Consider the following 115343-nt stretch of genomic DNA (forward strand, 5'->3'; position numbering starts at 1 on the left):
GGGTAGTTTCAGATTTCCGAGAGCCAGCGGCGAAGGGTGGCGGCATCTTCGACCATCTGCATCGGATCGTCCCCGGCCACGAATTCGAGGGAGGCAAAGATGGATCCCCGAACCTTGGCCTTGTTCAGGTAGGCCTTCCAGGCGGTCTCGCCTTCGGAAAGGGGCAACCGGGCGCGGGTCCGGATGTCCCAATTGAAGACGTGCAGACCGGCCAGACGTGGAAGAGCGGTCGCCATGTCGTGAAGATTGGTGACCTCGTCCTGGAAATTGCGAGGCTGCCAGAAGGTCAGGAAGTCCGGATCATTCACCGTGTCGAACAGCTCGGCGGCGGATTCGGCCGAGTCGGTCAGGGTCTGGGAATGCCATTCGCAGGCGATGCGCAATCCGGCCTGGCGGGCCAGTCGGGCGATGGTTCTTCCGTCGTCGGCCACGGCTTCTCGTTCCGCCTGGTCGGAATCATCGTAGCCTTTCCGGCCAGCCCAGACTCGGACGATGCCCGTCTGCAGGGCCAGAGCTGTTTCCAGGACACCCTCAATCGGACCGGACGCGGGATCGCCGAGTCGGTAGTAGGACCCGTAGGCTGAGATTTCCAGGCCGGCCTCGAGGGTCCTGCGGCCGATGGCAGAGGCGATGTCCGGGCGATCGTGTGGAACGTGGATATCGCCACCCCATTCGATGCCTTCCAGGCCGGCCTTGTTGGCCAGAACAATGATTTCCTGGGGGGGAAGCTGCCGAAAGGTGACGGAGAGAAGCCCGGGTTTCATGGAGACAGAAGCGGAGGTCAGGCCATGATTGCGGCCTGTTGCTCGGTGATCTGGTACTTGAGAGGTTCGCCTTTGAGGAAGCGCTTCAGGTCGTCGAGCATGTATTGGCCCATACGGGCGCACTCACCTGCCATTGAACCGGCAATATGGGGGGTCAGGGTGACATTGGAGAGTGTCTGAAGTGAACGGTATTCTTGGTCGCTGACGATTTCGGTCACATCGAGAATTGCCCAGAGATCGGACCGCAGTTCCAGGACCTGAATGAGTTCCGAATGCCGGACGATGGCGCTCCGTGAGGTATTGATCAGGGAGGCGTTGACCCGCATCCGGGAAACGAGGTCTCCGGAGATCATGCCACGGGTCTCGGGCAGATCCGGCGTGTGGACCGAGACCACATCGGATCGCTCAAAAACGTCCTCCAGTGAACACAGCTCAATTCCGAGACGGCGGGCGTCGTCCGCTGAGGCGAAGGGATCGAACGCGAGGATCCTGATCTCGAACGGAGCGAGCAATTCGATGACCCTGCGGGCGACTTGCCCGAGCGAAACCAAGCCCACGGTGCTTCCGAAAGCGCCGGCCGGCTCGATGGATTTGCAGGCGTCAAAACCGTAAACCCGGTCACTGCCGGGAGTCTTGCAGCGGCGGTTGTGCTGCCATCCCGCCTTGAGGCAGAAAAGGATCTGTGAAAGGGTGTATTCGGCGACCGGGATGGCATTGGCCGAGACTGCCGAGGCGATGGGGATGTTCCGACGCCAGAAAGCCGCAGTCACGGTATTCCGAATGGATCCGGCCCCATAAAGGAATGCCTTCAGTCGGGGCGCCGCATCGAGGAAGGCCTCGTCAAGCCTGGGTGCACCCCAACCGGAAAGGACGATATCGACGTCTTGCATCAGGAAGGGCTGCGCCCTGATCGACTCGGCGGTCTGGGAGGGTGCAACCAGATCGAGAAGCTGTCCGATTTCCCTCTCGATCTCCCGGGGGTAGATTCTGGCAAACGAGTCAGGATCGAGAATGAAAATCCCTTTCATGTCTATTCAGGCTGGTATGGCGTGCACGGGACAATTCTCTGCTCGGGTCCCGGTTATCAACTCTGTCCACCTTTGGCCGGTGCTTCGGACATGGCAATCCACGAATGGGCTCTGCGTTCTCCCGGGAACACAACGGTTACTTCGTCTTGCATCGGAATTCTCCGATTTGCCCCGACAGGTTCGGCGTTTCTGGTGGAAACCTGCTGGGCGACAAAGCGATTGCCGGGAAATCGACGCTTGAATCCGCGCCTGTCCTCATCCTGCATGCAGGGCCTGTGTTACCCACCTGCGCCAATCTCGAACGTCCGGGATTTATCGGTCCCTGTTCTTTAGCTCTGATGCTGACCGGATTTTCATCGATCGCCCAGATCACCAATCCGATTCCGGAGGTTGTCCGCTGGAGCGATATCACCATCCTGATTGAACCGTATGTGCAAATCCCGGCCAGTTCGGCTGGATTTCCCAGGACGCGGATCGTCCAGTTGAAACCGGCAGGCGACGGGTCCGGCCGTCTCTTCGTCAACGACCTCAATGGAAAGATGCATCTGGTCTCGCAAGGTTCGGCCAGTCTCTACCTGGACCTGGGGTCGGAATTCGCGAATTTTAAAAACGCTCCCGGACTCGGGACCGGCTTCACTTCCTTTGCCTTCCATCCGGATTTTGCCTCGAACGGGAGGCTCTACACCTCGCACACGGAAGCGCCGAACTCCGGACCGTCCGATTTCACGTTGCCGGATCCAAGCGACAGCGTCGCACTTCAGGGCGTGATCACCGAATGGACGGCGACGGATCCTTCGGCCGATGTCTTTGCCGGAACTTCACGGGAGGTTCTCCGGGTAGACCTTTCCGGCACCATTCACGGTATGCAGGCGATCGAGTTCAATCCCAGCGCGACGGCCGGCAGTGCGGACTACGGGATGCTCTATATATGCATCGGCGATGGGCAGTCGACCATCAGTGGCTTCCCGCAGAACACAAGTCGGCTTGATTCTCACCAGGGAACCATTTTCCGTATCGCCCCGGCCGGGACAAACAGCGGCAACGGCAGGTACGGCGTGCCGGATGACAACCCATTCGCTTCCGACGCGGATCCGGACACTTACGGTGAGATCTGGGCTTACGGCTTTCGGAACCCGCACCGGATCACCTGGGATACTGGTGGAGACCATGTCATGCTCTCGGGGGACATCGGTGAGAGGAATGTGGAGGAGGTCAACCTGATCGAGCCGGGCCGTCACTACGGTTGGAATGTCCGCGAGGGGACATTCGTGATCAATCCCGAATTCGCCAACAATCCGGGCGCGGGAACCAACTATGATCTGTTTCCGCTGCCGGAGAATGATGCCACCCTGGGATACACCTACCCGGTTGCACAATATGACCACGACGAGGGAGCGGCGATTGCCGGCGGATATGTCTACCGGGGCAGCCTCGCCCCGCATCTTGTCGGCAAATACATTTTCGGGGATATCACCGACGGTATCCTCTATTTTGTCGAGGTCGACGCCTTGTCCCTGGGATCCCAGGCCCCCATCAGGAAACTCAGGATCAAGCTCGACGGAGTCCCGGCCTCGATGATGTCGATTATCGGTCGGAGCCGGACCGACATCCGCTTCGGCTACGACGAGGACAACGAAATCTACATCACCGAAAAGCAGAACGGCATGGTCTACCGGGTCGTCGGTTCGGAACAGCCGCCGCCGCCGAGCACTTCCGACGCCGAGTTCGACAATATCTCGACCCGCGGCGTAGTCGGAAACGGTCCGGATCGCCTGATCGCCGGCTTTGTCGTCCGGGGCGTCCCGGGCGCCACGACCGGAACGGTCCTTGTCCGGGCCATCGGCCCCGGTCTGATGAGTGTCGGAGTGACTTCCGGATACCTTGAAGACCCGGTTTTGGAAATCTATTCCGCGGACGACCCTACGACTCCTGTTTACAGCAATGACGACTGGGGCGACAGTGAAGACGCCGCCGACATCAAATCGGTATCCGAGACGATCGGCGCCTTTGCCCTGGCCGATGACTCGACGGATGCCGTCCTCATGCTTTCGCTCCCATCGGGTGTCTACACGGCGAAGGTTGGCGGAAAGGACAACGGGACGGGAATTGCAATTGTCGAAGTCTATGCTGTCGATTGATGCGGCCGGCGGCTCGAGGAGGACGCCGGAAATCCGTCGACGGCAGCGTTTCAATCCTCGGACGGTCTCAGAACGAAATCGGGTGCGTCTCTCCAACGGAGAAGGTCAGTTCGCGGCGTCCTCCATTGTTCAGCGCCACGCACGGGCGACCGAGAAGTGACCGGATGGACGCGGATCTCGGACGCCCGTCTTTCCAGATGAGGTCCACTTCGAATCCGCCGCGCGGCTCTAGAAAAGCATCGTATTGGTGAATGAGGCGGATGAAGGCATGATTGATATAAGGTGGCCGCAGATTGCCGCGAGTGCGGCGGCAGTGCGTCTCATGGCAACGGATCGGGCAGGATGGGGTGTTTCGTTTTCAATCGGTGCCCGCGCTTTGATCCGAGTATGAAAGGGGTGAGCCGGTCAATGGCGTTGAGACGGCCCCCGGGAGGGTGTCTTGGTCGTTCACTGCGGCCGCGTCATCTGATCCAGTCTTCGCAGGTTTTCCCGGGCGGCTTCGTAATCGGGATCAAGCTCCACCGCCTTTTCCCACTGGGCGCGGGCATCCCTGAGCCGACCGACCTGGACGTAAAGGATGGCGAGACCGTTGCGCGCCTCGAGGTTGACCGGATCGAGGGCGAGGCCCGCCTCGGCGTGTCGGATGGCGTCGTCCTGGCGACCAGGCAGGGTGGCGAGGCGCATCGCGAGACTGAAGTGAACCCGGGCCAGGTCGGGTTTGATCCGGAGTGCCTCCTCATAGTGGGTGAGAGCTTCGGGAAGACGACCGGGCTGAGTCGCCAGGGCATCAGCCAGATTGGCGTGGGCCTCGGCATAATCCGGGCGGATTCGAATGGCTGATTCGAATTGGGTGATGGCCTCGGACATCCGGCCCCGGGTCAGGGCAAGCGCCGTGCCGAGGTTGTAGTGGACCACGGCAGCTTCCGGGTCGAGTCGCAGCGCCGCCTCGTAATGGGCAATCGCATCGTCCAGCCGGCCGGGAGCCAGAACCAGCGCGTTGGCCATGGCGAACTGGGCCTCGGCGGAATCGGGATCCAAGCGCACGGCTTCCTCAAAATGAAAGAAAGCTTCCGACTGGCGATCGGGGATCTGGGAAAGGGCTTTGGCCAGCAGAAGGTGGGCCGGGGCGAGCTTGGGCTTGGCGGCGAGCGCCACTTCCAGATGGGCAATCGTCTCATTCAGGCGATCCGGGTCTTTCTCAAGTTCGAAAGCGAGGGCGTAATGGGACTCTGCAAAGTGGGGGCGCAGCTCGATTGCCCGTCTGTAGAGTCCGATGGCTTCGGCCCGGCGGTCCGGAGAGCGGGCCAGCAGAAGCGCCAGGCCGTGCAACGAATCGGGAGAATCCGGATTCAGCTGCAGAGAGATCTCATACTCCTGAATCGCCTCGGAACCGCGGTCGGGATCCTTTGAGAGCGCCCAGGCCAGAACCCGATGAGACATCCAATTGTCCGGAACTTCGGCAATCGAGGCTCGGCAGAGGGTTTCGTTGTTCTGATAGCGCCGGCTCAGGTCGTGCGAAAGGCCGGCGAAAACGAGGATGAGACATCCGACGATCGACCATCCGAACCGGTTGACGACCCTGGGTCTTCCGTTGAGCAGGATGGTCGTGCCGATGGCCGTCCCGGTAACGAAGCATGCCGTGGCGATGTATTGGAAATGATCGGCCACGTAGGAGAAAATGAACGGGAATATATTGAAAAACCCGAGAACCGGAAAAAGGGAGCCGACGAAGAGCAACCAGGTTGCCAGTGGACCCCGCGTTCGTTTTCGGATCAGCCAGAGTGCCACGGTCAGGACGATGCAGGCGGCCAGGTAGCCCGTCCATCCGGGCGCTTCGGCCGGCACATCCCAAAGAGAGTAGAAGAAGGCGTGATTGACCGGCCAGAACTGGGACGACAGGTAGAACCAGACGATCCGACCGGCCAGAAGCGTGCGCTCGACCAGGGTCAGCGCGAATTCTTCCCCGTCGGCCCCGATCATGTTCTTCTCCACCCAGGCGGTGGTCAGGCCGGCCGTCACCGAGAGAAGGAACCACGGAGCCAGCGGCAGGATGTCCTTCCGCCAGGACAAAGAGCCGTTTCTCCACCAAAGCACGACGAGCAGGGATGGAGGAAGAACAACCGTGGCGGTCTTGCTGCCCAGTGCCATCATGAAGAAGAAGGTGGCAAGCACCCACGAAGAGAGCCGGCGTGTTTCAATATAGGCGAGCCAGGTGAAGGCGGCGGCCAGGAGGAGGAGGAGGGAAAGCGTGTTCTTCTGCTCACTGATCCACGCCACTGATTCGACACATTTGGGATGTGAGACGAAAAGGAGGGCCGCCACCCACTCGGCACCCGCCGGCAATGATGCCCGGGCGTCGCCGGGCGGCCGGGCATCCCTCGATTCGGTTGGTGTCGTCCGAAGCCGGCGCAGGAAAAAGGCAAGGAGGCAGGCCGAGGCCGCGTGCTGGAGAACGTTGGCGAGATGGTAACCCAGCGTCGAGTCCCCCCACAGGCGGTGTTCAAACCAGAATACGCTGTGCAGCACCGGGTAATACTGCTGAGTGGCGAAGGGGTGGGTCCAGATGCGGATGAGGCCGCCCCAGGATTGCTGGTCAGGGCGGGTGACGTGGGCGGGATCGTCCCAGAGAAGCTCGCCGTTGAGCGCCGGCCAATAACAGAACAGGGCCAGGATGAAGATCAACGCGACGTATCCCCACGGGTCGAGTCGCTGGATGAATCCCCTGGAACCTGGCTGCATCGGGTCACTCTATGGCTTCCCCGGTTTCCGGATCAACTCCGGTCTGTCGTCCCCATCTCCTTTTATTGGTCCCCCGGATGCCCCGGCACGTAGCGCAGTCTGGCCGAGCGGTAGAACTCCAGGTCGTGTTCGGGGGGCTCGACCCCGGCGGGGAGCGGGCGCCGGGAGAACTGCTGAAAATAGAGCAGGCAGGCATCCCGCCATTCGCGGGCGTCCGACTCCTGGCGTATCAGCCTTTCGGAGACGTCGGTATGGCGCCGATCGTCGATCCGGCCCTTCAGCTGGTTCCAGGAGGCCTGCATGGCCCTGACCTCGTCGACTCCCTGCTGGTAGCGCAGACAGAGTTCATCCCAGAGAGTGCGGCCGGACTTCATCGGATGATCCCAGGGGACGTGATGGAACCAGAGGAGGAGGTTTTCCGGGCACCTTGCCTGGTCGCCCCAGAGCTTCTGAAGCTCGGGCGCGTAGTCCTCGAGGGCGTTGGAGCCGGTCACCGTCCGGTCGGCACCGAGACCGATTTCATCGGCCTGGTGGTAGTAGGGAGCGGACCAGTCGGCGCGTTCATGGGTGACCCACGGGCCGGGCCCGTAATGGTGACCCTCCGCCATGATGTGGTGCAGGCCCAGGGGCATCGAGAAATTGACCACCGTTTCCCGTGATCCCATGAGCAGGTCCACCATCGGTCGGACGACGGCTTCGTCGTTGGAGAAGGTCATCCGGGTCCACTCCTCCGCAATCGCCTCAGCGGTAAGGGTGTGGTCCCAGGCGAGGCGGCCGAAGGCATACCAGTTGGCCTGGGCCAGCGGATGTCCGGTCCAGTTGCGATCGGTCCCGGTATTGGCCACTCCGGCCATGGCGCTCAGGGGCCGCTTGCGCAGCGAGCCGTCAGCCACCCGGGCAACGGTTGAGCCGGGACCGGCGGCAAAGGTGTCCGCTTCGAGGACTTCCTTCCACATGGGGCCCAGGTAGGCCAGATGGACCGAGCCGCCGAGGTATTCCTGGGTGATCTGGAATTCCGGAGCAAGATTGGTGTCCTTCAGGCTTCCGAAGAGCGGATGAAACGGCTCGCGGGGCATGAAATCGAGCGGACCATTCTTGATCTGAACGACGACGTTCGCGTGGAACTTGCCGTCGAGAGGATCGAACTCGCTTGAAGCCTGTTTGACCCGGTCTTCCTTGTTGTCCGCCTGGTAAACAAATGCCCTCCAGATCACAATACCTTCGTGCGGCGCCAGGGCTTCCGCCAGCATATTGGCCCCGTCGGCCTGGGTCCGCCCGTATTCCTGTGGTCCGGGTTGCCCTTCGGAGTTGGCCTTGACGAGAAATCCGCCGAAATCCGGTACGTGGGCATAGATTGCGTTGATCTTGGACTGCCACCAGGCCCGGACATCCGGGTCGAACGGATCGGCGGTTGGGAGGCCGCCGATCTGGATCGGAGCGCTGAATCGCGCGGTCAGGTAAACGCGGATGCCGTAGGGGCGGAACTCGTCGGCCAACGCGGCGACTCTTTCCATATACTGCGGAGTCAGGATAAGGGCGTCGGCGTTGACGTTGGTCAGGACGGTTCCGTTGAGCCCGATTGAGGCGCAGGCCCGGGCGTAGTCCCGGTAACGGGCACTGCGGATACCCGGCAGGTGGAACCACTCCCAGAGTGATGAACCCGCATAACCACGCTCGACGAAGCGGTTGAGATTGTCCCAGTGATTGAGCAGGCGGCGCTGGATCCGGGGTACGCTCGTGACGGTTTCATCAGGATTCCGGCCGGTCTGGATGCGCCTGAGGAGGGCGAACGCGCCGTAGAGCACTCCGGTCCCGCTATTGGCGGCGATGCGGATACCCTCATCGAGGTCCGGTGAAATGGTAAAACCGTCGCTGCCGAGACTCTCGTTCGTTTCGGAGCGGACAAGCAGAATCCGGGGTTCAAGATCAAGGATGCCCTTGAGACCGTCCGCCAGTTCCTGCCGGGCCGCCGCGAGGGTGGGAGAATCGGCTCCGGTCGGAGTGGCCAGGGTGACGGTGCGGAGCCGGGAGGAGTACAGAGACCGGGAGGCGTCATCCGCCAGAGGGCGATAACGCATCCAGAGCTCGTAGCCGTCCTCCGGGCCGGCGGCACACGCGTTCACAACGGACACGGTCAGCAAGGCCAGCAGGGAGACGACGCGCCCGGATTCCCGGAAAGGCAACCGGCCGGCCCGACGGATGATTCGGTCGGAATCATTGCGTATCCGGTCCATGGTTACGGTGAATCCGGAAGTGTCCGCCGACCTGAAGCAGGCCGAAAAAAGTCAGCATGCCATCGTAGTAACGGTAATGTCCGGAGGGCAGGGGAGCCTCCCAGAGCCTTCGGACAAAAGGTTCGGCCTTCTCGCGATCGGCGGCCAGACCGGCCACTGCGGCCATGGCCATGAGACCCCGTGAGGCGGAGCTGGAGATGACCCGGCCGTCCAGGGTGAAGACGCCGGCCGGCGCGTCCCTGAATTGGGTGAGGAAATCCAGGACGCGGTTGCTCTGCTCGACCTGCCAGGGATCGGCGGCAAACCAGGCGTGGTCGAGGGCGACGTTGGAGAGGGTCCGCCAGGCATCGTAGCGGAAATCCTCGTGACCCTGGTGCATCTTCGGGGCACCGTCGAAGTAGGAATAGTCCGGCATCAGGCCGGTCGCGGGGTGGGCGGCCTTGCGGAAAAGCTCGCGGCTGGTCGCGGCGGCCTTGAGCCAGAAGTCTCGGTCGCGCGCCGCCCAGCGCCCCCACAGTTCGTAGAAGGCCGGCAGGTGGTAGGAGGGATCGGTCACCCCGGCCCATGGACGTGCCGGGACGAAGCGGACCTGGCGTGAATCCCGGTCGAACATGCTGATGACGTTTTCGCGGCCCTCATCGCTCTTGTGGAGCATGACCTCGAGGATGGCATTGGCCTCGGCCTCGTAGTTGAAGATGCCCTCGCCGGAGCCCCATCGGCGTGCTGCGAAAAACAGCGCCATGGCGAACCACTCCTCGCCGTCCGGGGCCGGACCCTCACTGATCCGGGTCCCGTTGCGCCGGCAGTGCCAGGCGAAGTAGCCGGCCAGCTCGCCATCGGAGTGGTACATATGGGTCTTGGTCCACTTCCAGAGCCGGTCAAACTCGGCCTGGTGGTCGAGCTGGACCGCGATCATCATCCCGTAGGACATGCCTTCGCTGCGGGCATCATCGTTGGCGATGTCCATCAGGCAGGCCGAGTCGCCGTCGGGATAGTAGACGCGCTCGGTCTCGTCGTCCCCGTAGAAGTAGTGTTGCCAGGCTTCCTCAAGCCTGGCCTGAATCGCGTCCTCGGAGATCCCCAGCCACTCGGCGAAGAGATTACGATGGACGCCGGTTTCAAAGGCCCCTTTGGGCGAGTGGTCTTTTGTTTCCATAATGGATCCGGTCATGCTGGGCAGACTAGAGGCTGTTATGCACTTTCATCCTGGATTACCCTGTACGAACAGCCCGCCAGGGCGTCAGATGCGAAGAAATGTAGATGCAACGCCGCTCTGTCGGCGTTCTCGAGGCAAGGGAACACTCCGACACAGCGAAGTGGCTACAACAGACCAGCAATGACTTGCGAAAGTGACCATGAATCCAAAGTGTATCACAGCCTCCAGGATCAGAACATTTCACTCGGAAGCGAATTTCTTCCGCCGGTCGGCGAGTTCGTCGCCGATGCGGATATTCAATTCCTTGGAGATCGGATAGAAAAGCAGAATGACGGCCGCGGCCACAATCATCAGTGCGGGATAAAGGGTCGCGGAATGGCGGATGCCGAGAACGGCCGTCTCGGTCAGGGCGGCGCTTGAGTCGTAGCCGTAGAGTCCGAGAAGGACTCCACCGATCATCCCGCCGACGCCGAGGCCGAATTTCAGGGCGAAGACCACACCGGCGAACATGAAACCGGTCGCCCGGCGGCCGGTCTGCCATTCGGAATAATCGACGGTGTCGGCGATCATGGACCAGAGCAGGGGAATGGTCGGCCCGTAGCAGGCACCCCAGGAAAGGCCCTGAACCAGCATCAGGCCGACATGATCGGCCGGAATAAAGAGCAGCCAGAGGGTCGAGGCCGCGGTGAGCAGAAGGCAGGTCACAAAGACCGCTCGTTTGCCGAACCGTTCGGACAGGGGTTTGGAGAGAAGCACGCCGATGAGGGTCGAAGGGGTGCCGGCCATGTTGAAAAAGGCGTAAGCGACATTCGGAATATTGGAATGATCGGTCGCGACGAGCAGCCCGAAGGTGTCGAGGACGGACTGCCACCAGGTGAAGACCCCGTCGGTCGGCACCACCAGGTTCAGGCTACCGAGGAATCCGAAAAGGGCATCATGGTCGACATAGTCGTTCATGAAGAAAGTCAGGGAGCCGCCCCGCACCACGAGCATGATGAAGATCAGAAGCGTTGCGGAAAATAGGATGACCCACGGTTTGTTCTTCAGGGCGTCCTTGATGTCCTCGAGGGCGGAGGCCTGTTGTTCGGGATCAGGCTGAACCCGCTCCTTCGAAGCGAGGAAGGCGATGAGGAACAGGAAAATCGTGATGATCGCGAATATCCCGATGGTCAGGGACCACCCGCGCGCGTCGTCGCCCGCCCCGAGTTTGGCCACCAGCGGCCAGGTGAATCCCTGCACGACGAAGGTCGTCAGGGTGACCGCGACGAAGCGGTAGGTCGACAGACTGGTCCGCTCGTTGACATCGCCGGTCATGACGCCGTTCAGGGCGCAGTAGGGGACGTTGTTGACCGTGTAGACCGCCATGAGCAGGAAATACATCACGTAGGCGTAGATGAGTTTCCCGTCGGGTGAGAAATCCGGCGTGGTGAAGGTGAGCCAGAAGATGGCGGCGAAGGGCAGGGCCGACCAGATGAGCCAGGGACGGAACCGGCCCCAGCGATGCTTGGTCCGGTCGGCGATCACGCCCATGAGCGGATCGGTGAATGCATCAAAGATGCGACCGATTCCGAAAAGAATGCCGGCGGCGACCGGGCTGATGCCCATGACGTTGGTGAAAAAGAAGAACTGGTAGGCCATCAGGACCTGGAACACGAAATTCGCGCCCGAGTCGCCGAGGCTGTAGCCGGCCTTCTCCCTGAAGGAGAGACGTTGGGTGTAGTGATCCATCACTGACGCCGGGTTGTTTTCGTTTCGTTCATCCAGAGGACGGCGGTCACGCCGCGGGGATAATAGCGGCTGCCGCAGGTGATGCCGGAATCGCTGCGGATCTGGTCGCACATGGCGAAGGCCCCGCAACCGGCCTGTCGCTGCCACTCGGCATGGACGGAGTCGGCCCTGGCGGCGGCCCGGCTCATGGTCTCCGGGTAGATCGATCGGATGATGTGTTGCGACAGGGCGATCTTGCTGAACCAGGTATTGGTGCTGGTGCTGCTCATCTTCCAGCCGCCCGAGGTGGCATCCAGGCAGACACCTTTTCGCAGGATGGTCCTGAGATGCCGGGCAAGGCGATCATGGAGGTCGGCAAATCGTCCGCGGCGATCCGTCGCATCGCGAAGACCCAGGAAGAGAGGGTAGAGGAATCCTTCAATGGCTGGAATGATGCGCGAGGTGTTGTTGTTTTCGAAAACGGCGGGGAAGCAGCCGTCCTCTTCCGAGAACTTGCCGATGAGGGTTTGGGCCAATTGGCCGGCGGACTTCCGCGCGTCCCGGGATGGTCCGGGTCGACGGAGCCGTTTGAAGGCCGCTTCGAGCAGAATCCAGGCGCCGAGGGTCTTGACTACGAGGTAGAGGTTGTTGCGCGCCTGCCCAAGGCTGACATCGAGGCTGTCATAGGTGGTGATCTCCGCGCCGGTCTTTCCGCACCTGGAGCTGTCGAATTTCATGATCCCGTCCCGTTTCGCCGGTATCGGGTGATCGCGGCGCCGGATGCTCTCCGCGCACGCCAGGAGGGTCGCCTCCTGCTTTTTCAGCCACCTGATGTCGTTCGTGTGAATGGCGTAGGTGATGGCGGTGAGAACCCAGTTGAGCAATTGCTCCATCGTCATCTGGCTGAAGCAGCCGGTCAGTTCGACGCATTCATAGCTCGAATAGCCCTTCGGGGTGAAGTTGTTCATCACCCCCATGTCGTGGGTGAAGGAGAGGCCACCGGGTGCGGAACGGGTCGGGGAAAGCTTCACCCGATCTTCGTAGGAATACCGTGCGACAAACTGATCGAGGATGTTGCGAACCGCCCACGGGAACCAGCACAGCTCGAAGAACATCTGGTCGACGGCCAGATCGAAGGTGTTCATCATGCGGTACTCGCCTTCGTTGACCACGTAGAGAGGCCCGTTGCTGTTCCAGAGCAGCTGGCTGTTGCCGAGGTAACTGTGCGTGCCCTGGGCGATGAGGAACTTCTGGTCGGCCGTCAGCCCGGATCGCTCGAGTTCCCGGTCCCGTCGGGCGGCCAACCGTTCGTAGTGGGTCCGCATGGACAACCCGTGAGCGAGGACCTCCTCGAGGTTCGCGAACCACTTCGTGTAGGCGTAGGTCGTCTCGATCCCGGTGGTGGCGCAACCGTTCTGGAAGAACCCGAGAACCAGGGGGAACCGCCTCTTTTTGCCGGCGGCGACCGTGAAGACGAGTCCGCATTCTCCGCCGATCAGGAGAAGACCGCGGTGGTCCCTCTGATTCGGATTGAAGATGTCGAAACCCTGACGGGCTTCCGCACGGGATGAGGGAGGGGTGGCAAACCCGAACTCTGTCCCGCAGGCGAATCCCTTCAGATCACTCCGCGCGTCCTCAAGCGGGCGGAAGAGGCGATCGGGATCGCCGACACCGAGGATCAACTCGACCGGATCCTTCCCTTTGCGGTTGTCCATTTCGATCCAGCCGTTGATGTGAGGCGAGAAGCTGAGGCGGGCCTCCTCCTTGGAGATCCCCGCAGGATCGGGGGTCTCCCCGAACGGACTGAGCAGGCTGAAAGAGAATCGTCCGTCCCGGGTCGACCAGGTGTCGCTGGCCCAACCGAGGGATCGGGAGATCTGGCGGGCGGTCAGGGGACGATAATGTGGATTGGAGCGGACCGAGGCCGCTTCCCCGGTAAAGGTCCCCTCAAGCGAGGCCTGCGGCTTGAAGAAAGGCAGAAGACGCCAGGGTTTGCCTCCACTCTCGCGGAAACCCACATAGACGTTCTGGTTGGCCGGTCCCCGGAGGGCATACCCAAAACCTCCGGTATTCTCGGGAAGTCCCACGGTGAAGCTGGCGAATGCGCCAAGAGGCGAATGCTGAGCGTGATAGTGTTCGGAGCGGCTTGTTTTAAGATTGGGCATGGGTGGAAAGTCCGGCATGGAAGGGGTGAACGACGGGAAGATTCAGCGCGAGACGGGCCCATCAGGAGTCAGCGGGACCGGGGAGGGGGGATTACCGAACCTGATGCAAACCGAAAGGAATTCTACTCTTTTTGACTTGCCGCTGGGAAGCGGCTGCAAATACTAGCGTTAGTTCTATGGACCTAGCGTTAGTGCTGTTCTTTTGGCAGCTGCGCCGTTCTAGCGCTAGTGCAACGAACCTTTTGCAGAGAGCCTTATTTCCTGAAGAGATTTGCCTAATCGTTCGATTTGCCCTGAATTCGGTCTCGAATTCCCCAACCCCATTCGATTTGTCGACTTTGTTGCTTCCCGGTATCCGTTTTCCTGTTTTCCCGACGTGCCGCCTTCCTGCGAAGGTGCGGGCGGCTCTTCGGTTCGGCCGAGCGCAGCATAATCCCCTCGAGGCGTTCATCAGCCGCTGACGCACCACTCTCCCGGATGATTCCTGAATCAACCCTAACCATGCAAACCAAAGGATCTATGAGCTACAAAACCCTCGGCTTAACCCGCCGATTGCTTGCCTTCAGCACCGCGGTGCTTGTCCCTGTTTTTGGATACGGACAAGCGACCGCTCCGGCTTCCGCGCCGGCAGAGGAAGAAGAAAATGTCGTCGAGCTCTCGCCGTTTGAAGTCACTGGCGAAGCAACAGTCGGCTACCGCGCGGCCACCACCCTGGCCGGCAATCGACTCAACACCAACCTTCGGGACATCGGTAATGCCGTTCAGGTCATCACCGAGGAGTTCCTCCAGGATACCGGAGCGATCGGCAACGAGACTCTGCTCCAGTACACGACCAATACGGAAGTCGGCAACGTGAACGGCAATTTCGCCGGAGTCGGCGACGGGGCCACGCTGGACGAGTCCAGCCGTTTCAAGAACCCTAACCAGAACACCCGTGTCCGTGGTCTGGCCGCTGCCGATAATTCGCGCGACTACTACCTGTCGAACGTTCCCTGGGACGCCTACAATGTCGACCGGGTCGATCTGCAGCGCGGACCCAATTCGATTCTTTTCGGCCACGGCAGTCCGGCCGGTGTCATCAATACCACGCTCAAGTCGGCCGGATTCAAGACCGCCGGCCAGGCGGAGGTCCGGTTCGATGAATACGGCTCGATCCGTGGTTCGCTCGACTACAACCAGGTCCTGGTTGACAATCAACTGGCGGTCCGGGTGGCCGGGGTGAGCGACAACCAGAGATTCAAGCAGGATCCCGCCTTCCAGGACACCAACCGCGGTTATATCGCCGGTCGCTGGGAACCCGATTTTCTGTCGAAGAACGGAATCCGCACCATCGTCAAGGCCAACTTCGAGGTTGGCGACGTCTCCAGCAATCGCCCCCGCAGCATTCCCCCGATCGACAAGATCACCCCCTGGTTCTACCGGGGCACCTACGAAGGCAAGGACAAGAATGGTGACCCGCGGACCTATCCGAACCTGAACAAGGCCGGTTACAACATGATCAACGTCAACGACGACAACACCGGTCGTCCGGGTGTCGGGCAGACCCGTCCGTCCCTCAACTATACCGGTCAGTCGGGTGTGCCGAACCCCGCCTACAACCCCTGGGTGGGCTCTTTTGCCCAGAGTTTTGGCGGCCCCCTGCTCTACTATCCGGAAGGGGCCACCTCGACCAACAATGTCTGGGTGCAGGAAATCCGCAATATTTACGCGATCGGACCGGATGGGAATATCGACGGCAACTTTTCCCAGAATGCCTACAACCGGCCCAACGGCATCGCCAATCTGGCCAATTGGGCCAAAGGATCCGGCGTCGAGTTTGCCGAGATCTACAAGAACAAGAATCTCGACGACCCGACCGTGTTTGATTTCTATAACAACCTCCTCGATGGCCCAAACAAGGAGGAGTGGGCGGATTTCCAGACCTATAGCGTCAGTCTCTCCCAGACCTACATGAACGATACCTTCGGGTGGGATGTCAGTTACTACAACGAGACCTACAGCGACGGTCAGCTCTCCCTGATTTCGGACACCCGACAGGCCATCTACATCGACTTCAACACCTATTATTCCGATGGAACGCAGGCCGGTGTGGGCGAATATCCGAACAACATCCCCTACGATGACGGCACTCCGAATCCGCATTTCGGACAGGCCTTCGTCAGCGACAGCGGCCAGTTCGGCAACAACTCCTACGACAGTGACCGCTACACGGCCCGGGTGACTCTCTTCGCGAACCTGGACTTCGAGAAGATCAACCCCGACTCCTCGGCGAGCAGTATCCTCGGCTCCCACACCTTCACCGGTCTGTTGGCCCGGGACCAGCAGGAGACAGACGGCCGGAATTGGCAACGCTATGCCATCATCGATGACAACTATCGCCAGTTCCTTGGCGGCAATGCCCTCACCGCGAAATTCACGGATGACCTCTTCGCGGTGAACCCGGTCATCTACCTCGGGAATTCCTTCGCCAACCAGCCGGCGGCGGCGTATATACCGCGCGTCACTCAAAAGATTGAAGTGCCCAGCCAGCTGACGGTGATGGCCTTTGATTCGCATTGGGCGCCGCCGACGGATCCGAATGCACCCGGTTATGTGGATCCGGCGGCCTACTGGTTCGATCCGGGACGTATCTTTAATCCGGCTACGGAAACCCAGGCCTACGATTCCACCCAGTCTGAGAACAAGGCCAATTACGTCGGGTTTCGCCCGGTCACCGTCAATGTGGTGGATTCGGAACTGGGCAATCGTGATCTCCTGACGACCAGTGCACGGCTGACCCGGGACAGGGTCGAATCCAAAGCCCTGGTCTGGCAGGGCAAGATGTTGAACAATTCGATCGTTGGAACGGTCGGTTACCGCGAAGACACTGCTTCTTCCTGGGCGACCAACCGGAATTCAAACGACGCATCGGGATACGGTTACGTGGATCTCGGCGATTCCTTCGTGCTTCCGTCCGATCCCGGCAACGAGCAGGATGTGACTTCAACTGCGTGGAGCGTGGTCGGGCATTTCAACGATATTCCGGGACTGTCAGGGCTGATGGAGGATTTGCCCATCCTGGTCAGTGGTTACTACAACAACTCGACCAACTTCCAGCCCCTGGCCAACCGCGTGGATGCCTATGGTGAGCCCATTTCGGCCCCGGAGGGTGAAACGACCGACTATGGCCTCATGTTCGAGACCAAGGACGGGAAGTATTGGTTCAAGGTAAACAGCTACAAGACGACCGTGCAGCGGGCATCCTCCTCCGGTGGGTTGAGCAATACCTGGTTTATCGGTGCGTCCCAAGCTTGGACCGGGAACTGGGTCAATCGGTTCGAGTTCGACTGGACGGGCGACACCATCGCGAGTGCGGCGGTGGACCCGGATCCGACGAACAACATGTACAACTACAGTGCCGACGTCGGTGAGACATTGGAAGATGCCCAGGCACGTGAGGCCGCGGCCATCAGTGCCTGGCGCGCCTGGCAGGCCAAGGTCGATCCCCGGTTCTACGCGGCCTGGGGTATCAACCTGAATGATCCGAACACAGCGATCGGTGCGAGCACTCCCCAGGGGTTTGCCCTGACCGAGGATGCGACCTCCGAGGGCTATGAGTTCGAGTTCAGCGCTTCGCCGATCGACAACTGGCGGATCACGGTCAACGCCAGCAGGACGACTGCCACGCGGCAAAACGTCGGAGGTGTGGCCCTTGCCGAATTCATCAATGGCTACAATGACGCCCTCAAGAACACACCGGCTGGTGACGTTCGCATCTGGTGGGGTGGAGCCGGCAATGAGACCTCCCTGTTCCAGTGGAACCAGAATGTCGGTTTCGAATGGACGGCCATCGGTCTCCAGGAAGGAACCGATGTGGCGGAGCTTCGCAAGTGGCGCTTCAACGCTATCACCACTTACGACTTCACCGAAGGGCCGCTGAAGGGATTGAGTGTGGGTGGTGGTATCCGCTACCAGGATAATGTCACCATCGGTTATCCTCCGGTTGGTTCATCGGACGACTTCAGCATCGATCTGGACAGCCCGATACAGGGCCCGTCGGAGACAAACTACGATTTCTGGGCGGGTTACAATCTCCCGGTCTTTGATCGTATTGACTGGCGAATACAGCTGAATGTCAGGAACGCATTCGCCGGAGACAAGCTGATACCGATCTCCGCCAATCCCGATGGATCAATAGCGGGCTGGCGTATCGCGCCGACCAGAAATATAACGCTGACCAATACGTTCAGTTTCTAGTCAAAACCCCAAGTCTGAATTGCGAGACGCTCCCCCAACGGGGAGCGTCTTTTTTTATGAGACATCACCACAGCGTGGAGCTTGAGTGGTGGGGGTGTGTCGTGAGCGCGCCCTTGTCATGATCCGCCGTCTGCAGGAGAGACGGGTTGAAGGCGCTGGCCTGAAGTGCGCCCCAATGGACCGGGGCGCTACAACGGGCGACGGGGACGATCCTCCGGTTTGGTCTGTAGCCCCGGCAGTCTCTGGCCGGGCCGCCCGGCCTCAATGCGTGGCCATAGCCCTTGACAATCTCTCCAAAGGCAGGGGCGACCAATACGGACCGCCGCTACTGTCGCGAATCCCCGGATACGGATTGGATCACTGCCTTACCGTGGAGCTCCCGGCAGTTGGCTCAGGATCTCGCGGCAGAAGGCAGCGGTCCTGGTATTCCCCTGGGCGTCGGCGGCGGCCGCACCGCGTTCCAACACGGTCCTGGCATCCGCCAGTTTTCCCGAGCGGGCGTAGGCCTGTCCCAGAAATAGTGCGCCCTGCGGGTCGTCGGGCTGAAGCCGATGGTAGTTCTCGAGGAGAGGCAGGGCTTCCGGAACCCGGTCGTTGATCAGGAGAAGGACGCCGAGATCGATGTTGAGAGTCGTGGAGTCGGGGTCGATGGTCAGGCCCTCGCGGTAGAGGGACTCGGCGACCCTTTTGTCGCCCTTCTTGTCCGCCTCTTTGCCGCTCCGGATCAGCCAGGCCACCATCAACTGGCGAACGCCATCCTGCTCGGGATGGGAAACATAGAGCGGGCGGAGGTATTCGCCGGCTTTCTCAAGGTCGCCGGCATCCATCTCATAGCGCGCCAGCATGAAAAGCGACTTCGGGAAGGTCGGTTGCAGGGTCAGGGACTGTCTCAGGTGGAACAGCGCCTCCTCCTGCCGACCCAGATTCAAGAGAGCATTGGCCCGGTTGTAATTGGCATTGGCATCGCCCGGTTTCACCGCGAGGGCGGCCGCAAACGCTGCGGCTGCTTCTTCGAACGCCCCGGTTTCGCCCAGGGCAATGCCGAGCGCATCGTAGAGCTCGCAGGAACCTCCGATCCGAAGAATTCCATCGCGGACCACCTGAATGGCCTTCTCCGGCTCGCCGAGTTCGCGGTAGGCCTGGGCGAGGGTGGTGTAGTGCAGCTCGACCGGTTCAATCTCTCCCTCGATGGCCAGGCCTTCCTCCAGGACGTCGCAAGCTGCGGCCGCTTCCCCGTGACCCAGATACGCGTCTCCCAGGAGAGCATAACCGTAAGGATCTTCGGTCGACATTTCGACGGCCCGCGTCAGCAGCTGGATGGCGTTTTCCCTGTCTCCCGTCTGGTTGGCCATCGTTCCGAGGGTTCGGAGCCTGCCCGGGTCGTAGCACCAGGCCTGCAATTCATCCAGCCATGGGTCATCCGCCTTGCGGAAGCGTCCGGATTCACGCCCGGCCCACCGGTGGTAGGTCACTTCGGGACTGTCGCCGTTGGCGGCGAGGATTTCTGCCAGGAGATTGTGGGCGGCCGAAAAGTCGGAGTGCTTTTCGAGGATCTCTTCCAGGGTGGTTCGGGCGCCGCGCGAGTCGCCTTCCTGAATCGCGAGCCGGGCCAGGCCGAGTCTGGCATAGGGATCGTCGGGTTCAAGAGCGAGGCGCCGCTCATAGGCGCGGTGGGCTGCTGCCGGATCCCCGGTCTTAAGCGCGAGGTCGCCGAGTTTCAGCCAGGCCGGAGCGTAATCCGGGGCAAGTCTGACCGTCGTCGCAAGCAGGTCTCCGGTTTCGGTTGGCTTGCCGGCGGTTGCCGCAAGGTCTGCCAGGCAGTAGGTCCAGCGGCCCACTTCCGGTTGCTCGACGGCCAGGAGACTCCAGCAGGCGGCCGCTTCCGGGAGGAATCCATTGGCGTGGTAAAGGGAGGCGAGATGCTCGACGCCCTCAAGCCGGTCTGGTCCGCCGGTGGCCTGGGTCTCCGCCTCCCTGAGGCGTGCCCTGAGTACATCCGACATCCGACTGGAATCGGGTGGATCGGGCAGATTCCTCGCTATTCGCGAAGGCAGGGTCCATGCGTGCCAGAGCGAGGCGGAGACAATTCCTGTTGCGACGACAACCAGGGAGATTCCGAAGATGGAAATAACGATCCAGAGCGGAGATTTCCGTCGGGTTCCGCTTTCGTGCCTCGCGGGTTCCGCATTCGCGCCTTTCAGTCTTTTCGCCACAGCGTGATATTGGTCATGCGCTCGTAGGGCGGATAGGCATGAAAGCCTCCGGTTACGATGACGGGTGTGCCGTTGCCGTCGATGTCGCCGACGGCGGCGGTGACCAGATGGGTCGGGGTTCGGGCGAGGATAACCGGGGCGAATCCTCCTGCGCCGTCATTGATCCAGGCCATCATCGAGATCGCATCCGGACTCTTCCAGTCGGCGAAGCAACTCACGGTGAGCAGATCGACCGCACCATCGGCGTTGAGGTCGGCCGCGCAGGGGCCGTAGGCTCCGGGCATGTCCCCGACCCGGTGGTAGGTGAATCCGCCTTCCCGGTTGTTCTCGAGCCACTGGACACCGTGCCAGGAGCGGCTGCCGAATCCGGCATAGTCGAAGGCATCCCCGTTCGTGTAGATCAGATCCATCCAGCCATCCTGGTTGACGTCGGCGCACTCGAGTCCGCTGCTGCCGAAATCCTCATTGGTGGATCCCCAGACGATCGATTCATCGAATTCGCCATCGCCGTTGTTGAGAAAGAGATGGATCTCCTCCCATTCCTGAGAAATGAGGGCCGCAAAGTCCGGTCGACCGTCGTGATTGAAGTCCGCAACCGGGGTGTGAACGCAGCCGGAGAGCGTGCTGACCAGATGATGCCCGAATATCCAGTCCCCCTTGTTTTCCATCCAGCGGACTTCACCCTGCGCATAGCCGAACTGCCCGACCACGAGGTCGAGACGGCCGTCGCTGTGCCCCATCAGGTTCGCGCCCCGCACGTCCGTGACCCGCGCCGTCTGGCGGAGCAGGACCCGTTTGTTGAATTGTCCTGCGCCCAGGTTTTCCAGGACGATGACGGATCCGATCCGGTCGTTGTTGGGCGAGATCTGGCCCATGCTGGCGACGAGGACATCAAGATGGCCATTGCCGTAGATATCGCCCGCCCAGACATGGGCGGGGCCGGGGATGCGCTCGCCGATGATGACTTCCGTGAAGACTCCCCTTGGTGTCTGCCGGATCCAGCGGACGGTGTTTTGCACGGCCTCGCAATAAATGACATCAAGCAGGCCATCCTGGTCGAGGTCGACGATCTGCAGGTTGGTGACCATGGGACGTCCGAAGTCGGTGGCCGGGGCTCCGATCGCGACCGGGGTCTAGGAAAGGTTTGCCTTCCGTTCGGAGCCGGTAACGCCGAAGAGGTTGCTTCGCGATGGAGTACGGTTCATGACCTGGACGGTGATGATTCCGATGAGCACGGCGGCAGCCATTCCGAGAATCAGCGAGAGAACAAAGAGCGGCTTGGGCTTTGTCATGGGATCGACGAACACATGAGATGGACGGAACCGCGATTCGGGACCGGGTGCAGGTGTAATGAGATTGAATCCGGACACGCATGACAGAGCGTGTTCTCCGAGCGTGCGTTGAACCTCGGGACCAGCCGGCGCGACCGCAGAGGCCTCCAGAAGCGTTTACCTGATTCGTGATGTCTGTTCATTTCCATCAGTAACGCTGCACCAGGGGTTCACAATCCAACCCTCATTTCCTCCGGCAGAAGCTGCAGGGCGATCGAATGCAGTCCGGGATCGGCAAACTCGAGGTTGAACGCCGCGACCAGGGAGACAAACCGAAACAGGAGAACGGTGGAGAGGGAACGGACGGATTCTTCGTCGGCCTCCTCCAGGCAGATTTCAACCTGTTCGCGGGCAATGGTGCCTGACTTGAACTGGGCAAGCACGACCGCGAGGCTGACGCGTCGGTCCCAGTCCAGATAATCCCCCATCCCGCCTTCCAGCAGGGACAGGATCTGCTCCATGTCTGAGCGGAATTGGGCCGGGTCGCGTTGGACGATGGCGATCTGCGCCCGCGCGACCAATGCGTTCAGGTCGCCGGGAAAAGAGTGTTCGAGAGCCTGGCCGACGGAGATGGCGGCTTCTGCTTGTCGCATCTCGAGAAAGTACTCGGCGAGCCGACCGAGGGAGGTCGCGTTGTCCTGGACTTCGACCACCCTGAAAATGGCGGCGTAGTCGTCTTCAAATCCCGCCACCTGCGGAAGCTGGTAGGAAAGGGGAGAGAGCCACCGGGGAGGCAGCCAACGGTGGAGCATGGCCATGAGGGTGCTCGATTCTTCGGTCGCGCCAATGCGGGCATACTCATCGAGGTAGCCATCCCACGATGGTATGATGATATGAGTCAGCTTGCGGCTTTCGGCCAGGGCTTTGGCTTCGTCCGCGGAAGTCGCCGCGGCGACACGGACGGCGGCGACAAATCCATCGGGATTTCCCAGGTAGGGAGTGCTCAGAACGGAGAGTCCACCGTGGAAGATGAGGGAGACGCTCAGGTTGGGCGGAGCGAGAACATTGGCGCCGGCGGATCCCACCCGACGGGCGAGCCAATGTGAGAGATTCCGTTCCACCAGGGCTGTCACTTCGGCTTCAGAGAGCGCCGGATCGGAGGCGGCCCGGGCATGGGTGAAGTGGAGCCATGGCCCGGGGCTGAGGACCAAAACGGTGAGCGCTCCCCAGACCCAGTTGATGGGGAGTCTGCGCCGGGAGGAGTCCGGGAGGCTCATCGACGTAACCAGCAACGGGACGAGCAGGACGGTGGCCATCGGCCACCAGACCGGCTGAAAAAAGGCCATTCCAAAGGCAATTCCGACCGGTCCCCAGGCAATCAGCGCGCGGGCGAGACCTTCCGGATTTCCGGCTCCGCTCCAGAGGGAAAGAACGGATGGAAGGAAGAGGATGAACGGGAGAACCGTCGCCAGGGTGACGACGCCCACATTGTGGCGGGTGGTCCACTCGAGGAGATTGGATTCGAGGATGGTCCCGGGCAGGCTGGTCCCGGCGGCGCTGAACGGAAGAAATTCCCAGGCGCTGTTCAGGATCATCAGGACCGGCAGCAGGAGCATTCCCAGAACGGCGACCGCGATCCTGAGCGGGCTTCGATCTGCCTTAGGCCGGGTTTTTGCCATCCCGGCCGACACACGGCAGAGCACTTCGCCGACCGCCATCCAGGCGATGGCAAAGACGGGGTGGTTTCCCTTGAGGTCCAGCCAGTCCAGATGACCGGGGAAGTACTCGATAAGGTAGAGAAGGAGGGAGACAATCCCGCCGGCCAGCCCCCACCGACGCCAGTTGGAAGGACGGCCACCGGCGATGACGAAGCCGAGTATTGGAAAAGCGGATACGCAGATCGCACTGGCGGCGATGCCGATCAGGACCGGTGCCTGCAGGGTGAGGTTTGTCCAGAGCCCCAGCGCGCCGAACCCGCCGGCCAGAACAAAGGCAAAGCCGTCCGACCGGTCCTGCGGCTTCGCCGGATCCCGGCCCGCCGCGGGGCGCGACAGGGTGACGAGGGGGAGCACGCTCCAGAGGGCGAACACGAGGGACAGGTGTTCACTGGTTGGACGCCCTCCGAGCATGACCTCGGTCAGGGGAAAGGCGGTCGCGAGCAGGAGGATGGTCAGGATTCCGGCGAGGAAGGTGTTTCGTCGGATCACGTAGACCCCGGTCAGCAGCAGGAGAAGGAGGTGAAGGAACGGGCCGGCCAGAAGCCCCGCCCTTTCGACGGCAAGCGCGACGGAACGGCCGGACCAGAGATGATCCACCGTCGCGCCGGCGGCCAGCCACCAGCGGTAGGCGGAGGGTGAGTCGACCTCCCGTCCATGGGGGGCATTGTCATAGTCGACGTGACGCAGGCGCCAGGGCCCGGTGGCCATCATCTGCCCGGTCTGGAGGAGCCACTGGTAACTCTCGCTGCTGTTCTCGGGAAGCATCAGAATCCTCAGACCATCCTCGTAGCCGGTGGGGGATTGAGGATCGGCCCGGATCTCACTTCCACCGGCCAATCCCGAAAGGTAATCGATCCGCTTGAGTCGCGCCTGGTTCACCCAGGTCAGCCAGGCGACGGAGAGGGCAATGACCGAGAGGGCGATCGGAATCAGGAGGTTTCGAGAGAGTTGCATGCTTGGAGTCTTGAGAAAGTGGAGAGGCCGCGGGGCGATCCGCTCGTATTCTTCGACGATTCCGGCTCGCGCAGCGCTCCTGCCGGCCGGCAATGAAAAACTCTCGGAATCCGCGCCGAAAAAGGCGAGTCAATTGGTGCCGTTTCGAGATTGGGCGACGGATGATGGGCCGGAGCGCAAGAGCGGGCGGCTCCTGCGGTTGGCGGGAGGATGCTTCGGGGATCAAGAACCGCAGCCGAGCCATCGGCGGCATGAGGACAGGGGGGCGGGAATTCACCTCCCGCGGCCGGGCCTCTGAGGCAATTCCTTGACTTGGAAGGGGGATGACCGACCATGCTAGACCTTGAATTCCGGGTGGGTGGATGGATGCCCCATCGGCATTGTGAGAAGCCTCCTGGAATTGAAAGAATAGCCCGAGGTTCCCGTACGCATGTCCGCTTCCCGTCTGTATCTTGTCTTCCCGATCCTCAAGATGTTCCTGACAGTCGATCCTCTGTCGGGTGCCGGCGGATTGCAGGAGGCTCCGCTCAATCGGCTTTCGACGCCGGAAGGGGAAGCGCTGTTCACCGAACTGTCACCGGAGAGAACGGGTATCGTCACGGTTAACGATTATGCGGATCCCCGGATGTGGGGTGACCGCTACCAGGAATTCGCCCTCGGTGGTTTCGGAACCGGCGTGGCGATCGGCGACTACGATTCCGATGGTCGGCCCGATCTGTTCATCGTGAGCAAGACCGAGTCCTGCCGCCTGTTCCGGAACCTGGGGGATTTCCGCTTCGAGGATGTCACGGAAGCAGCCGGTCTGGCGGGAGCGCCGAAAGGGTGGGTCAAGCGATTCAAGGGCTGGGTGGGCCTGGGGGATGAGGCCGAGGAGAACCCGGTCGAGGCCTGGAAACAGGGTGCCACTTTTGCCGATGTCAATAATGACGGCCGACTCGACATTTATGTCTGCCGGTTCGGACACCCCAATTGGCTGTTCATCAACCAGGGGGACGGGCGCTTCAGCGAGGAGGCCGAAGCCCGCGGACTCGCCGTGATCGATGCCTCGGGCATGGCGGCCTTCTGTGATTATGACCGTGACGGCTGGCTGGACGTATTCATCCAGACGAATATGTATGATGCCCGCACGGCGTCGTCGGGGCAGAAGGACTACCTCTTCCGAAACCGGGGAGACGGGACCTTTGAGGATGTCTCCCCCCGGATCGGCATACCGAACCCCACCCTGGCTCATTCCGCCATCTGGTGGGACTATGACAACGACGGTTGGCCGGATCTCTACCTGGCCAACGATTTCGCGGGTGCCGACTCCCTTTGCCGGAACAATCGTGACGGAACCTTCACCGACGTCATCCACGAGGTCGTCCCGATGATGCCCTATTCCTCGATGGGCTCGGACCTCGGTGATGTGAACAATGACGGGCTCATTGATTTCTTCGTGGCGGACATGGCGGTGACGGCTCACGAACGGGATCAGAGAGGGATGGCCACGTCGCGCGATTTGAGCCGGGCCGACGCCGACAGCCCGGTATTGGCCCCGCAGTTTCCCCGCAACGCCCTTTTCCTCAACACCGACACCGGACGGATGCTGGAAGGGGCGGTCATGGCCGGGTTGGCAGCCACGGACTGGACCTGGTCGCCCCGTCTGGAGGACCTCGACAATGACGGGCGGCTGGATCTGTTCGTGACCAACGGGATGAATCGCGAATACCAGAATGCGGACCTGCGGGAGCGGATTATTCTGGCGGAGAGCCTCTCCGAACGGATGCGCCTGATGCGGGAAAGCCCGGAACTGACCGAGCCGAACCTGGCCTTCCGAAACCTGGGTGATCTGCAGTTCGAATCGGTCGGACCCGAGTGGGGTCTGAATCATTCCGGCGTGAGCTTCGGGACGGCCTTCGGCGACCTGGATGGCGACGGTGATCTCGACATTGTCTTCAGCAACTACCAGGCGGGGGTCAAGGTGATGAGAAACGACGGTGTTGCCGGAAATCGCGTGATCATCGGACTCTCCGGAAACCAATCCAATCGGTTCGGGGTGGGGGCGATTGTCGAGCTGGAGACAGCTTCGGGGGTGCAGGTGCGGCCGCTGGTTCTGGCGCGCGGCTACCTTTCCAACAGCGAACCTGTCTGTCATTTCGGACTGGGGGAAGATACGCGGATTTCCCGTCTCACCGTGCGATGGCCGAGCGGCCACCGACAAACCTTTTCCGATCTGCCGGTCAACCGACGCTTTACCGTCACTGAACCGGACGGGTCGGCCCCGCTCGAGGAGGTGGGTGGAGCGATCACGAAGAGTCTGCTTGAGGAAATCGGTGAGTCAGTGGGATTGCGGCTTCCGACGACCGAGCGCCTGCTTTCCGGCGAAAGCGAACAGCCATTGATACCTTTCCGATTCGACCGGCGCGGTCCGTCGATCGCGGTGGGGGATCTCAACGGCGACGGCCTCGACGACGTGGTCCTTGCGGCCACCTCGGCGGAGCCTTCCCGAATCTGTTTGACGATGGCCGACGGAAGCTACGCGGTGGCCACCGCTCCCTGGTGGGATCCCGAGGCCGCCGTCAATGAAGGTCCGCTGGTGATTCTGGATGCAGACCGTGACGGGCGTAATGATATTGTGGTGACGCGGATGGGGTCGCGCCTGCCGGCCGGATCCCCCGGCTACCAGCCGGTCCTGTACCTGAATGCGGGAGGCGGACACTTTCGACCCGCGCCGGAGGGTTCCCTGCCGGTCCTGTCGATCAGCGTCGGGGCCATGGTGACGGCGGACTTCAACCATGACGGACAGGCGGACCTCTTCATCGGGGGAAGGGTGGAACCCGGCGAATACCCGACGGCTCCCCCGAGCGTCCTTCTGATCAATCGGGGCGGCAGGTTTGACAATGTGACCGGGGACCTCGCGGCCGGCCTGGACCGGGTCGGCATGGTAAGCGCTGCCCTGGCCAGTGATGTTGACGGCGACGGATGGACGGATCTGGTCCTGGCCCTTGATTGGGGAGGGATCCGCTATTGGGGGAATCGATCGGGCCAGGGATTCGTGGACCGGACCGACGCAGCCGGCTTTGACGCGATCGGCCCGGGTTGGTGGAACGCGCTGGCGTCGGGAGACTTCAACGGCGACGGGCGGGCGGACTATGCCGTTGGGAATGTCGGTCTCAATACGGTCTACAGTTACTTTCCGGGTCGAACGGCCCAGATATTCTACGGTCGGTTTGACCGCCGACCCCGGAACCTTTTGATCGAGGGCTATGAGGAGGATGGTCTACTCTTTCCCCGGAGGACCTTCAGAGCACTGAGCCGGGAGATGCCTGTTTTGCGGAGGAAATTCAAGTCCAACAACGACTATGCCGGGGCAACCCTGGGCGAGATCCTGGGTGACGAGGCTCTGGCCGCAGCCGATCACTATGTGGCCGGTGAGTTCCGCAGCGGTGTTTTCCTCAGTCGTCCAGATGGGTCCTTCACCTTTGTCCCTTTCCCCCGATTGGCGCAGATTTCGCCGATCACGGGGATGGTGGCGGGAGATTTTGATGGTGACGGCAACGCCGACATCATTGCGGTCCAGAACCTGTACACCCCAATTGATTATGTCGGAAGGTTTGCCGGAGGTCTGGGACAGCTTCTGCTCGGTGATGGCCTTGGCGGATTCCGGGCGGTTCCGCCAAAGGAGAGTGGATTGATTGTCCCGGGAGACGCGAAAGCGGTTGCGCCGCTCAATCGCAATCAAGGGGTAACGCCGGAGATCTTCGTTTCACGCAACAACAGCAGCACCCTGGTCTTCCGCCGGACGGAAACTCCTGCCGATGGTCGCGCGCCTCCGGCCCATCGATGATCCCGCCCGGCATCCGATGAAGACCTGGAGTTTGCGCCTGGCCCTGGCGGTCCTTCTTCCGCTCGCGTTTTTCCTCCTCCTCGAGGCCGGACTGCGGATCGGCGGATTCGACCGGGATACACGTTTTTTCATCCCGGATGAGCAACCGGGCTTTCTCCGGACGAATCCACGCTATACCGAGCTGTTTTTTCCGGCTTCTTTTGGTCTGAAGCCGCTGAATTTCCGGGTGAAGAAGGAGAAGCCGGCCGGGAGTATCCGTATTCTGGTGATCGGTGAATCCGCCGCGATGGGCGTGCCGGAGCCCGGATTTTCGCTATCTCCGCAGATGAAGGCATATCTCGAGTCGGTCCTTCCGGACCGGCAGATTGAGGTCCTCAATCTCGGGGTGACCGCGGTCAATTCGCACGTGATCCGGCACCTGGCCAGGCAGGCGGTCGAACTCCATCCCGACCTGCTGGTGATCTACATGGGCAACAACGAGGTGGTGGGGCCGTTTGGTCCGAGTTCGGCCACAACCCTGGGCATGCCGCCGTTGCCCCTGATCCGCGCCAGCATCGCGCTCCGGAGCACACGATCCGGCCAGCTCCTGGAGCGCCTGATCGGACGAGCGGGCGCGGTTGGTGGCAAATTCCGGGAGTGGCGGGGCATGGAAATGTTCGCCGGTCATACCGTCGGGGCGGAGGATCCGCGGATGGAGGCGGTCTACGGGAATTTCCGGAGCAACCTGGAGTCGATCCTGTCGGTCGCGAGGAGCCATGGAATCCGCACCGTTCTTTCGACCGTCGCCGTCAATGTTCGGGACAGTTCACCCTTCGCTTCGCTTCACCATCCGTCCATCCTGGCGGGGGACGTCGAGGCCTGGTCCGGGTATTTTGGGAAGGCCCGATTGGCGGAGGGAAGGGAGGCGCAGGACGAAGCACGGGATCTGTTGCGTAAGGCTCTTGAGCACAGTCCTCAACATGCCGACACGCACTTTCTGCTGGCCCGGATCCTGGAAAGGGAAGGCGATGCGAACGGCGCCCGCCTCCATTACCTTGAGGCCCTTCAGTGGGATGCCTTGCGTTTCCGCGCCGACGCAGAAATCAATTCCATCATCCGGGAGGTTGCGGCTGAATATCCGGAGTGGTGCCGACTGGTCGATGCGGCCAACCTGCTCGGAGCCGACAGCGGCTCGTCCACGAATCTGCCGGGTCGGGAATCCTTCTTTGAGCACGTCCACCTCAACTGGATGGGCAATTACCGCCTGGCGGCGCTCCTGGCATCCGCATCGGTCGATCTGCTCGGGTTTGGTGAGCCCGGGGGTGACGACCGGCTGGCGTGGGACTATTGTGCCAATCGGATCGGTCTGACCGATTCGGGTCGGGCCATGATGTTGATGGGGATGGATGGACTCGCCTCAAGGCCGCCCTTTACCGGCCAGATGAACCATGCCCTGGATCGAAAGCGGCTCTTGAGTGAGATCGCCGCGGTGAACGGACTCCTGGCCGAACCGGGTCGACTGCAGGAGGATGTCGAGCGGGTTGAGGGCGCCCTGCGGGCCCAACCTGATGATCCCTTTCTCCATTTCCACGCCGCAACGCTCAATGCACGGATCGGCAAGACCCGCCGTGCCCTGGAACTGAGCAAGGAGCTCGAGCAGCTCGAGCCCCCATCGCCGGAGCAGGCCGTCCAGCGGGCCTACCTGCTGGCGGAACTCGGCCGAAAGAGGGAAGCCGAGGTTCTTCTCCTGGAGACGGCGGAGGAAAGTCCGTATTATTTTCAGACCTACAGTCTGCTCGGAGCGCTTTGGGCTGATCGGTCGACGATCGACCGGGCGTTGTCCTATTTCTCCGATCTGGTGGTCCGGATGCCGACGAGCCTGGGCGCCCGGCACACCTATGCCCGCCTGTTGGACTTGAGCGGAAATAGCCCGGGAGCGGAAAACCAATGGCTGGAAATCCTTGCCTTGGTTCCGGATGACGAAGGGGCCCTTGCTCCACTGGTCGAGCGGCGTATGCGAGGTGGTGAGCGATCGCAGGCGATCCGGCTGATGCAGAGGGCGTTTGATTACAACCCGCGGAGCCAGGCGAACAATGCCCGTCTGGTTGAGGTTTTTGACCCGGTGACTTCCCCGGAGCAATCCGTGGTTTACCTGACGGCCTTGACCGAGAGCGGTCCGGTCGGTCCGGCAGTCTTTCTGCAACTGGCGGACGTCCTCAACCGTCTCGGCCGCAGTGAAGAAAGCCTGGTCGCTCTCTACCGGGCGCGTGCCACGGCGGGCGAGTCGGGGCAGGAGGAACTGTCCAGAATGATCGGGGAGGCGATTCGTGCCGGCCGGAACCCGGCCCCGGCCATCCCGGGGATCTGAAATCGATGGGACCTTCGGTTATCGGCGACCTGCGATGGCTGATGGTCTTGGCTTGCGGCAGCGGGCGGGGGTTCCAAGCTGTCTGCAATCCCCGGGAGATGCCGAGAGGCCTCCCGTTCGATCCCAAGGAAGCCATTGAACCACACCGAGCCCGGAAAGGACAGACCGAAGCCGCGCACTCTGCTCGTGCGGGGGCTCGATTTTGTGTGGCAGAACAAGAAATGGTGGATGATACCGATCGTCGGTCTTCTCATCCTTCTCGGGTTGTTGGTCGCCATCGGTGGCTCGGGGGTGGCGCCCTTCATTTATTCAATGCGGTAAATCGTGTCAGTAGTGTGGAAAGGTTTTCTCCGGATGGGCATGCCGGTGGTCGAGCGGGTTGGACTCATTCTCGCCGGCCGGGGTGGGCGTCTTGCGCGCGGGGCCGGACCCGGTCTGGCCGGATGCCTGGTGGTCCTTGCCCTCCTGGCGGCTCCTGCCCGGGCGGGCGGGATGGATGGTCTGGATGAACAGACGTTGTCACCCCGTTCGACCCCTTCGGGCCCGACTCTTTTCACCCGGCTCGCTCCCGAGGAAACCGGGGTGATGGCGGAGAATCTCTACGACGACCCGAGGATGTGGAACGAACGGTACCGGGAGCTGGTTTTCGGAGCCCTTGGCACGGGTGTCGCCGTCGGTGACTTCGACAACGATGGCAGGCCGGACATCTTTGTGGTCTGCAAGACCCGACAGCCCCGGCTCTTCCGTAATCTGGGCAATTGGGAATTCGAGGATGTGACCGAGGCGGCGGGTCTGGCATCGGGTCCCTCGGGCGTGCGAGCGCGAATCCGGGGATGGTTGGGGATGGAAACGGATGCGGCGGTTGATCCGACCGAGTGGAAGCAGGGCGCGGCGTTCGTGGACGTAAACAACGACGGATTCCTCGACCTTTATCTCTGCCGGTTTGCCGCACCCAACCTTCTCTACATCAACCAGGGCGACGGCCGGTTCCGGGAAGAGGCGCAGGCACGTGGTCTCGCGGTCGCGGATGCATCCGGCATGGGTGCTTTCCATGATTATGATCGTGACGGTTGGCTCGACCTCTACCTGCAGACGAACATGCTTGATTTTGACGCCAGTCCCGGCGGTCAGCGGGATTATCTCTTCCACAACCGGGGGGATGGCACCTTCGAGAATGTCACGGACCCGGCCGGAATCGGCGGCGCGACGGCGGGCCACTCGGCCACCTGGTGGGATTACGACAATGACGGTTGGCCCGACCTCTACGTGGCGAACGACTTCGCGACGCCCGACTCCCTCTATCGAAACAATCGTGACGGCACCTTCACCAATGTTCTCGATGAGGTGGTCCCGCATACCCCTTATTATTCGATGGGCGCGGATGCCGGGGATGTGAACAATGACGGATGGATCGACCTCCTCGTCGCGGATATGGCGTCGACCACCCACGAGAAGGATCAGCGCAGCATGGCGGGATCGCGGGTCCGGGGGCAGATGGACCCCGAGGATGAGCGGACGCCGCCCCAGTACATGCGCAATGCGCTCTACCTGAATACGAATACCGGGGTGGTTCTGGAGGCGGCCCAGATGGCCGGGATCGACGCCACCGATTGGACCTGGTCGCCCCGTTTCGAGGATTTCGACAATGACGGGCGGATCGATCTGTTCGTGACGAACGGCATGATTCGCGAATTCCATGGATCGGACCTTCTTGAGCGGATCATGGTCAGTGAGGATCTGGCGGCCCCGGTCCGGATCATGCGTGAAAGTCCGGTTCTGAACGAAACCAACATCGCCTTCCGCAATCTCGGTGACCTGCGCTTTGAGAATTCCGGCAAGTCCTGGGGGCTTGATCAGAACGGGGTGAGTTTCGGGTCCGCCACGGGTGACTTCGACGGGGACGGGGATCTCGATCTTGTCTTTGGGAATATGGATGCCTTCCCGACGGTTTTGCGAAATGATGGGAACGGGGGTAATCGCGTGGTGATCCAGCTGCGTGGAGTGGAGTCGAACCGGTTCGGGGTGGGGGCGCGAGTGAGGATCGAGACGGTTTCGGGTGTGCAAACGCGCCAGCTGGTGATCGCGCGGGGCAATCTGTCGAGCAGTGAGCCGGTCCTGCACTTTGGAACAGGTGAAGATAATCGGATCGGCCGCCTGAGGGTCGAGTGGCCCGGCGGTCGTGTGCAGGAGTATGAGGATCTGCCGGTCAATCGGAAGTTCGTCATCACCGAGACGGCTTCGGCCGGGCGGGCGCAGGATGAACCTCTTCGGCCAGGCGATGGACCGCCGCAGTTTGCCGAGGTTGCGGACCGGATCGGGTTTCATTTTATGGCGGATCAGGGGGAAATCGACGAATTCGGCCGGCAGCCATTCCTGCCCATGAAGCAGAATCTGCGCGGTCCCTCCCTGGCGGTGGGCGACCTGGACGGAGATGGACGCGACGATATCCTCGTGGGTGGCTCCAACCGGGTCCCGCTCCGGGCCTTTATCGGGCGATCCGGCGGTCATTTTGATCCGGATCCCGGGCACGGTTCGGCTCATCCCGGTGTGCTCAACGACGGTCCCCTGCTCATCGCGGATTTCAGCGGTGATGGCATCATGGACATTCTGCGCACCCGCTCGGGGGTGGCCCAGCCGGCAGGATCCGCGGCCTACCAGCCCGAGATCGTCACCGGTGGCCGTGATTCGCCCGAGCCCCTGGCCATTCCGGGCGCGAACCTCAGCGTGGGCGCGGCGGCGGCAGCCGATTTCGATCGAGATGGAGACCTGGATCTGTTCCTCGGCGCCCGGGTTGAGCCCGGGAAGTACCCGTTGTCTCCCTCCAGTCTCCTCCTGATCAATGACGAGGGGGCCTTTCATGACGTCACCCACGCGATTGCACCGGTGCTGGAATCCGTGGGCATGGTCACCGCGGCTTTGTGGACCGATGTGGACGGTGACGGATGGCCCGACCTTCTCCTTGCGGTGGAGTGGGGCCCGATTGTCGTGTTGCGCAACTGCGAAGGCGCTTTCTTTGAGGATCGATCAGCCGCCTTCGGCTTTGCGTCGGCCGGTGAAGGCTTCTGGAGCTCGCTGGCAGCGGCTGATTTCAACGGGGATGGTCAGGTGGATTATGTCGTGGGAAATCTCGGCCTGAACACGCCCTACCACGCCTCGATGGAGGAACCCGCATTGCTCTACCTCGTCCGTCCCGGTTCGAGTGACAATTTCCGCATCGTCGAAGCCTATTATGAAGACGGGAACGTCTATCCCAGACGGACCCGGGCCGAATTGGGCGGGAGTTCCGCTGGATTCGACGCCAGTTCCCTCGAAACAGTGATTTCGCGACGGCCGGGCTGGATGAGATCATCGGAAAGGACCGTCTGGCCGGGTCGAGGCGATTCCAGGTCACGGAATTGCGCAGTGGAGTCTTTCTGAGCGGACCGGAGGGGGGCTTCCACTTTTCCCCCCTCCCGCGTCTGGCGCAGATTGCGCCGATCGAGGGCATGGCCGCCGGGGACTTCGACGGAGACGGGAGGGCGGATATCCTGGCTCTCCACAATTCACATGCGCCCACCCGGGTGTTGGGTCGTTTTGACGGCGGAATCGGCGTGTTCCTGCGGGGAGACGGGGAAGGCGGGTTCGCCCTTGTCCCTGCCGCGGAGTCCGGTCTTGTCGTGACCGGAGATTCGCGGGCGCTGGCCCTCATCGATCTGGACGGCAACGGGTGGCCGGATTTTCTGGCCACGCGAAACCGGGGGAAGGCACTTGCCCTGGAAAACCGGGGTATTCCCGGCCACCGGTCGTTTTCTGTCACCCTGGAGGGGCCGGCGGGGAATCCAACGGCGGTCGGTGCGCGAATTTCGGTGGATTGGGCCGACGGCCGGTCCGGGACCTCCGAAGTCCATGCAGGTTCGGGTTCTTTCAGCCAGTCGATCGCGTCGTTATTTTTTGGATACAAAGAAGGGGATCCTCCGATTCGTATCCGGGTGCGCTGGCCCTCTGGGCGGGAGACCGGGCATAATTTTACGCCTGAAGCGGCCGGGATCCGCCTGAAGTCACCGTCCCGTTGAACAGAGTCCGGCGGTCGCGCAGGAGACCGAGCCTCCGGGACTGCAGGTCATTGTCCCATTCGCGGCGGGCTACGGATTGGATCCGAACTGTTGCCGGTAGGCCGATTTGAGGCCGTTGATCCGGTCGGTGCCGACGCGCGGCTGGCGGGCGGCCTGTTCGATCCAGTGACGGGCCCGGGCTTGGTCGCCTGCCATGATGGCGTGGAAGGCCAGGGTCGAAAGTGCGATTGGGTTTTCGGGTTCGGCTGCGAGCGCCTCCTGCAGACGGGCGACTCCTTCCTCGATCCGATTCAGGTCGAAAAGGAAGGATGCGAGTTCGATCGACGCGTCCGCCTCATTGGGGCGGAGGGCGATCGAGACCTGGTACTCGCGGATGGCCCCGTCGACGTCGCTCGCCTGCTTGAGGCGGCGGGCATTCATCAGGTGAAGGCCGGGTGAATCGGGACAACGTCCCAGGCCGGTCGCCAAAACCCGGTCGGCGTCGGCGGAGCGCCCCAGACGGGTGAGAAGACCGCTCAGATAGGCCCATCCATCGGCGAAATCCGGGTCGAGTTCGGTGCAACGCTCGAGGTGACGGCGTGCCTGGTCGAGGTCGCCGACGTCCTGGAGGGTGAGGGCCAACTGGAAGTGAAGGGAGGCGCTCTGCGGCGCGAAGGTCAGTCCGCGCTCGAGGTAGCGGATGGCTGCCTTCGGATTGCCGCGATCGGCCGCTTCCCCGGCAATCAGGGTCAGGCGGTAGACATCATAGCAGTGCTGATAAAGAAGCTCCATCCACGGGTCCGGCGGATCCCGGTAGGCGCCGGAAGCCTTCTGCTTGGCGCGGACGAATTCCGCCCGGGATTCCAGACCGAGCTGCTGGTATACCGTGACGATCAGATCGTAGCCGAGTCGGTAATTGGTCTGCCCCACGACCTTCTCGAGGATCACTAGGGCAGACTCCCAATCGCCCGCTTCGAATTCGCAACGGGCGAGACCCAGAAGGGCGTGAGATTCGTTTGGGGATCGGTCGAGGACTCCCTGATAGGCCCCTCGTGCGTCATCGTATCGGCTTTGTTTGAGTAGGAGGTCGCCGGACCGGATCCGGGCCGGTAGGTAGTCGGGGGAAAGGCGGGTGACCCGACGAAACAGCTGGAGAGCGTCATCGGCATCGCCGAAACCCGAAAGAATGACCGCGTGGCGGTGGGGCCACTCGGGATTGCCGGGTTTCAGGTATTCGAGTGCGACATAACAGTGAATGGCTTCCGCGTAGAATCCGTTCGCGTGGTAGAGGCGGCTCAGGTTTCCGAGGGCGGTCTCGGGTTCATGGCCAGCCCGGACGGCCGCCTCGCATTCGCTGACGCGTTGCGGAAACTCCTCCGGCCACGCCGCCAGGTCCGGTGTGGGTGGTAGGGCCTGGCGCAGAACCTCGGTTCGCTGCCTGCTCGTCGTCCACCAGTAGCCGCCGGCCAAAGTCGCCATGGTGACCAGCGCGATCAGCGCGATGCCGACGGCTGGTTTCTTCATGGTGCCGTTCTCCGCCAGAGAGTAATCCGGGCAGAGTCTTCATACGGGGGAGTAACCGGGAAGCCACCGGTCACCAGCGAAGGTCGGTCGTCCTCTTCGAATCGCCCGACGGCGAGGGTGACCTGGTCGCGTGGTTGATAGGACAGAATGGTGGGTGTGAAGCTCATCCGGCCGTCATTGCGAAACCACATGAGGGCGACCACACCGGTTCCCTTCCGATCCCAGTCCGCATAGGCGCTGACCGCCACGATATCGGTGGCCCCGTCGCCGTCCAGATCGACCCCCACCGGGCTGTAGGCCCCGGGCAGATCGCCGACCCGGTGATACTGGAAGTAGCCATTGCCCTTGTTTTCAAACCATTGCACCCCGTGCCAGGGACGGGGACCGGGAACGGCCGACGGACCAAATCCATCCCCATTGGAATAGAGAATGTCGGGCCGCCCGTCCTTGTTCAGGTCGCTGACCGAGATCCCGCTGCTGCCATAATCCTCGTTGGTCGAACCCCAGATCCGCTTCTTCTCGAAGGTGCCGTTCCCCTTGTTCTGGAAATAGTAGACCTCCTCCCACTGCTGGGAAACGAGTGCGACGATATCGGGCAGGGCATCGCCATTGAAATCGTCGACGCAAACGTTGATCGCACCGGAGAGCTCGATCAGGACGTGTTCGCGGAAGGTCCAGAGTCCGGTTCGCTCCATCCAGATCACACGCCCCTGATCGTAGCCGAACTGGGCGACAGCCAGATCCATTCGCCCGTCCGCGTTAAAGTCGCCGGCCCGGGTATCCGTGACGCGGTAGGTGTTCTCGAGGATCTTGTGCGGGGTGAAGACCTGGTGGCCATCGTTTTCGAGGATGACGATTTCGCCGATCCGGTCGTTGTTGGGAAAGACAAAGCCCATCACGGATACCAGGAGGTCGAAGTCTCCATCGTCGTCCATGTCGGCCGCTTCGACGTGCACCGGCGCCTTCAGATCGCTTGAAACCACCTGTTCGTCAAAGACGCCTCGGCTCGTCTGTCTCAGCCAGAGGACCTGGTTGGTCCGGGCTTCGCAGGCGAGGACGTCGACGAGTCCATCCTGGTCCAGATCGCCGGTGTTCACGTTTGCGACCCAGGTGGGGCCGTCAAGCGGCTTGCCGATCGCCTGCATGCGCATGAAGTCGAGTGCCTCCGTCCGGTTGGATTTTTGCCCGCTCAGGGATGAGCTGCTGGAGAAGTCGGGAGCGGGTTTGCAGCCGGGCAGGACCAGGGCGAGGGCCCAGGCCGAGATTGACGCGGCTCGCAGGAGGATTTTCCGCGGATTCGCGGGAAAAGATCCGATGGGACTTCTCATGGGGGTCGACCATACGCGAAGTCGGGTTCTTGTCCACCCGCCTCGAGGAATTGCCCTGCGGAAGACCTCACGCTGTCCGGATCTGCGCGGCCTGAGCACAGACGGCCCGGCGGCCCGTCCCTACCCGATTCGCCAAAAGGTAGGGCGGGACCGCTGGGCCCGCCGTCAACCGATGGGCATCGTCAGCCCTCTATCCTTTTGAGCAGCGGTCTTCCTCCGAACATTTGACGGCGCCGGAATCCTTCGCCAATCTCTCACCATGCCCCATTCGTTTCGCGTTACCCCAAGATGAGCAAGGCGCGTGTGACCCTTGCCGATGTGGCTCGAAGAGCCGGTGTCCATCCGACGACCGTTTCAGTGGCGCTGCGCGACAGTCCCCGGATCCCCGAGAAGACGAGGGTGCGGTTGAAGCTGATTGCCGAGGAAATGGGTTATGTGCCGGATCCCGGGGCGCGTGCCCTGGCGGGCTACCGGGGGAATACGAACGCTCCGAGGTCGGTGATTCCCATCGGCTACATCACCAATTGGCATACGCGTTGGGGTTGGAAAGAGGTGACGGCCCACCCGGATTTCTTCGAGGGGGCGAGTCAGCGGGCGGCGGAGCTCGGACTCTCCATCGAGCACTTCTGGTTGCGGGAGCCGGGTCTGACCCACGGACGTCTCAGCCAGATCCTCGATTCCCGCGGGATCACCGGCATCATCATTGCATCGCACGTCCGGGAAATTGATGAAGAGCTGCAATTCGCCTGGGAACGGTTCAGTGCGGTCAAGATCGACTATTTTCCCCATTTCCCGGAGTTGGCGATGGTGACCAGTGACCAGATGAACGCGGTCCGCATCGCCGTGCAGAGGGCGTTGGCTGCGGGTTACCGGCGGATCGGCTTTGTCATGGACGACGGCTATGATATCACGGTGGATCGCCTTTGGAGCGCCGGTTTCGTCTGGGAACAGCAGGCGATTCATCCGGCAGACCGAATTCCGGCCTACATGATACCCGGGAATGCGCCGCTGAACGAGTGGATTCGTGAACACCGGCCCGATGTGATCATCGGCAAGGCAGAATGGGTATTGCCGACCCTGAACGGGATGGGTTTGGCGGTTCCCCGGGATATGAGTTTCATCGATGTGTTTCTCGAGGATGCCACCGGTGAGTTGGCCGGAGTCCGGCAGAATCACTGCTCGGTGGGTGCCGCCGCGGTCGATATTCTTTCCGGACTGATCCGTCACAATTCGCGGGGCATACCTGAAATCCCGATCCGCACATTAATCGAGGGTACGTGGGTGGATGGGCGCTCGTTACCCGGCAGACATGCCGTCAGCCGCACCCGGTGAACGCGACATTGACCTGACCGGCTCTCACGTATTGGGTGATTCCCATGAGTAGCAGAAGGGTTGTATGTGCGTTTCTCTACGGTTTGGTCCTGTCCACGTTCTCTGGCGCGGCCGCGGAAAATCCGATTCTCTCCTGGAACGAGGAAGTGGTCAACACGACCCGGCTTTCCCGGAATCCGGCACCGGTGGCCGCTCTTCATTTTGCGACGTTTCATGTAGCGCTGTTCGACACGGTGAACAGCTTCAGCGGCACCTATGAGGGCTGGTTGATCCATGACCGGGCTCCCGAGGGCGCGGATCCAGATGCGGCGGTGGCCAGTGCGGCGCGAACCGTGCTGGATGCCCTGTGGAAAGGCGAGGCCAATCCCCTGAATATCGAGGCCGCCTACCTTCGCGCCATCGAGCGGATACCGGAAGGGGCCTCCAGGGAGGCCGGGGTGGCCTGGGGACGGAAGGTCGCCGAGGCAGTCCTGACGGAGCGGGCCAGGACACCCCTATTGCCGCCCGAAGAGGACTATACCAGTACTGAACCCGGGATCTGGCGGGGGACGCCCCCGGGATTCCGGCCACCGGTGGCCCCACGGCTCGACGAGGTGAAGCCCTTTGTCGTGGAATCCGCCTCCCAGTTCAGGGCTCCGCCTCCACCGGCGTTCGACTCCCGGGAATACGCCGAAGAGATCGCTTATGTGAACCGGGTCGGGGCGCGGGATGGAGCCGAGCGCACGGAGTACCAGACCCTGAGCTCGCCCTTCTGGTCGGACGACCTCGGCACAGCCTCGCCTCCGGGACACTGGAATGTGATCGCACGGGATATCGTCAGGCACAGGGGACTCTCGACCCTGGAGACGGCTCGCCTCTATGCGCTGCTCAACATGGCGGCAGCCGACGCGGGCATCACCTGTTGGGAAACCAAGTACCACTACCGCATGTGGCGCCCGGAAACTGCCATCCGGGAGATGGATACATCGATGAATCCCTGGACTCAACAGAATCCCGATTTCATTCCAAATATGGCCTCGCCTGCTTTTCCATCCTACACGTCGGGCCACAGCACCTACACCGCGGCCATGACCCGGCTGCTCGAACGCTTCCTGGGAACCGATGAGGTCGAGTTCACCTGCACCTCGGACGGCTTGCCGGGCGCGGTCCGCTCCTTCCGCAGACTCTCGGAGGCGCGGAACGAAGTGGGCATGAGCCGGATCTGGGGCGGCATCCACATCATGTCCGACAATCTCGAGGGCCAGAAGGCCGGTATCCGGGTTGCGGATTGGGTATTCGAACATAGCCTGCTTCCTTTGGACTGACTCAACGCCAACGCGGCGGAGGGATGGTTGCCCGCCCCCCCTTTCACCGGGTTCCGGTGAAAGCACGCCGCCTCAACCTCCGCCTTTGCTTCCTCTGATGCTGTCCGCCCGACGTTCCCCCCTGGTTGTCTCGATCGCGTTGCTGGCGGGTTGGTCCGGCGGGTTCGCTTATGAGACGCGACCGCTTCGCACCTCGACTCCGGCCGCCCCCGGAGCCAGGCCCTTCTCTCTCCTCTCGGAAGAGCAGACCCACGTGAACGTGCCCAATGTATTTGACGACCCGAGCATGTGGGGCGCTCGTTTCCGGGAGTTGACCCTGGGATCGGTGGAGACCGGGATCGCGATTGCGGATTTTGATCAGGATGGCCAGCCGGACATTTTCGCCATCTCGAAAAACGGACCCTGTGCCCTCTATCGACAGGTCGCGCCCTTCATTTTCGTGGATGTGGCCGCGGTGGCGGGGGTGACCTGCCCCGGCCCGGCGAACAACACCGGAGCCACCGCGGTCGACATCAACCAGGACGGCGCGATGGATCTTTATGTCTGTCGCAACGACGCGCCCAATCTTCTGTTCATCAACAATGGCGACGGCACCTTCGAGGAGCGTGCCGCCGAATACGGTCTGGCGGTGCGGGATTCCTCGGTTCATGCGCTTTTCGCGGATTATGATCGGGACGGCGATCTCGATGCCTATCTGGTGACCAATATCCTGGACTTTGACCGGAATCCGAAGGGCCGTCCGGACTACCTTTTCCGCAACAATGGCGACGGGACATTCGTCGATGTGGCGGAGTCTGCCGGGATCTGGGGTGCCACCCAGGGTCATACCGCGATCTGGTTTGATCCGAACGGTGATGGCTGGCCCGACCTTTATGTGGCCAACGATTTTGAAACACCGGACCGCTTTTATCTCAACAAGGGTGACGGCACCTTTGCCGATGTCGTTGATCAGCGCCTGCCACACGTGACCTATTTCTCGATGGGGGCCGATTCAGGAGACCTCAACAACGATGGCCTGGTTGATTTCATGGTGGCGGACATGCGCGACCGTACCCATGCGGAATACCTGACCGGAATCGAAGAGATGGGCCGGGGCCTTTGGGAGATGGAACGGGTTTCCGAACTGGTCCCCCAGTACATGTGGAATGCTGTTTACCTGAACTCGGGAACCGAACGTTTCCTCGAGGTGGCCCACCTTCTGGGAATGTACGCGACCGGCTGGACCTTTGGCGCCCGTTTTGCCGACCTGGACACGGACGGCCGGCTCGACGCCTTCTTCACCACCGGCATGATCCGCAACTTCCTGGATGCCGATCTGGTCGACCGGCAGAACCGGGCGCCGTCGCTGGCCGCCCGCGCAGCGATGTGGAAGACGACCGGACCGAGAACCGAAACGACCCTGGCCTACCGCAACCTCGGCGACCTCGCCTTTGCGGATGTATCCGAAGAATGGGGTCTGAACCAGGCGGGCGTGGCTTTTGGTTGTGCCCTGGCCGACCTTGACGGAGACGGCGACCTTGACCTGGTCTACTCGAATTACGGCGCACCACCCACGATCATCCGCAACGACCATTCGGGAGGTCACCGGATCCTCGTCAGGCTCGAGGGACGGGCGCCGAATCGCGACGGGATCGGATCCGAGTTGATCCTTGAGTCAGCCTCGGGCCGACAGGTCCGGCAGCTCTTCACCGAAAGGGGCATTGTGGCCAGCGAACCTCCGCTCGTGCATTTTGGGCTGGGGGACGACGCGGTCGTCTCAAAACTGACGATCCGTTGGCCTCTGGGCCAGGTGCAGGAACTTGAAGACCTGCCGGTGGATCGTCTGATTGTGGTGAAGGAACCGCCCCGGGATGAGGAACGGGTTTCTCCGGCTGTCGCGATGGCTCGCGGCCATCCGAAGGCCGATTTTCAGGAGAATGCCGCCGACCGCGGGATCAGGCATATCAGCCGGATTCGTCCTTTTGACGAATTCACCCGGCAACGGCTGTTGCCCCGTCGGATGAATGGTCAGGGGCCTGCGCTGGCCACGGGCGATGTCAACTCGGACGGACGGGTGGACGTCTTCATCACCGGCCTGGGCGGGCAGTCGGGCGTGCTCTATCTCGGAAAGGATGATGGCGGGTTTTCGGTGGCGGATTCACAGCCCTGGGCAGCGGCTGCGGAAGCGGAGGATCTCGGGGCGGTCTTTGCCGACGTCGACGGCGACGGTCATCCCGATCTCGTCGTCGCGGCCGGAGGGGTGGCGGTGGAGCGTGGGGATCCCCTCCTGAATGACCGGATCTATCTCAACGACGGGAGGGGGCACTTTCTTCCGGTCGCCATGGGCGCGCTTCCTCCCGACGGAGAGAGTGGCGGGGCGGTCGCGGCTGATGATTTTGATGGAGATGGCCGGGTCGATCTCTTCGTGGGCGGGCGGCTGGTTCCGGGACATTATCCGGAGACCCCCCGGAGCTTCCTCTATCGCAATAACGGCGACGGGACCTTCGTTGATGTGACGGACAGCCTCGCCCCGGATCTGCGTTCGATCGGCATGGTCACGGCGGCCGAGTGGGCGGATCTGGACGGCGATGGGAAGGTCGACCTCGTGCTGGCGCTGGAATGGGGGCCGATTACCTGTCTGCGCAATACCGGGACGGGCCTTGTCCCGCTGGATGATCAATCGGGATTGTCTGAGCGGACGGGGTGGTGGAGCGCCCTGGCGGTGGCCGACGTCAATGGCGACGGCCGATTGGACCTGGTCGCCGGTAATGTGGGACTGAATACGAAGTACCGGGCGAGCGTTGACAAACCGGCGGTTCTCTTCGCCGGGGTCTTTGATCGTTCAGGAAGTGAGCAGCTGGTTGAAGCGCGGTTCTCGGAAGGTCGCCTGATGCCCGAGCGAGGACGGAGCAAACTGAGCTATGTCTTCCCCTGGATTACCCGTAAGTTTCCCACGTTTTTGGCCTTCTCCAAGGCCAGTGTTGAGGACATTTTCGGAGTGGAGCGATTGTCGGGGGTTCGCAGACTGACGGCGACCGAGCTGGCCAGCGGTGTTTATCTGAATCTGTCGGGACCGGGGAAGATGCGGTTCGAGTTCCATCGTCTTCCGCGTGAGGCCCAGATTGCCCCGATAAATGCCGTGGTGGCCCGTGATCTTGATGGCGACGGCACGATCGATCTGGCCTGTGTGGGCAACCAGTTTGGCCCGGAACCCAGTACCGGTCGTTTCGACGGTGGACTGGGTGTGATCCTGAAGGGGGACGGCCGCGGCGGATTCCAGGCCGAGTCGCCGGCTCGATCGGGATTTGTTGTTCCCGGAGAGGCGCGTTCGGTCGCGGCCCTGGAGTCGGAGGCTGATGCGGGACCTTCCCTCCTGGTGGGACGGAGCGGCGGACCGGTCCTGCTTTTCACGCCTGACTGAATCCGATCGGTGGACCGGGACCGGACGGGCGATTTTCGTGCCCGGGACACGGCCTTTTCTGACCAAACGGCACATTTCATCACTTTTAGGACAGCCTCTTGTCCCGAATCCGCTACACTGATGGGCATGAAGCGGCTCTGTCTCGGTTTGGTTTTCCTTCTTCCTTTCAACAGCTTCGTGTCGGCCGAGGATCTCGGTCAAGCGCGCTCGGCCTTTATCCGGGATCACGCCGGGTCGCCGGTGCACTGGATGGCCTGGGGGGAGGGCGTCTTTGAGCGCTCCCGCGAAGAGAACAAACCCGTCTTCCTGGTCATCGGCACTTTCTCCAGCGAGCTGGGTCGGGCCATGCGGGAGCAGTCGTTCGGGCACGAGGAAAACGCGGCACTCCTGAACGAGAATTTCGTCTGTGTTCTTGTGGATCGGGACGAGTTTCCCGGACTCGCCGCGCTCAACCAGGTCTGGGTGCGTTCGATCAAACAACTGCGGGGGTGGCCTCTCAACCTCTGGCTGACGCCCGAGTTGAAGCCCTTTGAAGGCGCCAATTATCTGCCTCCGTCGGATGAATGGGGAAACGTAGGATTTGTCAGCATGACAAAGCAGGTGATTGCCGCGTGGAATGCGGACCCGGATTCACTGAGGAGGCGGGCGGAGGCCGATGCGGCCAGCGTGGAGTCGAATGAATCCACCTCCGTCGGCGGTGCACTCGATGCGGCTGAACTCGCCGAATTGGTCGGGGAGTTCGGAGCGGACTGGATGGCGGTCCACGACGGGGAAACCCGGGGATTCGGAGATCCGCCGCGCTATCCGCAGCCGGAGCTGCTCCGGTTTCTGCTTCGCTCCGGAATTGACAGCCAGAAGGCGGCGGTGGCCACGCTTCATGCCATGGCGACGGGAGGCGTGCGTGATCCGCTCGATGGCGGCTTCTTTCGCTACGCCCGCGACGCGGGATGGCTCTTTCCCAATTTCCAGAAATCCGTGGCCGACCAGGCGAGGATTGCCCTGGCCTACCTCGATGCGGCCCGAATGACGGGCGACGCATTCTACGGAGCGATCGCACGCGGCGTCCTGGATTTCGCGCTGACTATGAAAGCAGACGGGCACGGTTTCATCGCGACGGAAGATGGCATGTCCGATTCGATTCTGCCCGGTTTTCTCTGGGCGGCCGAGGAGATCCGGTCGATTGTCGGCAAACCGGAGGCCGATTCGTTTCTGCGTGCCTACGGTGCGACAGATGACGGCAATCTTCCCGGAGACATTTATCTCGGGGTCGATACTACCGGGAAGAATGTCCTCCACGGCTTCGCGGATCCCGATGGTTTCCTGGAGGCACGAATGCGGCTTCTGGCCCACCGGGACGAACGGGCGAAGCCGCGACGCGACAGTGCGGCCACGAGCGGGACCCACGGCCTGCTGCTGACGGCGTTTGCGCGGGGTGGTGCAGAATTGGATGAACCGCGTTTCGTCCGAGCCGCCGCCGGCCTGGCCGGTTTTGTGCAGGATGAATGCGTGCTGCCGACCGGACTGTTGCGGGCGGGACCGGGAATCGAAAGTGAAGCGACGGCACGTGACTACGTGCTCGTGCTGGATGGTCTGCTCACCTATGCCGAGACCGCCGGCGATGCGTCAGCGGCCGAATGGGGACGATCGCTGGCCGAAAAGACGGTCGCACGCTATGGGGATCCCGCCGCCGGGCGTTTCTTTGCCACGCCTGAAGCGGGTGGTCCCGGGATCTGGGCCCGGGTCCACCTGCCCCAACCGGACAAGACGGATCTCCCGGGGGCGGAGACGGCTTTCATCGACGCCTGGAGCCGGCACGGACTGGGACATACTCTAGAGCTCGATATCGGACCCTATGTCACCGGAGTGGTCGACGCCATGGAGATGGACATCGAACGGGCGAAAGGCGACCAATTGCTGGCGTTGAGGGTGTTCCTCGATGCCAGCCGTTGATCCGGCCTGGCCGGATCTATTTCCAGTCCCGGACGACGAGGGTATCGCCTTCCTTCACCACCACAACCTTCTGCTTCTCCCTCCACCCGAGTTGGTCGATCAGCGACTTCGGGATGGTCACGTAGTAGGTGTAGGTGCCGGTCTTGGTGATCTTGCGAACCGGCTGGTTCTTGCTTCCGCGCAGGGCGGGGGCCTTCCTGCGGGCCGCCGGCTTCCGGGCAGCGGTCTTGCGGGTCTTCCTGGGGGCGGGCACCTTCTTCGTGGTGACGGTCTTCTTTTTCATGAAACCAAACGTAGCATGCTACGTTTGGTTTTCAAGATCAAAAGAAACCGTAGTATGCTACGTTTGGTTTTCAGGCTCAGGAAAAACCGTAGCATGCTGGAACGGCGCTTGGTTGGGGGTGCTGTCGTTGTTTTGTCTCGGACAACCGTTGCGGCTGGCCGGGGACGTCCAGCGCTACCACAGATGCTCCGATTTCAGTTGGTAGGGCGAGGGCCTCTGGACCCGCCGTCGAAGAGCAGTCAGCACCTCGTTGGCCGATCCGACTCTTTCGCTAACTAGGCGCCGTTCCAGTATCCTACGGTTTGTTTGGGTCGCGGGTAGCAAGGGCAGCCTCTCGGAACCCGGCCGTGCTTCCAGGCACCGTCGCAATGGCCCGGGACAGGTCGACGGACGGCCCGGCGGTCCGTCCCTACCGTTGGAATTTCCCGGTCCGGAGTCCTGAAACAGAGTCGGCTTGCGAACATCCCTCGAATCAGATCTTCTCGAACCGTCCACCGCCCACCTCCGATTCTGCACCGGCCTCCACTGCCGCCTCATGACCGACTCCCGCAAGCCCGTAAACATCATCTGCATGAAGTGGGGGACCAAGTTTGGTCCCGAATACGCCAACCGCCTTCACGGGATGGTCGGCCGCCATCTCAAGCGGTCCCATCGGTTTGTCTGCTTCACGGATGATGCCAACGGACTCCATCCGGGAATTGAGGCCCGGCCCTTGCCCCCGATGGATCTGCCACCGGGCAAGGAGCGTGGGTGGCGAAAACTGAGCACCTTCCAGCGTCCCCTGGCTGATCTCGACGGCACCACGCTTTTCCTCGATCTCGATGTGGTCATCCTTCGCGACATCGATTGCTTCTTTGACCCGCCGGGTGATTTTCTCATTGCCCGGGACTGGATGTTTGCCCGTCCCTGGCGCAGTACCGGAAACAGCTCGGTCTACCGGTTCGAGGCCGGGGCGCATCCCGAGGTCTATGCGGAGTTCATTGCGGACATTGACGCAGTCAAGGCCCGGGTCCGCAATGAGCAGGCCTACCTTTCCCGATGGATGAAACGGGCCGGAAAGTTCCAGTTCTGGCCGGAGGGCTGGTGCGTGAGTTTCAAGGGACATTGCGTGCCCCCGTTTCCGATCAACACCTGGAAGGCTCCGGAACGGCCCAAGGAGGCGAAGATCGTTATTTTCCACGGGAATCCCACGCCGGCCCAGGCACTGGCCGGTCGATTCGATGGTCCGCTCCGGACGGTGCGTCCGACCAGGTGGGTGGCGGAGGCCTGGGAAGGGAGATAAGGGGCAGTGGAAGGAAAGCGGTGTTCAGGGAGAGATTCCGAATGTAGCCGCGGCAGTCTCTTGCCGCGAATCACCGTCGATACGCCCCAAGAGACTGGGGCGACTACACCCGAGAAACAAACGAGCGGAAAAACCTTGTTTTTGAACTTTCGCCGTCGGTTTTGGCGCCATTCCTGAATGACCTCTTTTGGGGATTCGAGTGAAAACCTCAATGGCTTGCCTAACCCTCATGTGGCGCGGAAGCTGGCAACCCATGAAAAACCGCAAAGTCAAAGTCGGCGTGGTCGGCTGCGGGGTGGTCGCAACGGCCTACTATCTGCCGCATCTGATGGGGATGGAGAACGTCGAGCTGACCGCGGTCTGTGACCTGAACGAGGCTCGGATCGGCCATTGTCAGCGGCTCTTCGGCGCGCGGCAGATCTACACCGATTACTTCGAAATGCTGGAGAAGTCGGGGATTGATGCGGTCTTCATCCTGACCAGTCCCGGCAGCCACGTGCGCTTCACTCTGGCGGCGATCGAGGCCGGCATCCACGTGCTTCTGCAGAAGCCGATGGCGACCGGGATGAAGGACGCCCTGGCCATCGCCCGGGCGGTCCGGAAGACAGAGTTGGTCGCCCTGATTGAACCAAGCGATCATTCGCCCCTTGATTGGCGCTATGACGAGGTCCGGCGGCTGATTGGAAAGGGTGTGCTCGGCGATCCTTATTGGTTTGCCTGCATCGGGCGCGGCGGTACGAAAAAGAGCGCCATGTCGGGCGGTAATCCCTACGGGGTCGGTGCCTTTTTCTCCAGGGATTCCGGAGGGATGCTTTTCGATTTTCCCTATGCGCCAACCATGATTGTGACTCTGCTGGGCGACTGCAAGAGTGTCCAGGGGCTGGCCAGGATCAGTGCGCCCGAGCGTTGGGTCGTTCCGGATTCGGAGTATGACGTCTTTCTGGAGGAGTGCCGCGATCCGGCTGACTGCAATTACTGGACGGTCGTGATGGAAAAGGAGAAGACGCAGAAAACCACGATGGAAGCGCCGGACAATGTCTACAGCCTCTACGAAATGGCCAACGGCTGGATCGGGGCCTTCCATATCGGCCGGCTCTTTCAACAGGCCCTGCCGGGTGTGACTTTCGGCAACCTAGAAATCTACGGCACGGAAGGACACCTTTTGCTGCACACGGAGAACTTCGCGTCGATCTGCTCGACCAGGACGGAGTTGCTGCCGAAGACGGATGAGAACGGGTGGTACCATATCCCGCACCCGAAGGGTCCGCCCAACCCCGCGCACCTGCCGATCCCGGGCGCCTTCAATTACTACCACGAGTCATGCGATCATTTCATTGAGTGCATCCAGGAAGGGAAAGACCCAATCCTCAATGTGGAATGGGGACTGCACATCACCGAGATGATGTGCGGGGCCATCGAGTCGGCCGAGACGGGGCGGCGTTACGAGATGACCACGACGACGAAGGGCTTCTTGTAGCTTCAACGCGTCGGTCTGATGCACCGCATCCACGGAGATGCGGTGCACATTCGTCCCGACCGGGTTATCCCTCAACCGGGTCCACACCGGGGTTTCCGCCGTTGCGATTGGCTTTCCCGTTGCCATTCACATTGCCGTTACCCTTACCGTTCTGGCCGTCGGTCTTGCCGGGTGCGGCTTCACGGTTGGCTGCCCGGGCGCCTCCCTGTTTGCCCGTGCCATCACGGGGCGGGGTGGCGACGGGGCACTGACCCGGGGTTGTCTGTCTCTGGACCGAGCCGTTCGATCCGGATCCGTTTCCGGAATTTGCGGCCTGGTTGCCGTGACGGGCATCGGCGAACGAGGTGAAGAAGACCGCAGCGGCGGTCACCAGAAGGAGTGAACGTAGTGTTGTTTTCATACGGATGGAGACGATGCGGATCGCTCCCGGTTACGATAAATTTCGATAAATTGAAATATACGCATTCAACGAATTAAAGGGTGGGTTTCGGAGGTCGTGACCGGATCGATGATGCAGGCAGTCGTGGCGGCTGCCCGTGGAATTCCGCTGACAAATCCTGTTGTTCGTTCCAGGATTCCCTGCATGGAGAAATGGCCGACTCTGGTGCGTGGACTTGGGCTGCTCGGCCTGATCCTGATGGGTGGAACGAGCGTGCGCGGAGCGGAGGATGGGAGGGTGGCCTGGGGGCTCGCGCACCTCCGGAACGCTCTCCTGGACGCGGGGTATGTTCCCGGCGAGATCGCGATCGAGGCAGACCTCAAGCAATCGGAGCGGGAGCATAATCCGGAGTCCTATTCCCTCGGAGTGAACCCGGGCCTTATCCGGATCACGGCCGGTGATACTGCAGGAATTCTCTACGGCTGCCTCGATGCGGCCTCGAGGATCCGTGCGGCCGGCGAGCTTCCTGTCGGCTTTGAGGTCACGGAGTCGCCAACCATGAGCATGCGGGGACCCTGCATCCTCCTGATGAAACTGGGTGCCTACAATTTCTCGGTTTCGCCGGAAGAGTTTCCCTTTTTCTATGACCGTGAGCTTTGGATCCGCTGGTTGGATTTCATGGCGGAGCAGCGGTTCAATACCCTGACGCTCTGGAACGGGCATCCCTTTGCCTATTTCGTTCCGTTTGACCGCTATTCTGAGGCGCAGGAGGGCATGCCACCGGGTTTGGTCGAAACGAACCGCGAGATGCTTCACTGGTTGGTGGAAGAGGGCGGGAAGCGCAATATCCGGCTCATCTTCGAATTCTACAATATCCATACTTCGGTCTATTTTCAGGAAGCGCATGACCTGCCCGATGAAGTCAGCGAACCGGACCCGCTGCTCCGCGACTACACGGCCTATGCGGTCGAGCGTTTTGTGAGTGAATTCCCCGAGATCGGCCTGCATATCACCCCGGGCGAAGCGCTCGACCTGGCCTGGACGGATCGTTGGGTGAACGACGTCCTTTATCCGGCGGTCGAACGAGGAGGAATCCGGGCGCCGGTCATCGTTCGCTCGTGGGGCGTGGATCTTCCGCATGCCGGGAAGATTGCCGCGGCTCATCCCGAGACCTGGTTCGAGCGCAAATTCAATGTCGAAATGATCGCGGATACCCGGGCTGATCCGGAGAACGTCGAATGGGCGGCCCTGACCGGAAAGCACGTGGTCAATATCCACATGGCGGCCAATCTGGAGCCGTTCCGGTGGAGTCCTCCGGATTACATCCGCCAGTGTGTGCTTGGGGCGATCGAGACCGGCGCGGGCGGACTCCACCTGTATCCGCGAAAGTCCTGGCGCTGGCCTGAAAGTTCGGAGCCAGGCAACCCGCAACTGCAGTGGGAACGGGACCGGATGTGGTATGAAGCCTGGGGACGCTATGCCTGGCGGGCCGATCGGGACCCGGTGACGGAAAAGTCGTGGTGGCTGGACCGGCTGACCGACGACTTCGGTGGTCTTGGCGCCGCGGAGCGCCTGCTGGAGTCGATGAACACCGGGGCGGATGTCCTTCCCCAGATACAAAGGCTCGTCTGGTTGGGCAACGACAACCACACCGTGGTGACGGCCGGGATCCGTCTCTCGCAATTGGAAAAGGCGGAAGGTATTCCCTTCATGGACCTGCCGGAGGTGGCCCAGCGGATTCCGGAGTTCCTGGAAACGATACGCTCCGGAGCGATCCCCCCTCAGCCGACACCGTTGACCGTGTTGGAGGCTGCTTTGGCCAAGGCCGATCGTGCGGCCGGGCTGGCCCGGGAAGCCTCGAGCCTGGCCCATCGGCGGAAAGCGGAATTGGAAGCGTGGGCCCGGGATGCCGAGGCGGTAAGGTTGACCACCCGTTTTTACCTGGAGAAACTGGAGGCCGCGGTCCTTCGAGCCGAGAGCGAGCGCTCGGCGGCGCCCGCGGCTCCTGACGCCTTCCTCGCTCCATTGACGCGATCGGTGTCGACCTTCCATGAGCTCGCCGCATTGACCGAAGGCTATTATGACAGCCTGAGCGATGTCCCCATGTGGTTTCCCGTTCGACTCAAGAAGGTTCCTTACCATTGGGTCGACGTCGTTCCGCTCTATGAGAAGGAGGAAGCAATGTATCGGGAGCTGATCGAGGGTCAGGCTGAGGAACCCTCAACAGATCCGGTCCATGAAGGATTGATCGGTTTGCTATATGGGGATCCGGGCCTGCGTCGTCCCCGGGAGATGGACCGGGCGGAGGTGCTGGAATTCGACTGGGGGGTCGAGGATCCCGGTCGAGGTCGTCACTGGTCGGTTGAGTGGCAGGGTTTTCTCCTCCCGCCTGGGGCGGGCGATTGCGAGCTCATGGTGGAGTCGGACCAGCCGGTGCGGCTGGAGGTGGCGGGGGCCGTGCTTCTGGATTTTGCGGCGGGTGCCGGAGAGCACCGGCTCTTCGTTTCGACGGGGACGGATCATGCGGTGCCGTTCAGACTCGCCTACGACCACCGTGAAGGTCCGACTGGACGGCTTCGCATCAGGTGGAGTCGGGATGGCGTCGACTTCACGCCGATTCCGACCGATGCCCTGCGTCATTCCGACCGGGAGCGGCGTTGGGTGGACCAGGCGCTCTTCATGAGTGAACTGTAGGGCTCCTGAGATTGGCCTGCTCTTGCCAATTTCCGGAACCTCGTCACCGTGAGGCAATGTCTGGAAAAGAACAGGGAACCAACGTGCTGGGAGAACCCCTGGAGGTCTGCAGCGTCGACCCGTTGACCGGTTTCTATCGCGACGGCTGTTGCCGGACCGGTGGGGAAGACCTCGGGATGCATACGGTCTGCGCTGTGATGACGGAGGAGTTTCTCGATTTCTCGGTGCGCGCCGGAAACGACCTGAGCACCCCCAGACCGGAATTCGGATTTCCCGGGCTGGAGCCAGGGGATCGCTGGTGTGTTTGTCTCGGTCGCTGGGTCGAGGCTTACCGGGCGGGTGCGGTCGCGCCGGTCATTCTTGAGGCCACCCACATCTCGGCCCTGGAGTTTGTCTCCCTCGACGACCTGCAATCGGCCGAGTGGGTCGATTGACGGCCGCCGCCGGCGTCCTGGCGGCAGAACGAATTCCAGAGGTAGCGAGCTTGTCGAGTGTAGCCACGTCGCTGTGTCGACGTGTATTCAAACAGTGTAGGCACGTCGACACAGCGGCGTGGGTATCTCAGGAAGTCCCTACGGCAGATCGTAGATTTCGATCAGGCCGGTGCCCTCGCCGACGACTTCATTGCGCAGGCGCACGGTATAGGGTCCCGGGGCGAGCCAGATGACCAGGGCGGCGTCGGCGCTGCCGGATTCCAGGGGGAAGGCGCCGACGGTCTCGAAGATTTCGGCCAGTCCCTCATCGGGCAGATCGGTGCCCCAGCTCTGGTTTTCGGCGATGGGAGAGGGACCGTCGAAGAGGGTGATTTCGGGATCCGGGAGGAAGTTGGCCACGCCGACGGTGCCGAGTCCGGGGCCTATGCCGCGGAAAAGGACCCGTCTCGGGGCATTGCCCTCGATGACGAAGCCGGCGATCATGACGCCGCTGCCGGTGCCCACCTGGCCGCGCAGGGAAAGGTTGGCCACGCCCTGGCTGGTGGTGCCGAAGACACCGAGGTCGGCGTCGTAGGCCTCGACCAGGGTGATGCCGGTCAGGCCGTCGAGGCCCTGGACCACGGCGGTGTAGGGCCCGGGGGTGACCGGCAGGTAGACGGTGGCGTCGGCCTTGGCATCCTCGAGGAAGAAGGCTCCGAGTCCGGCGAAGACGGCACGCAATTCATTGCGGTTGCCCGCTTCCAGCCAGTTGGTGTTTTCGGCGATGCGGTTGGTATCGGCCGGTTTGGACTGATCGACCAGGCGGATGCGGGGTCTTTCGAGTCGTCCCTCGACGCCAAAGGTTTCCAGCCCGGGGCCGATGGCCCGGATGAGCATGGGGTTCTCGGCCGACCCGCGGATGACGAACCCGGCGATCAGGCTGCCACCGGCACCGATGGGGCCGCGTCCGGAGACATTGACCAATCGGGCACTGGGCAGACTCTGCTCGGCCCCAAGAATCGACCAGGAACCATTGTCGACCAGGGAGAGGACGCCACTCATGGTCCCCTCGGGATCCGAGAGATCCAATTCGAGTTCCGAGCCATCGGAAAGGAGCCCCGAGAAATGGTCCTGCTCGTCGAGCATACCCGTGGTGGCGGTGGCCATCAATTCACCGTCGATCACGACAAAGACGGTGCCGTCGGGGCCGACCGTCGCGGAGACGGTGGTGCCGGCCGAGCCGATGACGGCTCCGTGATAGGTCAGGGCAATGGCCTCGGAGGCGCTCTCTCCCTGACTGCGGGCGCCGCTCGCCGTGTATCCAAGAACAGATACCGAACCGGTGAGGCTTCCGTCGGTGAGGGAGCCCGTGAGGACGGCGCCACCGGCCAGCGTGCTCACGTCGATGGAAAGGTTGCCCTCGCTGTCGACCGTCCCGGTTGCATCCACCTGCTTGCCGGTGGCCGGATCATAGCCGGAGAGCGATGCCGTGCCGTCTCCGGCAACATTCATCGTCCAGAGTCCTCCGCCGGGGCTGAAGGAGCCGAACCAGGTGCCGCTGGTGTCATCGGTGATGGTGATCTCGATCGCGGCGGTTTCACCCATGGGGATTTCCCCGTAGGATTCGATCACGCCATCGACCTCGACGGTGTAGGTGGAGCCGATGGTGAGCTTCCCGGACGGCACGAAGAGAATCCGTTTGGAGATGTCCTTGGCGGTCGATTCGGTGTGCGGGTTGTCCAAAAGGTCGTCGGCGGGCGCGTAAACCTGCCCATCGAGGAGATTGCCGCCGTCGTCACGCAGCCGGATCGTGGCCGGTCCGGCCATGGTGGCGCGGATATAGTTGGCGAAATCGATCCGCAGGGCGGCTCCGTTGTTCAGGCTGGTGACCCCGTTCACTTCGGGCGGTGCCAGCGACTTGAGCGGGATATTGACGTCGAAGTGCGGCGGGGGCACCGGCAGCACCTCGCTGAAGGCCGTCTCGTAACCATCCTTCTGATACATGACCTGCCACCAGCCGGCGGGCACATCCCAGCGGTAGGTGCCGCCGACCGGAGTGACCTGCGGATTGATCTCTCCGAATTCCTCCGCGGCCGAGACCATCCAGGGCCCGTTTTCGGTCTCGCCCTGAAGCAGGGTGGCGGTGACGCCTTCGAGACGATTGTCCTCGGTTACTTCATAGACGAAGCCGCTCGGGTCGATCTTCCAGGTCGGACGCGCCAGAGGCTGCTTTATCCTGCCACCCGATCCAGAGGATCCACCCGATCCGCCGGGTCCGTCGGGCGGATTTGGATCCTGACAGTCTTCGTAGAAGCTGTTGATGCCGGCGAAGGCGTCTTCAGCGGCTTTGATTTTGTTTTCGGCGATATCGTCGGCAATGAGGGAGCCACCCAACGAAATCAGTCCCACCATCGCACCCACCCCGGCACCGGCGCCGGTCGCGGAAATGGCGAGTGCTCCGCTCATCATGGTCGTGCTCAACACGTTTTTTGTGAGGACCGCGTTGGCGGCATCATTGATGCGGTCTCTCAGGAAGTTGTAGTCCGTGGGGGAGGCGCCGCAGTTGTCGACTGCATCAAGCATTTCCTTCCAACGGTCGACCTGCTGATAAGCGTCGTAGTAGTCACTGAGCAGATTGAGTAGATCCCCTGCCGCACCGACTCGACCGGCCCACTTGATCTGGGTCTCCAGCGTCCTTTTTCCATTGAGGTTGGGAAACCCTCCCAGATCCAATTCGAAACCTGGCGGAAGGATCGATCCCGGAAAGTCGTCCGGTTCCCCCGCAGCGATCGTGACCGGGGTGGTGTGAAGAGTATCTGTTCCGTTGAAATCGAGGATGAGCTGCAGTGGCGAACCGGACTTGCCGACAGCATCGATCGGGGTAAGCGAGACCTCGTAGGTCATCCCAGGGGTCAGGTCGGTCAGGACGTGGGACTTCAGTCCACCCGGGAATTCTGCCAGGTTGGTGTCGTTGACCGTCAATTGGTAATCCTGAACCCAGAGGTCATCGCGAGCTTGGGGCCAATTCAGCGTGACCCGGTCGGCTCCGATGTCAGTCAGGCTGATCCCGGCTCCGTCCACCCAGGACGGAGGAATGGCATCCCGCCCGGCAAGGCGATCGACATCGATGAGCATCGTGACGGTGAACGTGAAATCCGAACCTGACAGACTATAGTCCACGGAACCGGCTTTGAAGGGGACCTGCGTTGCGGGATAGTCGATGCTTCCACCGGGGAAGTCCACCTCGACCGTGTCGGATTCCGGTGGATCCGCCACCGGGGTGATGCGGTAGGAGACGGTGCCGGTCAGGGCTCCATCGCCGAAATCGGCGGTGAATCGGTGTCCCTGGGTGTAGTCACTGTCTTCGAATGCGGCGGGTTCCGCTGGAGGTGGGGTATCTTCGGTAAGAGCTTGGGCTTCGGACCCGGGCGGCAGATCCTCGATTGCGCCAATGCGCAGATGATTGCCCCATTTCGGGAAAGCCGTGGCCGGGGTTCGGTATTCGACCGAGATCGGACCGGCTTGCCACGAGTTTGATCGATCGCTCTCGATCAGCGCCCGGAACCGGCCATCGTCTCCACGGGTTGCTCGGGCGGTTCCTCCAGCCCCGCCGGCGACGGTCACATCAATGTCGCTGACGAAATCGGGTTGGTTGAAATCGAGTTCGAACTCGAAAGGGAAACCGGCCAGGATCCGGCGCCAGAAAACCGGACCATCGTCGGTCGTCTGCCATGTGGTCCATTCGACCACATCGGGAAACCTCCGGAGAAGCGAAAGGGCCTCTGAGTTCTGGACGGTGGGCGGTTGGCGCATGCGGACCTGCGTGACCCCCACGGGATTGGGTTGATGAAGGACCTGGTGTGGGTTGGAAATCACCTCGCTCCCGTTCGATAGGGTGGATACGGCGGTCAAGGTATGCCAATAAGGAACGGGGCGCTCGGGCAGGTTGATCCACATCTGCCAATAACCCTGCCTGGAGACGTAAGTCTTGCCGACGACGTCCCCGTCGGCTTCGAGGCGAAGCGAGCCCGGCGGCGCCCGGCCGGTCAGCTTGAGCGTTCTTTCCCTGACCTGTTCCGGCCCGTCGATGGTCGGTCTGCGGATCAGGACAACTGGATCGTCAAACAGCATCTCCTCTGAGGATCCCTCCGGTCCGGTGTAGGATAGGGTTGCGGTCAGGTCGACGGTCTCGCCGGTGAAATCGGGCGAAAGCGCGAAGGTGGTGTAGAGCTTTGTCCACTTGCCCGGATCGAGATCGGGCAGGACCACGATATAGTCACCGCCGGAGAGAGTTCCGGATGCGGGCAGGCTGTCGATGACAAGAGAGTCCGGCTCGGGGTTCACCCCGGGTGGAAGGTGGATGGTAAGGACGACATCGCTCAAGGGCGTGTTGAATGCGTTGAGCATCCCCGCGGAAAGCCAGAGGCTCTGGGTGGGCTCAAGCAGTTCGGGGAAGGTGTTCAAATAGGTTGCTCGGGAGCTGCGGATTCGTCCCACGGCAGGAAAGCGGATGGATCCGAGGTCGTTGGCTCCGGCCCGGGGTTCGAAGAGTTGCATAGCCCGTTCGCTCGGATCGTCAGGCAGCCAGATTTCCAAAGTGCCTGTCTGCAAGGCTGTGGGCAGGAGCACGGAGGATCCCAGACCGACATAGGGTCCCGAGAAGAACTCGCCGCTGATCTCCCTGGGCAGGTCGGCCCGCCAAACGGTCCCTGCCGGCAATGGGGTTCCGTCAGACTCCGCCAAAATCGCGGTCACATAATGGTCGGAGGCGAAATCCAACTCGATCGGGTCGAGGTTGATGACGACTGAATCCTCGGAGTATCCGGGGCCGGCTTCGGTTGTCCCTCGGATTTCGACCTTTCTGTAGCCGAGGGGCCCGGGATCAAGGGTCAGGAGGTACTCAGTGCCGACCGCGTACTCCGTTTCAAGGAACAGCCCCCCAGTCGAACCGGAGGATCGGGCGTCGGATCGGAGGAATCCTGGACGGATGACAGACATCCTGATGAAACCCATCCGGGGGTCGGAAGAGAGATCGACCTCTTCCAACGTCCCGTCGGGATGGCGCAGGGCGAGGGACCTCACGACAAACCGGTAGCGGTAGACTGGCTGGAGAGTCACCTCGCCCGCGTCGACCGTCCCACCTTCAGCCGGTATGGTCAAAGTTAAGGACGCCTCTCCACGGGTCATTCGACCGGTGGCCGGGTCGGAGAGACGGGCTCGGGCTGTAACGAAGGTGGTTGCGAATGCCTCGAGCGAAAAGCTTCCATCGGTATCAGTTTCGCTGGATTGGCTACCGTTGACGCCCTCATTGGCGCTGTATCCGGTGAGGGTTCCATTGGCAACCGGACTTCCAGAGGGATCGAGGAGGGTTCCGGTGATCGAGCCGGCCCGGACGAAGTATTCGCTCCACTCCAGCGTAAGGTCGCCGACGGTGCCCGCGTCGGGAACGATGGCGGTGTGGGGACCCGCGTCGATATCCCAGGGTTGTCGGGTCAGGCGGTAGGAGACTTCGGTCCCGGGCGCGAACTGCAGGCCGGGTGCGGCATCAACTGTGCCACTCCCCGATACTTCGCCGAAGCCGAGAAAGCGATCGGTATCCGTTTCGTAGAGACCGATGAGGAAGCCGCCCCGTGGATTGCCATCCGGATCCTTCACGGTGAAGAAGGCCGGGGTGGTGGCCTCCAGGGACTGGTCAACGGTGGTCAGGAGGCCGGCGCGCAGGGTGACGGCTGTCAGGGACTGAACGACGCGGTTGCCCTGCAGGACACGCAACCGGTAATCGGTTCCGGGCGGGAGTCCTCCGTTTTCGAGAGTACCCGAACCGGTAATGGCCCGGCTCGCGCCCGCGCGGATGGATTCGCTCCAGAGGCTGAAGACGAGTCCCTTTGCGAAGTCCTCGGTGGATGCGTTCACGCTGATGGCTAAGGCGGCCTCGACCGTCCGGGGAAATCCCGATGCCGGCAGACTGGTGGTGGCTCCGAAACCGTCCGCAAGGACGCCGCTGACCGAGGTGACCCGAGCGGTGCCGGCGGGCAGCGTCCAGGCGCCGGTGAAGAGCCCGGCGGTGGTTCCGCTTTCGGTGAGGGACGCCGAGGCCGAGGAAGACTCGGTTCCTTTGGAGGGATCAAGAAGGTCCACCCAGCGTTCGTAGGCCACGGTGGCGGAGGCGGTTCGGCCGGATTCGGCGGTCATCGAGACCGCCAGGGAACCTTCAATGGCGAGGAGCTCGCGGCTGTTGGCGGCGAGAGCCGGTGTGGTGGCGACCGATTGGATGGAAAGGGCCTTGGTCGTGATGCTGACGGTGGCCGAATGCGGCAGAGGGTCGCCGGCCGTCGGCTTGAGCAGGATGCGGTAGGAGAGGGCCGCGGAGGCGGGTAGTCCCGTGTCGAGGTAGGTGTTGACGGTGGGTCCCACTTCACCGACATCGGTCCACTCGCCGCCGGCCTCCCGGCGCTGAACGACATAGCCGAGGATGGCTTCCTCGGCCGGATCCCAGGCGAGCTGAACGCGGCCGCCGTCGAGGGACGGGGCGGAAAGGGCGGCGCTGCCGGCGACCGAAGGCTTGGTGGTGACCTCGAGGGTGGGGCCGGTGGTGGAGATATTGCCGGTCGCATCAAGGGCCTCCACCCGGAAGGTGTAGGTGGTTTCGGGAGTCAGGGCGGGCACCTGGAGGGTGCGCACGGTGGCGCCGGTCTCGGCGAGGATTTCGTCGTCTCCAAATACGCGATACGCGGTGACGGCCCCTCCGGCATCGACCGCTTCCGACCAGGCGAGATCGACGAGGGTGGCGCCGATGGTGGTGGCCTCGAGAGTGGCGTCGTTGGGCCAGGTCGGGGCGTCGGTGTCGGGCGGCGCGAGATCGAGTTCGGTCAGGAAAATGTCGGAGCGCGCATTGGTGTCATCCGTGACCAGGTTGGCCGATTTGGACTGGTAAACGACCGCCCGTCCATCGGCGGTCAACTGGGCCAGGGTGGCCGGTCGCGACGCTTCGCTGAAGACACCGGTGCTGGAACGGTTGACAAGGAAGGTCCGACCGAGACTGCGATCGCGCACATAGACATTGATGTCGGCGGTGGGATCGTAGACGGCGAGGGGATTGGCGCCGCCATTGGTGCTCTGGAAGGCGATCCGCTGACCGTCATCACTGATCGAGATGCGGGCCTGGTGGGTGGTTATCGCGGTTACCGGCATGTTTCCGGCGGCGCCCCGGGTGAAGACCTCGAGGGTGTCGTTCTGCCGATCGAGCAGATAGCCGACCTGGGCGTTCGGTGAGCCGCCCAGAGAGGGGTCGGCGATGTTGTGATAGAGGGAAAACGATTGCTTCCAGGAGAAGGCGACCCAGCGTCCGTCGCGGGAGATGGTCGGGGCATAGGCGAATCCGGTGGCGGGTTGGCCGTTGCCGTATTGGCGGGTGATCGCGCTGATCGTTCCGGGTGCACCCGCGGAGCGGTCGAGGAGCCAGATGACGCGAAGGGTGTCGGAAAAACCGTTGGTCGGCTTGTAGGCGACGGTGAAGACGGCAAGATCGCCGTCGCGGGAAAGGGCGACCTGCTCCACGTTGCCGGGCGTGGTGTAGCCGGAGAGGGAGTAGACCGGGTCCGGCGCCAGGGTGAGTTCGGTGGTCAGGACGTTGTAGAGGTAGAGGCGGTCGCGTCGGACGGTGGCCTCTGCGTTCAGGTTGGTCGCGTTGCTGATGAAGGCGACAGTCGAGCCGTCGGCGGAGAGGATGGGCGGAACGGGATATTGGCTGTTGTTGTCGTTGTCGCTGCCCACCCCGGGGGCATCGGAAACGAGAGTGACCAGGCCGGTCTGGGCGTCGTAGAGGTAGACGTCGTTTCCGAAGTCAGTGTCATCGAGGGAGAGATTCTTGGCCGTGGTGGAGAAGGCGATGAAACGGCCGTCGTCACTGATCGAAGGAAAGGTGCAGTTCTGGTCGGCGAAGGTGCCGTCGGCGTTCTTGCTGACCACGATGGTCTCGCCGGTCTGACGATCGAGGCGGTGGATCTGGACATCGCCCTGGTTTGGTGTGCCCTGGGTGCCGTAGGACGCGTAAGCGACATAGCGTCCGTCGCCGGAAACGGCCGGCCAGGTGCTGTCGTAGGCCCGTTCATTGCCGTCGGGTTGCAGGGAAACCCGGGAGGTCGTCAGTCCGGAGCCGTCCGGCAGGGTGGTGGCCGAGATCTCGGTGATGGCGGTGATGACGGTGCCGCCCGAATCAACCCCGAAGAGCTGGTAGTTGTAAGTGGTGGCGGGTTCGAGAGGCGCGTCAATCCGGGTGTAGGTGGGGACGGGGTCGCCGCCATCCCGCCGGAATTGATAGTTGGCAATCTTCGGGTCCGAATTGAAGGGGTCATAGCCTTCGGGATAATCGAAGAAAAAGACCACTCCGTGATCGTAGGCCTCGATTCGGGCATTCTGGAGAGGGCCATAGGGCTGACTGAAGAGAGCCGCGCCGGAAACTGCGGCGATAAAGAACGGGAGGAGAAAACGGGATATCATGACGACCATTTGTGAAATTTCATGAGGATTGGATGCGTTCGATCTCCCGTCAGGCAATCCCACTATTGATCATAAATTGAGCAGACGCTTCGGCAGGCCATTCAGAGACGATCAATGGCAGGGATTGGCAATCAATTCGGGTCTGCCGCCTGCCTGACCCGTTGGTAAGGATTTCCCCTAATTCGAGTCCGGACGTCGGGGGTCGTCATGGAGAGCGATTGGGCAATGGTTGATGTATTTTCAACACGGCTCGAGTTGTCTCAACAACGTCTCCGCAAGCGAGCTGAGCCGAACACGACAACCTGCGATTCATGGTCTTGACACTGAACGGTCGTTCAGTGATTATCTGTTCATGGACGACCTGACCGACCGCCAGAGAGAGATTCTTGATTTTGTGCGTCACTATGCGATGGAGCGCGGCTATTGGCCGAGTTTCCGGGAGATTCAGAAGCACTTCGGTTTCCGCAGCACCAATGCCGTCATGGGGCACCTTCGGGCCCTCGAGAGCAAGGGCGCGATCGAGCGGGTGCCCGGTCAGGCCCGGACTTTCCGGATTGTGCCGGAGGAGCCGGATGATGCGCTCGAGGTTGTTGATCTGCCGATTTACGGGGCGATTGCGGCGGGTTATCCGGACGGAGTCGAGCAGGGGGATGCGCTCGGACGGCTCCAGGTCGATGTGGTCACTGCCGGCGCCAATCGTGGACGCCGCAACTTCGCCCTGCGGGTGAACGGAGAGAGCATGATTGACGCGGGGATTTTCGATGGGGATACCGTGGTGGTTGAGGCCAGGCCGGCCCGACACGGCGAGATCGTGGTCGCCCTGATCGACGGCCAGAGCACCCTGAAGCGCCTCATTCGGGGCAAGAACGGGCTTTCATTCCTGAAGTCGGAAAACAAGGCCTACCCCGAACTCTGGCCCACATCGGAACTGGTCATCCAGGGGGTGGCCAGCTCGGTCGTCCGGCGGCTCTGAATTCCCTCGAACGTTTTTCAGACGGTGCTCCTTGACACCGGCAAAGACCGGAACCAAGGGTTGTGCGCTATGGCCGATAAGTCCGACAAATGGCCCGACAATGTCGCGGGCAAATTCTATGTTGATCAGCAGTGTATTGACTGCGATCTCTGTCGTGAGACCGCTCCGGATTTCTTCACCCGGAGTGACGATGGCGGCTATTCCTATGTCCATGCTCAGCCCAAGACGGAGGACGAAATCGCCCTTTGTATGGAAGCCCTTGAGGGCTGTCCGGTCGAAGCGATCGGCGAGGACGGCGACTGACAGGGCACGGACGGGAAGTCTGCAGGCTGAATGAAGCGTGTTCGGGCGCGCTTCGCGTGCACCTCTTGATCAGGATGCCTTTCTGACGTGGACTGCGAAGGTGTGCGCGAGGCATGCCGCCAGGGTTTCAATTGGCGTACTCCCTATCTGCGACTTCACATCTCCGATCTTCGCACGAGCCTGTCCCGCGCTTCAGGAAAACCGACGCCAGAGCGACGGTGAAAAGAGGACGAGGATGGCGTAGAGCTCCAGTCTCCCCATGATCATCAGGACGGAGAGCATCAGCTTGGTGTGGTCGTGGAAGGCGGCGTAGTTCTGCGTCGGCCCGACTTCGGCCAGCCCCGGACCGATATTGAAGAGGCAGGCGAAGACCGCGCTGATATTGCCATCCACGCTGATTCTGGGTTCAAAGATGGCAGTGACCGGGATGGCGACCAGGCAGAGGATGGCGAGGATGACGAGGAAGGCCAGGACGTCGCGGGTGTAGCCATCGTCCAAGGTCCGGCCATTCACCACGATTCGGCGGACGACGCTGGAGCGAAAGGACTTTTCAATGCTGTTGCGGCTGCTGAGGACGCCGACCACCAGTCGGATGACTTTCATGCCGCCGGCGGTTGAAGCGGAACAGCCGCCGATCGCCATCAGCACGAGAAGGAGGATTTTCGGGAAGGCGGACCAGAGTTGGTAATCCTCGGTGGCGAATCCCGTCGTGGTCATGATCGAAGAAACCTGGAAAGCAGAAGCCCGGAGGGCGTGGTGCCATCCGTGGGCAAGGTTTTCGCGCAGCAGGAAGGCTGCAATGGACAGGATCGAGACGAGCAGGATGAACAGATAGGCGTGGAACTCGGTATTTGTTCGAAGCACGCGGAAGCGGCCGCGGACGACCTGCAGAATAAGCAGAAAGCTGGTTCCTCCCACCACCATGAAGAAGGTCATGGCCCATTCAAGGAAGGGACTCTGGAAGGCGGCCGCGCTGGCGTTGCGGGTGGAGAATCCCCCCGTCGAGAGCGTGGTGAACATGTGGCAGACCGCGTCGAACCAGTTCATGCCACCGAGTCGGAAGACCACGGTGCAGACCACCGACAGCCCCAGGTAGAGCAACCACAGGTTCTTGACCGCGCTCTGAATACGACTCTCCTCGAAATCCGCGGTGTGACCGGAGGCTTCATGGGCGTAGAGGATCTTGCCGCCCGCGCCGAGGAAGCTGAGAATCGCGACGAAGAACACCACGACTCCCATGCCCCCGATCCATTGGCTGAGCGATCGCCAGAAAAGCAGGCTGGCCGGGAGTGTCTCGACCTCGGTGAAAATGGAGGCTCCCGTCGTGGTGAATCCCGAGGCACTTTCGAAGAACGCATCGACCGGATCCATCCCGGGAACGATGAGATCGTAGGGAATCGCGCCAATGAAGCTGGCAAGGAGCCAGCCGATCCCGATGACAAAGAGGGCTTCTTTCTGAAAAAAACGGTGCGATGCCTCGCGGCCGAGAAAATGAAGAATTGCTCCGAGGCCGGCCGAGATGGCGACGCTCACCCCGAAGCCCAGGAGGGCCCGCCCTTCGCCGGTGTTTTCCGAGAAGAGAAACGACACACCGAGGCAGGCCAGAAAGGCGGCGGCCAGGGCGTAAAGGATGCCGCTGAGAAGGCGGAAAACCAGGGGGTAATTCATACCGTCAGGGCGAGCAGCTCCTTCAGTTTGTCCTTCTGAACGATCGCCACGATATGGTCCTCGGCTTCAATAATGTCATTGGCTACGGGAGTCTTCGCCTGGAAGCGGTGGAGAAGGGCAACCACTACGCATCCCCGGGGCCATTTGATGTCCTTGAGCATCTGGCCGGCGGACGGGCTCTTCGGTCCGACCTTGACCTCGATGATCTTGCCGATGTCGCCGGGCAGACTCCCCAGATCGATATACGGTTCGCGGCTGATGTAGCGCAGGACCTCGTTTGCCGTCGCCACCCTGGGGGAGACAGCCAGTTCCACCCCCATGGCGACTTTGAGTTGCTCGAGAACTGCGGAGTAGTCGGAACGGTTGATGGCGAGCATGACGTGCTTGGTCCCGAGCTTGGAGGCTTGGAGACAGGTCATCACGTTGTCCTCGTCCGTCTTGGTGCAGGCCACGAAGAAATCGGCGCTCCCGATCTGCTCCTCTTCCAGCAGACGAAGCGAGGTTCCGGAGCCCTGGATGATGGTCACATCCGGAAAACGGTCGGCCAGTTTCCGACACCGGGCGGGATCGCTTTCAATGATGCGGATCTTGAATCGCGGATTGCTCAGCAATCGGACGAGGGAGACCGACATCTCGGCGCCACCCATGATGACAACCCGGATGATATTGGTCCGGGAAGTATTCGGATCGAAAATCGAGCGCGCCTCAAAAAGCGCCTCGGGCTGACCGAAGACCGTGACGCTATCCCCAAGGGCGAGGCGGGTGTCGGCCCGGGCGACCATCGAGGTGTCACCCCGTTGCACAATCCCCACCCGGACCCGTCCGTCGAGACGGAGTTCGGCCAGTGATTTCCCGACGGCCTTTGAACCCTTGGTGATATCGATCAACTGCACTTCGATGTAGCCGCGGGCAAAGTCTTCAACGGCCACCCGGTTCGGACTGCGGATCGACTTGGCGATTTCAACGGCGGCGAGCCTCTCCGGATTGATCAGATGATCGATCCCGAAATGGGTCTGGTAGTTGATGACCGAGTTGTCGCGGAACGTCTGATCGTGAATCCGGGTGAAGGTGAAGCGGGCCCCCAGAGCCTTGGCGAGAGACGAAGAGACGATGTTGGTTTCGTCGTCGCGGGTCATCGCCAGAAAGTAATCGCACTTCTCGACACCGGCTTTGATCAGGGTTCGGGCGGAACTCCCGCTCTCGGGGATCACCCTGACATCGAACTCCTGCCGAAGTCGGGCTGCGCCGTCCTCATCGCGCTCAATGACGGTGACGTCGTGATCGAACCGACTGAGGGTCTCGCAGAGATAGGATCCGACCTCGCCCGCGCCTACGATGATGATTCTCATTCCAACGAAGCGTTAGGGGATCCGTTGGCGGGGGGCAAGCGGTTAACCCCGGAGCGGGGTCCATGCTAATGACCAGGTCGGTTTAGGACAACCGGTTGAGTCGATCAGACTGCGTCACTCGCTCGATACACCTTCAGCGGATTCTTCAAGAATCCCTCAGAAGAAGCAGGCCAGGAAAGCCCAGCCCAGGATCAGGACGACCAGAAGGGGGAGAAGGAGCACGGTGACCACGGAGGCAACGATCGAAATCGCGCCGATCGCGAGCTTTCCGACACCCGCGGCGACGGTAATGACTCCTGTTCCTACAGCGACGAGAACGAGAAGGGGAAGGATCACGACTCCGCCGATCAGAAGCAGGGGAAGCAGGACAGGCAACAGGGGAGCCAGCACGATAATCGCGATGATGGAGAGCAGGATGGTGGCGAACGTCTTCATGGATTGGGTTCCTTGAAGGAATATACACCCGCCTGTGCCAAAAAGTTGCAGCAAATCGGCGGAAAATGAGGGGAGCTTCACGGAAGACCGCGGCTGTCGGACACGCATTCGAGCTCAATCATCGGGTTCAACGGAACCATGGCGGAGAATCCGATGCCGGTCTGGCGCCCGCGCCATCCCGTCGAAGTCATGACTTATATGTTAACCTAATTCGATCTTCCATTAACAAAGGCTTGGCATCTCTGCATCGGCGCGCAACCTGCGTCCCATGCGTCGTCTTCCCGCACTCGTCCTGGCGAACCTGATTGTCTGGCCCATTGTTGGGTCCGGGCAGGAGACCGGGGTGGTCATCCCAAAAGAAAGCGCGACGATCGCCCTGCCGGAGTTCATCCTGGTCGAGCAGCGGGTGGCCAATGATGAACCCGTGGTCACATTCGCCATGCCGGTGACGCTGCTGCGCTACGAACCCCAGGTGGATCTGCAGACCCGCAATTTCGGGGAGGCCCAGGGCGACATCACCATCCGCGGTGGCATTTTCGAGAATTCGGGCATTCAGGTGGGCGGTTGGAGTCTGTTTGATCCCCAGACCGGCCACTATCTGGCGGAAATACCGATTTCTCCGCGGATGTTGGACGGCGCCCGGGTGCTGACCGGGATCGACCATGCCGCGGCCGGCTTCAATGCGACTGTGGGCACGGTGCGCTATGGTTGGGCTCCCATTCGCACCGGTGGATTTGTCGAGGCAGGCTACGGGAGCCACAACCTCATCCGCTGCGTCGCCTACGGAGCGATCGACAGTCTGGTCGATCGATCCGACTGGAAGGTCGGAGCCGACCTTGAGGTGGCCTACTCGCAGAGTGACGGAGCCCTCCCGGACGGAGATCACGAGTTCACCCGGTATGCGGGACGGATCCAGTCGAGAGGAGAGGTCTTCCAGACCGACATCGTGGCGAGCTATCAGCACAAATTCTTTGGATGGCCCAATCTCTACACGCCCTTCGGCGTGGCGGAGACCGACGACCTGGAAACGACGCTGGTCGGCTTCTCACACCGGGTGGAAACCGGAGCGCATAGCTGGGTCCGTTTCGGTGGCTACTACCGGGACAACCGGGATGACTACGAGTTTGACCGCTACCGACCCGGAATCTTCAACCCTTATGAACACGAAACCAAGGTGACCGGTCTCGACCTGGAAGGGCGCTTCCAGCTCCGGGACTGGGAAATGGGGTGGCGGGCGGAAATGCTCAGCGACCAACTCGAATCCACGGCATTGACCTATGGTCCCTTCATGTCGCGGTCCTATGTCAAGGGATCGGTGACCGGATCACGAACCTGGGGAGATCCGGTCGGCACCGAGACCGGGTTGACCCTGGGGTTGACCGCGGAGGACACCAATCGCGACGGCGGATTTGTGGGGCCTCTTCTTGAAATCTGGCGGTCGGGGGCCTGGGGTGACGGTCGCTGGCGGCTGGGCGGGCAGGTGACCGGGACGTCTCAAGTGCCCGGATACACGGCAATCGGTTCGAACCCCGACGGGGGCCTGTTCCGCGGCAATCCGGACCTGGTCCGTGAAGAGAGCCTGCAGGCGGAAATCAACGGCGAATGGCGCTCCGGTTCCCGGTCAATCGAGGCGTCGCTCTTCTATCGTGATGACGATCCACTCGTCGACTGGACCTATACGGCCTCGTCCTCGAATGCCCGCAAGGCCAATCCGGTGGCGATCGAGACGGTCGGCGTCGAGGTGATCGCCACCCAGCAATGGGAGTCCGTCGATCTCATCCTTGGCTACACCTGGCTGGACAAGTACGCGGATTACCTGGGAGCCACCGTCGATGCCAGCTTCTATGCCCTGAACCATGCCCGGCACCGCATCACGGCGGCCCTGGTCTGGCGGATCGGCCGCGAATTCGAGGTGCGCAGTGACAATGAATGGCGGATCCAGGAGCCCAATGCCCTGCGGACAATCGGCGGTGACAACGCTCTTCTTTCGTCATTGAGTCTGCACTACAGTCCGCAAAGGTGGGACGGACTGCGCCTGATCCTGGCGGTCGACAATCTCTGGGACAGCGAATTCCAGGAGCTGCCGGCGGTCCCGGCCGCACCCCGGCAGTGGTCGGGCAGCGTGTCCTGGAGTTGGTAGCCGGTGGCGGAGGACGGATGACGGTGGACGTATGGCCGTCTCGTTGATACGCCGGGACAAGTCCGGCTTCTCGTTGATACGCCGGGACGAGGAGGACGGTTCGGTGGTCCCGCGCATTGTCGTTGTCGAGCAGGGGCCTGTTGTGATTCGATCTTCGAGTCCGCCGTTGATGACCGTTTTATGACCACTTCTGATCCGCGCCAGGAATTCATCGAAGCACTGACGGCGAGCGTCCGGGAAGGAAACTTCGTCCGAATGACGCTGGGGAAGCCGCGTGGTGCGGATCCGACCCTGCGTAATCTTTACGTCCGGCCCATCGAGCTCCGCGATCTGCCCCACCTCACCTTTCTCTGGCGGTACGAGCGGCAGGACATCACCAAGAACCATCTTCGGGAAGAGGCACTGTCCGAATTAGGCGCGTTGATCGGAGGAGATTTCCACAGTGCCCACCTCTTCACGACCGCCCGCACCTTCCAACTGGAGTTCAACAAGAAGGGTAAACCCCGCTTGACGACCGGTCCGGCGGTTGGCTCCAGCCCGGACCTGGATCACGACCGATCCAAGGTGCGCCTGCTGCCCGCAGAGAGCCAGACCTGGCTTCGGGCCCTCGGCGTCACGACTGATAACGGGACGATCCGGACCGGCATGGCGGCCAAGCACCGGCAGATCCACAGGTTTGTGGAGATCCTCAGCCATCTCCTGGCGGACGCGCCGTTGCCGACGGATCGACCGGTGGAAGTGGCCGACATGGGCTGCGGCAAGGGCTACCTTACGTTTGCGGCATTCGATTACTTCAATGCTGTGGCGAATCGCTCTACACGGGTCCATGGGATCGAAACGCGCGAGGAGCTGGTTCGGCTCGCAAACCGAATCGCGGATGAAACCGGACGGGACGGTCTGGATTTCGAGCGGGGAACGATCGAGTCGGTGAAGCTGGCTTCAATTGATGTCCTCATTGCGCTGCATGCCTGCGACACGGCAACCGACGATGCGCTGGCGCGAGGGATCGCTTCGCGTGCCGCGCTCATCGTGGTGGCGCCTTGTTGTCAGAAGGAACTGCGCCCGCAGCTGCGGGCGGCACCGGTCCTGGCCCCGGCTTTGCGTCACGGAATTTTCCAGGAAAGGCACGCCGAGTTTGTGACCGACGCCCTTCGCGCATTATTGCTCGAATGGGCGGGTTACGAGACCAAGGTATTCGAATTCATCTCAACTGAACACACGGCCAAAAACACCATGATCACGGCGATCCGGTCGGATCGGCCGGTCGGTGATGAGGTTTGTGCTTCCCGTGTGCGTGAACTCGCTGCGTTTTACGGTATCCGGACCCAGGCTCTGGCCCGGCACCTGGGATTTGGGTTGTAGCGGTAGAGAGGACGGGAGAGAAGGAACTGCAAAGAACGAAAGAACAGAAGGTTTGGAGCGGATATCGTAAACCCCTCTGTTCTTTGATTCGTGGTATTCCTCCTGCCCGGGCTCGGATCAGCGCGAAGTGTTGTTTCTGCTTTTGGTCGCTCTGAGGGTAAGCCCGGCGCCTGCGCAGTACTTTCGCAGCAGAGATGGAAGAATGCTAAGGTTGGGCCTGTCTCTCGTAGAGGTTGCGGTAAAGGGGGCTGGTTCCCATCAGCTCCTCGTGGGAACCGCGCGCGGTGATCCGGCCGTTGTCGAAGACGAGGATCTGGCCCGCGTCCCGGATGGTGGAGAAGCGGTGAGCGATGATCAGGACGGTCTTTCCCTGCATCAATTCCTTCAGGGCGGTCTGGATTTTTTCCTCGCTCTCCGAATCGAGGGCGGAAGTGGCCTCGTCGAGGATGAGAATCGGGGCATTGCGCAGAAAAGCCCGCCCCACGGCCAGGCGTTGTTTCTGTCCACCGGAAAGCATGACGCCGCGTTCGCCGACGACGGTGTCGTACCCATTGGGGAGTTTCACGATGAATTCATGGGCGAAGGCCGCACGGGAGGCCGCCTCCACTTCCTCCTGGCTGGCCTCGGGTTTGCCGATGCGCAGGTTCATCCCGATGGTCTCATTGAAGAGGACGGGGTCCTGGGGAACAAGAGCGATGTTCCTTCGCAGGTCGGCCAGGCGCATCGTCCGGATGTCAATGCCGTCGATCTCCACAGACCCGGTGGTGGCATCGTAGAAACGGGGAACCAGGTTGGCAAAGGTGGTCTTGCCGGCTCCGCTCGGGCCGACGAGGGCGCAGACCATGCCGGTCGGGATGGTCACGTTCACTTCACGCAGGGCGGCGCCGTCGCTGTTGTAGGAAAAGGTGACATCGCGGAAATCCAGAGTGCCCCGGAGTCTCTCGATCGCGACCGGATTCTCAGGGTCGCGGATGGTTACGGGCTCCTCAAGGACGACTTCGAGGCGGTCAAGAGCGGCCAATCCGCGTTTCAACTCGCTGTTCAGATTGCCCAGTTTCTTGATCGGTTCGTAACAGGCATAGAGCGCGAAGATGATGGCGAGGAAGGATCCAAGGGGAACCTGAGCCTTGAAGGCGTAGACAAAGGTGACGGAGATACCTACGGCCGAGATGATCTCGATCGCCGGGGTAAGTGCGGTTGCGTATTTGACCACCTTCATCTGGGCCCGGATAAGGGCCTCGGTGACGGTGGCGAACCGGTTCGTCTCGTACTCCTCGAGACTGAAGGCGCGGACTTCACGGGCAACGGCCAGATTTTCGCTCATCCGGTCGGTGACCGAGCCCAGCTGTTTCTGGAGGTTGGCCGCCCGCTTATCGAGTTTGTTTCCGACGAAGCGGATGGGAAGGACGCAGAGCGGGACGACCGCCAGGCTGACCAGAACGAGTCCCACCCCGCGTTCCGCCAAGGTGAGGTAAACCAATACGGAGATGGAACTGACCAGGGTGATCGGCTGCTTGAAGACCTCGTTGGCAACCGTGGTCAGGGTGACCTGCAACTGGTTGGTGTCGGCCAGGCCCCTGGAGATGAGGTCGCCCGACGACTTGTTCTGAAAGAAAGCGAGAGGAAGGACCTGGAGTTTGCGGAAGAAGTCCAGGCGCAGAGATTCGAGGACGCGGACGCCGGCCAGTTGAATCAGGTAGGTGTTGAGGTAGCCGGCCAGGCCACGGACCAGGAAGATGAGCGGAAGCCAGATGGCCGCGAGGAAGACCTCCCAGGCGGCGACTTCCCGGGGGTCTTTCGGCGGACTCTCGTCGCCGGAGACAGTGGATTTTTGAGCCGGAACGGCAGCGGTGCCCGGGAAATCCATTTTGAAGCCGGAGGCGTCGTCGCCCTTGGCCACGATTTCCTGCGGAAAGATCCGGGGAAAGACATACTTGGCCATGAGGGGCAGGCCGGCCCCGTTGGCCACTCCGTAGATGAGGCCGCAGAGCAGGGCCAGTGCGATGATGCTGCGGACACCCCTCAGGTAACGCAGATAGGGTCGAAAACGGTGAAGCGTTCCCGTCTTCTTTGCCGGGGTGCCGGTCATCAGGCGGAACAGGCCTCCGGGAATGACGCGGACCAGGGGCCGGCCCTGTCCGCCTCCGATTGATCAGGGAGCTGAAGCCGATGGTGCAGGACTGCTTTGACGGTTTTCGAAGAAACACCAAGGACACTTCGACACAGCGAAGTGGCGACAACCCGGTGAGATGGACGAGTTGGAAAAGCCACTGGATTCCGTCCCTCGGATGCCGGCTCAGTCTTTGGACGCGCGGACATCGAGAGCGTCACGAAGACCATCGCCCAGGAAATTGAGGGAAAAGAGAGTCAGGGCGAAGACCGTTCCGGGAAAGATGAGCAGCCAGGAGAATTCCTCCATCTTGTCGGCTCCCTCCTTGATCAATGATCCCCACGAACTCATGGGAGGTTGCACGCCGAGCCCGAGGAAGCTGAGGAAGGCTTCGAGGAGCATCACGGCCGGGATGGTCAACGTGGTGTAGACGATGACCGGGCCCATGACGTTGGGGATCATGTGCCGGAAGATAATCCGCCGTCGTCCAAGGCCGAGGGCATAGGCCGCCTCGATGAATTCCTGCTTGCGCAGCGAAAGGATCTGGCCGCGAACGATCCGGGCCATGGTCAGCCATTCCACCGCCCCGATGGCGACAAAGAGCAGGATGATGTTGCGGCCGAAAAACACCATCAGGAGGATGACGAAAATGGTGAAGGGCAGGGCGTACATGATGTCGACGATCCGCATCATGACCGCGTCGGTCTTGCCGCCGAAAAACCCGGCGACGGCCCCGTAGACCACCCCGATGGTCAGGGATACAAAAGTGGCGCTCAGGCCGACCGCGAGCGAAATGCGGCCGCCGTAGAGTATCCGGGCGAACATGTCGCGGCCGAGAGTGTCGGTGCCCAGCCAATGCTGCCAGGACGGGGCTGAAGCACCGAGTTCCAGATTCTGTTCCTGGTAACCGTTGCTGATGAGGAAGGGGACAAGCAGACAGACGGCGGAAAGGACGAGGATGACCGCGCCGCCAAAAACCGAGAGGTGGTTCTTGCGCAGGCGATGCCAGGCATCCTTCCACAGTGAAGTGCCTTCTTCGAGATCCTTTGGCGAGAGGAGATGAACCGGGATTTTGTCCGCCTTGGGTGAGACCATATCGTTGGAAAGCCTACTCGAATTTCAGCTTGGGATTCAGCCAGACCTGGACGATATCGACCAGCAGGTTGAAGACGATGATCAGGCAGGCATAGAGAATGACCGTGCCGAGGACGAGGGTGTAGTCGCGGTTGAAGGCGGAGGTGACGAATTCCCGCCCGAGACCGGGTATCTGAAAGATCGTCTCGACCACGAATGAGCCGCTGATGATGCCGGCCACGGCGGGGCCGAGAAAGGACACCACCGGGAGCAACCCGCCTTTCAGCGAGTGTTTGAGGATGACATTGAGTTCGGAGATGCCCTTGGCCCGGGCGGTTCGGATGAAATCCTGGGAGAGGATTTCGCGCATGCCGCCCCGGGTCAGCCGGGTGATATAGGCCGCGTAGACGCCACCCAGAGTGATGGCGGGCAGGACCCGGTCGACCGGCCCATACCATCCGGAAGCGTTGAACCACCCCAGGAAAATGGCAAAGACGAGGACGAGAATGGGTCCGAGAACAAAGGTCGGCAGGCAAATCCCGACCATGGCGATGGATGACGGGAAATAGTCGAGCCAGGTATTGGGCTTGAGTGAGGCAATGACCCCGAGGGTCAGTCCGAAGACCAGGGCAACCACGAGCGAGAGCGCCCCGAGTTCGAGGGAGACCGGCAGCTTCTGGGCGATGATTTCGTTGACCGTGCGGTTCGGGTACTTGAAGGACGGTCCGAGATCTCCCCGGACAAGCTGACCCAGGTAGTCGAAATACTGCTGGTAGAGGGGTTTATCGAGTCCGTAGTGGGCCTCGAGATTCCGGAGGATCTCCGGACTGATGGCCTTTTCCGCGGTGAACGGTCCGCCCGGGACAAAGCGCAACATGAAAAAGGTGATCGTGATGATCACAAAGAGGACCGGAATGGCCTGAAGTATCCGCGTGGCAATGAACCGGAGCATAGATGGGGACTGACGGCGGCATTTAGGAGCGAATCACCAACAATGAAAACCAAAAAGTTCGTCGAGGAGGCGAAGGAGGCCAACCGGTCTTCCGGGCCTATTCCTGCAAATAGATATGCTTGTAGGGGTGGCGATCAAGGATGTTGGAGTGATAGCCCTTGACCGAAGGATGGACCAGGTTCACCCGGGTGTAGAAATAGACCGGGATGACCGGCAGATCCGTCATCAGGATGGACTCCATTTCCTGGTAGATCCCGTAGCGGGTTTCGATATCGGGGGCCATGAGGGCGGCATGGAGGAGTTCATCGTAGCGGGGATTCGACCAGCCGGTATCGTTGTTGCCGCCTCCGGTCACAAAGAGTTCGAGGAAGACATGGGGGTCCACGTAGTCGGCGATCCAACCGGCCCGCGCAACCGAGAAGTCAAGGTTGTCCATGCTGTCGAGGTAGACCTTCCACTCCTGGTTGACCAGTCCGACCTCGATGTCGAGGTTGGCCGACCACATCTGCTGAAGGGCTTCCGCCGTGGTCCGATGGCTCTCCGAGGTATTGTAGAGGAGTTCGAATTTCGGGAAACCCTTGCCGCCGGGATACCCGGCCTCGGCCAGCAGGCGCCGGGCGTCGTCAAGATCTCCTTCGATCCGGGCCTTGGCAGTGTAGCCGGCCGTGCCGGGCGGGGTGAAATTGTAGGCGGGGATCTGGCCGCCCCGGGTCACATGGGTGACCAGGCTTTCCCGGTCCAGGGCGAGGGCGAGCGCCTTGCGCACCCGGACGTCGTCGAGAGGAGGTCGGGTCACGTTGACCCGGAGATAATAAGTGCCGAGGTAGGGGGCGATCCGGATGCGTTCAGGATAGTCGCGTTTGTAGATATCGATCTTGGAAAGCGGCACTTCCTGGGTGATGTGCAGTTGACCGGTCCGGAACATGCGCTCCTCGGTGTCGAGGCTCTCCACCGGGTAAAACCGGATCTCATTCAGCCGGACCCGATCCCGGTCCCAGTAGGTTTCGCTTCGTTCAACGGTGAGAATCTGGTTGGGAATCCATTCCTTCAGGGTGAATGGACCGTTGCCGACGAAATTGCCGGGCAGGGTCCACCGGGTTCCCTTCCGGTCGAGACCTCCGAATTTCTCGACGGTCGGAAGATGGACGGGGAACCACGAATAGTGAGTCAGCATGCTGAGGAAATAGGGGGTCGGCTGGTAGAGGGTGATCCGGAGGGTCCGTGAATCGGGAGCCTCAAAACCGACTTTGGCGAAGTCCGTCTCCGTTCCCAGGTTGTAGGCGCGGGCATTGACCACGTAGTGAAGCATGTAGCTGTACTCCGCGGCCAATGACGGGGTGAGCATGCGTTGGTAGCTGCGCAGGAAATCCATCGCCGTGACCGGGTCTCCGTTCGACCAGCGGGCGTCTTCGCGGAGGTGGAAGGTGTAGGTGCGGCCGTCCTCGGAGATATCCCAGCTTTCGGCCACGCCCGGAACGGGATGCAGATCGACCGGATCATCGGCCACGAGGCCTTCGAGCACAGCCGTGATGACATGATTCTCAGTCACTCCGGTGACGACCTGGGGATCGATGTCCTGTGGTTCGGAACGGTTGCCGAGGTGAAGGATCCCGTCGCGGTTGCCGGACTCCACCTGCGTTTCGCGTTTTCCACAGCCGTTCAGGAGCAGGAGGGCGGCGGCGGCGAGGATGGCAGGCAATCGGAAACAGGTCATCAGTCGAGTGGTTCGAGGTGGAGGAATTTATAGGGATGTTGGTCCAGCGGGTGGGCCACCCAGCCTTTGACCCGGGGGTCGACGAGGCGGATGGTTGAATAGTGGTAGATGGGGATGACGGGGACGTCGGCCAGCAGGAGTTGTTCCGCCTGTTGGAAAAGTTCCTGCCGGGCAGAGCGGTTTGTCTCGCGTTCCGCCTCAAGGATCAATCTGTCGTATTCGGGGTCGGACCATCCGGTCTGGTTGTTCGGGTTGCCGGTCGTCATGATCCCGAGGAAACTCATCGGGTCGAGGTAGTCCGCCACCCAGCCTGACCGGCAGATTTCGTAGTCGATCATCTTCCGGTTCTCCAGGTAGACGCGAAGCTCCTGATTGAGCAGGAGGGCGGAGATGCCGAGTTCCCGGCGCCACATCTCCTGGATGGCCTCCGCGATCAGACGGTGATTCTCGGACGTATTGAAGAGAATCTCCAGTGGAGGGAACCCATCACCGTCGGGGAAACCGGCCTCCGCGAGCAGTCGCCGGGCCCGTTCGGGATTGGTGGGCGGGGCGCTCGGGGGAAGGTAATTGCCGATGCCCCGTGGCGTGAAGGAATCGGCCGGCAATTGGGCGCCGCGAAGGACTGTATCCACCAGTCGCTTACGATCGATCGACAGGGAGAGGGCCCGTCGTACCCGGACGTCGCGGAGCGCAGGATGGGTGACGTTGAGCCGGTAAAAGTATACGGAAAGGAACGGCTCGATCCGGAGGGCGGCCGAACCGGTTTCCCGGTAGGTGTCGATCTTCCCGAGAGGAAGCGCTTCGGTGATGTGAAGCTGTCCCGCACGGAAGGCGCGTTCCTCCGCATCGACGCTGTCGATGGCGTGAAAGACGATTTCGTTGAGCCGGACCGTCTTGGCCTCCCAGTAATTCGGATTCCGGCGGACCCGGATCGCCTGGTTGGGCACCCATTCCACCAGGGTGAAGGGTCCGTTGCTGACGACATTGTCCATCCGGGTCCAGCGACTGCCCCGTTCGAAGACCGGACCGCTCCGACCGATTTGGGCGATCGGCACCGGCATCCATGACCAGTGGGTGACGAGCTGGGGAAGAAAGGTGCAGGGAGACTCCAGGGAGACGGTCAGGATCTGGTCGGAAACGGCCTCGAATCCGACGAGTGAAAAGTCCGTGATCTCGCCCTGGCGATAGGCGTTCGCCCCGCGGACAGGGAAGAAGAGATTCGCATTGCCTGAAGCGAGTTCGGGGCTGAGTGCGCGGCGGAACGAAGAGACAAAGTCGTCGGCGGTGAGCGGGCTTCCATCCGACCAGCGGGCGTTTGAGCGGAGCCGGAAGGTGTAGATGAGACCATCGGGGCTGACCATCCAGGATTCGGCGACCCCGGGAAGGGGTTGTCCTCCGTCGGGATTGGGAATGAGGAGTCCTTCGAAGAGCGCGGAGACTACCTGGGACTCCGCAAGGGTGGTCGCGAGTTGTGGGTCGATCTCGGGAATCTCCGCGCCGAGACTCCGGTGGAGCACCTGATCCCGGACTCCGCGGTCAGCGGCATTCTCCGGCCGCCGGCAGGCGGTCAGGACCAGGCCAAGGGCAGCCAGGAGGCCGATCCCTACTGGGATAAACCAGGTCCGTCGTCCCGGAGTCCGTGGTTGCCGAAGGTGGGAACAGGTCATCCGCGGTGGAGAAGGGCGACGGCATGGGCGGCGATGGCCAGTCCGCGGCCGATATCGCCGACGCCCTCGTTGGTGGTCGCTTTGAGTCCGACCCGGAGGGGCTCGATCCCGATCGATTCAGCCAGGCGGGTCTGCATTGCTTCCTGATGGGAGGAGATCTTCGGGGCTTCGGCGATGAGGGTGGCGTCGACGTTGACCACGGAGAAACCCAGGTCCCGGATCTTCCCGGCGACCAGGCGCAGAAGTCGCTGGGAATCGATGCCCGCATAGGCGGGGTCGGTATTGGGAAAGTGGTGACCAATGTCCTTCAATCCGGCCGCTCCAAGCAGCGCGTCGCAGACGGCATGGGTCAGGCAATCCGCATCGGAATGGCCGTCGAGGCCGAAGGAGGAGTCGATCCGGATTCCCCCGAGAACGAGGGGACGGTCCGGTATGGTCCGGTGAATGTCGTAGCCTTGTCCGATCCGGAAATCGGGTCGGGCCGGGCTGGAGTCCGGGTCGTTCATGTGGCGGGGGATTGCCTCCGGATCAGGAGGATTTCGACCAGGTCGAGGTCGTCCGGGCGGGTGATCTTTAGGTTGGGCTGATCGTTTTCAATGAGTGAAACGGGATGGCCGAAGGCTTCAACCGCAGCGGCATCATCGGTGACAAACTGACCGGCTTCGAGCATCAGATGGTAGGCATCGACAATGAGGTGACGATCGAAGACCTGAGGGGTCTCCATCGCCCAGAGCCGATCCCGGGGGACATCCTCGAGGCGCATGTGCCGGAGGTCCGGATGATCAGCCGGGGACCGCTTGATCGTGTCCGTGACCCGGCGGGCCAGGCAGACGGCTCCATCCGCGCAGACCACTTCGAGCAGGTGCCTGAGTTGGCCCGGCTGGATAAGGGGTCGGGCGCAATCGTGGATGAAAACGTGGGTGGTGGATCCGTCGAGGGCCTGGAGGGCATTCCAGACGGAGTCCTGTCTTCGGATCCCTCCCGGGACCCAGGCAACCGGGATGGAGCCGCCCAATTCGGTCTCGACTATGCTTTTAAGAACGGCCTGCTGCGCCTCGTCGCGATAGGCCACGACGATATGCCGGGCCACGCCGGAGTCGCGAAAGGCGCGCAGGACAAGGGTGAAGGCGTTGGATCCGGCGAGCGGTGCGAGGATCTTGTCATCGACCCGACCCGCCATCCGGGTGCCGCTGCCCCCGGCAAGAAGAACGGCGGTCGTCACGGCTGCGGGGTTCATCGGGCCGCCTCCATTTCCGCAAGGATGGCCCGGGCGGCTGAGGCGGGGTCGGCGGCCTGCAGAATCGGTCGACCGACCACGATATGGCTGGCGCCGGACCGCGTGGCTTCGGCGGGTGTCATGACCCGCTTCTGTTCATGGTGATCCGCACCGGCCGGCCGGATCCCGGGAGTGACGAGGGCGATGTCGGATCCGATGCGCCGTCTCAGAACCGGCAGCTCCAGAGGTGAGCAGACCAGGCCTTTCATTCCGGCCCGCATTGCCAGATCGGCGAGGCGGGTCACCTGTTCTGCCGGGGTTGCGGGAACCCCGGTCTCGTGGAGTCCATCCTTGTCGGTCGAGGTCAGGACGGTAACTCCGAGGAGAAGCAGGTCCGGTCGCTTCGTCCCCTGGGCCTCCAGGGCCCACCGCATCATCTCCGCGCCACCCGAAGTGTGAAGGGTGAGCATGGAAATGGGCAGGTGACAGAGCGATTCGACGGCCCGGGCCACCGTATTCGGGATATCGTGGAGCTTCAGATCGAGGAAGACCTTGTAGCCCCTGGCCGCGACCGACTCGACAATCGGCGGTCCGTAGCGGGTGAAAAGCTGCAGGCCGATCTTGACCCATCGGACGGAGGATCCAATCCGATCCAGAACGCGGTCGGTTTCCTCCTTGTCCGGCAGATCAAGGACCAGAATCAGGTCGGTTTTCATGCATGAGATCTAGTGTGGTGTCCGACAAATTGGCTAGAACTAAGTCATAGCGAATTGAGTGCTTCATCGAGGCGGGTTGACTCCTGCGGGCCTGCCGGCCCTCGGGAGTCAGCCCAACGCGGATGAGCGCTCAAAGCGCATGATCCTTCGGACGAGCCTTCAAGAGGCCTTGGCCGGCGTTACTCGAGTGGACGAAGGCCGACGGGCCTGCACCCACTCGACCGCCTTGTCCAAGACCTCTTGATGACTCGCTTAGGCTAGCCTATTTGTCGGACACCACACATGGAATCAACTCTCGCCGTGGCACGACAAAAAGGTTTCCATTTCCACTCGTGAATTCCCTTCGCATCCGGTGTCCGGCGAAAATCAACGCCTTTCTTGCAGTGACGGGTCGCCGGGCGGACGGCTTTCATGATCTGGTTTCCCTTGTTCTGCCGCTGGATTGGGGGGACGACCTGGAGGTGCGGACGGTTTCCGGCGGGACCGAGGGGGTCCGGATCGACTGCACAGATCCGGAGGTGCCGACGGGTCCGGGGAACCTGATCTGGAAGGCTGCGGATGCGTTCAACCGGCTAACGGGCCTGCGCCAACAATACCGGTTTGACGTGACCAAGCGAATCCCGATGGGTGCGGGGCTGGGTGGGGGGAGCAGTGATGCAGCCGGGGCACTCATGGCGATGAACCGACTGGCGGGTGAGCCCCTGGATGAGGCGGCATTGTGGGATCTGGCCGCGGGCCTGGGCTCCGATTGCCCCCTTTTCCTGAATGGCGGGCCGGTCGTCATGCGCGGCCGGGGCGAGCGGGTGGAAGCGGTTTCCGAGGAATTCCGCCGATCACTCAGGGACCGGAAGGTCATCCTGTTCAAACCGGCTTTCTCGATTGCGACAGCCTGGGCTTATGGCGAACTGGCCCGGCGGGCGCCCGGGGGTTATATGGAGGTAGGGCGGGCGGAGGACCGGATCCGGGCGATCCTGGCGGACGCGGGTCGTCTGCGGGAACTGGGATTCAACTCTTTCGAGCCCGCTGTCGCCGGGAAATTCCCGGCCATCCCGCTCCTGCTCGGGCGATTGCGGGACCAGGGATCCGGATATGTATCGATGTCGGGAAGCGGCAGCGCCTGTTTCGCGATCGGCGACGAGAGCTCCGATTTCGACCCGGTCCGGCACACCATTGAGCAATGCTGGGGTCGAGATGGGGTCCTGAAGGTCGCTGGATTTCAGTTGTGCCGAACGGAAAGCGACCACCTCGGAACGGACCGTGACGGGTTGGCCTGATCCTTGGGCAGGGCCTGACAGGGTCCCGAAGAGCGGAATCACTTCCAAAAGTGTGACCCTTAGTGGGTTTCACTTGTCCGCGGCTGGCGGATCTCCTAGTTTTGGTCGGTCACGAAGATAATCCTCCATCCTGATGTCCGACAACCCCAAACCAGAAGCCGTCTTCAAGGGCATCGCCGCTTCTCCCGGGATCGCCTATGGCCAGGCTTTTGTCGTTGAGCAGAAAGAGCTGGAAATCCCGGTCTTCAAGATTGATCCGAGCAAGCGGGGACACGAGATCGCAAGGTTCGAACGGGCCCTGCTCGAAACCCGCCAGCAGATCACCGCCGTCCAGCAGGAAATCTCGCAGAAACTGGGGGAGGACGAGGCGCGCATCTTCGACGCCCACCTCCTCGTCCTTGAGGATCAGGCCCTGATCGAAGAGTCGATTCGTGAACTCGACAGCACCGGCTACAATATCGAGCATGCGGTCCATCAGGTCGGGCAGCGCTATGTGGCCGCTTTTGATGCGATCGACGACGAATATCTGAGGGAACGGGCGAGCGATATCCGTGACGTGGTCCGCCGGGTTCTGCACAATCTGACCGGAGAGACGATGGTCAACCTGAGCGGGTTGGTCGAGGGTCGGATTCTGGTAACGCACGACATCACGCCCTCTGAGTCGGCGGCGTTCGATGTGAGCCGGATTCTCGGTATTGTCACCGATGTGGGCAGCAAGACCAGCCATGCCGTCATCATGGCTCGGTCGATGAAGATCCCTTCGGTTGTCGGGATGGGCGATCTGACCCGGAATCTCGACCAGGATGATTGGGTCATCGTCGACGGCTATGACGGGGTGGTCATTGCCCGACCCTCGGAACAGACACTCTTCCGCTACGGGAAGATCCAACTTCAGCGGAAAAGCTTCGAGACCAAGGTGCTCTCCACCTCGATGCTGCCCGCGGAGACCCTGGATCGACGACGGATCAACCTGCTGGCGAATATCGAGAGCGCCGATGAGGCGGTCGTCGCAAAGGCGGCGGGCGCGGACGGGATCGGGCTGTTCCGGACGGAATTTCTATTCCTGAAGGGAAGCGGGTTTCCCGATGAGCAGGACCAGTTTCTTGCCTACCGGAAGGTGGCGGAAACTTTCGGGGAGGCTCCGGTCGTTATTCGGACGCTCGATCTCGGAGGAGATAAACCGGCTTCGGACTGGCTGTCGCAGTATTCGCAGGAGTCCAATCCCTTCCTCGGCTTCCGGGCGATCCGTTATTGTCTGGAAAATCCGGAAATATTCAGGGTTCAGTTGCGCGCGATTCTGCGGGCCAGCTGTTACGGCAATGTCCGGCTGATGTACCCGATGATCAGCGGGGCGGAGGAATTGAAGCGGGCCAATGAATGCCTTGAGGAAGCCAAGCAGGAGTTGCGGACGAGAGGAGACCCGTTCGACGAGACCATCGAAGTGGGCAGCATGATCGAGATTCCCAGCGCCGCCGCGACCAGCGATATTCTCGCTCAGATGTGTGCCTTTTTCAGCATCGGGACCAATGACCTCATTCAGTACCTGCTCGCGATCGACCGACTGAATGAAAAGACCGCCCACCTTTACGAGCCGACCCATCCGGCTGTTCTTCGGACGATCCGATCGGTCATCGATGCCGCCCACGGAAACAAGATCAAGGTCAGCGTCTGTGGCGAGATGGCCGGCGACCCGATTTATGTGCCCCTTCTTCTGGGGCTGGGCGCGGATGACTTGAGCGTGGCTCCGGGCAGTCTGCCGGCGGTGAAGTATCTCATCCAGAATATGAAGCTTTCCGATGCGATCAAACTGGCCCGGAATGCGATGAAGAAGACGGATCCTCGGACCATCGAGCAGGAAGCCAACCAGTTTTACCTCGATCGAATCGGCTCGATGTAGGCGCGGTTCCGATCAGGGAGTTCAGGCTGCCGTTCCCTTGATCCCGGTGGCGAGCAGAGTGACGAAACTGGGCTCCTGTTCCTCCTTGGCGACCGCCGTCACCTCGACCTTCTTGAATCCCGCGTTCTTGAGGTAGCGGTCGAGGGTGCTTTCCTTGAAGCCGAGCCAGCGGTCCGCATAGAGCTCACGGGCTTTCTCGAAACCGTGTTCCTTCAGGTCGAGTCTCAGGAGAGTTCCTCCGGGCTTGAGGATGCGAAACGCCTCATCGATCGCCACCTGCGGGTGCTGGGCGTGGTGCAGAGCCTGGCTGAGGATGGCCAGATCGACCGACTGGTCAGGCATCGGAACGTTCTCGATGTCTCCAAGGCGGTATTCGAGGTTGTCGAGTCCGTTTTTCAGGGCCAATTCGGTCCCGACCTCCACCATGCGCGGTGAATTGTCGATGCAGGTCACGTGGTCCGCCCGCCGGGCGATGAGCTGGGAGATGAGGCCTTCGCCCGCCCCAAGATCCGCGACCGAGATGGAGGGAACAAGGTGAAGCAGGAAGTGACCGATGGCCTCCCACGATCGTCCCGGACAGTAATTCCGCCCCAACCGGCCCGCGATGAGGTTGAAATACTTCTCGGCCACCTGGCGTCGACGGCTGATCAGGCTCTCCAGCATCTCCTGATCGCGCAGCATCTCCGGTTGGGTGGCCACAAGACCACGTGCCGTGTCGATCAGGGTCCGTTCCGCCGGGAGAAGGTTGGGGTGGATCGAATAGAATGAATTCTTTCCCTCCCGCCGGTCGATCACCAGATCGGCCTTCCGGAGAAGCGATAACTGTGAGGAAATCCTGGACTGGGCCATTTCCAGAATCTCCTGGATCTCCGCCACCGCGAGTTCCTCGCGGTGAAGAAGGCAGATCAGTCTGAGCCGTGTCGGATCAGCCAGGAGTTTGAGGATTTCCCAGGGCGCTTTCAATCCGGCCCCCCGGGTTACGCCGATTGGTCGATGTAACGGGCGATCGCCTTGATCGTGACCACGTTCTGGTGGTCGCCGATCTGCAGGCTGATCTCATCGCCGACGCGTTTTGAGAGCAGGGATGCTCCGAGGGGGGTCTTGTAGGAGATGATGTGGTTGTCCGGGTCTCCGTCCCATGCCCCGAGAATCGTATAGGTGATCTCGGCATTGTTCTTGGTGTCGAGGACGGTGACCACACTGCCGACACCGACCACGTCCGTGGTCGCATCGGAGAAATCGGTCACCTGGGCTTGGGCCATCTCGACTTCGAGCTGGGCTTTGCGCGAAAGGAGGACGGCCTGGTCCTGCTTGGCCATCTTGAACTCCGAATTCTCCTTGAGGTCTCCGTGTTCACGGGCGGTCGCGATGGCACGGCTGTTTTCCGGGATCTTCTTGGAAACGAGTTTTTCGTATTCCTTGACCCGGGCATCGTGACTCTCACGGGACACGAGGAGGCGCTCACTCGCCTGTTCCGACTCGCCGGCCACCAGGGTCTGGACTGCCGGGAACTGTTTGATGAATCGGGCCAGCAGCGACTTTTTCGTCAATTCCTCGAATCCCTGGTTGAGCATGAGGTTGTTGGCGAGGTCGCGCGCGGTTTCGGGGTCGGCCGTGGAAAGGAGGTCGGGAATGAGATCGGTATCGTCGCTCAATTCCTCGCCGAGGGGTATCCGGCGGGACCCGGCCGTCTGGAGGGCCTCGTAATCGATTGCGAAGAAGATCGCATTGAGGAGGCGGGGACCGATCAGGTCGTGGAGAAACGCCGAATACTTACGGGAATTCCGGTTCTTGACGATCCAGAGCAGGACCGGGGCACGGAGATTCTGCTCGGTCTGCCAACGCTGGAAGGTACTGGAGACCTCCTTGGCCGAAGCGTTTTCGATCAGGAAATTGACACAGTCGGTGGTCAGCTTGCCCTGGCTCGTTTTGAGCAGGTTGAAAGTGATTTCCTTCCACTCGATCGGATGGGCCTTCTTGAGCACTTCCAGCAAACGACCATGCAGGGTGGTCGGCAACTCGGAGGCGATGTCTTCCAGCAGGTGAGTGTCCCCGACAAGCGTTTCGACGGCCGGTTCGATCGGGTCCTCGCGCTTGAGCACTTTGGCCAGGTCATCGCGAACCCAGGCGCCATGAAGGCGCTCGGAGGCCGTCAATTGATTGCTTTCCGCCACGACCGAGGCGACCGCCTCGAGTACCGGGATGAGTTCCTCATGACTTCCATCCTTGCCGGAATCGGTTGCCAGAAGCTTCTCGGCGAGAAGAATCCGCCGCCGGGCCGATTGAGTGGCCCGGAAGTCCTCGAGGATCTCGTCCTCAACGCTGACCGGCTCGTCACGAACCGAGTAACACTCGGTCTTCTTGGCCGGAGCGGCGATCCGGGGATCCTTGGCCAGAGCCTTCTTGGCCGCTGTCCACCAGCGTTTGAATCGTGCCTCGCCGACCACATCCTGGAGGACGGATTCGAGCTCGACCCCGGTGGCAGCCTCATTGGGGTACTGCTTGAGCAGTTCGATGACAAGATCGACCGGTTTCTCGGTGATCATCTTCTCGATGGTCTCGGATTCGGTCTGCTTGCGGGCGAGAATATGATCGGGCGCGAGGACATCCATGGTTGTCACGCAGAAGGCGGGATCCATCCGGTGGCCGGCCTTGCCTTCGAAATCGATGACGAGCTTTCCGTCGGCATCGTCATAGGAGACAATCTTCCCGAAACCCCAGCTTCGGTGGATGCAATAGGTGCCTGGTTGCATGGCCTCCAGCTTCTGCCGCAGGGGCTTCAGCTCGGGCTTTCGCTTCAAGATTTCGAGTACAGCGTCTTCGTTCATAATCACTTCGCCTTCAATGAAACGAACAGTAGAGTCTCGAAAGATGCGCCTTGTCAAACTGCGTATCGTCCGACTCTGTGGAGGATTTGATGCACGCCGATGATCGTGAACCCACCGGTTGGGAGCAAAGCCGCCGTCTTCTGGGCAGGTTTCTCGGCGGGGGATGTCGTCTTGACCACCTGCTCCAGGATTCCTCCCTGGAGTCGGAGGAAGCTGCCCGATGCCGCTTCTACCTTACCGGAACGATTCGCAATCTGATGCTCCTGGAGACGATTCTGGATCGCCAGATCCCGAGAAGACCCCGGCCCGAAGTCCGGTCGATCCTTCTGCTTGGAGCGTTTGAAATCCTCGAAAATCCCGACCAGACTCCAAAAATCGTCCATTTTGCGGTCGAGCAGGCAAAACGCCGGGTTTCCAAACCGGAATCGGGGCTGATCAACTCGGTTCTGCGGCGGTTTCCCGAGGCCTTGGCCAAATGGAAGGCCGGTGCCGGGAAGGATGCCGCCTCGCTGGCTATTCTCTACAGCCATCCGGCTTGGATGGTGCGGCGATGGTTGGCGGCCTTTGGTTCGGAAAATACCCGTCGCCTGCTTGAGTGGAATCAACAGGCGGCAGGGGTTTATGCCCGGAGGATCGACCTCGGCACGGGGGCGGCCGCCTCGCTCCCCGGTGCGGTCGAATCGCCCTGGCCGGACTTCGTGGAGATCAGCGGGATGTCCTGGAGCGACGTGTCGGCGGCCCTGAGGGCAGGAACCATCTATATCCAGGATCCGGCCACCCGGCTGGCGCCTAAGCTTTTGGGGGTCGGTGCGGATGAAGCCGTCCTTGATCTCTGTGCTTCGCCCGGTGGCAAGACCCTGCAATTGGCGCAGGCAGCCGCCCGCACCGGCGGCCGGGTCGTCGCGATCGACCTGCCGGGGCCGCGGATGATTCGACTGCGCGAAAACACCCGACGACACGCCGACTGGCCCATTTCTCTCCTGGGCGCCGATGTCCGGGACCTGAATGCCGACCTGCTCCGGTCCCACGGACTGCCCGCGATTTACGATGGCGTGCTCATCGATGTGCCCTGTTCCAATACCGGAGTCCTGAGGCATCGGGTCGACGCCAAATGGCGACTTAAGGAAGCGGATCTGGACAATCTGACCCGCCTGCAGAGTCACCTCCTGGAGGCGGCATCCCGATTGGTGCGGCCGGGAGGAAGCTTGGTCTACAGCACCTGCAGTCTGGAACGGGAGGAGAATGACGGGGTGGTCGAGACGTTTGTCGCCGCTCATCCCGGATTTGAGCGCGGGGAGGGCGGGGTGGCCCTGCCCTGGGAATCAGGCCATGACGGAGCCGGCAGTTTTCTATTGCGGCGGAAGCCCTGAGCCACGGAGATTTTCTTGAGAATGAAACGGCCCGCACTTAAAGCGCCCCTCGCGCTGACCGGCGATTACCTTTCGCCGCGTTACGAGCCGACCCTGGTCGCGCGGGCCTTTCCTTCGCTTGTCTTTTATTCCCGGATCCTCGGGATTGTCCGCCGCGCCTTCCTCGCGGCACGCAAGGGGCGATTCGATCAGAATCAGTTGAAGATCCAGGCCCAGGAGACCATTCGCGCCCTCGAACGGCAGGGAGTGCGGATTTCGGTCACCGGAGTGGCGCACTTCCGCGCGATCGATGGCCCCTGCGTCTTTGTGGGCAACCACATGAGCACCTTGGAAACCTTCGTGCTTCCGGGACTGGTCGTTCCCTTCAAGCCGCTGACCTTTGTCGTCAAGCAGAGTCTGGTCAGCATGCCCGTCTTCGGGCCGATCATGCGTTCCTGTGATCCGCTCGTGGTCGGGCGGAGCAATCCGCGGGAGGATCTGCGGACCATGCTTGAGGGAGGGGCCGAGCGCCTCGCCCGGGGATTGTCGATCGCCGTCTTTCCCCAAACCACCCGGACGACCCGCTTCGAACCCGAAGCCTTCAACAGCATCGGGACCAAGATGGCGAAGAAAGCCGGGGTGCCGGTGGTTCCCCTGGCCATCCGTTCCGATGCCTGGTCCACCGGTCGACTGGTCCGCGATTTCGGACCCTTCCGACCTGAACTGCCCGTCCACTTTGCTTTCAGTGAGCCGATCATGATCGAAGGCAATGGCAAGGAGGCCCACGAGACGACGATCGATTTCATCCGCTCTCACCTCGGTGCCTGGTATGCGCAAGTGCCGCTGTTGAATCCCTCCTGATAACACGTACGGCAGGTGGAGTGGAATGGATCCCATGGTTCCGCCTTTACATAATCGGCGATGCCAAGTCTTGTGTGTTCAAGGTTCGAGTCGTAGAAACAGAAATGACCCGACTTGCAACATGCTTGCTTGGCTTGTTGGTGGTGGTGGCCGCGGCCCGAATCACCCGGGCCCAAACGCAGACCGGAACCCTTGGAACAATGGATACTCACAATATCTGGCCGGATGGAAGGGTGTGTGCCGTTTCCTTGAGCTATGACGACAGCCTGCCGGTGCACTACCTTGAGGTGGCGCCGATGCTGGAACAGCACGGCATGCGCGCGACTTTTTATCTTCCCGTGTTAAGCATCGAGAATCCCGATGCCTGGAAGGCGGTGGCGTTGCAGGGCCACGAATTGGGCAACCATTCACTGTTCCATCCCTGCCGGCGTGATGAAGGCAACGCCTACTGGCTGGCGGAATACTACGATTTGGGGGACTATACGCCCGGACGTTTTCGTGACGAACTCAAGGTGGCCGATCTTGTGCTCGACCTGCTCGATGGCGGCAAACCCCGGACTTACGGAAATAACTGCACCAATCTCACCATTGGTCGGGGTGAGTTGGAGGAACCCATGGATCCGATCCTCGCGCAGCTGTTTGTGGCCGCGCGGGGCGCGATCACCAACCGTCCCGTCGATCCCAACCGCCCCGAGTTCACCCGGCTCGGACACTACAGCGGCGACGGCAGGACATTCGAGCAAATCAGGGCCGAGATCGAAGCGGCCCACGCGAAAGGGGGCTGGATCATCTACATGATCCACGGTGTGGGCCAGGGTACGCACAGTCTGTTCATCGATGATGAGGAACACCGGAAGCTGATCGAATGGCTCGACCAGGAACGTGCCTCGATCTGGACTGCCCCCGTCGTCGAAGTGGCGCAGCACCTCAAAGAGGCGGTGTCGGGCGACTGAAAATCCGCCCAGCCCAATGGACGAACCTCAACACTTGACGCAAGAGTCTCCATGCGATCCGACCGCCTGATCGGCTTCCTGCATGACAGGGCTTCCGGCAGAATCGTTCTCGGCTGGTTTGTTGTGACAATGGCGGTCTACCTGGTGATGCTGGGAATTACCATTCCCCGCGTGCAGCGTTTTGCTCCGGAGTCGACCCTGTTCAATCTCTCGCCCACGGGTTACTCCCGCCAGGAGGCATTGTCACTGCTTGAATCCCTCGGACCTGAAGGCAGAAGTGCGTATCTTTTTCCCCAACTCGTTCTCGACTTCGTCTACCCCGGGTTGTTTGCCGTCTGTTTCTCGCTCATGTTTGTCTGGCTCTACTCCCGGCGGTTTCGGCCCGATTCCGGGTTTCTCTACCTGGCGCTGCTTCCGATGCTTGCCGGCCTCTTTGACTACGGCGAAAACCTGCTGATCATCCGGATGATCACAGAATTCCCGAACGTATCCAGGAAGTTGATCGCGGCGGCCAACGTTTTCAGGATGTTGAAGAGCGCGTTCTCAACCGCGTCGTTCCTTTTGCTGATGGTGGGGTTTGTCCTGCTCCTGAAGAAGCGATCAACCGGGGGACCTTCATTTGGAAATCAGTCTTGAGACGGGGGAGGGACAGGAGTGCTGAAAAGAGGACGTCGATCCATGAAATTCCATCCGTTGCCAACAGCCATCATACTTTTCGCTGTTGCGACGATCTGATGCCTTCGACAGGCACGTTCCACCCATGAGGTCCGCGAATAGCCGGTGGCCATCTACGACGGGGCCGCAGCGGGATCCGAATTGTTTGCCGGCGCATTGGCCGTAGCGGAGGACTAGGGCGAATCGACATTCAAATTGCGCTGCTGGTGAGAAGAGAAGCGGAAGCAGCGCAAGGCGGTGGCACGGAAGGCGTGCTGGAAGCACGTGTCCGTGCCACCAACGCCGCGACCTTCCGCTTCGCTCTCATCCTTCGGACGGGTCTGCGGAAGCGCTCAGCCGCGTTCCTTTTGCGACAGAAGCCCTTCAAGGGATTCTCGCCGCAAAAGCGCCTTGCTGAGGCCCTCCCGCAGTTCCCGCCAGCGCACAATTTGAATGTCGATTCGCCCTAGTGTGGTGTCCGATAAATAATGTAACGTAAAGCGAGGCGCCAAAAGGCCTTGGGCAAGGCGGCCGAGTGGGTGCATGCCCGTAAGGCCTGTGCGCACTCGGGCAACGCCAGCCAAGGCCATTTGCCGTCTCGCCCGCAGGGCCATGCGCTTTTGGCACCCATCCGCGTTGGTCTGAGGCAGGAGGGCCTACCGGCCCGCAGGCCTCAACCCGCCTTGATGGAGCGGCCAAAATCGCTATGGCTTTATGACACAGGATTTATCTGACACCACACTAGGTCATGGTTCCGAATGATGTGGATCAGGCGGCTCAACCGGGGGGCGCTCTGCAGTATGGGAATCCGATCGCACCTGGCTTGTCTGGGATTGTCATACACGACGCTGACGGCAGTCAGCTGACCACATGGAACACCGGAGAAGTGTGGGATGCAGAACGACGTGATTCTGTCAGGTCTCGGCCTTTCTCAATATGTAGGCGCCGGAAAAGTGGAACCGACAAGGTCGGCTGAACCGGATTGGAAGAACGCGAATCCGTGTTCCCGGACCGGGCTTAGTGTTGGTTGCCCTGAGCTTCCCATAAAGCTTTTGACAGGACCATTCTTTGAACCAACGCTGATTCGGCCCTTACCCCACCCCCAACGGCTGCCCCTGGAGGGTTTTCCCACGGATCCCCATCGGTCACAACCCTGCCATTACACCGGACCTCGAAATGAATCCTTCCAAGCAGCCAAGGACATCCACCCAGAACGGTAGACTGTGGGGCGCGCGCGCTAAAGACTGGGCGGAGATTCAGGAAGGGCAGTTCAGCAATGCCTATCAGGCAGTGTTTGACCAGTGCGGATTGGGCGCTGATACGGACTATTGCGATGTCGGTTGCGGGGCCGGTATGGCAGCTCTGCTGGCATCCGATCGTGGCGCTAGAGTTTCGGGTCTCGATGCCTCACATAATCTGCTCGGCATCGCAAGGCAACGGGTTCCGGAGGGCGACTATCGAATCGGAGATCTGGAGGAACTCCCGTTTCCGGATGGTGCCTTTGACCTCGTGACAAGCTTCAATGCGGTTCAGTACGCGGCCAATCCGCGGGCGGCTCTTGCCGAGGCGAGACGAATTGCGAAGCCTGCTGGCCGCATCGTTGTCATGACCTGGGGTGATCCGGAAGGCATGGAAGCAGCCGCTCTCGTTGCTGCGCTGAAGGCGCTCCTGCCACAACCGCCACCAGGTGCCCCGGGACCGTTCGCGTTGTCAGACGAAGGCGCGCTTCGGGCATTCGCCGAGAGCGGCGGACTCCAGACGCTGAGTGTCACCGACGTGGCGTGCCATTGGCACTACCCGGATCTCGAGAATGCCCTGCGTGGGCTTGGCTCATCGGGTGTCGCGGCAAAAGCGGCCGAGCACTCGGGTGCTGACGCAGTTGACGCCGCTCATGAGGCGGCGTTCGAACCCTATCGCCAAGATGACGGAAGCTACAAAATCGGAGCGTCATTCAGGTGGTTGGTGGCCTCACCCTGATCAAGGCGTCCAGCGGTTTGGAGTCTCCGCTCCGGCTACGCTCAGTCAGGGTACCCCCAAGGCATTGCAGACAGGTCGGCACGATCCCGACCGTCCATCGAAGTCCCGTTTTGCTCTCAGCTGCCGTCTTCCGATTTTGACGGCTCGGTCAGGAGCAGGGCGGTCAGAAAGGAAGGGACGAGAAGGGCGGCGCCCAGCAGGTAGGACCAGTTGGAGCCGAACCACCAGAAAACGAAACTGGCGATGATCGGCCCGGTGGCTCGTCCGAGGGAACCGAGGGAGCGGAAGGTCCCGAGGACGCGTCCCTGATGGCTTGCGTTGGTGTAGAGGGAGACGAGGGCGGTCAGGGACGGGGTGGTCAGGCCGGAGCCAAGGCCCATCACGGTCAATCCGACATAGAGAAGGGTGGGCGATGGCGCCAGGCCGAGGATCACGAAAGCGGCCATGACCAAAGCGAGCCCGGTGATGGCCATGCGCCGTTCGCCGACTTTCGGAGCGGCCCGGCGGACGATCAGGCCCTGAGTGATGATCAGGATCAAGCCGACATAAACCATCATGCCGGTGATCTGAACCGTGCTGAAGTCGAAGCGACTGACCGCGAGGAAGGAGAGGGTGAACTCCATCCCGGCGAAGGCGAAGATGAAGAGAAAGTAGACGTGATTTGTCCGGCGAACGGGCGGTTCGTGACGGGCCAATAGCAGGGCGATGGGATTGCGCGAAGCGATCGAGGCGGTGGAACGCCTTTCGGGCGGCAGGCTCTCTGAGAAGCGCCTCCAGATCCAGAAAAGATTGAGGCAGGCCAGGAGGAAGGCGACGGTGGCCGCGCCCGAGAAGGGGTTGACTCCGAGGGAGGCGAGCTGGGGGAAGTGGTCGAGAGGATTGACCAGGGAGAAGACGCCCCCGATGGCCGGTCCGGTCACAAAGCCGAGACCGAAGGCCGCGCCGATCAGTCCCATTCCTTTGGCACGATCGGCCCGGGAAGTGACGTCCGCCACCGCAGCAGTGGCCACGGAGATGTTGCCGCTCATCAGACCGCCGCAGAGCCGGGCCAGTACAAGAAGAAGGAAATTCCCGCTGAAGATCCAGATCAGGTAGCTCAGGGCTGTCCCGCTCACCGTGAGCAGGAGGATGGAGCGGCGACCAAAACGATCGGAAAGAGCCCCCCAGAAGGGAGAAAAAGCGAATTGCAGGAAAGCGTAAAGTGATCCAAGGACGCCGCCAAAGAGAACGGGGGTGAAATGGCCGCCGGTGCCGGCCGCTGTCGAGAGCCGGTCAAGGAATCCCAGTAGTCCCGCCAGCAATCCCGAGTTGCCGTCGAGTTCCAGATAGTAGGTGAGCATCTCCGGGTAGAGCGGGAAGATGATGGAGAAGCCGACCAGATCCAGGTAGAGGGTCAGGAAGATGACCCCGAGCGAGAGGGGATTTTCGGCAGGCTGGGCTCCGGGATGGGACTGGGCGGCGTTACTCAAAGCGTGACGGGTTGTCCGCCGTAGCAAATCCATGCGAAGAATGAAGCCAAGAGGATAATCGGCCGGATCCATTCCGCAGACCGCGGCGTGACGACCGGGATCGGGGCCTGACTGCGCATTTGCGACGACCGGATGGGTCGCTTTCTGAGGGCTCAGTCACGGGACTGTGCGTCGGACCGATGGGGAAGCCCAATCTGCGGGCTCGAAAGCTGTTCTCCGCTTCAGCCGCAGAGCCGGAATTCGTCCTCCACCTGGTGGATGGCTCCGTCGGGTGTGAGTCGACTCGAATAAAGGATGAATCGTTCCACCTTGAAGGGAGGACCTTCGAATGCCTGGTTCTGTTTCAGGAACGCGGCAACCTGGGGTTTTCCGGCCCGACCGCAGCGGGCAAGTGTGATATGGGCGACGAAGGTTCGCAAATCGAGGTCCATCCCTGTGGCCAGGAGGGTATCGTCGATCTGTTGTCGGAGTTGAAACAGCCTTGGGTGACCGTGCCCCACTCCCGCCCAGATGATCTTCGGGGTCTCGCGCGGTGGGAAAACGCCTAGACCGGCCAGCGGCAGAATGAAGGGCTCTACGGAGATGTGGCTGAGCTTTGCGGTCAGGGCAGTCCGGGTCTCCCGATCGGCGTCGCCGAGAAACCGCAGGGTCAGGTGAAGCTGTTCCGGCGGTGTCCAGGCAACGCCCCGGATCGGCACCTGGAGCGCGCCGAGGATCTCCCGGTGGGGCACAGGCAGATCGATCGCAATGAAGAGGCGCTGGGATGCCTCACCGTTCATGGCACCGATGAATAAATGACCCTCGGACTGAGGCAAGCTGAAGGCACCTCGCTTCGCCTTTGTAACGTATTATGTTACAAAGGCGAAGCGATGAAGGCTGGGCGCAGGACGGCATCGACCGGGTTTCAGCCCGGTGAAAGGGCAGGGTGTCGGGACCCTTGGGTCGTGGTGCTCTTGGAAACAGGCACCCCTTGGGAGTCGCCCGATGGGCCGACCGAACGATCCGGCCAGAATGCGGTTGCGGCAGCCGTTCTCCGCGTCATGTTGAACCCATGTCGATCCCGAGGGATGATGTTGTCTGTCTGGGTGAATTGAAGGCGAAGGTGCTGAGCTTCGCCCAGGATCGTGACTGGGAGCAGTTTCATTCTCCAAAGAACCTCGCGATGGCATTGGCGGCGGAGGCGGCCGAGCTGATGGAGCATTTTCTCTGGACCGGGTCGGAATCCTCCCGGGAGACGGCGCGGGAGCCGCGCCTGCGGCGGGCGATCGAGGAGGAACTCGCGGATGTCGTCATCTATGCGCTGGAATTTGCCAATCAGTCCGGGGTGGACCTGGCGGCGGCCATTGAGGCGAAGCTCAAGCAGAATGCCCTCAAGTATCCGGTGGACAAAGCGCGTGGCCGTTCGGTCAAGTACACCGAACTTTAGGGAGGGTTGACCAATAATGGCCCAGACCAATCGATTCTATCGTCCATTTGACTTTGAATGCCTGCCGGGACGGCGGCCGGATGACTACCGGAACGCTTTTCAGGTGGACCGCGACCGGATCATTTACTCCTCGGCCTTTCGACGCCTTCAATCCAAGACCCAGGTCTTTGTTTCCGGCGAATTCGACTTCTACCGGACCCGGTTGACCCATTCGATCGAGGTGGCGCAGATCGGCCGATCCATCTGTCAGTTCCTCCAGGTTCAGGGGAAACCGATGGCGGATGATTTCTACATCGACTCGGATCTGGTCGAGGCGATCTGCCTGGCCCACGACCTGGGGCATCCGCCCTATGGGCATGCGGGCGAGCGTAAACTCCACGACCTGATGCGAACGGACGGCGGTTTCGAGGGCAACGCCCAGACCGTCCGTCAATTGGCTGATATTCTTTATCTGACCGAGACCGGCATGAACGGGATGAGTCCGACCCGCGCGTTCCTCGACGGGGTCATGAAGTACAAGCATCTCCTATGCGAGTTCGACGATCCCGAGCACCATTTTCTATATTCCGATCAGCGGAACCTGCGCGGGTTTGTCTTCGGGGAACGGGAGGTGCCGGGCGATTTGATGGCGGGCAGGCGGCTCAATCACCTCAAGAGCATCGAGTGTCAGATCATGGACTGGGCGGACGATACCGCCTACTCGCTCAATGACATCATTGACGGGGTCCGGGCAGGTTTCCTGACCTTCGAAAAGATTGAATCCTGGGCGGCGCAACGCGATCTGAGCGACCGGGACCTGAAGCGGATCGACGATCTGATGGAGGCAGTCCTGGCGGACAAACTTGAGGCGGTCTTCAGCCTCAAGATCGGGCAGGCCATCCGGGCCTGTCGGCTGGTGCCGCGAGAGTCTTTCCTCTCAGATCTGTCCAACCGGCATGCCTTCGGACTCGAAGTTGAGCCCGAGGTGGAGGAGGAAGCCACCTTTTTCAAGGAGATGGCGGTGGACATCATCTTCCGCTCACCCCAGCTGCAGCAGATGGAGTTCCGCGGCGGGGCCATCCTCGGTCGAATCTGGGAGGCCTTGGTTGAGCATTATATTGAGGCGCCCCGGCGTCCGCTTCGAATCCTGCCGCGGGCGGTGGCGGCGTTGTTGAGCCGACTGGAGACGGGGGCGGAGCGCAAACGGATCCTCTGCGATCATCTGGCGGGCATGACCGATGGTGCCGCCATGCGCACCTACCGCCGACTGACCGATCCCGATTTCAGCTCGATCATCGACCTGGGATAATGGATTGATCCCCGGTGTCTTCCACCCATTATTGGCCAAAAGAGCGCGGTATCCCAACTTCATGCGACCTGATTTTCGGCCTTTTCCCATGCGATGGGCTTCACCTGCCGCCATCTTGCTTGCGTCATTCCAGGTTTGGGCGGAACCCAATTCGGTCCGGGAAATCGAGGATGTCCGGGCGAACCTGTCCCGGACTCTGGAATACCGGGATCAGGCGGCCAAAGAGCAGGCGGCCTGGGATCTTCGCCGCGGGCAATTGGAGAATCTGATTCAGGTTGCAGAGGAAGAAAGGAAGAACCTTGAGGCTGCGATCGGCATCGCGCGCCCCATGCTCGAGGATCTTCAATCCCGGGAATTGGAACTGAGCTCAAGCCGGGAAGAATCGCAAATGCTGGCCGACGTTCTGCGGGTGGCCGGCCCACGTCTTGCCGGCAGGTTGATCGAAGGGGCCAGGCAATGGCCTGACCCCCTCCTGGTGGCGGTCGAGAGCCAGCTCAACGGCATACAAGCCATCCTGGACCGGGAAGTCGCCACCTTCACGGATCCGGAAGTGGACACATTGATCCGATCGACCGTCGAAGCACTCGAAGAGGCGCTCAAGTTCCAGAACGGGATCCACCATTCGTCGGTCATCAAGAGATTGCCGGACGGTCGAGCCGTGCAGTTTGAGACGATCTACCTCGGGCTTGCCGGCGGGTTTTATTTGTCGGAAGAACTGAATCTTGCCGGACGTATCGTTCCTCGCAGCGGCGGCTGGGAGTGGATTCCCCAGGATGAACTGAACGAGCCGATCCGTTCGTTTCTTGAAACGCTGCAGGGAGAACGTCAGGCAACCTGGATTCGGCTGCCCGTCAGGATTGGCACGGAGGAGGGGGGCGGATGATCCGGCGGGTTTTTTCCCTCGGGCTGCTGGTCCTCGCCTTTGCCGATGGCGGGGCACGGGCGGAAACCCGGCCGCCATTCTCGAGGACCATCGACTGGTCGGAGCAGACGATCGAAGTCGCCCGTGAGGGACTGATCGCGACGCGCGAGAGAATTGCCAATGAGCAGAGACCCCTGCTCGACACCCTGACAAGCGTTCAATCCGATCTGGCCGGCTTGCGGCGGGATCAGAAACAGCTGGAGTTCGCAACGGATGACATGAGGCACTCTGTCGAGAGGCTTCAGGATCTGGTCCAAAGCGTGTCATCACGGCAAAGCAACCTCGCGAACCGGCTGATCCATCTGCGCCGGGAGTTCGAGCAGGATCTGCCGACGATCGAGCGCTCCCGCTTCTCCGAAACCTTCCTTGCGGTCGAGCAGAACACGATGGATACACCGGACGGTCGTCTGCATCGGATGAACGACCTGATCGCCATCGTTGATTCGGCAATCGATCGGCTGGATGATCAGGTCGGCGGACACCGCTATCCGGCGACAGCCCTGGCGGACGGCGTCATGACTTCCGGGCTGGCTCTTCAGGTCGGACCCTATGTGTTCTTCGCTCCGGATGAAGGAGAACCGGGGTTGGTCGTTGAAACGGACCAATTGGTCGCCCGGCTCCGTCTTGATTCGCCGGATACCGCAAAGGCTGTTGCGGCCGCTATCGCGGGCGAAGAGGCGAGACTGCCGTTTGATCCCCTGCTCGACCAGGCGTTCTTGAGCCTTGATGCGCGGGTCTCGCTCTTTGAACATCTCAGGAGCGGCGGCCTCTGGATCATTCCCATCATGCTTTTTGGCCTGTTGTCGGCCGTGCTCGGCATTCGGAAGGTGATTCAGATCCGGGGCGTTCGAGCGCCGGAAACCGCCCAGGTTCTCGCATTGATGGCTCCGGTTGACGGGACGGATTTCGAACGCCGACTCCAGGCGATCACGCCACTCGCGCGGGAGGTTTTTGCCGAAGGGCATGCCTATCGCATGGCCCCGGAAAGCGCCCGCTCCGCGGCCATGAGCCAGGCCCTCCTCGGTTTCCGTATACGTATCGAATCCGGCCTCTCCCTGATTGCGCTGACCGCGGCCGTTGCGCCCCTCCTTGGCCTGTTGGGAACGGTCACGGGGATGATCAAGACCTTCCAGGTGATCAGTCTCCATGGTGCCGGTGACGCGCGTGCCCTGTCCGGGGGCATCTCGGAAGCTCTTGTGACGACGGAGCTCGGGTTGGTCGTGGCGATCCCGGCTCTGCTCGTCCATGCCTGGTTGAACCGGCGAGTCCGGCGCCTGTCCATTCAAACCGCTGTCCAAGCGGAACGATTCAACAAGACGATGCCGGGGGCGGGCGGGAATTCATGAACCATTCCTTATCCGCCGGGTTGAGGGATCTCCTGAGCGACGGTGGTTTTGTCATGCCTCCGCTGATTCTGCTGTCGATTGTGCTCTTCACCTGCCTCTTTCGTCTCGTGCTGGACCTCCGCCTGGCGGCCCAGGGAACCCATCCCGCGCTCCCGCCGATCGCGCGAAGCCCGGACCCGCTTCCCGGCGGGGAGGAAGCCGTGACGCTTCTTCGCGAAAGTATCCAGTGGCGTCTTCACTTCGATCGCCGGACTCGATTTGTGCGGATTCTGGCGGCCACCGCACCGCTTCTCGGGCTCCTGGGAACGGTGGCCGGTATGCTGAAGACGTTCAGTGCGATGAGTCTGCGGGAGGGTCTTGCCGGTGGAGACTTCGTGGCTGCCGGGATCTCCGAAGCGCTCATCACAACGGAAACGGGGTTGTCCATTGCCATTGTCGGACTGGTTTCTCTCTGGGCGGTCCGGGCCTTCGGGAAACGACTTCTTTTCCGTTTTGAATCCTTCGAGGCTTCGAGGGTTCTCGCGAAGTGGCCACCGCCTTCATCATGTTGAATCTGGATTACATTTCACAGGACAACGGATCGGAGGAGGGCATCAACATTTCGCCGCTCATCGATATTGTTTTCATCCTGTTGCTGTTCTTTGTCGTGACGTCCGTGTTTGTCGAAGAGACCGGAGTCGAAGTGAACAAACCGGATTCGAGCCAGGCCCAGTCGCTGAATCGGCAGAGCATCCTGATTGCGATTTCTGCCGATGGACGGGTCTTCCATGGTGGACAGGAAATCGGCCTTTTCGGAATCGGTCCGACTTTGAATCGGTTCGCGGTGTCACCCGACCAGCCGGTCATCATCCAGGCCGATGGTCTGACCTCGACGCAGGTTCTCATCTCGGCTCTGGACGAGGTAAAGGCGGCCGGGCTTGAGAACGTCAACGTGGCCACCCGAACGCAATGAACGCTGTCCTCTCCGCGGTGAACAGAAGTGAGCTCCGCTCGTGGGCGATATCCGGTGCGTCGGCTTGCGGCCTGACGCTGGCGATTCTCTTTCTGCTCGTCTTCGCCCATCGAGTCCAGGTTCCCGTATTGCCGACTTCCGACGGGGTGGGCATTCACCTGGAGACCGTCATGGATCCCGAGGATTCGGGCGCGCCGGCGGGGATGATGACCTCGCCGGAGATCCGGACGCTTCCTCCACCCGCATCACCCGTCGCGATTACCCCGCTGACGATGCAGAATCCGCCGGTGGATGTGTCGGTCGATCTTTCCCGGATGCTCGCGTGGCGCTACGGTTACGACGACTTGGGTGGCAGCGGATTTCAGGAGGGATCCTTCGGGATTTCGAACTTCTCCGAAGTGGATCAATCGATCGAGAGCCTGGTCATTCCGCCAAGGTTGTTTCCCGACACGCTGATCGATGCGGGAATTACCGAAGGCCGTGTCGTGGTGAAGCTACTGATCGACGAGAAGGGCCACGCGGAGGTGAAGACCGTTCTTTCCTCGACCCATCCCGCCTTGGTCCCGCCGGTGGTCGAGGCCATGGGGCGGGCGCTTTATTCGATTCCGATTCGCAATGGGCGTCCGACAAAATCCATCGTCAATCGGACGGTCGTCTTCACGGCGGATCCCGAGCATGTGGCCAAACGCCGGTCAATGACGAAGCCATGAACCTGCGCAAGAGACTTTCGCTGCTTTTCGCTCTGGTCCCGTCCCTGACTCCTGTCCTGGCTTCACAGGAAAAGAGCTTCGATTACGAGGCTTGGGTCTTCCCGGAGTACTCCTGGAAAGAAGAGGATTTCCAGAACCGGTTTCTCGGACGGTTCGGGGTCAACGGATACACCGAACCGCAGATGGATGTGGAGAATTACTATTTCTATGAAGGCGCCATGGCTCTGATTGAGGACCGACCCGCGGCCATCGGGTATCTCAGGTCGGGCATGGATGTCCTGGATGAATCCGGGATCGAGGCGAGCGCGGCGCTTCATTTCGTTCTGGGCAGCCTGCTCTATGACGAGGGTGATATGCCGTCGGCGATCGAGCAGTATGCACTTGCGATCCGAAAGCATCCCAGTTTTCTGCGGGCCTATGCCAATCTCGGATTCACCCTGATGGAAGCGGGCGAGAGCGAGAAGGCGCTCCCGGTCCTGCTCAAGGCGGTCGAACTCGGTGCAAACGAATCCCAGATCTGGGGGTTGATCGGTCGCATCTATACGGGCAAGGAACTCTATAAAAGCGGACTGACGGCCTATCGGAATGCGACGGTCTTCAACCCGGAAAACAATGCCTGGCGGTTTGGGATACTGCAGTGCCTGATCGCTCTGGATCGATTCGATGAAGCGATCACGATGGCGGACGAAGTCCTGGCTTTTGATCGACGCAATCCCGCCAACTGGGTGAATCGGGCGGGATTGCTGATCCATCTCGAGCGCTCGGACGAGGCCATCGTGGATCTTCAGGTCGCCCATGAGTTGGGAGGCATGACGTTTGATTCGTGCATCTCGATGGCAATCCTCCAGTTCAACAAGGGCATTTATGAAGAAGTGGCGGGTACTCTGGCCGAAGCCGCGGATCGGGCGAGGAACACCGATGAGTTCGATCGATGGCTGGACATAACCGAGGCCCTGGCCCATGCCGGCCAAAGCGGGCGGGCGTTTGACCTCCTTCCGGCGATTGCGAGGCGTGCGGTGAATCTTGAAGTGAAGCTCGACTCGTCGAAGATCAACCGGATCCGGGTGCTCCACGATCTGGAAATCGAAGCGTACGGTGAGGCCCTCGCGACCCTTGAATCCCTCATTGATCTCGATCCGGTTGACGGCGAACTGCATCTGGAAAAGGCACGGGCGCTGATCGGCCTGGAAAGGCCGGAAGAGGCCGCCATCGCCTTCCAGATTGCCGCCACCTTTGAAGAGACCGCTTATCGTGCGAATTATGAATACGCGCGAATGGAGTTCACTCGCGGGGATATCTCAGGCGGCCTCAGGCTGCTTCGGTCAGCCTACGCCATCAATCCCTCGGAGGCGTTGCGCAGTTATATCCGCGAATTGGAGTCCCATGAGGAGAATCCGTAGATCCTGATTGCTCTGCGGGGGATGAATCGCGCTTTCAGCCAGTCTCTCAGGGAACCTCGGATTCAGCGGGGAATTCGAAACTCGGTTCGCCCATGCCCTTCATTTCGTCGAGAACCGCGCTGCGGCTGAGATCCGGTCCTTGCAGGGTCGGATCACGAAGGGGCAGGGGATGTGGTTTCGTCCGGGTATGGGTGATCAGGAATGCTTCCATCCGGTTGATCCACTGTTCAAGCTGGACTTTGTCATAACGAAGGACTCCTCGGTCTTGGTCCCGATTCTTCACGGGCGGAGGGACCGTGGCGCTCTCTGGCAGAAGAGCCACGCTGATGTCCGCACTGACGGCGGAAAACGAAGCCAACAAGGTCTTCCTGGTTATGTCATAGCCGGGTGTCCCTTTGGCCATGATGACGAGAACCGGAGCCTTGATGGAACGGGCATACTCCACGTAGCGGACCATGTGCGCTTCGGACTGGAAATAGGACCCATCCCATGCGTCGCCCGGAGACTCCGGCTTGGCCGTAGAGCTGGCCGCACCTTCTTCTTGGCGCCCTTCCGGCCCTCGTTTCCTGCTGCCCGCTTCCTCCACGAACATCATTTCTCCGGGTGCTTCGAGGACGACTCCGGCGAAATCCATTCCCGCCGCCAGATTCATTGCCAACTCCGCATTCGCGCCGGTCGCCACCAGAAAGAGACTGTGCGGGTCGATTACGGCTTTCTTCTGGAATTGCCGGATCAGGGCGATCCAATCAGCGGGGGATCTCGAACGGTCAGAGTCGGTGATCGACTTTGGATTGGGCAGAGCGACCGCGAAGCCCATGCCGATGAGATGGCTGCTCAAGGGCATTCGCGAGTAGACCGGTCCGTCGAAGTCGTCGACTGAAACGTTGTCCGGCCTGTTTCCCGGGAATTGGAGTTGTGCGCACCCCTCGTCCAGGATGAAGATTCCCGGTGGGGACTTGATCCCTTTCGGGACCACCGTCATCGCCCCCGACCAGGTGCCTCGCGCCGTCCGGATCTGAATGGACCTGTAGCGAACGGACGCGGGGTCGAAGGTTTGGACTATCCTGAATTCGGGCCCACGGTTCCGATCCCTCACCAGTCTGCCCGTCTGTCCCTCCCCTACGGCCCGTTCTCCGACCGACGAACGCTGTACTTCAATTCCGATGACATCCCGCAGATCGAGGATCGGGGAATCTGTTGATGGCGGGTCGGCAAGTAAAGGCAGAGCCCAGGTGAGAAGAAAAAAGGTCAGCCGGCCATCGGGATACATGGGGCAATGTCGGCTACCCCCGTTCAGTCCCCTTTGAAGACGAGGCCGATGTCTTTGCGCCAGGCGTCGAGGACTTCCATATTGCCGATGGTATCGGCCCAGGTCATGGCCGGGGGTGGCGCTTCCCGATCGCGGCGGCGGACGCATTCGGCGAGAAGATCGATCTCATGAGTGTAGAGGGAACGGGCGGCGTTGATCCGGATCTCTTCAGGCTCCTTTCCGTTGCGGATGAGGTGGATGACTGAATTCTCGGACGGAGCCCAGGGAACAGGTACGACCAGGCTGCCTTCGGAACCGTAGACGCGCAGGACGTTGTCGGAGCCGACCTGGGTGGCGGCGGCAACCGTGGCGACGAGGCCGCCGGGGAATTTGAGGACGGCGGCGGCCTGTTGATCGACATGGCTGACCTCGCCGATCCAGGCCACGCCCCGTACATCGGACGGATTCTGGAATGGGTTTCGGCGGGCGGCGCCTGCGATCAATCGACACATGGAAACCGGATAGCAGCCGACATCCATGATCCCGCCCCCGGCCGCTTCGTGACTGAGGCGGATGTTCTCGAAATTGAGCCCCATATTGTAGGTGAAGCCGGCCTGGATGAGCCGGACTTCGCCGATGGCGCCGTCGACGATCAGGTCGACGATCTTTTTGGTCTGGGGGTGGCACCGGTACATGAACGCCTCCATGAAGAAGACGCCGGATTCACGGACGAAGTCCATTGCGCGGCGGGCTTCGGCCGCATTCACGGCAAACGGTTTCTCACAAAGGATGTGTTTGCCGGCAGTTGCGGCCCGGATGGTCCATTCAGCGTGAAGGTGGTTGGGCAGCGAAATGTAGACCGCATCCACTTCGGCGTCCCGCAGGAGTTCGTCGTAGGATGCATGCGCCCTTCCGGCTCCGAACTCCTCGGCAAATCCACGGGCGGCGGGGCCGCTCCGACTGCCGACGGCCGTCAGAACGCCGGTCGGCGTCTCGTTCAAGGCCTTGGCGAATTTCCGGGCGATGCCACCCGTCCCGAGAATGCCCCAGCGGGTGGGTGGTTGATCTGGCATGGTGCGAAGGGGTCGTCAGGTCTCAGTGGTGGTGGTGATGGCATCCGCAGCCGGCTCCGCAGCCACCAGAAGCGGGTGGCGGCTGGCCGATTCCGGAATCCCGGGCGGCACTGACGAATCCATACCCCCCGGTGATGATCCGACGAACCGGAAGGCCGGACTCCGGGTCGTGGGTGAGCGGATCGTCCTTCATGCTTTGCTGCACCTCAAACCGCCTGGGCGGCCGGGTGGCATCATCGGTGATTGTCTCGTAAACGTAGGTTGCCATCGGTTCGAATGGATACGCTTGATTTGTATTCGGGGCAAGGCCAACCCGCGGTCGCTTCAATTGTCGATTTCACCTGCCGCGAGCCCGGCGGGCAGCGGGGCCGGCTGGGTGCAGGTGGTGGTCAGTTCGATGTGTCTGCCCTGATCGGAGGATTCGCCGAAAGCCTGCATAATGTCGACGACGTGGGCCGCCATGTGGCCGTTGGCGCGGTGTTCGCGTCCGGACCGGACTGCGGTCGCCAGGTCCGCGACACCGATGCCGCGTCCCACGTCATCGCGATGAGTGGAAGGCATGACCTTCCATTCCGTGGATTTCGATGAACGGACCTTGACCTCGCCGTTGAACGTATTCGGGTCGGGCACGCTCATTGAACCCTCTGTCCCGTGTATTTCGATCCGGGGCAGGTTATGGGCCCAGACGTCGAAGCTCATGATGACGGTGGCGATGGCCCCGCACTGAAAGTCGATGGTCCCGGCCAGGTGGGTCGGGATTTCAACCGGGAGAACGGTGCCTTTGAGCGGTTCGCTGGTGACCGTCCGGGTGGGGAAGGTGATACGGGTTGAGGCGCTGACGCGGCGGGCGGGTCCGATCAGGTTGACCAGGGCCGTCAGGTAGTAGGGCCCCATGTCGAACATCGGTCCGCCGCCCTTCAGATAGTAGAATGCGGGGCTGGGGTGCCAGCTTTCGTGTCCGTGCCCGGCCATGAAGGCGGTCGCGGCGACCGGTTCGCCGATGAGCCCCTCGTCGATCGCCCTTCGGGCGGTCTGAATGCCGGCACCCAGAAAAGTATCCGGGGCCGATCCCACCCGCAATCCGTTTCTGGTGGCGATGGCGACTGATTCGATGACCTCGTCGCGGGTCAATCCAAGGGGTTTTTCACAGTAGGCATGCTTCCCCGCCTTCAATGCGGCGATATTGAGCGGGGCATGGGATTGAGGGACGGTCAGGTTGACCACGATCTCGATTTCCGGATCGGCAAGAAGGTCCTCGACGCTCACGCCCCTGGGGATTTCGAATTCCCTGGCCCGGGCCTGCGCCCGGGGAAGGTCCATGTCCGCGCAGGCCTTGATTTCGAGAAAAGGGAACTGACGACTGCCTTTCACGTAGGCGGGAAAAATGGCGCCGCAGCCGATGATGCCGATACCGATGGTCGATTGTGTCATGGTCTTGGATTCGCCGATACGTTGGGCGGTTGGAACGATGTCGGCAAGACTTTGCCGAAACCGGATTGGAGATTCGGGCGATTCTGGGAGGCGCCGGCGTTGAAGGATCGACGGGAAGGGACGGTTGGTCATTGCCCAGTTTGTCGGAAGGGCTCACGATCGGAATCCTATGTTTGGAATCATTCTGCAGGAGCCGGGTCGTCTTGAGCCCATCGATTGTGAACCCCCCGAGGGACCCTCAGAAGGCGAGGCGGTGGTCCAGGTGGAGAGAATCGGCATCTGCGGCACGGATCTTCACGCCTACCGTGGCCGGCAACCGTTTTTCACCTACCCGAGGATACTCGGGCACGAGTTGGGGGTTGTGGTGGAGGCGATTTCGGGGGGAGACCATGGCGTCGGCGTCGGAGACCGGTGTTCGGTTGAGCCTTACCTGAATTGCGGCCATTGTCGCGCCTGCCGACAGGGACGCACCAACTGCTGCGCGTCCCTCAAGGTACTCGGTGTTCATTGCGACGGGGGCATGCGGGAGCGTATCCGGATACCGGTTGAGAAACTGCACCGGTCGGAGAAGCTGTCCACCGAGCAACTTGCCCTGGTCGAGACACTCTGCATCGGCTGTCATGCGGTGGACCGGGCCGGTGTCCTCAGCGACGACGTATGCGTGATTGTCGGCGTCGGGCCGATCGGTCTGGCTGTCCTCCAGCATGTGCAGCTCCGGGGGGCGCGGGCCATTGTGCTCGATATCAATGAAGGACGCCTGACGTTCTGTCGGAACCGTTTCGGTGTGGCGGAAACCGTGGATGTCTCCTCGGGCGATCCGGTCGCGGTTCTCGCCGAACTGACCAACGGCGAAAAGGCTTCAGTGGTTTTTGATGCCACCGGAAATCCGGGATCGATGGACCGTTCCTTCGATTTCGCCGGACACGGTGCCCGCGTCGTGCTGGTGGGGCTTCATCTGGGCAAAGTCACTTTTGCCGACCCCGATTTCCATCGGCGTGAACTGACCATTCTGTCCAGTCGAAACGCACTTCCCCGGGATTTCCGGAGCGTGATCGCCAACATGGAGAGCGGGGTGCTTGATGTGGCACCATGGATTACCCACCGGGGAGCAATCCGCGACCTGCCGGGGGATTTCCCGCACTGGCTGGAGCCGGAAGCTGCCGTGCTGAAGGCGATGGTCTCGTTCTGACGACAGGTGCCCTCGGGAACTCCCCCGGGGGTGGCCGCGCCATCGTTCAGATCCGGCTGATCAGGACCATCGGTCCCTCGGCCTTGGGGACCCCGCCCTTCCGCTCCAGGCTCACGGCAAAGGCCGAGATTGTCTCGATGGGTTGGTTGGGTTTGAACCGGTAGCGGGTTTCACCACGTTCGCTGACACTGAAGACACCGCCGTCGACCGGGTTCTCGTAACGCGGATCGATGATCCAGAGTTGGTAGTCCTTGTCCGAATCGACCGCGGGAAGATTGGCAATGGTGAGGACGCCCTCCTGGTGGGCCGCGTCCCAGACCGCGACAGCCTGGGCTCTCGGGGCGACCGCCATCATGGACGAGAGGGTGGCCACTTCGATCGCGTTGAGGTTGTCCGTTGATGCGAGTGCCGTCAGATCATTGCGCAGGGTCATGTTGTTCTGCAGGACGAGTCCGCAGATGATGGCAAAGCAGGCGGCCAGGGACCAGGGGATCCAGGTTCTCGTGGTGCTGGCGGGAAATGGCACCAATGGAGAGATGTCCTCGGTTTCCCCGAGGTCCGACCGCTCGGGCAGGTTCTCAAGGATACGTTGCCGGAGGGAGGCCGGCGGATCGATTGCTTCCACCCCGAGGGTGAGCTCGCCAAGGGAATCCCGGAATTCGTCAAAGAGCACTCTCATTTCGTCGTCAGAATGGATCAGGGCTTCGGCCTCCGCCTTTTCCTTGGATTCGGTGGCGCCCAGTGCGTGAAGGGCGATCAATTCCTGTTTGGCTTCTCTGTTCATACTTGTCCCTCCAGTCCATCGCGAAGGCGAAGCAGACCTCGGCGGATTCGGGCTTTGACCGTGCCGAGAGGCTGGCCGAGCTTTTCGGCAATCTCGACCTGGGTCAGCCCCTTGAAGTAGGCGAGTTCGATGGGTTTTCTTTGCTCCGATGGGAGCGTTTTAAAGACTCGACGGACGATGTGGGCCCGCTCGTTCTGTCCGGCCACCTCCACTGAGTCCGGCAACTCTGCCGAGAGTGAAAAATCAGCGATATCTTCGCCCGAACGCTCGATGATGCCGGAGCGCCGCTTCCTCGTGCGGATGCGGTCTATCGCCTTGTTCCGGGTGAGGGTGACCGCCCAGGTGAAGAGTTTGGCCCGATTGGCGTCGAAAGAGCCGGCATTGTTCCAGAGGGCGATGAAGACGTCCTGAACCACATCTTCCGCCTCGCTCGACTCTCCCAGCATTTTCATGGCGAGCGAGTAGAGAGGTTTGGAATAACGGTCGTAGATCTGGCTGAAAGCGACCCGGTCGCCCTTGGCGGCAAGGGCGAGAAGTTCGCTGTCATTGATGGCGTCGTCGGTGGCAGTGTCCGTCACGGCATTAAGCGGGGAATCCGGGTAGGCGGAAGTTCTTTCACCATAGGAATCCCTTCGGAGCAAGGATAAGGTTCGTAAGCTCCCAAATGCATTGGACGTAAGTGTCATCTCCACTCATACGTCCAAACCGGGTGGTCGGATGTCGGAAAAGTCCGGGAGGATTCGATCCGGCCGGATTTATCTGCTTTCAGGCGGTGGCGATCGGACCGGACTCGAAGTGGACGAGGCGGATCAATTCCGAGGTGGCCGGAATATCCTTGATGATTTGAGAGGGGTCGGGGCCGACGCCGATATAGCGGAGATTGGGCAGACGGAGCGGCCATTTGCCCTGGTCGTAGGCTGCTTCGAGGATTGATCGCATCATGGCGGCGACATAGGTCCGGGCCTCCTGCGGGAGGTCGCCGAATCGACGGATGCCGGAAATGTCACCCTCCCAAGTGGGGAAATCCCGGTAGAGCGGCCGGAGGGTTTTGCGAATCTCCTCGCGGCGGGGCGAATGACTGAAGCGCCGACCGGTGCGGTCTTCGTAGGCGGTGCAGATGCGGAGGTTGCCTTTCCAGTCGGGGAGGGCGCCGAGAGCGTCGATCTTGTTGATCATCAGATCTTGAAAGCCGCCGTAGCGCAGAGTGTCGCCCTTCTCGACGGCATCGAACCAGCCGACCATGCGCTGCCTTCCGGTCGAGGTGCCGAATTCCAGCTTTTTCAGAAACTGACAGAGCGGGTGCTCGTCATCCATCTGTGTGATGAAGGTATGGGTGCCCACCTTGGTGTCGTAGGCCTTGGCCACGCCAAAGGTGTGGATGGGCTGGCAGGGGATGCCGGCCGAATTGAAGAACTCGGGAGTATAGGTGTGGGAGGCGGTCACGTTGGGTGGATAGCCGTGCCGCTTGTCCAGCCAGAAGGCCTGTCCGAATTCTCCGATGACGGTCCGGTGTTCGGTCAATGCATCAAGAACCCGCTCGCGCACATCCGTGACACAGGACCTCAGGCGGGCTCCAGCCTGCCAGTAGACGTCGATTATCCGGTCCTTGTTCAACGTGAACGGGGTTTCGCCGCGAAAAGCAGTGAAATCGAACTCTGACTGGGGGAAAATCCCGGACTCAACCGAATCCCGGTTGGCTCGGGTCTCTGCCTCAGTCAGGCGGTCGAAGAAACCGGACCAGGTCTCGGCGCTCACCTGGCAGACATGTTCAATCGTGCGCAGGGTCCGGTCGATCCTCTGGCCGACCCGTCGGGCAAAATCGTCGCGGGTGCCGAGAAAAGCGCTGTAGGTGATCTGCCATTGGCCGGCTTCGTCCTGGTAGGCCGGAGTGATGCCGCGTCCGGTCGAACCGCGCGCCTCCTCCCCAAGGATGTTCTCCCGGTAGTCCTCCCAGGCCAGATCCAGGAGGCGGTGGGAAACGTCGGCCACCATGGTCCGCTCATCAATGATCAGGCGATCGATGACCTTGAATCCGCGCTTTTCGAGGGGTGAGGCTTCCCACCAGAATTTCCGGGGATCCGCCACCACGCCCGCGCCGATGGCCAGATAGGGGATGGACGGTTCGATGACCCCGGCGGGAAGCAGGTTCAGTTTGACTCCACCGGCAGTGTGTCCCGAATTCGCGCCGCCGTTGACCTTGAGCACCATGTGAACCGGAGCGTCGAGCTTGGTGGAAGCACGGAGTTCTTCGACCACTTCGGCGATCAGGCGGCCTTTGCCTTCGTCGCCGGTGCTGATTCCGACGTCGGCGATCAGGTGGCTGGAAAAAGGTATCAGGGACATTGGGCGATAGGGGGAGTTGACGGTTGGTGAAGGGAACCTTGCGACGCGGCCAAAGGGCATACGCTAAGCCCGCGTTTGCGGGGGGCACCAGCAAATTCTGGGACTATGACAGCCTTCGGGTCGCCTTTCCGGATCACCGGACTGTCTTTGGTGCAATCGGGCCTTGATTCCGGGCATGCCCGAACGCTTGATGGTTCATGCCTCGCTCCGTCGCCATCCGGGAACCCTACCGTCTCTTTTTTCCCGCAGGTCTCTTTGCCGGACTCTTGGGCGTGGCACTCTGGCCGGCCTGGGTCTGGGGCGGGATGGCGCTCTACCCGGGGCCTCTGCATGCGCGGTTGATGTCGATGGGCCTCTTGGGAGCTTTTGTCGTGGGTTTTTCCGCCACCGCGCTGCCGCGGATGATGGGGACGGGCCCGCTGGGGGGTGGAGTGGTCGTCGGGTTGGGGCTCCTCTGGTCGGGCGCGGTTGGTGCCCAAATCGTGGGTGTCGCCTGGCTGGGGGATCTTCTCTTCGGCCTGACGCTTCTGCTTCTGATCCTGAGCCTGCTCGCGAGGTTCATACGGAGATTGGATCTTCCGCCTCCGGCCTTTGTCCTGACCGCGTTCGGCCTGGTGCTGGGCCTCACCGGGGCCGTGGCCCTTGCCTGGGCGGAATATCCCGTTGGAACGCTTCCGTCTGCAGACTGGATTTATCGATGGGGCCGGGTGGCATTGCACGAAGGCTTTCTTCTCGGTGTGGCCGGTGGTGTGGGTGCGTTCTTCTTTCCGCGTCTCTGGGGAGGGAGGACCCGTCAGGACTTTCCCGAAATGAAGCGGCCGGACGCCCGATGGGCGAGCCAGGGCTGGGTGGCCTTCTGGGCAGGGATGGGTTTGACGGCCGGCTGCGGCCTCGATGCGGCCGGATTTGTCCGGGCGGGAACACTCCTGCGGCTTACCTCCTTCGGCTTCTTTGTCATTTCTGAAGTGGCGGCGACCCTCGGTCTGCGCAGCGAAAGCACGCTCGGCGGTCTCGCCCGGATCGGATTGTTCCTCATTCCGGTGGGCCTTCTGCTGGAGATTGTGGTCCTTCCCGGACAATTGACCGGCATCCGTCACCTCATCATGATCGGGGGATTCAACCTGATCCTCTTCGCGGTGGCCACTCGCGTCATATTCGGGCATGCCGGGGAGAGGGACAGGACGACCGGGCGGATGATTTCCATGCGCTGGGTCGGGGGCCTGCTCATGGTGGCGGCCCTGACCCGGGTGAGCGCGGATTTCCTGCCGTCGGTCTATCAGTCCCATCTCGGCTACGCGGCCGTCTTCTGGCTCTCCGCCGCCCTCATATGGAGCGGGTTGATTTTCCAACGCATTTCCCGGGCTGATCCCGAAGACTGATCGGGCCGGGCCGGTATCTTTTGCGGGTGACCCGGCTTTCCCGCTTGCCAGTGCTTTCGGCCGATGTTAGGACCGACCGGCAATATGACCGATCCGGCTGTTGCTCCCGGCTTCGACACCGACTTGGGTGACGGGGCTTTTTATCTCAGTGTCGACGCGTTTTTTCAGGCCCAGCGAGGTATGGCCCTGACCTACGACGACGTGTCACTGGCCACGGAATACTCGGAGATCCTCCCCCGGCAGGCGGATCTCTCGACCCGGCTCTCGGAATCCCTGAGTCTCCAGGTGCCGATCATCTCCTCCGACATGGATACCGTGACCGAGTCGCGGATGGCGATGGCGATGGCGCTGAACGGAGGCATCGGCCTGATCCACTACAATATGGCGCCGAAGGACCAGATCCATGAGGTGGCACGGGTCAAACGGCATATCCACGGCCTGATTCAGGATCCCATCACGGTGACGCCGGACATGCAGGTCGGCGATGTGCTCAAGTTGATCGAGAAGAAGAAGTTTGATTTCCGGTCCTTCCCGGTGGTCGATGAGGCGGGGGGGCTGGTCGGTCTGCTACCCGGCAGCGTGGTCAAGGAGATCTACCGAGCGGCGCCGGTGGCCAAGGCGATGACTCCGCGCAGCCACCTGATCACGGTCAACCAGAAAGAGATGACTCATGATCTGGTCGCCCAGGCGACGGCTTTCTTCACCGGCAATGTCGGCATCACCAAGATGCTGATCGTGAATGACGCCAACCGACTGAAGGGTCTGATCACGGTGTCGGACATTGAAAAACTCCTGAACGAGGCCAAGGCCCAGCGCAAGCCGAGCCGTGATGCGTCCTTCCGTCTGGTCGTCGGCGCGGCCCTCTCGGTGGTCCGGCAGTCCGACGGATCCCTGGATCGGTCCCGTCTCCTCGACCATGTCGGGGAGTTGGTGGCCGAATCGGTCGACGCAGTCGCCGTATCCACCGCCCACGGACATACGGTCGGGGTGGGGGAGGCGGTCCGGGCCATCCGGGACGCCTTTCCGTCCCTGACCATCATCGCCGGCAATGTGACCAGCGGCCAGGGGGTCGAATTCCTGGCGGAGAGCGGCGCCGATGCCATCAAGATCGGACAGGGTCCGGGATCGATCTGCACCACCCGGGTGGTGGCGGGAGTCGGTGTGCCGCAATTGACCGCCCTCTACGTCTCTTCCAAGGCGGCCGCCCGCAAGGGGGTGCGACTGATTGCCGACGGCGGCATCACCAAATCGGGGGACATCGTGAAGGCGCTGACCATGGCCGACGCCGTCATCTGCGGCGGTCTGCTCGCCGGATGCCGGGAGGCGCCGGGAGAAATCATCGAAATCAGCGGCAAGCTCTACAAGCAGTACCGCGGAATGGGCAGCCTGAGCGCGATGAAACGGGGGTCGGCCAGCCGGTATGGTCACCAAAAAGTGGATACGACGAGAAAGATTGCGGCCGAGGGGATCGAGGCCCTCAAGGAGGTTTCGGGGTCGGTGGACAACGTTCTGTCCGAACTGATCGGCGGGATCCAGTCGGGCATGGGCTATCTCGGGGCCCCTGATCTCGGGAAACTGAAGACCCGGGCCCGGCTTGTCCGGGTTTCGCCGGCCGGACAGAAGGAGGCCAGCCCGCACGACGTGATCGAGGTTTCCACCCACAAGGATTGACCGCCGGACCGACCTTGTTTCGATCCGCGATGTACACCCTGACCTGGAAGCGTTACCGACGCCCGTTTCGCCAGCCACTCGTCACCGGACACGGGACCTGGGATGCCCGCGAAGGCATCCTGGTCCGTCTGGAAGACTGTGACGGCCGGATCGGCTACGGGGAGGTTGCGCCGATTCCCTGGTTTGGAACGGAGACGATCGAGTCGGCCGCCATTCAGCTCAGCCTGCTCGGATCCACGGTCAACCCGGAAGTAATGGGTCTGATACCGGGCTCGTATCCCTGTTGCCGGGCGGCGGTCGGAGCTGCCCTGACCGACCTGGTGGGTCCCGGATACCCCCGCGGGAAAAGGCTGCCGGTGGCTGCCTTGCTGCCGGCGGGGCAAACCGCGTTTTCCGTCCTTGAGGAACGGCTCAACCTGGGGTTCCTGACGGCCAAGCTGAAGATCGGCATGGGCGACCCGGATCAGGAAAAGGATCGGGTCGAACGGCTCTGCCGGCTGCTGCCCGAGGGTGGCGGACTTCGACTTGATGCGAATGGCATCCTCGATGCGGCCCGGGCGGCGGTCTGGTTGGAATTCGTGGCGGACCTGCCGGTCGAGTTCATCGAGCAGCCTGTGCCGCCGGAAGACGTCGAGGCACTGCTTGGTCTCGCCGCGGATTTTCCGACTCCGATTGCTCTGGATGAGTCGGTCGTCCGGGTTGATGACCTTAAGCGTTGGCGCGACCGGGGATGGCCGGGGCTTTATGTGATCAAGCCGGCGCTGGCCGGAGACCCGGATGAGTTGCAGATGGAGATCGGTCAGGATGAGGTGTTTGTCTTCTCGACCGCGATGGAGACGGCCATCGGCCATCGTGGATCACTGCGGGCGGCTTTTCAAAGCGCCTCGAAACGGGCCCTCGGCTTTGGGGTCGGTGCCTTCTTTGCGGATCAGGTCGATGAACCCTTTCTCAGTTCCGACCGGGTGGGCGGAATCGATCTCGAGTTCCAATGGAAACGCCTGACCGGTTCGTAAAGCCCTGGCGTTATGCGCCAAAGACGAGGGAAAGGACACTCCTGTGGCCCCGTTTGGGGCGGCCCCCCGGTCTCAACGCAGGGGTCGGGGCCGGGACGCGGCAAGGGGCTGCCGCGTCGGCAATTCGGGACTTCCTCCAGTGACGACTGATCCCGGCCATCTTTTCGATCGACCCCGGATCATGCTGGCCGAGGCGGATCCGCGGGCGTTCCTCGGATCGTTCTTCCAATGGTCTCTTCAGGAGGTGAATCTCGTTCTGGTCGATCCCGCTTTGCCCTCGAACCCGAGGATGGAATTGGTCGCGCGATTGATGCCCTCGGCGGTGATTGACGGACACCGGCGCCAACCCGATGGGTCCTCCCTGCCGTGGCACCCGCCGGAGGATTGGGCATCGAGACCGAAACCGGCACGGATTTGGATCGGGACCGGGGGCACGACCGGTTCGCCCCGGTTTGCCCTGCATTCCTGGCAGCGTCTTTCAGCGGCGGCGAATGGATTCGGCCAGGTGTTTCCGGGATCCGCGGATTGCGTCTGCCTGTTGCCACTCTGGCACGTGGGTGGACTGATGCAGGTGATCCGGGCGACGGTCTTGGGAGGTGAGGTTGAGTTGACCGATTGGCGAACGATCAAAGCCGGTGAGTCCCTCCCGGATTCGGACGGCAAACTGGTTTCGATGGTTCCGCAGCAATTGGATTGGTTGTTGGAGGGAGAGGGGTCAGGCCGAGTATCGCGATCGGCCAGTCAAAATACTCGCCATGGCACTTTTCTGCCCTGGTTGCGTGGCTTCCGGGCGATCTTTGTCGGTGGCGGTGGTGCCCGCGCTTCACTTCTGAATCGTGCCCGCGAACTGGGGCTTCGGTTGGCGCCGGCTTATGGGATGACCGAGACGGCTGCGCAGGTGACGGTGCTCCGTCCCGATGAGTTCCTGGAGGGGCGCGGAGGAGTCGGCCGGGCGTTGCCGCACGCGACCGTGACGATCGTGAACGATGCCGGACAGCCGGCCCCGGCGGGCGAGATCGGTCGCATTCGGATAGCCACCGCGTCGAGGTTTCTGGGGTATGCCGACACGTCTGCGCAAAAGGGGTCAGGCTTTGTAGTCTGTAGTGAAATGGATCCACTACAGACTACAAAGCCTGACCCCTTTATTTCGAGTGACCTGGGTCGGATGGACGGGGAGGGTTACCTGACGGTTGTCGGGAGGGTGGACGATGTCATCATCACGGGTGGCGAGAAGGTTTTTCCCGGGGAGGTGGAGGCGGTCCTGATGGATTCGGGCCTGGCGGGGGACGCGGTCGTGTTCGGGACACCGGATGCGCAATGGGGGCAGGTGGTATCCGCGGTGATTGAGGGCGGCTCCTTCGTTGACGGTGATGCCGCCCGGGCTATCCTTCGGGAGCGGTTGCCGGTTTTCAAGATCCCAAGACGATGGGTCCGGGTGTCTCGATTGCCGAGGAATGCGATGGGGAAGCTTGATCGAAAGCGGCTGGAGGGATTGTTTGGGGTTCAATGAAGGGCACATTGAAGAATTGGAGACGGTCATCGTTGCGCAGAGAATCAAGAACCGCAAGGCGGTCGTGTCGACGGGTATCCCGTGGGGCTATCCTCGATCCGACCAACACGGCGGGCGTGGGATTTCTGCACAACCCAAAGGGCGGCAAGGCTTTGGGCGTGGGGCCGCGTTGTCCGGGCCGAGACATACCCACCGGGTATGCCCACTGGCCCGACCGCCTTGCCCGACGCCCAAATCCTTGCCGCGATGATCATCTCGAATTATTCAAAGTGCCCTTATGACAAGGAAGCAGATAGTCGAAGTCCTTGAGGAGATTGCGGTGCTTCTTGAGATCAAAGGGGAGAACCCGTTCAAGATCCGGGCCTACCAGAACGGGGCGCGGGCTTTGGACACGATGGAGGATGATCTGGAGGAGCTGATTGCATCCGGCCGACTGGGCCAGATCCGAGGGATCGGGGACGCGCTGGCCATGAAGATCGAATCGCTCCAGCGGACCGGCTCTCTGGGCTTCTACGACGACCTGAAGGCGTCCGTCCCGACCGGCTTGCTCGATCTGCTGGAGATCCCTGGACTCGGGGGCAAGAAGATCAAGGCGATATACGAGAAGCTCGGGGTGACCTCGATTGCGGAACTGACGGCGGCCTGTGAGGCGGGTCAGGTGGCGGAGCTGGCCGGTTTCGGGGCGAAATCCCAAGCCAAGATCCTTGAGGGGATTCACCATCGTGAAGCCTATGCCAAGCGGCATCTCTGGTGGAACGCCCGCGAGGTGGCTGAACCGATTCTGGAGGGACTGCGAGCCTTGCCGGAGGTGGAGAGGGCTGAACATGCCGGTAGTCTGCGTCGAAACCGGGAAACGGTGGGCGATCTGGATTTCATCGTGGCCTCGGCCCGACCGGGGCCGGTCATGGACTGGTTCACCGGTCGTGACCACGTTTCGGAAGTGACGGCCAAAGGTGAGACCAAATCGAGTGTCCGTCTGGAGTCGGGCCTGCAGGCGGATCTCAGGGTTGTGCCGCCGGACCAGTTTGCCTTTGCCCTCCACCATTTCACGGGTTCGAAGGAACACAATGTGGCGATGCGCCAGCGGGCGCTCAACCGGGGTTACAGTCTGAGCGAGTGGGGTTTGACCCCGACGGAGGAGGGGCCGCGGGATCCGGGCTCCCTCGCCCGGTCACCGGTCCGCGAAAGCGCCCCCGGGGACCCGGCCGCGATCCGGGCGGAGGAGGAGCTCTTCGGATTTCTTGGCCTGGAGTATATCCCGCCGGAACTGCGGGAAGGGTTGGGTGAGATCGACGCAGCGGAATCGGATGGTCTCCCGCGACTGGTCCGGCCGGAGGATCTGCGCGGAGTGTTTCACAACCACACGTCAGCATCCGACGGCGCAAACACGATCGTGGAAATGGCCCGGATGGCGGCGTCTCTGGGCTGGGATTACCTGGGAATTGCCGATCATTCCAAGGCCAGTTTTCAGGCAAACGGTCTGGATGAGGAACGACTGGGACGACAGGTCGAGGCGATTCGTGCCTTCAATCTGTCCGGCCAGTCGGGGGTCCGGATCTTTGCCGGGGTGGAATGCGATATTCTGCCCGATGGCCGGCTGGATCTGGCGGACAGCATCCTGAAGGAGCTGGATTATGTGGTGGTCTCCATCCATTCCTCTTTCACCCAGGCAACCGATGTGGTCACGGCCCGGATGATCCGGGCGATTGAGCATCCCCTTGCGACCATGGTGGGCCATTTGACCGGGCGGCTGCTTCTCCACCGCGAAGGCTATGCCATCGATGTGGCCAAAATCATCGATGCAGCGGCGGCGAACGGAGTGATGATCGAGCTCAATGCCAATCCACACCGGTTGGATATGGATTGGCGGCATTGGCGGCGGGCTGCGGAAAAGGGTGTGCTTTGCAGTATCAATCCCGACGCCCACGAGGCGGGGCATCTCTCGTTTGTCGACGCCGGCGTCCGGGTAGCCCGGAAGGGCTGGCTGACGGCCGAACAGGTTTTCAACACCTGGTCCCTCGAGCGGGTGGAGGCCCATTTGAAGAAATCGGGTATTTCCTGACGGGTTGCTCCGGCTGGCAGGATCCTTATTTCCATTGAATTGAATGAGTTCGGGACCGATGCTAGGGGAAAGTGGTCATCGGGCCGGTTCCAATCTGCAGACAGGTCGATCGAAGGGCCCGGCGCCTTGCCGGGCGATTAAGGTGCTTCGTTTGATCCGGAGTCGGCGGATTTGATGCCGAACCCGAATCCCAGTATCAGTTTTCTCAAATCATGTGTGGCATTGTAGGATACATAGGCAGTCAATCGGCCAAGACGGTCCT

The 115343-nt window shown here is 61.6% G+C and carries 79 protein-coding genes (1 of these 79 running past the window's edge); 41 read left to right on the top strand and 38 right to left on the bottom strand.

The features are described from left to right. Nucleotides 1-8 precede the first annotated feature (8 nt). Nucleotides 9-764 carry a TIM barrel protein gene (locus R3F07_13725; GenBank protein ID MEZ5277434.1) on the bottom strand — a complete coding sequence of 252 codons (756 nt, stop codon included), beginning with the start codon at nt 762-764 and terminating at the stop codon, nt 9-11. Between the two features lie 17 nt (nt 765-781). Further along, nucleotides 782-1792 carry a hydroxyacid dehydrogenase gene (locus tag R3F07_13730; GenBank protein ID MEZ5277435.1) on the bottom strand — a complete coding sequence of 337 codons (1011 nt, stop codon included), beginning with the start codon at nt 1790-1792 and terminating at the stop codon, nt 782-784. A gap of 338 nt (nt 1793-2130) precedes the next feature. On the opposite strand from R3F07_13730, the gene R3F07_13735 reads away from it, so the two are divergent. Beyond that, on the top strand, nt 2131-3930 hold the full coding sequence (locus R3F07_13735; protein MEZ5277436.1) for a PQQ-dependent sugar dehydrogenase: 1800 nt from the start codon (nt 2131-2133) through the stop codon (nt 3928-3930). 447 nt (nt 3931-4377) lie between these two features. On the opposite strand, the gene R3F07_13740 is transcribed toward R3F07_13735, so the two are convergent. The 5 genes from R3F07_13740 to R3F07_13760 form a co-directional block, all read right to left on the bottom strand. Next, the gene (locus R3F07_13740; protein ID MEZ5277437.1) at nt 4378-6669 is read right to left on the bottom strand and encodes a tetratricopeptide repeat protein; all 2292 of its coding nucleotides are present in this window, start codon (nt 6667-6669) and stop codon (nt 4378-4380) included. 62 nt (nt 6670-6731) lie between these two features. Further along, nucleotides 6732-8903: an alpha-glucuronidase family glycosyl hydrolase gene (locus R3F07_13745; GenBank protein ID MEZ5277438.1), complete on the bottom strand. Its 2172-nt coding sequence runs from the start codon at nt 8901-8903 to the stop codon at nt 6732-6734. After that, the gene (locus tag R3F07_13750) at nt 8884-10059 is read right to left on the bottom strand and encodes a glycosyl hydrolase family 8 (GenBank protein ID MEZ5277439.1); all 1176 of its coding nucleotides are present in this window, start codon (nt 10057-10059) and stop codon (nt 8884-8886) included. The genes R3F07_13745 and R3F07_13750 overlap by 20 nt, the downstream gene beginning before the upstream one ends. Nucleotides 10060-10299: 240 nt before the next feature. Next, nucleotides 10300-11787 (bottom strand): MFS transporter, encoded by a 1488-nt coding sequence (locus tag R3F07_13755; GenBank protein ID MEZ5277440.1) that lies wholly within the window; start codon nt 11785-11787, stop codon nt 10300-10302. Further along, nucleotides 11787-13931, bottom strand: a complete 2145-nt coding sequence (locus tag R3F07_13760) for a glycoside hydrolase family 52 protein (protein ID MEZ5277441.1) — start codon at nt 13929-13931, stop codon at nt 11787-11789. The genes R3F07_13755 and R3F07_13760 overlap by 1 nt, the downstream gene beginning before the upstream one ends. Nucleotides 13932-14450: 519 nt before the next feature. Between R3F07_13760 and R3F07_13765 the strand changes: the two genes are divergently transcribed. Further along, nucleotides 14451-18167, top strand: coding sequence for a TonB-dependent receptor plug domain-containing protein (locus R3F07_13765; GenBank protein ID MEZ5277442.1), 3717 nt, complete (start codon nt 14451-14453; stop codon nt 18165-18167). A gap of 365 nt (nt 18168-18532) precedes the next feature. Here the strand turns inward: R3F07_13765 and R3F07_13770 are convergent, their stop codons facing one another. The 4 genes from R3F07_13770 to R3F07_13785 all read right to left on the bottom strand — a co-directional run bounded on the left by R3F07_13770 (nt 18533) and on the right by R3F07_13785 (nt 24323). Then, nucleotides 18533-20380, bottom strand: a complete 1848-nt coding sequence (locus tag R3F07_13770; protein ID MEZ5277443.1) for a tetratricopeptide repeat protein — start codon at nt 20378-20380, stop codon at nt 18533-18535. Beyond that, complete coding sequence (locus tag R3F07_13775; protein ID MEZ5277444.1) at nt 20365-21468, bottom strand: VCBS repeat-containing protein; 1104 nt, start codon at nt 21466-21468, stop codon at nt 20365-20367. The genes R3F07_13770 and R3F07_13775 overlap by 16 nt, the downstream gene beginning before the upstream one ends. Nucleotides 21469-21513: 45 nt before the next feature. After that, a complete protein-coding gene (locus R3F07_13780) occupies nt 21514-21672 on the bottom strand; it encodes a hypothetical protein (protein MEZ5277445.1) in 159 nt (52 codons plus the stop codon). A gap of 209 nt (nt 21673-21881) precedes the next feature. Further along, nucleotides 21882-24323 (bottom strand): hypothetical protein, encoded by a 2442-nt coding sequence (locus tag R3F07_13785; GenBank protein MEZ5277446.1) that lies wholly within the window; start codon nt 24321-24323, stop codon nt 21882-21884. Nucleotides 24324-24753: 430 nt separating this feature from the next. On the opposite strand from R3F07_13785, the gene R3F07_13790 reads away from it, so the two are divergent. The 5 genes from R3F07_13790 to R3F07_13810 all read left to right on the top strand — a co-directional run bounded on the left by R3F07_13790 (nt 24754) and on the right by R3F07_13810 (nt 34548). Then, nucleotides 24754-28149 carry an FG-GAP-like repeat-containing protein gene (locus tag R3F07_13790; GenBank protein ID MEZ5277447.1) on the top strand — a complete coding sequence of 1132 codons (3396 nt, stop codon included), beginning with the start codon at nt 24754-24756 and terminating at the stop codon, nt 28147-28149. Beyond that, nucleotides 28121-30496 (top strand): hypothetical protein, encoded by a 2376-nt coding sequence (locus tag R3F07_13795; GenBank protein ID MEZ5277448.1) that lies wholly within the window; start codon nt 28121-28123, stop codon nt 30494-30496. Before R3F07_13790 ends, R3F07_13795 begins: the two co-directional genes overlap by 29 nt. Before the next feature lie 135 nt (nt 30497-30631). Further along, nucleotides 30632-30817, top strand: a complete 186-nt coding sequence (locus R3F07_13800) for a DUF5989 family protein (GenBank protein ID MEZ5277449.1) — start codon at nt 30632-30634, stop codon at nt 30815-30817. Nucleotides 30818-30820: 3 nt separating this feature from the next. Further along, the gene (locus R3F07_13805; GenBank protein ID MEZ5277450.1) at nt 30821-33913 is read left to right on the top strand and encodes a VCBS repeat-containing protein; all 3093 of its coding nucleotides are present in this window, start codon (nt 30821-30823) and stop codon (nt 33911-33913) included. Further along, complete coding sequence (locus R3F07_13810) at nt 33892-34548, top strand: CRTAC1 family protein (protein ID MEZ5277451.1); 657 nt, start codon at nt 33892-33894, stop codon at nt 34546-34548. The genes R3F07_13805 and R3F07_13810 overlap by 22 nt, the downstream gene beginning before the upstream one ends. A 69-nt stretch (nt 34549-34617) precedes the next feature. On the opposite strand, the gene R3F07_13815 is transcribed toward R3F07_13810, so the two are convergent. Together R3F07_13815 and R3F07_13820 are read right to left on the bottom strand one after the other, a co-directional pair. Beyond that, entirely contained in the window at nt 34618-36051 is a 1434-nt protein-coding gene (locus R3F07_13815) for a tetratricopeptide repeat protein (GenBank protein ID MEZ5277452.1), read from the bottom strand. Then, nucleotides 36048-37379: a VCBS repeat-containing protein gene (locus R3F07_13820; GenBank protein MEZ5277453.1), complete on the bottom strand. Its 1332-nt coding sequence runs from the start codon at nt 37377-37379 to the stop codon at nt 36048-36050. Before R3F07_13820 ends, R3F07_13815 begins: the two co-directional genes overlap by 4 nt. A 288-nt stretch (nt 37380-37667) precedes the next feature. Here R3F07_13820 and R3F07_13825 point away from each other — a divergent pair, with 288 nt between their 5' ends. The 4 genes from R3F07_13825 to R3F07_13840 all read left to right on the top strand — a co-directional run bounded on the left by R3F07_13825 (nt 37668) and on the right by R3F07_13840 (nt 45365). Beyond that, nucleotides 37668-38711 (top strand): LacI family DNA-binding transcriptional regulator, encoded by a 1044-nt coding sequence (locus R3F07_13825; GenBank protein ID MEZ5277454.1) that lies wholly within the window; start codon nt 37668-37670, stop codon nt 38709-38711. Between the two features lie 44 nt (nt 38712-38755). Continuing rightward, a complete protein-coding gene (locus tag R3F07_13830) occupies nt 38756-40015 on the top strand; it encodes a vanadium-dependent haloperoxidase (GenBank protein ID MEZ5277455.1) in 1260 nt (419 codons plus the stop codon). A 97-nt stretch (nt 40016-40112) separates the two neighbouring features. Continuing rightward, nucleotides 40113-43415 carry a VCBS repeat-containing protein gene (locus R3F07_13835; GenBank protein MEZ5277456.1) on the top strand — a complete coding sequence of 1101 codons (3303 nt, stop codon included), beginning with the start codon at nt 40113-40115 and terminating at the stop codon, nt 43413-43415. Between the two features lie 126 nt (nt 43416-43541). Continuing rightward, nucleotides 43542-45365 (top strand): DUF255 domain-containing protein, encoded by a 1824-nt coding sequence (locus tag R3F07_13840; GenBank protein MEZ5277457.1) that lies wholly within the window; start codon nt 43542-43544, stop codon nt 45363-45365. Between the two features lie 16 nt (nt 45366-45381). On the opposite strand, the gene R3F07_13845 is transcribed toward R3F07_13840, so the two are convergent. Then, a complete protein-coding gene (locus R3F07_13845; GenBank protein MEZ5277458.1) occupies nt 45382-45648 on the bottom strand; it encodes an AbrB/MazE/SpoVT family DNA-binding domain-containing protein in 267 nt (88 codons plus the stop codon). Between the two features lie 454 nt (nt 45649-46102). Between R3F07_13845 and R3F07_13850 the strand changes: the two genes are divergently transcribed. Both R3F07_13850 and R3F07_13855 read left to right on the top strand, forming a co-directional pair. Continuing rightward, on the top strand, nt 46103-46930 hold the full coding sequence (locus R3F07_13850; protein ID MEZ5277459.1) for a glycosyl transferase: 828 nt from the start codon (nt 46103-46105) through the stop codon (nt 46928-46930). A gap of 253 nt (nt 46931-47183) precedes the next feature. Beyond that, a complete protein-coding gene (locus tag R3F07_13855) occupies nt 47184-48407 on the top strand; it encodes a Gfo/Idh/MocA family oxidoreductase (protein ID MEZ5277460.1) in 1224 nt (407 codons plus the stop codon). 64 nt (nt 48408-48471) lie between these two features. Here R3F07_13855 and R3F07_13860 read toward each other — a convergent pair whose 3' ends face one another. Continuing rightward, nucleotides 48472-48807, bottom strand: coding sequence for a hypothetical protein (locus R3F07_13860; protein ID MEZ5277461.1), 336 nt, complete (start codon nt 48805-48807; stop codon nt 48472-48474). A 183-nt stretch (nt 48808-48990) separates the two neighbouring features. Between R3F07_13860 and R3F07_13865 the strand changes: the two genes are divergently transcribed. Beyond that, the gene (locus R3F07_13865; GenBank protein ID MEZ5277462.1) at nt 48991-51480 is read left to right on the top strand and encodes a PA14 domain-containing protein; all 2490 of its coding nucleotides are present in this window, start codon (nt 48991-48993) and stop codon (nt 51478-51480) included. Nucleotides 51481-51536: 56 nt separating this feature from the next. After that, nucleotides 51537-51914 (top strand): DUF2237 domain-containing protein, encoded by a 378-nt coding sequence (locus tag R3F07_13870; protein MEZ5277463.1) that lies wholly within the window; start codon nt 51537-51539, stop codon nt 51912-51914. A 138-nt stretch (nt 51915-52052) separates the two neighbouring features. On the opposite strand, the gene R3F07_13875 is transcribed toward R3F07_13870, so the two are convergent. Next, nucleotides 52053-60392 (bottom strand): hypothetical protein, encoded by an 8340-nt coding sequence (locus R3F07_13875; protein MEZ5277464.1) that lies wholly within the window; start codon nt 60390-60392, stop codon nt 52053-52055. A gap of 352 nt (nt 60393-60744) precedes the next feature. On the opposite strand from R3F07_13875, the gene lexA reads away from it, so the two are divergent. Both lexA and R3F07_13885 read left to right on the top strand, forming a co-directional pair. Continuing rightward, on the top strand, nt 60745-61365 hold the full coding sequence (gene lexA, locus R3F07_13880; protein ID MEZ5277465.1) for a transcriptional repressor LexA: 621 nt from the start codon (nt 60745-60747) through the stop codon (nt 61363-61365). Nucleotides 61366-61434: 69 nt separating this feature from the next. Continuing rightward, nucleotides 61435-61668 (top strand): ferredoxin, encoded by a 234-nt coding sequence (locus tag R3F07_13885; protein ID MEZ5277466.1) that lies wholly within the window; start codon nt 61435-61437, stop codon nt 61666-61668. A 192-nt stretch (nt 61669-61860) separates the two neighbouring features. Here R3F07_13885 and R3F07_13890 read toward each other — a convergent pair whose 3' ends face one another. The 3 genes from R3F07_13890 to R3F07_13900 form a co-directional block, all read right to left on the bottom strand. Next, complete coding sequence (locus R3F07_13890; GenBank protein ID MEZ5277467.1) at nt 61861-63336, bottom strand: TrkH family potassium uptake protein; 1476 nt, start codon at nt 63334-63336, stop codon at nt 61861-61863. Further along, on the bottom strand, nt 63333-64685 hold the full coding sequence (trkA, locus tag R3F07_13895; GenBank protein MEZ5277468.1) for a Trk system potassium transporter TrkA: 1353 nt from the start codon (nt 64683-64685) through the stop codon (nt 63333-63335). Before trkA ends, R3F07_13890 begins: the two co-directional genes overlap by 4 nt. 156 nt (nt 64686-64841) lie before the next feature. Continuing rightward, nucleotides 64842-65120 carry a hypothetical protein gene (locus tag R3F07_13900; GenBank protein ID MEZ5277469.1) on the bottom strand — a complete coding sequence of 93 codons (279 nt, stop codon included), beginning with the start codon at nt 65118-65120 and terminating at the stop codon, nt 64842-64844. A gap of 268 nt (nt 65121-65388) precedes the next feature. Between R3F07_13900 and R3F07_13905 the strand changes: the two genes are divergently transcribed. Both R3F07_13905 and R3F07_13910 read left to right on the top strand, forming a co-directional pair. Next, nucleotides 65389-67260, top strand: a complete 1872-nt coding sequence (locus R3F07_13905) for a TonB-dependent receptor (protein ID MEZ5277470.1) — start codon at nt 65389-65391, stop codon at nt 67258-67260. A 180-nt stretch (nt 67261-67440) separates the two neighbouring features. Further along, nucleotides 67441-68622, top strand: coding sequence for an SAM-dependent methyltransferase (locus R3F07_13910; GenBank protein ID MEZ5277471.1), 1182 nt, complete (start codon nt 67441-67443; stop codon nt 68620-68622). Between the two features lie 205 nt (nt 68623-68827). Here R3F07_13910 and R3F07_13915 read toward each other — a convergent pair whose 3' ends face one another. From R3F07_13915 to pyrF, 8 genes are all read right to left on the bottom strand, one after another. Further along, nucleotides 68828-70711: an ABC transporter ATP-binding protein gene (locus R3F07_13915; protein ID MEZ5277472.1), complete on the bottom strand. Its 1884-nt coding sequence runs from the start codon at nt 70709-70711 to the stop codon at nt 68828-68830. A 207-nt stretch (nt 70712-70918) separates the two neighbouring features. Beyond that, nucleotides 70919-71827: an ABC transporter permease gene (locus R3F07_13920; protein ID MEZ5277473.1), complete on the bottom strand. Its 909-nt coding sequence runs from the start codon at nt 71825-71827 to the stop codon at nt 70919-70921. Nucleotides 71828-71840: 13 nt separating this feature from the next. Next, on the bottom strand, nt 71841-72758 hold the full coding sequence (locus tag R3F07_13925) for an ABC transporter permease subunit (GenBank protein MEZ5277474.1): 918 nt from the start codon (nt 72756-72758) through the stop codon (nt 71841-71843). A 97-nt stretch (nt 72759-72855) separates the two neighbouring features. Then, nucleotides 72856-74472 (bottom strand): peptide ABC transporter substrate-binding protein, encoded by a 1617-nt coding sequence (locus R3F07_13930; GenBank protein MEZ5277475.1) that lies wholly within the window; start codon nt 74470-74472, stop codon nt 72856-72858. Continuing rightward, nucleotides 74472-76139, bottom strand: a complete 1668-nt coding sequence (locus tag R3F07_13935) for a peptide ABC transporter substrate-binding protein (GenBank protein MEZ5277476.1) — start codon at nt 76137-76139, stop codon at nt 74472-74474. The genes R3F07_13930 and R3F07_13935 overlap by 1 nt, the downstream gene beginning before the upstream one ends. Next, nucleotides 76136-76645: a 2-C-methyl-D-erythritol 2,4-cyclodiphosphate synthase gene (gene ispF / locus R3F07_13940; protein MEZ5277477.1), complete on the bottom strand. Its 510-nt coding sequence runs from the start codon at nt 76643-76645 to the stop codon at nt 76136-76138. Before ispF ends, R3F07_13935 begins: the two co-directional genes overlap by 4 nt. Continuing rightward, on the bottom strand, nt 76642-77376 hold the full coding sequence (locus R3F07_13945; GenBank protein ID MEZ5277478.1) for a 2-C-methyl-D-erythritol 4-phosphate cytidylyltransferase: 735 nt from the start codon (nt 77374-77376) through the stop codon (nt 76642-76644). Before R3F07_13945 ends, ispF begins: the two co-directional genes overlap by 4 nt. Then, a complete protein-coding gene (pyrF, locus tag R3F07_13950) occupies nt 77373-78071 on the bottom strand; it encodes an orotidine-5'-phosphate decarboxylase (protein MEZ5277479.1) in 699 nt (232 codons plus the stop codon). The genes R3F07_13945 and pyrF overlap by 4 nt, the downstream gene beginning before the upstream one ends. 332 nt (nt 78072-78403) lie before the next feature. Between pyrF and ispE the strand changes: the two genes are divergently transcribed. Together ispE and ptsP are read left to right on the top strand one after the other, a co-directional pair. Next, a complete protein-coding gene (gene ispE / locus R3F07_13955; GenBank protein MEZ5277480.1) occupies nt 78404-79345 on the top strand; it encodes a 4-(cytidine 5'-diphospho)-2-C-methyl-D-erythritol kinase in 942 nt (313 codons plus the stop codon). A 133-nt stretch (nt 79346-79478) separates the two neighbouring features. After that, nucleotides 79479-81242, top strand: coding sequence for a phosphoenolpyruvate--protein phosphotransferase (gene ptsP / locus R3F07_13960; GenBank protein ID MEZ5277481.1), 1764 nt, complete (start codon nt 79479-79481; stop codon nt 81240-81242). Between the two features lie 21 nt (nt 81243-81263). On the opposite strand, the gene R3F07_13965 is transcribed toward ptsP, so the two are convergent. Both R3F07_13965 and R3F07_13970 read right to left on the bottom strand, forming a co-directional pair. Further along, entirely contained in the window at nt 81264-82205 is a 942-nt protein-coding gene (locus tag R3F07_13965) for a metalloregulator ArsR/SmtB family transcription factor (protein ID MEZ5277482.1), read from the bottom strand. A 14-nt stretch (nt 82206-82219) separates the two neighbouring features. Next, nucleotides 82220-84043, bottom strand: coding sequence for a GreA/GreB family elongation factor (locus tag R3F07_13970; GenBank protein ID MEZ5277483.1), 1824 nt, complete (start codon nt 84041-84043; stop codon nt 82220-82222). 116 nt (nt 84044-84159) lie between these two features. Between R3F07_13970 and R3F07_13975 the strand changes: the two genes are divergently transcribed. From R3F07_13975 to R3F07_13995, 5 genes are all read left to right on the top strand, one after another. Further along, nucleotides 84160-85440: a transcription antitermination factor NusB gene (locus tag R3F07_13975; GenBank protein MEZ5277484.1), complete on the top strand. Its 1281-nt coding sequence runs from the start codon at nt 84160-84162 to the stop codon at nt 85438-85440. A 21-nt stretch (nt 85441-85461) separates the two neighbouring features. Next, nucleotides 85462-86280, top strand: a complete 819-nt coding sequence (locus R3F07_13980; GenBank protein MEZ5277485.1) for a lysophospholipid acyltransferase family protein — start codon at nt 85462-85464, stop codon at nt 86278-86280. Between the two features lie 248 nt (nt 86281-86528). Continuing rightward, nucleotides 86529-87233, top strand: a complete 705-nt coding sequence (locus tag R3F07_13985) for a polysaccharide deacetylase family protein (protein MEZ5277486.1) — start codon at nt 86529-86531, stop codon at nt 87231-87233. A 51-nt stretch (nt 87234-87284) separates the two neighbouring features. Further along, nucleotides 87285-87869, top strand: a complete 585-nt coding sequence (locus tag R3F07_13990) for a hypothetical protein (GenBank protein MEZ5277487.1) — start codon at nt 87285-87287, stop codon at nt 87867-87869. Nucleotides 87870-89063: 1194 nt separating this feature from the next. Beyond that, the gene (locus R3F07_13995) at nt 89064-89864 is read left to right on the top strand and encodes a class I SAM-dependent methyltransferase (protein ID MEZ5277488.1); all 801 of its coding nucleotides are present in this window, start codon (nt 89064-89066) and stop codon (nt 89862-89864) included. Nucleotides 89865-89980: 116 nt separating this feature from the next. On the opposite strand, the gene R3F07_14000 is transcribed toward R3F07_13995, so the two are convergent. Both R3F07_14000 and thpR read right to left on the bottom strand, forming a co-directional pair. Next, complete coding sequence (locus R3F07_14000) at nt 89981-91366, bottom strand: MFS transporter (protein ID MEZ5277489.1); 1386 nt, start codon at nt 91364-91366, stop codon at nt 89981-89983. A 188-nt stretch (nt 91367-91554) separates the two neighbouring features. Then, complete coding sequence (gene thpR / locus R3F07_14005) at nt 91555-92112, bottom strand: RNA 2',3'-cyclic phosphodiesterase (protein MEZ5277490.1); 558 nt, start codon at nt 92110-92112, stop codon at nt 91555-91557. Nucleotides 92113-92384: 272 nt separating this feature from the next. Between thpR and R3F07_14010 the strand changes: the two genes are divergently transcribed. The 8 genes from R3F07_14010 (at nt 92385) to R3F07_14045 (ending at nt 99377) form a co-directional block, all read left to right on the top strand. After that, nucleotides 92385-92759, top strand: a complete 375-nt coding sequence (locus tag R3F07_14010) for a MazG-like family protein (GenBank protein MEZ5277491.1) — start codon at nt 92385-92387, stop codon at nt 92757-92759. Nucleotides 92760-92775: 16 nt separating this feature from the next. Beyond that, complete coding sequence (gene dgt, locus R3F07_14015) at nt 92776-94047, top strand: dNTP triphosphohydrolase (protein ID MEZ5277492.1); 1272 nt, start codon at nt 92776-92778, stop codon at nt 94045-94047. A gap of 115 nt (nt 94048-94162) precedes the next feature. Beyond that, nucleotides 94163-94930: a DUF3450 family protein gene (locus R3F07_14020; GenBank protein MEZ5277493.1), complete on the top strand. Its 768-nt coding sequence runs from the start codon at nt 94163-94165 to the stop codon at nt 94928-94930. Then, nucleotides 94927-96315 carry a MotA/TolQ/ExbB proton channel family protein gene (locus R3F07_14025; protein MEZ5277494.1) on the top strand — a complete coding sequence of 463 codons (1389 nt, stop codon included), beginning with the start codon at nt 94927-94929 and terminating at the stop codon, nt 96313-96315. Before R3F07_14020 ends, R3F07_14025 begins: the two co-directional genes overlap by 4 nt. Continuing rightward, nucleotides 96312-96866, top strand: a complete 555-nt coding sequence (locus R3F07_14030) for a MotA/TolQ/ExbB proton channel family protein (GenBank protein ID MEZ5277495.1) — start codon at nt 96312-96314, stop codon at nt 96864-96866. Before R3F07_14025 ends, R3F07_14030 begins: the two co-directional genes overlap by 4 nt. Further along, nucleotides 96860-97267 (top strand): biopolymer transporter ExbD, encoded by a 408-nt coding sequence (locus tag R3F07_14035; GenBank protein ID MEZ5277496.1) that lies wholly within the window; start codon nt 96860-96862, stop codon nt 97265-97267. The genes R3F07_14030 and R3F07_14035 overlap by 7 nt, the downstream gene beginning before the upstream one ends. Further along, entirely contained in the window at nt 97264-97977 is a 714-nt protein-coding gene (locus R3F07_14040; protein ID MEZ5277497.1) for an energy transducer TonB, read from the top strand. Before R3F07_14035 ends, R3F07_14040 begins: the two co-directional genes overlap by 4 nt. After that, the gene (locus R3F07_14045; GenBank protein ID MEZ5277498.1) at nt 97974-99377 is read left to right on the top strand and encodes a tetratricopeptide repeat protein; all 1404 of its coding nucleotides are present in this window, start codon (nt 97974-97976) and stop codon (nt 99375-99377) included. The genes R3F07_14040 and R3F07_14045 overlap by 4 nt, the downstream gene beginning before the upstream one ends. A 46-nt stretch (nt 99378-99423) precedes the next feature. Here R3F07_14045 and R3F07_14050 read toward each other — a convergent pair whose 3' ends face one another. Genes R3F07_14050 through R3F07_14065 form a run of 4 tightly spaced genes read right to left on the bottom strand, consistent with a single transcriptional unit; the run spans nt 99424 to nt 103130 of the window. Beyond that, a complete protein-coding gene (locus R3F07_14050; GenBank protein MEZ5277499.1) occupies nt 99424-100647 on the bottom strand; it encodes a hypothetical protein in 1224 nt (407 codons plus the stop codon). 23 nt (nt 100648-100670) lie between these two features. After that, entirely contained in the window at nt 100671-101699 is a 1029-nt protein-coding gene (locus R3F07_14055) for a Gfo/Idh/MocA family oxidoreductase (protein MEZ5277500.1), read from the bottom strand. A gap of 22 nt (nt 101700-101721) precedes the next feature. After that, a complete protein-coding gene (locus R3F07_14060) occupies nt 101722-101967 on the bottom strand; it encodes a zinc ribbon domain-containing protein (protein MEZ5277501.1) in 246 nt (81 codons plus the stop codon). A 56-nt stretch (nt 101968-102023) separates the two neighbouring features. Then, nucleotides 102024-103130, bottom strand: a complete 1107-nt coding sequence (locus tag R3F07_14065) for a Gfo/Idh/MocA family oxidoreductase (protein ID MEZ5277502.1) — start codon at nt 103128-103130, stop codon at nt 102024-102026. A gap of 169 nt (nt 103131-103299) precedes the next feature. On the opposite strand from R3F07_14065, the gene R3F07_14070 reads away from it, so the two are divergent. Then, nucleotides 103300-104319 (top strand): zinc-binding alcohol dehydrogenase family protein, encoded by a 1020-nt coding sequence (locus R3F07_14070; protein ID MEZ5277503.1) that lies wholly within the window; start codon nt 103300-103302, stop codon nt 104317-104319. Nucleotides 104320-104365: 46 nt separating this feature from the next. Here the strand turns inward: R3F07_14070 and R3F07_14075 are convergent, their stop codons facing one another. The 3 genes from R3F07_14075 to R3F07_14085 all read right to left on the bottom strand — a co-directional run bounded on the left by R3F07_14075 (nt 104366) and on the right by R3F07_14085 (nt 107446). Then, nucleotides 104366-105103, bottom strand: coding sequence for an anti-sigma factor (locus R3F07_14075; GenBank protein MEZ5277504.1), 738 nt, complete (start codon nt 105101-105103; stop codon nt 104366-104368). Continuing rightward, nucleotides 105100-105681 (bottom strand): sigma-70 family RNA polymerase sigma factor, encoded by a 582-nt coding sequence (locus tag R3F07_14080; protein MEZ5277505.1) that lies wholly within the window; start codon nt 105679-105681, stop codon nt 105100-105102. Before R3F07_14080 ends, R3F07_14075 begins: the two co-directional genes overlap by 4 nt. Nucleotides 105682-105868: 187 nt before the next feature. After that, on the bottom strand, nt 105869-107446 hold the full coding sequence (locus R3F07_14085; protein MEZ5277506.1) for an adenylosuccinate synthetase: 1578 nt from the start codon (nt 107444-107446) through the stop codon (nt 105869-105871). 197 nt (nt 107447-107643) lie between these two features. On the opposite strand from R3F07_14085, the gene R3F07_14090 reads away from it, so the two are divergent. From R3F07_14090 to glmS, 6 genes are all read left to right on the top strand, one after another. Continuing rightward, nucleotides 107644-108825, top strand: coding sequence for an NnrS family protein (locus R3F07_14090; GenBank protein ID MEZ5277507.1), 1182 nt, complete (start codon nt 107644-107646; stop codon nt 108823-108825). A gap of 63 nt (nt 108826-108888) precedes the next feature. After that, nucleotides 108889-110496: an IMP dehydrogenase gene (locus R3F07_14095; GenBank protein MEZ5277508.1), complete on the top strand. Its 1608-nt coding sequence runs from the start codon at nt 108889-108891 to the stop codon at nt 110494-110496. A gap of 29 nt (nt 110497-110525) precedes the next feature. Continuing rightward, nucleotides 110526-111509: an o-succinylbenzoate synthase gene (locus R3F07_14100; GenBank protein ID MEZ5277509.1), complete on the top strand. Its 984-nt coding sequence runs from the start codon at nt 110526-110528 to the stop codon at nt 111507-111509. 139 nt (nt 111510-111648) lie between these two features. Continuing rightward, nucleotides 111649-113019 carry an AMP-binding protein gene (locus R3F07_14105; protein MEZ5277510.1) on the top strand — a complete coding sequence of 457 codons (1371 nt, stop codon included), beginning with the start codon at nt 111649-111651 and terminating at the stop codon, nt 113017-113019. Nucleotides 113020-113296: 277 nt separating this feature from the next. Then, nucleotides 113297-115081: a DNA polymerase/3'-5' exonuclease PolX gene (gene polX, locus R3F07_14110; protein MEZ5277511.1), complete on the top strand. Its 1785-nt coding sequence runs from the start codon at nt 113297-113299 to the stop codon at nt 115079-115081. 212 nt (nt 115082-115293) lie between these two features. Beyond that, nucleotides 115294-115343, top strand: partial view of a glutamine--fructose-6-phosphate transaminase (isomerizing) gene (gene glmS / locus R3F07_14115; GenBank protein ID MEZ5277512.1) — the 5' portion only. Its footprint extends 1804 nt past the window's final position; 50 of the gene's 1854 nt are visible here — the first part of the coding sequence; its start codon is at nt 115294-115296; the stop codon falls past the right edge of the window.

The sequence above is a fragment of the Opitutaceae bacterium genome (assembly GCA_041395105.1).
Lineage (GTDB): Bacteria > Verrucomicrobiota > Verrucomicrobiia > Opitutales > Opitutaceae > B12-G4.

Bases quoted from the DNA above. Each gene is read 5' to 3' on its own strand.
- R3F07_13725 (MEZ5277434.1), bottom strand. From the start codon at position 764: ATGAAACCCGGGCTTCTCTCCGTCACCTTTCGGCAGCTTCCCCCCCAG.
- R3F07_13730 (MEZ5277435.1), bottom strand. From the start codon at position 1,792: ATGAAAGGGATTTTCATTCTCGATCCTGACTCGTTTGCCAGAATCTAC.
- R3F07_13735 (MEZ5277436.1), top strand. From the start codon at position 2,131: ATGCTGACCGGATTTTCATCGATCGCCCAGATCACCAATCCGATTCCG.
- R3F07_13740 (MEZ5277437.1), bottom strand. From the start codon at position 6,669: ATGCAGCCAGGTTCCAGGGGATTCATCCAGCGACTCGACCCGTGGGGA.
- R3F07_13745 (MEZ5277438.1), bottom strand. From the start codon at position 8,903: ATGGACCGGATACGCAATGATTCCGACCGAATCATCCGTCGGGCCGGC.
- R3F07_13750 (MEZ5277439.1), bottom strand. From the start codon at position 10,059: ATGGAAACAAAAGACCACTCGCCCAAAGGGGCCTTTGAAACCGGCGTC.
- R3F07_13755 (MEZ5277440.1), bottom strand. From the start codon at position 11,787: ATGGATCACTACACCCAACGTCTCTCCTTCAGGGAGAAGGCCGGCTAC.
- R3F07_13760 (MEZ5277441.1), bottom strand. From the start codon at position 13,931: ATGCCCAATCTTAAAACAAGCCGCTCCGAACACTATCACGCTCAGCAT.
- R3F07_13765 (MEZ5277442.1), top strand. From the start codon at position 14,451: ATGAGCTACAAAACCCTCGGCTTAACCCGCCGATTGCTTGCCTTCAGC.
- R3F07_13775 (MEZ5277444.1), bottom strand. From the start codon at position 21,468: ATGGTCACCAACCTGCAGATCGTCGACCTCGACCAGGATGGCCTGCTT.
- R3F07_13780 (MEZ5277445.1), bottom strand. From the start codon at position 21,672: ATGACAAAGCCCAAGCCGCTCTTTGTTCTCTCGCTGATTCTCGGAATG.
- R3F07_13785 (MEZ5277446.1), bottom strand. From the start codon at position 24,323: ATGCAACTCTCTCGAAACCTCCTGATTCCGATCGCCCTCTCGGTCATT.
- R3F07_13790 (MEZ5277447.1), top strand. From the start codon at position 24,754: ATGTCCGCTTCCCGTCTGTATCTTGTCTTCCCGATCCTCAAGATGTTC.
- R3F07_13795 (MEZ5277448.1), top strand. From the start codon at position 28,121: ATGGTCGCGCGCCTCCGGCCCATCGATGATCCCGCCCGGCATCCGATG.
- R3F07_13815 (MEZ5277452.1), bottom strand. From the start codon at position 36,051: ATGAAGAAACCAGCCGTCGGCATCGCGCTGATCGCGCTGGTCACCATG.
- R3F07_13820 (MEZ5277453.1), bottom strand. From the start codon at position 37,379: ATGAGAAGTCCCATCGGATCTTTTCCCGCGAATCCGCGGAAAATCCTC.
- R3F07_13825 (MEZ5277454.1), top strand. From the start codon at position 37,668: ATGAGCAAGGCGCGTGTGACCCTTGCCGATGTGGCTCGAAGAGCCGGT.
- R3F07_13830 (MEZ5277455.1), top strand. From the start codon at position 38,756: ATGAGTAGCAGAAGGGTTGTATGTGCGTTTCTCTACGGTTTGGTCCTG.
- R3F07_13835 (MEZ5277456.1), top strand. From the start codon at position 40,113: ATGCTGTCCGCCCGACGTTCCCCCCTGGTTGTCTCGATCGCGTTGCTG.
- R3F07_13840 (MEZ5277457.1), top strand. From the start codon at position 43,542: ATGAAGCGGCTCTGTCTCGGTTTGGTTTTCCTTCTTCCTTTCAACAGC.
- R3F07_13845 (MEZ5277458.1), bottom strand. From the start codon at position 45,648: ATGAAAAAGAAGACCGTCACCACGAAGAAGGTGCCCGCCCCCAGGAAG.
- R3F07_13855 (MEZ5277460.1), top strand. From the start codon at position 47,184: ATGAAAAACCGCAAAGTCAAAGTCGGCGTGGTCGGCTGCGGGGTGGTC.
- R3F07_13860 (MEZ5277461.1), bottom strand. From the start codon at position 48,807: ATGAAAACAACACTACGTTCACTCCTTCTGGTGACCGCCGCTGCGGTC.
- R3F07_13865 (MEZ5277462.1), top strand. From the start codon at position 48,991: ATGGAGAAATGGCCGACTCTGGTGCGTGGACTTGGGCTGCTCGGCCTG.
- R3F07_13870 (MEZ5277463.1), top strand. From the start codon at position 51,537: ATGTCTGGAAAAGAACAGGGAACCAACGTGCTGGGAGAACCCCTGGAG.
- R3F07_13875 (MEZ5277464.1), bottom strand. From the start codon at position 60,392: ATGATATCCCGTTTTCTCCTCCCGTTCTTTATCGCCGCAGTTTCCGGC.
- lexA (MEZ5277465.1), top strand. From the start codon at position 60,745: ATGGACGACCTGACCGACCGCCAGAGAGAGATTCTTGATTTTGTGCGT.
- R3F07_13885 (MEZ5277466.1), top strand. From the start codon at position 61,435: ATGGCCGATAAGTCCGACAAATGGCCCGACAATGTCGCGGGCAAATTC.
- R3F07_13890 (MEZ5277467.1), bottom strand. From the start codon at position 63,336: ATGAATTACCCCCTGGTTTTCCGCCTTCTCAGCGGCATCCTTTACGCC.
- trkA (MEZ5277468.1), bottom strand. From the start codon at position 64,685: ATGAGAATCATCATCGTAGGCGCGGGCGAGGTCGGATCCTATCTCTGC.
- R3F07_13900 (MEZ5277469.1), bottom strand. From the start codon at position 65,120: ATGAAGACGTTCGCCACCATCCTGCTCTCCATCATCGCGATTATCGTG.
- R3F07_13905 (MEZ5277470.1), top strand. From the start codon at position 65,389: ATGCGTCGTCTTCCCGCACTCGTCCTGGCGAACCTGATTGTCTGGCCC.
- R3F07_13910 (MEZ5277471.1), top strand. From the start codon at position 67,441: ATGACCACTTCTGATCCGCGCCAGGAATTCATCGAAGCACTGACGGCG.
- R3F07_13915 (MEZ5277472.1), bottom strand. From the start codon at position 70,711: ATGACCGGCACCCCGGCAAAGAAGACGGGAACGCTTCACCGTTTTCGA.
- R3F07_13920 (MEZ5277473.1), bottom strand. From the start codon at position 71,827: ATGGTCTCACCCAAGGCGGACAAAATCCCGGTTCATCTCCTCTCGCCA.
- R3F07_13925 (MEZ5277474.1), bottom strand. From the start codon at position 72,758: ATGCTCCGGTTCATTGCCACGCGGATACTTCAGGCCATTCCGGTCCTC.
- R3F07_13930 (MEZ5277475.1), bottom strand. From the start codon at position 74,472: ATGACCTGTTTCCGATTGCCTGCCATCCTCGCCGCCGCCGCCCTCCTG.
- R3F07_13935 (MEZ5277476.1), bottom strand. From the start codon at position 76,139: ATGACCTGTTCCCACCTTCGGCAACCACGGACTCCGGGACGACGGACC.
- ispF (MEZ5277477.1), bottom strand. From the start codon at position 76,645: ATGAACGACCCGGACTCCAGCCCGGCCCGACCCGATTTCCGGATCGGA.
- R3F07_13945 (MEZ5277478.1), bottom strand. From the start codon at position 77,376: ATGAACCCCGCAGCCGTGACGACCGCCGTTCTTCTTGCCGGGGGCAGC.
- pyrF (MEZ5277479.1), bottom strand. From the start codon at position 78,071: ATGAAAACCGACCTGATTCTGGTCCTTGATCTGCCGGACAAGGAGGAA.
- ptsP (MEZ5277481.1), top strand. From the start codon at position 79,479: ATGTCCGACAACCCCAAACCAGAAGCCGTCTTCAAGGGCATCGCCGCT.
- R3F07_13975 (MEZ5277484.1), top strand. From the start codon at position 84,160: ATGCACGCCGATGATCGTGAACCCACCGGTTGGGAGCAAAGCCGCCGT.
- R3F07_13980 (MEZ5277485.1), top strand. From the start codon at position 85,462: ATGAAACGGCCCGCACTTAAAGCGCCCCTCGCGCTGACCGGCGATTAC.
- R3F07_13990 (MEZ5277487.1), top strand. From the start codon at position 87,285: ATGCGATCCGACCGCCTGATCGGCTTCCTGCATGACAGGGCTTCCGGC.
- R3F07_13995 (MEZ5277488.1), top strand. From the start codon at position 89,064: ATGAATCCTTCCAAGCAGCCAAGGACATCCACCCAGAACGGTAGACTG.
- R3F07_14000 (MEZ5277489.1), bottom strand. From the start codon at position 91,366: ATGGATTTGCTACGGCGGACAACCCGTCACGCTTTGAGTAACGCCGCC.
- thpR (MEZ5277490.1), bottom strand. From the start codon at position 92,112: ATGAACGGTGAGGCATCCCAGCGCCTCTTCATTGCGATCGATCTGCCT.
- R3F07_14010 (MEZ5277491.1), top strand. From the start codon at position 92,385: ATGTCGATCCCGAGGGATGATGTTGTCTGTCTGGGTGAATTGAAGGCG.
- dgt (MEZ5277492.1), top strand. From the start codon at position 92,776: ATGGCCCAGACCAATCGATTCTATCGTCCATTTGACTTTGAATGCCTG.
- R3F07_14025 (MEZ5277494.1), top strand. From the start codon at position 94,927: ATGATCCGGCGGGTTTTTTCCCTCGGGCTGCTGGTCCTCGCCTTTGCC.
- R3F07_14030 (MEZ5277495.1), top strand. From the start codon at position 96,312: ATGAACCATTCCTTATCCGCCGGGTTGAGGGATCTCCTGAGCGACGGT.
- R3F07_14035 (MEZ5277496.1), top strand. From the start codon at position 96,860: ATGTTGAATCTGGATTACATTTCACAGGACAACGGATCGGAGGAGGGC.
- R3F07_14040 (MEZ5277497.1), top strand. From the start codon at position 97,264: ATGAACGCTGTCCTCTCCGCGGTGAACAGAAGTGAGCTCCGCTCGTGG.
- R3F07_14045 (MEZ5277498.1), top strand. From the start codon at position 97,974: ATGAACCTGCGCAAGAGACTTTCGCTGCTTTTCGCTCTGGTCCCGTCC.
- R3F07_14050 (MEZ5277499.1), bottom strand. From the start codon at position 100,647: ATGTATCCCGATGGCCGGCTGACCTTTTTTCTTCTCACCTGGGCTCTG.
- R3F07_14055 (MEZ5277500.1), bottom strand. From the start codon at position 101,699: ATGCCAGATCAACCACCCACCCGCTGGGGCATTCTCGGGACGGGTGGC.
- R3F07_14060 (MEZ5277501.1), bottom strand. From the start codon at position 101,967: ATGGCAACCTACGTTTACGAGACAATCACCGATGATGCCACCCGGCCG.
- R3F07_14065 (MEZ5277502.1), bottom strand. From the start codon at position 103,130: ATGACACAATCGACCATCGGTATCGGCATCATCGGCTGCGGCGCCATT.
- R3F07_14070 (MEZ5277503.1), top strand. From the start codon at position 103,300: ATGTTTGGAATCATTCTGCAGGAGCCGGGTCGTCTTGAGCCCATCGAT.
- R3F07_14075 (MEZ5277504.1), bottom strand. From the start codon at position 105,103: ATGAACAGAGAAGCCAAACAGGAATTGATCGCCCTTCACGCACTGGGC.
- R3F07_14085 (MEZ5277506.1), bottom strand. From the start codon at position 107,446: ATGTCCCTGATACCTTTTTCCAGCCACCTGATCGCCGACGTCGGAATC.
- R3F07_14090 (MEZ5277507.1), top strand. From the start codon at position 107,644: ATGCCTCGCTCCGTCGCCATCCGGGAACCCTACCGTCTCTTTTTTCCC.
- R3F07_14095 (MEZ5277508.1), top strand. From the start codon at position 108,889: ATGTTAGGACCGACCGGCAATATGACCGATCCGGCTGTTGCTCCCGGC.
- R3F07_14100 (MEZ5277509.1), top strand. From the start codon at position 110,526: ATGTACACCCTGACCTGGAAGCGTTACCGACGCCCGTTTCGCCAGCCA.
- polX (MEZ5277511.1), top strand. From the start codon at position 113,297: ATGACAAGGAAGCAGATAGTCGAAGTCCTTGAGGAGATTGCGGTGCTT.